115 protein-coding genes and 1 pseudogene (2 of these 116 running past the window's edge) are annotated in these 111,212 nt (G+C 73.8%); 55 read left to right on the top strand and 61 right to left on the bottom strand.

What is annotated here, in order from left to right; all coding sequences use genetic code 11:
• Positions 1-921: the 3' portion of a long-chain-fatty-acid--CoA ligase gene (locus GA0070213_RS17475; protein ID WP_281182298.1), read on the top strand. 795 nt of this gene lie to the left of the window's left edge; 921 of the gene's 1,716 nt are visible here — the last part of the coding sequence; its start codon lies off the left edge, out of view; its stop codon occupies positions 919-921.
• A 134-nt stretch (positions 922-1,055) separates the two neighbouring features.
• Positions 1,056-1,424, top strand: coding sequence for a nuclear transport factor 2 family protein (locus GA0070213_RS17470; protein ID WP_091064928.1), 369 nt, complete (start codon positions 1,056-1,058; stop codon positions 1,422-1,424).
• Between the two features lie 16 nt (positions 1,425-1,440).
• On the opposite strand, the gene GA0070213_RS17465 is transcribed toward GA0070213_RS17470, so the two are convergent.
• Genes GA0070213_RS17465 through GA0070213_RS17450 form a run of 4 tightly spaced genes read right to left on the bottom strand, consistent with a single transcriptional unit; the run spans position 1,441 to position 4,828 of the window.
• Positions 1,441-2,046, bottom strand: a complete 606-nt coding sequence (locus tag GA0070213_RS17465; RefSeq protein ID WP_091064924.1) for a response regulator transcription factor — start codon at positions 2,044-2,046, stop codon at positions 1,441-1,443.
• On the bottom strand, positions 2,043-3,185 hold the full coding sequence (locus tag GA0070213_RS17460) for a sensor histidine kinase (RefSeq protein ID WP_091064918.1): 1,143 nt from the start codon (positions 3,183-3,185) through the stop codon (positions 2,043-2,045). The genes GA0070213_RS17465 and GA0070213_RS17460 overlap by 4 nt, the downstream gene beginning before the upstream one ends.
• Before the next feature lie 19 nt (positions 3,186-3,204).
• Positions 3,205-3,933 (bottom strand): ABC transporter permease, encoded by a 729-nt coding sequence (locus GA0070213_RS17455; protein WP_175441384.1) that lies wholly within the window; start codon positions 3,931-3,933, stop codon positions 3,205-3,207.
• 1 nt (position 3,934) lies between these two features.
• Positions 3,935-4,828, bottom strand: coding sequence for an ABC transporter ATP-binding protein (locus GA0070213_RS17450; RefSeq protein ID WP_091064909.1), 894 nt, complete (start codon positions 4,826-4,828; stop codon positions 3,935-3,937).
• 136 nt (positions 4,829-4,964) lie between these two features.
• Here GA0070213_RS17450 and GA0070213_RS31590 point away from each other — a divergent pair, with 136 nt between their 5' ends.
• On the top strand, positions 4,965-5,147 hold the full coding sequence (locus GA0070213_RS31590) for a hypothetical protein (protein WP_175441383.1): 183 nt from the start codon (positions 4,965-4,967) through the stop codon (positions 5,145-5,147).
• A gap of 39 nt (positions 5,148-5,186) precedes the next feature.
• Positions 5,187-5,402: a hypothetical protein gene (locus GA0070213_RS31170; RefSeq protein WP_139128690.1), complete on the top strand. Its 216-nt coding sequence runs from the start codon at positions 5,187-5,189 to the stop codon at positions 5,400-5,402.
• Between the two features lie 43 nt (positions 5,403-5,445).
• Here GA0070213_RS31170 and GA0070213_RS31585 read toward each other — a convergent pair whose 3' ends face one another.
• The gene (locus GA0070213_RS31585; protein ID WP_175441382.1) at positions 5,446-5,601 is read right to left on the bottom strand and encodes a hypothetical protein; all 156 of its coding nucleotides are present in this window, start codon (positions 5,599-5,601) and stop codon (positions 5,446-5,448) included.
• 109 nt (positions 5,602-5,710) lie between these two features.
• On the opposite strand from GA0070213_RS31585, the gene GA0070213_RS17435 reads away from it, so the two are divergent.
• Positions 5,711-6,799, top strand: coding sequence for a winged helix DNA-binding domain-containing protein (locus tag GA0070213_RS17435; protein WP_091065281.1), 1,089 nt, complete (start codon positions 5,711-5,713; stop codon positions 6,797-6,799).
• A 5-nt stretch (positions 6,800-6,804) separates the two neighbouring features.
• Here GA0070213_RS17435 and GA0070213_RS17430 read toward each other — a convergent pair whose 3' ends face one another.
• The 3 genes from GA0070213_RS17430 to GA0070213_RS17420 are packed head-to-tail and all read right to left on the bottom strand — an operon-like array spanning position 6,805 to position 8,500.
• Complete coding sequence (locus GA0070213_RS17430; RefSeq protein ID WP_091064904.1) at positions 6,805-7,167, bottom strand: hypothetical protein; 363 nt, start codon at positions 7,165-7,167, stop codon at positions 6,805-6,807.
• A 22-nt stretch (positions 7,168-7,189) separates the two neighbouring features.
• The gene (locus GA0070213_RS17425) at positions 7,190-7,843 is read right to left on the bottom strand and encodes a hypothetical protein (RefSeq protein ID WP_091064900.1); all 654 of its coding nucleotides are present in this window, start codon (positions 7,841-7,843) and stop codon (positions 7,190-7,192) included.
• Between the two features lie 18 nt (positions 7,844-7,861).
• Entirely contained in the window at positions 7,862-8,500 is a 639-nt protein-coding gene (locus GA0070213_RS17420; RefSeq protein ID WP_091064897.1) for a class I SAM-dependent DNA methyltransferase, read from the bottom strand.
• Positions 8,501-8,569: 69 nt separating this feature from the next.
• Here GA0070213_RS17420 and GA0070213_RS17415 point away from each other — a divergent pair, with 69 nt between their 5' ends.
• Positions 8,570-9,475, top strand: coding sequence for an aminoglycoside phosphotransferase family protein (locus GA0070213_RS17415; protein ID WP_245716436.1), 906 nt, complete (start codon positions 8,570-8,572; stop codon positions 9,473-9,475).
• Here the strand turns inward: GA0070213_RS17415 and GA0070213_RS17410 are convergent.
• On the bottom strand, positions 9,450-10,400 hold the full coding sequence (locus tag GA0070213_RS17410; RefSeq protein WP_175441381.1) for a LysR family transcriptional regulator: 951 nt from the start codon (positions 10,398-10,400) through the stop codon (positions 9,450-9,452). The two genes, GA0070213_RS17415 and GA0070213_RS17410, sit on opposite strands and share 26 nt — an antisense overlap.
• A 91-nt stretch (positions 10,401-10,491) precedes the next feature.
• Between GA0070213_RS17410 and GA0070213_RS17405 the strand changes: the two genes are divergently transcribed.
• Positions 10,492-11,691, top strand: a complete 1,200-nt coding sequence (locus tag GA0070213_RS17405; RefSeq protein ID WP_091064894.1) for an MFS transporter — start codon at positions 10,492-10,494, stop codon at positions 11,689-11,691.
• A gap of 11 nt (positions 11,692-11,702) precedes the next feature.
• Positions 11,703-12,461 (top strand): formylglycine-generating enzyme family protein, encoded by a 759-nt coding sequence (locus GA0070213_RS17400; RefSeq protein WP_091064890.1) that lies wholly within the window; start codon positions 11,703-11,705, stop codon positions 12,459-12,461.
• A gap of 60 nt (positions 12,462-12,521) precedes the next feature.
• Here GA0070213_RS17400 and GA0070213_RS17395 read toward each other — a convergent pair whose 3' ends face one another.
• Positions 12,522-12,818 (bottom strand): hypothetical protein, encoded by a 297-nt coding sequence (locus GA0070213_RS17395; protein ID WP_091065272.1) that lies wholly within the window; start codon positions 12,816-12,818, stop codon positions 12,522-12,524.
• 122 nt (positions 12,819-12,940) lie between these two features.
• Here GA0070213_RS17395 and GA0070213_RS17390 point away from each other — a divergent pair, with 122 nt between their 5' ends.
• A complete protein-coding gene (locus GA0070213_RS17390; protein ID WP_175441380.1) occupies positions 12,941-13,177 on the top strand; it encodes a HEAT repeat domain-containing protein in 237 nt (78 codons plus the stop codon).
• A 4-nt stretch (positions 13,178-13,181) separates the two neighbouring features.
• On the opposite strand, the gene GA0070213_RS17385 is transcribed toward GA0070213_RS17390, so the two are convergent.
• From GA0070213_RS17385 to GA0070213_RS17370, 4 genes are all read right to left on the bottom strand, one after another.
• On the bottom strand, positions 13,182-13,787 hold the full coding sequence (locus GA0070213_RS17385; RefSeq protein WP_091064882.1) for a GNAT family N-acetyltransferase: 606 nt from the start codon (positions 13,785-13,787) through the stop codon (positions 13,182-13,184).
• Positions 13,788-13,847: 60 nt separating this feature from the next.
• Positions 13,848-14,456, bottom strand: coding sequence for a class I SAM-dependent DNA methyltransferase (locus tag GA0070213_RS17380; protein WP_091064878.1), 609 nt, complete (start codon positions 14,454-14,456; stop codon positions 13,848-13,850).
• 16 nt (positions 14,457-14,472) lie between these two features.
• Positions 14,473-14,862, bottom strand: coding sequence for an OsmC family protein (locus GA0070213_RS17375; RefSeq protein ID WP_091064874.1), 390 nt, complete (start codon positions 14,860-14,862; stop codon positions 14,473-14,475).
• A gap of 81 nt (positions 14,863-14,943) precedes the next feature.
• Positions 14,944-15,918, bottom strand: a complete 975-nt coding sequence (locus GA0070213_RS17370) for a DUF1152 domain-containing protein (RefSeq protein WP_091064870.1) — start codon at positions 15,916-15,918, stop codon at positions 14,944-14,946.
• A 70-nt stretch (positions 15,919-15,988) separates the two neighbouring features.
• On the opposite strand from GA0070213_RS17370, the gene GA0070213_RS17365 reads away from it, so the two are divergent.
• Positions 15,989-16,627 (top strand): HIT family protein, encoded by a 639-nt coding sequence (locus GA0070213_RS17365; protein WP_091064866.1) that lies wholly within the window; start codon positions 15,989-15,991, stop codon positions 16,625-16,627.
• A 28-nt stretch (positions 16,628-16,655) separates the two neighbouring features.
• Here GA0070213_RS17365 and GA0070213_RS17360 read toward each other — a convergent pair whose 3' ends face one another.
• Together GA0070213_RS17360 and GA0070213_RS17355 are read right to left on the bottom strand one after the other, a co-directional pair.
• On the bottom strand, positions 16,656-17,300 hold the full coding sequence (locus tag GA0070213_RS17360) for an alpha/beta fold hydrolase (RefSeq protein WP_091064862.1): 645 nt from the start codon (positions 17,298-17,300) through the stop codon (positions 16,656-16,658).
• A 32-nt stretch (positions 17,301-17,332) separates the two neighbouring features.
• Positions 17,333-18,241 carry an aminoglycoside phosphotransferase family protein gene (locus GA0070213_RS17355; RefSeq protein ID WP_091064858.1) on the bottom strand — a complete coding sequence of 303 codons (909 nt, stop codon included), beginning with the start codon at positions 18,239-18,241 and terminating at the stop codon, positions 17,333-17,335.
• Positions 18,242-18,263: 22 nt separating this feature from the next.
• On the opposite strand from GA0070213_RS17355, the gene GA0070213_RS17350 reads away from it, so the two are divergent.
• Positions 18,264-18,869, top strand: a complete 606-nt coding sequence (locus GA0070213_RS17350) for a YdeI/OmpD-associated family protein (RefSeq protein ID WP_091064854.1) — start codon at positions 18,264-18,266, stop codon at positions 18,867-18,869.
• Positions 18,870-19,233: 364 nt separating this feature from the next.
• On the opposite strand, the gene GA0070213_RS17345 is transcribed toward GA0070213_RS17350, so the two are convergent.
• Positions 19,234-19,569, bottom strand: a complete 336-nt coding sequence (locus GA0070213_RS17345) for a hypothetical protein (protein ID WP_139128689.1) — start codon at positions 19,567-19,569, stop codon at positions 19,234-19,236.
• Positions 19,570-19,662: 93 nt separating this feature from the next.
• On the opposite strand from GA0070213_RS17345, the gene GA0070213_RS17340 reads away from it, so the two are divergent.
• Positions 19,663-19,974, top strand: a complete 312-nt coding sequence (locus tag GA0070213_RS17340; RefSeq protein WP_139128688.1) for a hypothetical protein — start codon at positions 19,663-19,665, stop codon at positions 19,972-19,974.
• On the opposite strand, the gene GA0070213_RS17335 is transcribed toward GA0070213_RS17340, so the two are convergent.
• Positions 19,946-20,377: an SRPBCC family protein gene (locus GA0070213_RS17335; protein ID WP_091065269.1), complete on the bottom strand. Its 432-nt coding sequence runs from the start codon at positions 20,375-20,377 to the stop codon at positions 19,946-19,948. The two genes, GA0070213_RS17340 and GA0070213_RS17335, sit on opposite strands and share 29 nt — an antisense overlap.
• An 84-nt stretch (positions 20,378-20,461) precedes the next feature.
• Here GA0070213_RS17335 and GA0070213_RS17330 point away from each other — a divergent pair, with 84 nt between their 5' ends.
• Positions 20,462-21,025, top strand: a complete 564-nt coding sequence (locus GA0070213_RS17330) for a DUF4240 domain-containing protein (RefSeq protein WP_091064843.1) — start codon at positions 20,462-20,464, stop codon at positions 21,023-21,025.
• A gap of 71 nt (positions 21,026-21,096) precedes the next feature.
• Entirely contained in the window at positions 21,097-21,600 is a 504-nt protein-coding gene (locus GA0070213_RS17325) for an HAD domain-containing protein (RefSeq protein ID WP_091065266.1), read from the top strand.
• Positions 21,601-21,632: 32 nt separating this feature from the next.
• Here GA0070213_RS17325 and GA0070213_RS17320 read toward each other — a convergent pair whose 3' ends face one another.
• Positions 21,633-22,526 carry an NAD(P)-dependent oxidoreductase gene (locus GA0070213_RS17320; RefSeq protein ID WP_245716435.1) on the bottom strand — a complete coding sequence of 298 codons (894 nt, stop codon included), beginning with the start codon at positions 22,524-22,526 and terminating at the stop codon, positions 21,633-21,635.
• A 58-nt stretch (positions 22,527-22,584) separates the two neighbouring features.
• Here GA0070213_RS17320 and GA0070213_RS17315 point away from each other — a divergent pair, with 58 nt between their 5' ends.
• A complete protein-coding gene (locus GA0070213_RS17315; RefSeq protein ID WP_091064840.1) occupies positions 22,585-22,935 on the top strand; it encodes a MerR family transcriptional regulator in 351 nt (116 codons plus the stop codon).
• A gap of 10 nt (positions 22,936-22,945) precedes the next feature.
• On the opposite strand, the gene GA0070213_RS17310 is transcribed toward GA0070213_RS17315, so the two are convergent.
• A complete protein-coding gene (locus tag GA0070213_RS17310; RefSeq protein WP_091064835.1) occupies positions 22,946-25,270 on the bottom strand; it encodes an ABC transporter permease in 2,325 nt (774 codons plus the stop codon).
• On the bottom strand, positions 25,267-25,941 hold the full coding sequence (locus tag GA0070213_RS17305; RefSeq protein WP_091064831.1) for an ABC transporter ATP-binding protein: 675 nt from the start codon (positions 25,939-25,941) through the stop codon (positions 25,267-25,269). The genes GA0070213_RS17310 and GA0070213_RS17305 overlap by 4 nt, the downstream gene beginning before the upstream one ends.
• 199 nt (positions 25,942-26,140) lie before the next feature.
• Here GA0070213_RS17305 and GA0070213_RS17300 point away from each other — a divergent pair, with 199 nt between their 5' ends.
• Entirely contained in the window at positions 26,141-27,397 is a 1,257-nt protein-coding gene (locus tag GA0070213_RS17300) for a sensor histidine kinase (RefSeq protein ID WP_091064828.1), read from the top strand.
• Positions 27,394-28,062, top strand: a complete 669-nt coding sequence (locus GA0070213_RS17295) for a response regulator (protein WP_091064825.1) — start codon at positions 27,394-27,396, stop codon at positions 28,060-28,062. The genes GA0070213_RS17300 and GA0070213_RS17295 overlap by 4 nt, the downstream gene beginning before the upstream one ends.
• Here the strand turns inward: GA0070213_RS17295 and GA0070213_RS17290 are convergent.
• Positions 28,020-29,279, bottom strand: coding sequence for an MFS transporter (locus GA0070213_RS17290; RefSeq protein ID WP_245716434.1), 1,260 nt, complete (start codon positions 29,277-29,279; stop codon positions 28,020-28,022). The two genes, GA0070213_RS17295 and GA0070213_RS17290, sit on opposite strands and share 43 nt — an antisense overlap.
• A gap of 101 nt (positions 29,280-29,380) precedes the next feature.
• On the opposite strand from GA0070213_RS17290, the gene GA0070213_RS17285 reads away from it, so the two are divergent.
• Positions 29,381-29,971, top strand: a complete 591-nt coding sequence (locus GA0070213_RS17285) for a uridine kinase family protein (RefSeq protein ID WP_175441379.1) — start codon at positions 29,381-29,383, stop codon at positions 29,969-29,971.
• 222 nt (positions 29,972-30,193) lie between these two features.
• Here GA0070213_RS17285 and GA0070213_RS17280 read toward each other — a convergent pair whose 3' ends face one another.
• A complete protein-coding gene (locus tag GA0070213_RS17280; RefSeq protein ID WP_245716433.1) occupies positions 30,194-30,703 on the bottom strand; it encodes a P-loop nucleotide/nucleoside kinase family protein in 510 nt (169 codons plus the stop codon).
• Between the two features lie 99 nt (positions 30,704-30,802).
• On the opposite strand from GA0070213_RS17280, the gene GA0070213_RS17275 reads away from it, so the two are divergent.
• On the top strand, positions 30,803-31,219 hold the full coding sequence (locus tag GA0070213_RS17275; RefSeq protein ID WP_091064814.1) for a nitroreductase family deazaflavin-dependent oxidoreductase: 417 nt from the start codon (positions 30,803-30,805) through the stop codon (positions 31,217-31,219).
• Positions 31,220-31,258: 39 nt separating this feature from the next.
• Positions 31,259-31,609, top strand: coding sequence for a nitroreductase/quinone reductase family protein (locus tag GA0070213_RS17270; protein ID WP_245716432.1), 351 nt, complete (start codon positions 31,259-31,261; stop codon positions 31,607-31,609).
• A gap of 6 nt (positions 31,610-31,615) precedes the next feature.
• On the opposite strand, the gene GA0070213_RS17265 is transcribed toward GA0070213_RS17270, so the two are convergent.
• A complete protein-coding gene (locus GA0070213_RS17265) occupies positions 31,616-32,290 on the bottom strand; it encodes an AAA family ATPase (protein ID WP_091064808.1) in 675 nt (224 codons plus the stop codon).
• A 4-nt stretch (positions 32,291-32,294) separates the two neighbouring features.
• Complete coding sequence (locus GA0070213_RS17260; RefSeq protein WP_091064806.1) at positions 32,295-33,017, bottom strand: GNAT family N-acetyltransferase; 723 nt, start codon at positions 33,015-33,017, stop codon at positions 32,295-32,297.
• Positions 33,018-33,203: 186 nt separating this feature from the next.
• Here GA0070213_RS17260 and GA0070213_RS17255 point away from each other — a divergent pair, with 186 nt between their 5' ends.
• Complete coding sequence (locus GA0070213_RS17255; RefSeq protein WP_091064801.1) at positions 33,204-33,530, top strand: TraR/DksA family transcriptional regulator; 327 nt, start codon at positions 33,204-33,206, stop codon at positions 33,528-33,530.
• 6 nt (positions 33,531-33,536) lie between these two features.
• On the opposite strand, the gene GA0070213_RS17250 is transcribed toward GA0070213_RS17255, so the two are convergent.
• From GA0070213_RS17250 to GA0070213_RS17240, 3 genes are all read right to left on the bottom strand, one after another.
• Entirely contained in the window at positions 33,537-34,064 is a 528-nt protein-coding gene (locus tag GA0070213_RS17250; RefSeq protein ID WP_245716431.1) for an NYN domain-containing protein, read from the bottom strand.
• 143 nt (positions 34,065-34,207) lie between these two features.
• On the bottom strand, positions 34,208-35,092 hold the full coding sequence (locus GA0070213_RS17245) for a class I SAM-dependent methyltransferase (RefSeq protein WP_175441378.1): 885 nt from the start codon (positions 35,090-35,092) through the stop codon (positions 34,208-34,210).
• A gap of 47 nt (positions 35,093-35,139) precedes the next feature.
• On the bottom strand, positions 35,140-36,063 hold the full coding sequence (locus tag GA0070213_RS17240) for an AEC family transporter (RefSeq protein WP_091064791.1): 924 nt from the start codon (positions 36,061-36,063) through the stop codon (positions 35,140-35,142).
• Positions 36,064-36,213: 150 nt separating this feature from the next.
• Between GA0070213_RS17240 and GA0070213_RS17235 the strand changes: the two genes are divergently transcribed.
• Positions 36,214-36,696: a DinB family protein gene (locus GA0070213_RS17235; protein WP_091064787.1), complete on the top strand. Its 483-nt coding sequence runs from the start codon at positions 36,214-36,216 to the stop codon at positions 36,694-36,696.
• 34 nt (positions 36,697-36,730) lie between these two features.
• Here the strand turns inward: GA0070213_RS17235 and GA0070213_RS17230 are convergent, their stop codons facing one another.
• From GA0070213_RS17230 to GA0070213_RS17205, 6 genes are all read right to left on the bottom strand, one after another.
• The gene (locus GA0070213_RS17230) at positions 36,731-38,542 is read right to left on the bottom strand and encodes an acyl-CoA dehydrogenase (RefSeq protein ID WP_091064782.1); all 1,812 of its coding nucleotides are present in this window, start codon (positions 38,540-38,542) and stop codon (positions 36,731-36,733) included.
• Positions 38,543-38,558: 16 nt separating this feature from the next.
• On the bottom strand, positions 38,559-40,031 hold the full coding sequence (locus GA0070213_RS17225; protein WP_091064779.1) for an ATP-binding protein: 1,473 nt from the start codon (positions 40,029-40,031) through the stop codon (positions 38,559-38,561).
• A gap of 65 nt (positions 40,032-40,096) precedes the next feature.
• Positions 40,097-41,269: an alanine--tRNA ligase-related protein gene (locus tag GA0070213_RS17220; RefSeq protein ID WP_091064778.1), complete on the bottom strand. Its 1,173-nt coding sequence runs from the start codon at positions 41,267-41,269 to the stop codon at positions 40,097-40,099.
• Positions 41,270-41,757: 488 nt separating this feature from the next.
• Complete coding sequence (locus tag GA0070213_RS17215) at positions 41,758-43,389, bottom strand: glycosyltransferase (protein WP_091064775.1); 1,632 nt, start codon at positions 43,387-43,389, stop codon at positions 41,758-41,760.
• A gap of 120 nt (positions 43,390-43,509) precedes the next feature.
• Positions 43,510-44,649 (bottom strand): fatty acid desaturase family protein, encoded by a 1,140-nt coding sequence (locus GA0070213_RS17210; RefSeq protein ID WP_091064771.1) that lies wholly within the window; start codon positions 44,647-44,649, stop codon positions 43,510-43,512.
• A gap of 12 nt (positions 44,650-44,661) precedes the next feature.
• Complete coding sequence (locus tag GA0070213_RS17205) at positions 44,662-45,753, bottom strand: ferredoxin reductase (RefSeq protein WP_091064768.1); 1,092 nt, start codon at positions 45,751-45,753, stop codon at positions 44,662-44,664.
• A gap of 83 nt (positions 45,754-45,836) precedes the next feature.
• Between GA0070213_RS17205 and GA0070213_RS17200 the strand changes: the two genes are divergently transcribed.
• Positions 45,837-47,066, top strand: a complete 1,230-nt coding sequence (locus GA0070213_RS17200) for a PucR family transcriptional regulator (protein ID WP_091064765.1) — start codon at positions 45,837-45,839, stop codon at positions 47,064-47,066.
• Between the two features lie 133 nt (positions 47,067-47,199).
• Positions 47,200-48,204, top strand: a complete 1,005-nt coding sequence (locus GA0070213_RS17195) for an Acg family FMN-binding oxidoreductase (RefSeq protein ID WP_091064761.1) — start codon at positions 47,200-47,202, stop codon at positions 48,202-48,204.
• On the opposite strand, the gene GA0070213_RS17190 is transcribed toward GA0070213_RS17195, so the two are convergent.
• Positions 48,176-48,610: a hypothetical protein gene (locus GA0070213_RS17190; RefSeq protein ID WP_091064757.1), complete on the bottom strand. Its 435-nt coding sequence runs from the start codon at positions 48,608-48,610 to the stop codon at positions 48,176-48,178. The genes GA0070213_RS17195 and GA0070213_RS17190 overlap by 29 nt on opposite strands.
• Before the next feature lie 79 nt (positions 48,611-48,689).
• On the opposite strand from GA0070213_RS17190, the gene GA0070213_RS17185 reads away from it, so the two are divergent.
• The 9 genes from GA0070213_RS17185 to GA0070213_RS17145 all read left to right on the top strand — a co-directional run bounded on the left by GA0070213_RS17185 (position 48,690) and on the right by GA0070213_RS17145 (position 58,290).
• Positions 48,690-49,427, top strand: a complete 738-nt coding sequence (locus GA0070213_RS17185; RefSeq protein WP_091065260.1) for a protein kinase family protein — start codon at positions 48,690-48,692, stop codon at positions 49,425-49,427.
• A 698-nt stretch (positions 49,428-50,125) separates the two neighbouring features.
• Positions 50,126-51,583: a DegT/DnrJ/EryC1/StrS family aminotransferase gene (locus tag GA0070213_RS17180; RefSeq protein ID WP_245716445.1), complete on the top strand. Its 1,458-nt coding sequence runs from the start codon at positions 50,126-50,128 to the stop codon at positions 51,581-51,583.
• Positions 51,580-52,746, top strand: a complete 1,167-nt coding sequence (locus tag GA0070213_RS17175) for an MFS transporter (protein ID WP_091064748.1) — start codon at positions 51,580-51,582, stop codon at positions 52,744-52,746. Before GA0070213_RS17180 ends, GA0070213_RS17175 begins: the two co-directional genes overlap by 4 nt.
• The gene (locus tag GA0070213_RS17170) at positions 52,743-53,708 is read left to right on the top strand and encodes a sulfotransferase (protein ID WP_091064743.1); all 966 of its coding nucleotides are present in this window, start codon (positions 52,743-52,745) and stop codon (positions 53,706-53,708) included. Before GA0070213_RS17175 ends, GA0070213_RS17170 begins: the two co-directional genes overlap by 4 nt.
• 5 nt (positions 53,709-53,713) lie before the next feature.
• Positions 53,714-54,544, top strand: a complete 831-nt coding sequence (locus GA0070213_RS17165) for an SDR family NAD(P)-dependent oxidoreductase (protein ID WP_091065258.1) — start codon at positions 53,714-53,716, stop codon at positions 54,542-54,544.
• Positions 54,545-54,575: 31 nt separating this feature from the next.
• Positions 54,576-55,415 (top strand): class I SAM-dependent methyltransferase, encoded by an 840-nt coding sequence (locus GA0070213_RS17160; RefSeq protein ID WP_091064739.1) that lies wholly within the window; start codon positions 54,576-54,578, stop codon positions 55,413-55,415.
• A 14-nt stretch (positions 55,416-55,429) separates the two neighbouring features.
• Positions 55,430-56,308, top strand: a complete 879-nt coding sequence (locus tag GA0070213_RS17155) for a family 3 encapsulin nanocompartment shell protein (protein ID WP_091064734.1) — start codon at positions 55,430-55,432, stop codon at positions 56,306-56,308.
• Positions 56,309-56,320: 12 nt separating this feature from the next.
• Entirely contained in the window at positions 56,321-57,601 is a 1,281-nt protein-coding gene (locus tag GA0070213_RS17150; RefSeq protein WP_091064730.1) for an NAD(P)/FAD-dependent oxidoreductase, read from the top strand.
• Entirely contained in the window at positions 57,598-58,290 is a 693-nt protein-coding gene (locus tag GA0070213_RS17145; protein WP_091064725.1) for an aspartate/glutamate racemase family protein, read from the top strand. The genes GA0070213_RS17150 and GA0070213_RS17145 overlap by 4 nt, the downstream gene beginning before the upstream one ends.
• On the opposite strand, the gene GA0070213_RS17140 is transcribed toward GA0070213_RS17145, so the two are convergent.
• From GA0070213_RS17140 to GA0070213_RS17130, 3 genes are all read right to left on the bottom strand, one after another.
• Complete coding sequence (locus tag GA0070213_RS17140) at positions 58,287-59,156, bottom strand: alpha/beta fold hydrolase (RefSeq protein ID WP_091064721.1); 870 nt, start codon at positions 59,154-59,156, stop codon at positions 58,287-58,289. The genes GA0070213_RS17145 and GA0070213_RS17140 overlap by 4 nt on opposite strands.
• Positions 59,157-59,218: 62 nt before the next feature.
• Positions 59,219-59,479 (bottom strand): YegP family protein, encoded by a 261-nt coding sequence (locus GA0070213_RS17135; RefSeq protein ID WP_091064718.1) that lies wholly within the window; start codon positions 59,477-59,479, stop codon positions 59,219-59,221.
• A gap of 17 nt (positions 59,480-59,496) precedes the next feature.
• Entirely contained in the window at positions 59,497-61,278 is a 1,782-nt protein-coding gene (locus tag GA0070213_RS17130; protein ID WP_091064714.1) for an N-acetylglutaminylglutamine amidotransferase, read from the bottom strand.
• A gap of 157 nt (positions 61,279-61,435) precedes the next feature.
• Between GA0070213_RS17130 and glnA the strand changes: the two genes are divergently transcribed.
• Both glnA and GA0070213_RS17120 read left to right on the top strand, forming a co-directional pair.
• Positions 61,436-62,860 carry a type I glutamate--ammonia ligase gene (glnA, locus tag GA0070213_RS17125; protein ID WP_091064710.1) on the top strand — a complete coding sequence of 475 codons (1,425 nt, stop codon included), beginning with the start codon at positions 61,436-61,438 and terminating at the stop codon, positions 62,858-62,860.
• A 158-nt stretch (positions 62,861-63,018) separates the two neighbouring features.
• Entirely contained in the window at positions 63,019-64,158 is a 1,140-nt protein-coding gene (locus GA0070213_RS17120) for a carboxylate-amine ligase (RefSeq protein ID WP_091064707.1), read from the top strand.
• A 14-nt stretch (positions 64,159-64,172) separates the two neighbouring features.
• On the opposite strand, the gene GA0070213_RS17115 is transcribed toward GA0070213_RS17120, so the two are convergent.
• Positions 64,173-65,000, bottom strand: coding sequence for a PIG-L family deacetylase (locus GA0070213_RS17115; RefSeq protein ID WP_091064704.1), 828 nt, complete (start codon positions 64,998-65,000; stop codon positions 64,173-64,175).
• Between the two features lie 73 nt (positions 65,001-65,073).
• On the opposite strand from GA0070213_RS17115, the gene GA0070213_RS17110 reads away from it, so the two are divergent.
• Positions 65,074-65,790 (top strand): hypothetical protein, encoded by a 717-nt coding sequence (locus GA0070213_RS17110; protein ID WP_091064700.1) that lies wholly within the window; start codon positions 65,074-65,076, stop codon positions 65,788-65,790.
• Between the two features lie 60 nt (positions 65,791-65,850).
• Here GA0070213_RS17110 and GA0070213_RS17105 read toward each other — a convergent pair whose 3' ends face one another.
• The 8 genes and pseudogenes from GA0070213_RS17105 to GA0070213_RS17075 all read right to left on the bottom strand — a co-directional run bounded on the left by GA0070213_RS17105 (position 65,851) and on the right by GA0070213_RS17075 (position 75,631).
• The gene (locus GA0070213_RS17105) at positions 65,851-68,673 is read right to left on the bottom strand and encodes a glycosyl hydrolase family 95 catalytic domain-containing protein (protein ID WP_091065255.1); all 2,823 of its coding nucleotides are present in this window, start codon (positions 68,671-68,673) and stop codon (positions 65,851-65,853) included.
• Between the two features lie 178 nt (positions 68,674-68,851).
• Positions 68,852-69,841 carry a nitroreductase family protein gene (locus tag GA0070213_RS17100; protein ID WP_091064696.1) on the bottom strand — a complete coding sequence of 330 codons (990 nt, stop codon included), beginning with the start codon at positions 69,839-69,841 and terminating at the stop codon, positions 68,852-68,854.
• Position 69,842: 1 nt separating this feature from the next.
• On the bottom strand, positions 69,843-70,925 hold the full coding sequence (locus tag GA0070213_RS17095; protein ID WP_091064692.1) for a GNAT family N-acetyltransferase: 1,083 nt from the start codon (positions 70,923-70,925) through the stop codon (positions 69,843-69,845).
• Positions 70,922-71,362, bottom strand: a complete 441-nt coding sequence (locus GA0070213_RS17090) for a DUF4188 domain-containing protein (protein ID WP_091064688.1) — start codon at positions 71,360-71,362, stop codon at positions 70,922-70,924. The genes GA0070213_RS17095 and GA0070213_RS17090 overlap by 4 nt, the downstream gene beginning before the upstream one ends.
• 2 nt (positions 71,363-71,364) lie before the next feature.
• Positions 71,365-72,918, bottom strand: a complete 1,554-nt coding sequence (locus GA0070213_RS17085; RefSeq protein WP_091064682.1) for a phenylacetate--CoA ligase family protein — start codon at positions 72,916-72,918, stop codon at positions 71,365-71,367.
• A gap of 111 nt (positions 72,919-73,029) precedes the next feature.
• Positions 73,030-73,131, bottom strand: a pseudogene (locus tag GA0070213_RS31580) (IS982 family transposase); the annotation flags it as partial.
• Positions 73,132-73,245: 114 nt separating this feature from the next.
• Positions 73,246-73,995, bottom strand: a complete 750-nt coding sequence (locus GA0070213_RS17080; RefSeq protein WP_091064679.1) for a DinB family protein — start codon at positions 73,993-73,995, stop codon at positions 73,246-73,248.
• A 658-nt stretch (positions 73,996-74,653) separates the two neighbouring features.
• Positions 74,654-75,631, bottom strand: coding sequence for a hypothetical protein (locus GA0070213_RS17075; RefSeq protein WP_245716430.1), 978 nt, complete (start codon positions 75,629-75,631; stop codon positions 74,654-74,656).
• Positions 75,632-75,803: 172 nt separating this feature from the next.
• Between GA0070213_RS17075 and GA0070213_RS17070 the strand changes: the two genes are divergently transcribed.
• Both GA0070213_RS17070 and GA0070213_RS17065 read left to right on the top strand, forming a co-directional pair.
• A complete protein-coding gene (locus tag GA0070213_RS17070) occupies positions 75,804-76,139 on the top strand; it encodes a CU044_2847 family protein (protein ID WP_091064676.1) in 336 nt (111 codons plus the stop codon).
• Positions 76,136-80,212, top strand: coding sequence for an nSTAND1 domain-containing NTPase (locus GA0070213_RS17065; protein ID WP_091064672.1), 4,077 nt, complete (start codon positions 76,136-76,138; stop codon positions 80,210-80,212). The genes GA0070213_RS17070 and GA0070213_RS17065 overlap by 4 nt, the downstream gene beginning before the upstream one ends.
• A gap of 74 nt (positions 80,213-80,286) precedes the next feature.
• Here GA0070213_RS17065 and GA0070213_RS17060 read toward each other — a convergent pair whose 3' ends face one another.
• On the bottom strand, positions 80,287-80,718 hold the full coding sequence (locus tag GA0070213_RS17060) for a barstar family protein (protein ID WP_245716429.1): 432 nt from the start codon (positions 80,716-80,718) through the stop codon (positions 80,287-80,289).
• A gap of 272 nt (positions 80,719-80,990) precedes the next feature.
• Between GA0070213_RS17060 and GA0070213_RS17055 the strand changes: the two genes are divergently transcribed.
• Both GA0070213_RS17055 and GA0070213_RS17050 read left to right on the top strand, forming a co-directional pair.
• The gene (locus GA0070213_RS17055; RefSeq protein ID WP_091064669.1) at positions 80,991-81,407 is read left to right on the top strand and encodes a hypothetical protein; all 417 of its coding nucleotides are present in this window, start codon (positions 80,991-80,993) and stop codon (positions 81,405-81,407) included.
• 7 nt (positions 81,408-81,414) lie between these two features.
• Positions 81,415-82,458: a polyprenyl synthetase family protein gene (locus GA0070213_RS17050; RefSeq protein ID WP_091064666.1), complete on the top strand. Its 1,044-nt coding sequence runs from the start codon at positions 81,415-81,417 to the stop codon at positions 82,456-82,458.
• 15 nt (positions 82,459-82,473) lie between these two features.
• Here the strand turns inward: GA0070213_RS17050 and GA0070213_RS17045 are convergent, their stop codons facing one another.
• Positions 82,474-82,662: a hypothetical protein gene (locus GA0070213_RS17045; RefSeq protein WP_091064663.1), complete on the bottom strand. Its 189-nt coding sequence runs from the start codon at positions 82,660-82,662 to the stop codon at positions 82,474-82,476.
• Positions 82,663-82,789: 127 nt separating this feature from the next.
• Between GA0070213_RS17045 and GA0070213_RS17040 the strand changes: the two genes are divergently transcribed.
• Positions 82,790-84,007, top strand: a complete 1,218-nt coding sequence (locus GA0070213_RS17040) for a PucR family transcriptional regulator (protein WP_091065248.1) — start codon at positions 82,790-82,792, stop codon at positions 84,005-84,007.
• A gap of 6 nt (positions 84,008-84,013) precedes the next feature.
• Here GA0070213_RS17040 and GA0070213_RS17035 read toward each other — a convergent pair whose 3' ends face one another.
• Complete coding sequence (locus tag GA0070213_RS17035; RefSeq protein WP_091064660.1) at positions 84,014-84,244, bottom strand: cation:proton antiporter regulatory subunit; 231 nt, start codon at positions 84,242-84,244, stop codon at positions 84,014-84,016.
• Positions 84,245-84,490: 246 nt separating this feature from the next.
• On the opposite strand from GA0070213_RS17035, the gene GA0070213_RS17030 reads away from it, so the two are divergent.
• The gene (locus GA0070213_RS17030; RefSeq protein ID WP_091064656.1) at positions 84,491-84,802 is read left to right on the top strand and encodes a TraR/DksA family transcriptional regulator; all 312 of its coding nucleotides are present in this window, start codon (positions 84,491-84,493) and stop codon (positions 84,800-84,802) included.
• Between the two features lie 31 nt (positions 84,803-84,833).
• Here the strand turns inward: GA0070213_RS17030 and mnhG are convergent, their stop codons facing one another.
• From mnhG to GA0070213_RS17000, 6 genes are read right to left on the bottom strand one after another with little or no spacing between them, the layout of a single operon-like run.
• Positions 84,834-85,217, bottom strand: a complete 384-nt coding sequence (gene mnhG, locus GA0070213_RS17025) for a monovalent cation/H(+) antiporter subunit G (protein ID WP_091064653.1) — start codon at positions 85,215-85,217, stop codon at positions 84,834-84,836.
• The gene (locus GA0070213_RS17020) at positions 85,214-85,477 is read right to left on the bottom strand and encodes a monovalent cation/H+ antiporter complex subunit F (RefSeq protein WP_091064648.1); all 264 of its coding nucleotides are present in this window, start codon (positions 85,475-85,477) and stop codon (positions 85,214-85,216) included. The genes mnhG and GA0070213_RS17020 overlap by 4 nt, the downstream gene beginning before the upstream one ends.
• On the bottom strand, positions 85,474-86,076 hold the full coding sequence (locus GA0070213_RS17015) for a Na+/H+ antiporter subunit E (RefSeq protein ID WP_091064644.1): 603 nt from the start codon (positions 86,074-86,076) through the stop codon (positions 85,474-85,476). Before GA0070213_RS17015 ends, GA0070213_RS17020 begins: the two co-directional genes overlap by 4 nt.
• On the bottom strand, positions 86,073-87,644 hold the full coding sequence (locus GA0070213_RS17010; RefSeq protein WP_091064639.1) for a Na+/H+ antiporter subunit D: 1,572 nt from the start codon (positions 87,642-87,644) through the stop codon (positions 86,073-86,075). The genes GA0070213_RS17015 and GA0070213_RS17010 overlap by 4 nt, the downstream gene beginning before the upstream one ends.
• Entirely contained in the window at positions 87,641-88,102 is a 462-nt protein-coding gene (locus GA0070213_RS17005) for a Na(+)/H(+) antiporter subunit C (RefSeq protein WP_091064637.1), read from the bottom strand. The genes GA0070213_RS17010 and GA0070213_RS17005 overlap by 4 nt, the downstream gene beginning before the upstream one ends.
• Complete coding sequence (locus tag GA0070213_RS17000; protein WP_091064634.1) at positions 88,099-90,933, bottom strand: Na+/H+ antiporter subunit A; 2,835 nt, start codon at positions 90,931-90,933, stop codon at positions 88,099-88,101. Before GA0070213_RS17000 ends, GA0070213_RS17005 begins: the two co-directional genes overlap by 4 nt.
• Before the next feature lie 168 nt (positions 90,934-91,101).
• Here GA0070213_RS17000 and GA0070213_RS16995 point away from each other — a divergent pair, with 168 nt between their 5' ends.
• The 7 genes from GA0070213_RS16995 (at position 91,102) to GA0070213_RS16970 (ending at position 98,705) form a co-directional block, all read left to right on the top strand.
• A complete protein-coding gene (locus GA0070213_RS16995) occupies positions 91,102-92,094 on the top strand; it encodes a hypothetical protein (protein ID WP_245716428.1) in 993 nt (330 codons plus the stop codon).
• 112 nt (positions 92,095-92,206) lie between these two features.
• Entirely contained in the window at positions 92,207-93,487 is a 1,281-nt protein-coding gene (locus GA0070213_RS16990; RefSeq protein WP_091064630.1) for a GAF domain-containing protein, read from the top strand.
• A gap of 150 nt (positions 93,488-93,637) precedes the next feature.
• Positions 93,638-94,306, top strand: coding sequence for an HAD family hydrolase (locus GA0070213_RS16985; protein ID WP_091064626.1), 669 nt, complete (start codon positions 93,638-93,640; stop codon positions 94,304-94,306).
• A 255-nt stretch (positions 94,307-94,561) separates the two neighbouring features.
• Positions 94,562-95,773: a helix-turn-helix domain-containing protein gene (locus GA0070213_RS16980; RefSeq protein ID WP_091064623.1), complete on the top strand. Its 1,212-nt coding sequence runs from the start codon at positions 94,562-94,564 to the stop codon at positions 95,771-95,773.
• Between the two features lie 80 nt (positions 95,774-95,853).
• On the top strand, positions 95,854-96,024 hold the full coding sequence (locus GA0070213_RS31575) for a hypothetical protein (RefSeq protein WP_175441377.1): 171 nt from the start codon (positions 95,854-95,856) through the stop codon (positions 96,022-96,024).
• Complete coding sequence (locus tag GA0070213_RS16975; RefSeq protein ID WP_091064619.1) at positions 96,011-97,192, top strand: helix-turn-helix domain-containing protein; 1,182 nt, start codon at positions 96,011-96,013, stop codon at positions 97,190-97,192. Before GA0070213_RS31575 ends, GA0070213_RS16975 begins: the two co-directional genes overlap by 14 nt.
• 106 nt (positions 97,193-97,298) lie before the next feature.
• Positions 97,299-98,705 (top strand): alpha/beta hydrolase, encoded by a 1,407-nt coding sequence (locus GA0070213_RS16970; protein WP_091064615.1) that lies wholly within the window; start codon positions 97,299-97,301, stop codon positions 98,703-98,705.
• Between the two features lie 26 nt (positions 98,706-98,731).
• Here GA0070213_RS16970 and GA0070213_RS16965 read toward each other — a convergent pair whose 3' ends face one another.
• Positions 98,732-100,003, bottom strand: coding sequence for a serine hydrolase domain-containing protein (locus GA0070213_RS16965; protein WP_091064612.1), 1,272 nt, complete (start codon positions 100,001-100,003; stop codon positions 98,732-98,734).
• A 197-nt stretch (positions 100,004-100,200) separates the two neighbouring features.
• On the opposite strand from GA0070213_RS16965, the gene GA0070213_RS16960 reads away from it, so the two are divergent.
• Positions 100,201-102,171, top strand: coding sequence for an acyl-CoA dehydrogenase family protein (locus GA0070213_RS16960; protein WP_091064609.1), 1,971 nt, complete (start codon positions 100,201-100,203; stop codon positions 102,169-102,171).
• Between the two features lie 13 nt (positions 102,172-102,184).
• On the opposite strand, the gene GA0070213_RS16955 is transcribed toward GA0070213_RS16960, so the two are convergent.
• Positions 102,185-103,033 (bottom strand): hypothetical protein, encoded by an 849-nt coding sequence (locus GA0070213_RS16955; protein WP_091064606.1) that lies wholly within the window; start codon positions 103,031-103,033, stop codon positions 102,185-102,187.
• Positions 103,034-103,192: 159 nt separating this feature from the next.
• Between GA0070213_RS16955 and GA0070213_RS16950 the strand changes: the two genes are divergently transcribed.
• The 3 genes from GA0070213_RS16950 to GA0070213_RS16940 all read left to right on the top strand — a co-directional run bounded on the left by GA0070213_RS16950 (position 103,193) and on the right by GA0070213_RS16940 (position 105,595).
• On the top strand, positions 103,193-104,488 hold the full coding sequence (locus tag GA0070213_RS16950) for an alpha/beta hydrolase family protein (protein ID WP_175441375.1): 1,296 nt from the start codon (positions 103,193-103,195) through the stop codon (positions 104,486-104,488).
• A gap of 83 nt (positions 104,489-104,571) precedes the next feature.
• On the top strand, positions 104,572-105,105 hold the full coding sequence (def, locus tag GA0070213_RS16945) for a peptide deformylase (protein WP_091064602.1): 534 nt from the start codon (positions 104,572-104,574) through the stop codon (positions 105,103-105,105).
• 46 nt (positions 105,106-105,151) lie between these two features.
• Entirely contained in the window at positions 105,152-105,595 is a 444-nt protein-coding gene (locus tag GA0070213_RS16940) for an OsmC family protein (RefSeq protein WP_091064600.1), read from the top strand.
• A gap of 57 nt (positions 105,596-105,652) precedes the next feature.
• Here the strand turns inward: GA0070213_RS16940 and GA0070213_RS16935 are convergent, their stop codons facing one another.
• On the bottom strand, positions 105,653-106,312 hold the full coding sequence (locus GA0070213_RS16935) for a response regulator (RefSeq protein ID WP_091064594.1): 660 nt from the start codon (positions 106,310-106,312) through the stop codon (positions 105,653-105,655).
• Positions 106,300-107,493: a sensor histidine kinase gene (locus tag GA0070213_RS16930; RefSeq protein WP_245716427.1), complete on the bottom strand. Its 1,194-nt coding sequence runs from the start codon at positions 107,491-107,493 to the stop codon at positions 106,300-106,302. The genes GA0070213_RS16935 and GA0070213_RS16930 overlap by 13 nt, the downstream gene beginning before the upstream one ends.
• Before the next feature lie 198 nt (positions 107,494-107,691).
• On the opposite strand from GA0070213_RS16930, the gene GA0070213_RS16925 reads away from it, so the two are divergent.
• Both GA0070213_RS16925 and GA0070213_RS16920 read left to right on the top strand, forming a co-directional pair.
• Positions 107,692-108,393: an ABC transporter ATP-binding protein gene (locus GA0070213_RS16925; protein ID WP_425412839.1), complete on the top strand. Its 702-nt coding sequence runs from the start codon at positions 107,692-107,694 to the stop codon at positions 108,391-108,393.
• Positions 108,390-110,984 carry an ABC transporter permease gene (locus GA0070213_RS16920; RefSeq protein WP_091064588.1) on the top strand — a complete coding sequence of 865 codons (2,595 nt, stop codon included), beginning with the start codon at positions 108,390-108,392 and terminating at the stop codon, positions 110,982-110,984. The genes GA0070213_RS16925 and GA0070213_RS16920 overlap by 4 nt, the downstream gene beginning before the upstream one ends.
• A gap of 19 nt (positions 110,985-111,003) precedes the next feature.
• Here GA0070213_RS16920 and GA0070213_RS16915 read toward each other — a convergent pair whose 3' ends face one another.
• Positions 111,004-111,212 carry the end of a hypothetical protein gene (locus GA0070213_RS16915; protein WP_091064581.1) on the bottom strand. It continues 661 nt past the right edge of the window, so only the last 209 of its 870 coding nucleotides appear in the window; the start codon falls outside the window, past its right edge — the gene reads right to left on this strand; its stop codon occupies positions 111,004-111,006.

Raw genomic sequence — 111,212 nt, 5'->3', positions numbered from 1 at the left:
GTGCTGCCGCTGTTCCACGCCTACGGGCTGACGCTCTGCCTCACCTTCGCCGTGGGCATCGGCGCGACGCTGGTGCTGTTCCCGCGCTTCGACGTCGACCAGGTGCTCGACGCGGCCCGTCGCCGCCCCCCGACGTTCCTGCCGGCGGTGCCGCCGGTCTACGCGCGGCTGGCCACCGCCGCCCGCGAGCGCGGCGCCGACCTCACCTCGATCCGGTACGCCATCTCCGGCGCGATGGCCCTGCCCCCGGCCACCGTGGACCTGTGGGAACAGGTGACCGGCGGGCTGCTCGTCGAGGGGTACGGCATGACCGAGACGTCCCCGATCACGCTGGGCAACCCGGTCGCGCCGACCCGCCGGCCCGGCACGGTCGGGGTGCCGTTCCCCTCCACCGAGGTCCGCATCGTCGACCCGGAGGACCCGACCCGCGACCGTCCCGCCGGCGAGGCCGGCGAGCTGCTGGTGCGCGGCCCGCAGGTGTTCTCCGGCTACTGGAACCGGCCGGACGACACCGCGCGGGTGCTGCTGCCCGACGGCTGGCTGCGCACCGGCGACATCGTCACCATGGACGACGACGGCTTCGTGACCGTGGTCGACCGGATCAAGGAACTCATCATCACCGGCGGCTTCAACGTCTATCCGTCCGAGGTGGAGGAGGCGTTGCGGCGCGTCCCCGGCGTGGTCGAGGCCGCCGCCGTGGGTGTGCCCACCGCCGACGGCGAGGAGGTCGTCGCGGCCGTGGTGCTCGACGTCGCGGTGGCCGGCACCCCGGAGGCGATCCGCACCGCGTGCCGGGCCCACCTGGCCGGCTACAAGGTGCCGCGCCGGGTGGTGGTGGTCGAGGACCTGCCCCGCTCCCAGATCGGCAAGATCCTCCGCCGCGAGGTCCGCGACCGGCTGCTCGCCGACTCCGACGGCTGAGCCGCCGGTCCGCGCGTCAGTCGAACCGTCGAGGAGACCGCCAGCAGGCCCGGCCCGTCGGGCGCGGATCCGATTCGCTCTGCCGAGCGCGAAGTCACCGACCACGATCCGTCCGGACCGGCCAGAATCGCAGCATGACGGACCCCGGACCGGACGCGCCGCAGACGCGGCTCGCGAGCCTCTACGCGGCCTTCAACGAGCGGGACGTACCCGGCCTGCTGGCGGCGATGACCCCGGACGTCAGCTGGCCCAACGGATGGGCGGGCGGTGTCCTGCACGGCCGCGCCGAGGTGGGCGACTACTGGCGCCGGCAGTGGGCCGAGATCGACCCGACGGTGACGCCGACCGGGTTCGCCGTCGAACCCGACGGCCGCATCGCCGTCACCGTCCACCAGATCGTCCGGGACCGGGCCGGGTCGGAGCTGGCGAACCACACGGTCACCCACGTCTATCGTCTCGCCGGTGGGCTGGTGGCCGAGATGGAGATCCGCGAGCGGTCCTGAGCGCACCGCGGGACGGTCAGAGCCAGCCGTTGGCACGGGCGGCGCGGGCCGCCTCGATCCGGTTGCGGGTGCCGGTCTTGCCGATCGCCGCCGACAGGTAGTTGCGGACCGTGCTCTCCGACAGGTGCAGCTCCGCCGCGACGTCGGCGACCGTCGCACCGTCCATGGCGGCGGCGAGCACGTCGCGCTCCCGGTCGGTCAGCGGGTCCGGGCCGGCCGACAGCGCCGCCACGGCCAGCGCCGGGTCGATCACCCGCTCGCCGGCCAGGACCCGCCGGACCGCCGCCGCCAACTCCTCCACCGGCCCGTCCTTGACCAGGAAGCCCCGGGCGCCGGCGGCCAGGGCCCGCTGGAGGTAGCCGGGCCGACCGAACGTGGTGAGGATGAGGACCCGGCAGGTCGGCACCTCGGCCCGCAGCGCGGCGGCGGCGTCCAACCCGGTGCCGTCCGGCATCTCGATGTCCAGCAGCGCCACGTCCGGACGGACCCGCCGGGCCGCCTCGACAGCGCCGACGCCGGTGCCCGCCTCGGCCACCACCTCGATGTCGGCCTCCAGGTTCAGCAGCAGGGCCAACGCGCCACGCATCATGCCCTGGTCCTCGGCCAGCAGCAGCCGGATCACCGGGACACCACCGGGGCCGGCCGGTGCCGCGCGCGGGCGGTGAGCCGCAGGCCACCGCCGGGGTCCGGGACGACGTCAAGCGTGCCCCGCGCGCGGCCCAGGCGTTCGGCGAGACCGCGCAGCCCGTTGCCGTACCCGGGTCGACCGCCGACGCCGTCGTCCCGCACGGTCAGCACCGAGCCCTCGGCGTCGGTGTGCAGGGCGATCTCGCACCGGGTCGCCCGGCTGTGCCGCAGCACGTTCGTCACCGCCTCCCGCAGCACCCACCCTAACGCGTCGTCGACCGCCGGGCCGAGCGGTTCGCCGTCGTGTCGTACCGTCACCGCGATCCCGGCGTCGGCCAGGGCGACCCGGGCGTTCGCCAGCTCGCGGCCGAAGCTGTGGTCCCGGTAACCGGTGACGGCCTCGCGGACCTCGGCCAGCGCGGTCCGGCCGATCCGCTCGATGTCCGCGGCCTCCGCCGCCGCCCGGCCCGGGTCGACCGGCACGAGCCGGCGCACCACCTCCGCCTTCACCACCACCAGCGACAGCGTGTGCCCGAGCAGGTCGTGCAGGTCGCGGGCAAAGCGGAGCCGCTCCTGCCGCACCGCCGCCCGGGCCAGTTCCCGCTGGGTCCGGCGCAGCTCGCCGACGAGTTGCGCCATCCGGGCGAACGCCAGCGTCATGGCGCCCGCCAGCATCGTGATCAGCGCCGTCTGCGCGGTGTCCGCGGCCGGCGCGCCGCGGACCACGCCGATCGCCGCGACGGCGGCGACCGAGCCGCCGACCCAGGCGAAACCCCAGGCCGGCCGGTCCACCGTCACGGCACCCGCCGCCGCCACGTACATCAGCAGGATCAGCCAGCCGCCGGGACCACCCGCGTAGGCGGCGGCGAGCGCCACGCCGAGCAGCGCGAACACCGCCAGCCCGAGGCGCCGCGCCAGCGGCGGGACCGGCAGGGACACCACCGGCACGGCCACCATGGTGAGGTAGAGCAGCGCGAACCCGATCAGCCCGACGGCCGCCGGCGCGGCGGGCCGCACCTCCCCGCCGGCGATCGCGGCGGCCGGCGGGACCAGCAACCAGAACCACAGCGTGTGCGCGGCGACCAGCGCGATTCCCCGCCGCCGGGCGGCGGCGTCGGGATCGGGGTCGGACATGGCAGTCACCGTACGACGGTCAGCGGCGGGCGGTCGAGCGACGGTACGCGCCGGCCGCGAGCACCGCGAACACGCCGGTCCAGGCGAGCAGCAGCACCAGCCCGGCCGGGGCGGGCGCCCGCCCGTCGACCGACCGCCAACCCAGTTCGGCGAACCGGTAGGTGGGCAACACGTGCGCGAGGTGCCGCAGCGCGTCCGGGAAGTACGCCACCGGCACGAGCAGGCCACCGAGCACGGACAGGGCGAGGAAGACCAGGAAGACGGCCGGTTGGGCGAGGTGCGGCGCCAGCGCGTACCCGATGGCGAGCCCGAGCAGCGCGAACGGTGCCGTGCCGAGCCACAGCGCCAGCAGCAGCGCGGCCCACCGCCCGGCGGTGAGCGTGACGTGGTGCTGGAGCACGCCGGTGAGGCCGACCGCGACGACCGCCGGGACACCGCTGAGCATGCTGGTCAGGGTCTTCGCGACCACCACCCGCCAGGGTGGCAGCGGCGTGACTCGGAGCTGGTGCAGCCAGCCCGACGCGCGTTCCTGCGCGACCGACCCGGCCACCGTGAGCGCGCCGGCCACCGCACCGTAGCCGGCCAGGCCGACCATGAGCGCGGTGGCCGCGTCGAGGCCCTCCAACCGGTCGTCGCCGGCCAGCGGCGAGAAGATCAGATAGGTGACGACCGGTCCCAGGACGGTGAACATGGTCAGTCGCGGGTCCCGGACCAGTCGCCGCAGCTCGAACCGCAGGTAGGCGCGCACGTCAGTGCTCCGTTCCGGTCGAGGTGAGCGCCCGGAACGCGGCCTCCAACCCGGGGGCGGCGACCTCCAGACCCCGGAAGCCACGGCCCGCCGCCAGCGCCAGCACCGTCGCGTCGGCGTCCTCGGTGATGAGCACCACGCGGTCGCCGCGCACCCGCACCGACCGCACGGCGGGCAGCTGCTCCAGACCGTCGACCGCCCCGTCGGCGAGGTCGAACGTGACCGTGCGGGCACCGGCGAGCGCGCGGACCTGCGCGGGCGTGCCGTCGGCCACCACCCGCCCGGCGGCGAGCACCACGACCCGGTCGGCGTACTCGTCGGCCTCGTGCAGGTGGTGGGTGCTGAACAGCACGGTGTGGCCGTCGTCGGCGTAGCGCCGGATCGCCGTCCAGAACGCCTCCCGGCCCTCCACGTCCAGGGCGGCGGTCGGCTCGTCGAGGACCAGCAGGTCCGGCTGGCCGGCCAGGGCGAACGCGAACCGGGCGCGTTGCGCCTCCCCGCCGGAGAGCCGGTCGACCCGGCGCGTGGCCAGGCCGGTGAGCCCGGCCAGGCGCAGGATCCGGTCGGCGTCCAGCGGGTGGGGGTAGAGGGCCCGCGCCAGCTCGACCAGGTCGGTGACGGTGGCGCCGGGGACGAAGCCGGCACCCTGGAGCATCGCGCCGACCAGGCCGGCCCGGACCGCCTCGGCGGGCGTCCCGCCGAGCAACGACACCGTCCCGGCGTCGGCCGGCGCGAGCCCCAGCAGGATCGAGATGGTGGTGGTCTTGCCGGCGCCGTTCGGTCCGAGCAGGGCAACCGTGCTCCCCCGCGCGATGCTCAGGTCGATCCCGTCGACCGCCCGGACCGGGCCGTAGTGCCGGGTCAGCCCGGCCAGTCGTACCGCTTCGTCGTCCATGCCCCGAGGCTAGGGAGGCCGCGGCGGCGCGGGCAGGGCCGGCGATACCCGGTCGGCCGGTACAAATGTCACCCGACGGGCACAGCCGCCAGCCGGTCCCGCGCATGGCGAAGACCCGCTCCACGAAGGCGCTGTAGTGCGCCCGGCCGGCGACCAGAGCGGCACCGGCGGCATCTCCAGCACCACGTCGGCGGCCAGCAGCCGGGTCGGCGCGGGCACGTCGGCGGCCTCGAACACCGGGACGCCCGCCGACTTCCGCTTCACGTCGGCCGAGCTGGTGGACGCGGCCACGTTGACGGTGCTGCGCCGCGCCCGGTGAACGGTTTGCCGGCGCGACGCCACGGGTAGACGGGCGTCCATGGTGGAACAACGGGGCAAGTCAATCGGGAGTTATCTCCTACGAGTGGTCGGCGTGGTGGCGGTGCTCTGCGGGCTGCTCATGGCGGCCGGCAGTCTCATCAACCCCAACGTCGTCGGGGTCGTCCTCGCCTTCCTGCTCATCGGCGGCGGGGTGTTCGCGCTCAAGCGTTCGGGTGGCCCTCGGTCGCGCCCGGTGAGCGGTTTGGCGTCATGACGCCACGGGTAGACGGGCGTCCATGATGGATTCACGGGGCAGGTCAGTCGGGCGTTACCTCCTGCGGCTCGTCGGCGGGCTGGCGGTGATCTGTGGGCTGCTCATGGCATTCAGCAGCCTTGCCGGAGGCGACCTCTTCGGGATCGTTCTCAGCGTCATTCTCGTCGGCGGCGGGGTGTTCATGCTCAAGCGATCGCACCGGGCGGAGGATGCGGCGTCCGCCCGGAGGGAAGCGCGACAGGGAGCCAGTTGACCGACACCGGCCGCGTCTCGCGGTCGGTGTCGGTGCCGGCACCTACGCTGTGGCGATGGTCGACCGACGGCAGGTGATGAGCTTCCGCGTCCGGGCCCAACAGCTCGACCGCGCCGACGGCACGGTGGCCGACACCGCGGTGCTCGACCTCGGCGCGCAGGACACCGGCCCCGACGGCGGCCGGTGGGCGCTGGCCGTGCGCGGGGTCGACACGGCGGCGGCGTCCGACGACCTGGTCCTGCTCTGGACCGTGCGCGGCGCGCCGCACCTCTACCGTCGCGCCGACGTCGGGCGGGTGGCGGCCGCGGTCGAGCCGTTCTCCGACGCCGACGCGGCCAAGCGCATCTACGACGCGGCCAAGCCGTTGAAGGCGGCCGGGATCGGGATCCTCACCGCGCTCGACGAGGTGGCCGACACGATGCGGACCATCGTCGCCGAGCCGACGGTCAAGGGCGACGTCTCCGGCCGCCTCGCCGAGGCGCTGCCCGAGCCCTACCTGCGGTTCTGCCGGCCGTGCGGCGTCACCCACCTCTACGAGATGCCGTTCCGGCTGGCCGCCGTGCGGGCCGGTCTGGAGCTGACGCCCGGCACCTCGCCGCCGGTGCTGCGCCGCATCCCGGGCTTCCGCCGGGCGGCGTCCCCCGGAGACCGGCTCGACCTCGTCCGCGCCTACCTCCGGCTGCTCGGCCCGGCCACGCCGAAACAGGTCGCCGACTATCTCGACGCCCCGGTCAAGGACGTGAAGGCGCGCTGGCCGCAGGACGTGGTGGAGGTGACAGTCGACGGCGAGACGCGCTGGCTGCTGGCCGCCGACGAGGCGGCGCTGTCGTCGGCCGAGAGCACGCCGACCCGCCTGCTCGGCCCGTTCGACCTCTTCCTCCAGGCGAAGGACCGGGCGACGCTGGCGCCCGACCCGGCCCGGGCCCGGGAGCTGTGGCCGGTGCTGGGTCGACCGGGCGCGGTGCTGGCCGACGGCGACCTGGTCGGCACCTGGCGTCCGCGCAAGGCCGGGGCGAAGCTGACCGTCGCCGTGCAGCCGTGGCAGAAACTCACCGCCGCCCATCGCCGGGCCGTGGTCGAGCAGGCCGAACGCCTCGCCGCGCACCGCTCGGCCACCCTCGCCGGTGTCGAGTTCGCCGACTGAGGGGATCATTCACGGAGCCAGGACAGCGACGGTGTCGCCTCCTCCCGGATCCGTCCGTCGCGCACCGCCCACCCGGTGGCGCCACCGCGTTCGTCGGTCACGAGGAACAGGCCGACCGGGCGGTCCCCGTCGTCGTCCACCGGTCGCATGGCCGCCAACTCGTCGAGCCGCGCGCGCAGCCAGAGGAGCCGCGCCTCGTGGATGTCTCCGCCGTAGAAGAGATAGAGCGTCCAGTTGAACGGTGCGGTCGGGAAGGCCCAGCCACCGGAGTAGAGATCGTCGTGATGCCGGCGGATGATCTCCTCCGCCTCACGCCGCTGCTTGACGTCGATCTCCAGCCAGCCGCGGACCGACGCGTACATGCCCATGTGTCCACCGTAGGGACAGGCCTCAGCGGAGGCACTCGACGGTCGCGGGCACGAGACCGTGGCCGCGAACCACGTCGACGAGCCGGCGTAGCAGCGGGCGCAGCATGTCCCGATCGACCGGGTCGGCGGTCACGTCCAGGCACCAGGCCACTCCGCCGGCGCGACGCAGGTCCCAGTGGAACGCCGTCCCGTCGACGCGCAGCCGACCGGTACCGAGGACACCAGGGTCCGTGCTTCCGTCGAGGCGCAGGGCCGCCCGCAACGCGGCCAGCCGCCCGGCGTCGAGGTCGCCGGCGAACAGCACCCGGTGCACGGCCGGCCCGAGGCCGAGCCGCAGCGGCGCCGGGCCCGCCAGCGGCACGTCGTCGCGGAAGCGCCCGCGCAGCGTGTCCTCGTCCGGCAACGCCCCGCCGCCCAGCCGGCGGTAGGTCTCCGCCGCATCGGCCCGGGTCACGGCGCGCACCCGGGTCCGCGCGTCCGGGTCCGCGCGGACCGCGCGGGCGAGGGCCGCCGAACTCCACCAGCCGTCCGCCGGCGTCCACCCGGCGGTACGCAGGCACGTCGCCGACAGGTCGTCGGCCAGCTCGAACTCCTCCACCAGCAGCCCGCCCGGCGAGGCCGGGCCGAGCAGGTAGTAGTCGAGCGTGGACGTCGCGGCGACCGAAGCCTCAGGCACCCCGGCACCGTATCGCGCTCAGCGGTGGGCGAAGACGAATCCGCCCTCGACACCCGGGGCGGGATGGTGCGCCATCTCGGCCTGCACGGTGAACCCGGCCGCCGCCAGCCCGGCCGCGACCCGCTGCGGCGGGCGGCGGTGCACGTGGACGCGCATCGGATGACCGCCGTACCCCTCGGTCTTGAGTCGACTGCCGTCGCCGGCGTGGAACCCGAGCAGCACGACGCCGCCCGGGCGCAGCACGCGGTGGAACTCGGCGAGGACGGCGGGCACCTCGGCGTCCGGGACGTGGATGAGCGAGAACCAGGCGAGCAGCCCGGTGAGGGACTCGTCGGCGAGGTCGAGGCGGGTCATGGTGCCCACCTCGAACCGCAGGCCGGGGTGGTCGCGTCGGGCCACCTCGATCATCGCCGGGGACAGGTCGACGCCGAACGCGTCCAGACCGAGGCCGTGCAGGTGTCCGGTGATCCGCCCCGGCCCGCAGCCGACGTCGGCCACCGGCCCGCTCCCCCGGGCCCGCACCAGCTCGGCGAAGAGCGCGAGGAGGCCCCGCTGGAACGGTTCGTCGGCGAGCGCGTCGCGCAGCAGGTCGGCGTAGCTCTCCGCCACCGTGTCGTAGGAGGCCCGCGTGTCGTCGAGCCAGCCGGGATCGTCCACGGCCGCACACTAGCCGTCGTCGCGGCAATCCGGTTGCGGGTCCACCCCGGGGTGACGATGCTGCCGGGCATGCCGATGCACGAGGGAGAGCTGACCGTCTCGCCGGAGACGGTGCGGGAACTGGTGGACGCGCAGTTCCCCGAGTGGCGGGACCTGCCGGTCCGATCGGTGCGCGGGCACGGCACCGTCAACGCCATCTTCCGGCTGGGCGACCGGCTGACCGCGCGGTTCCCGCGGCAACCGCAGGAGCCCGAGACGGCGCGACGGTGGCTGGAACGCGAGGCGGACGCGGCGCGTGAGCTGTCGGGGCGTACCCGCTTCCCCACCCCCGAGCCGGTCGCGGTCGGCGGACCCGGCGCCGGCTATCCCCTGCCCTGGTCGGTGCAGACCTGGCTGCCCGGTGTGGTGGCGACCGACCGGGACCCGTGCGGCTCGTACGCGTTCGCCGACGACCTGGCCGAGTTCGTCACCGACGTGCGGGCCATCGACACCGGGGGACGCACGTTCGCCGGCCAGGGTCGCGGCGGTGATCTGTGGACGCACGACGACTGGGTGCAGACCTGCCTGCGGCACAGCGAGCCGCTGCTGGACGTGCCGTTGCTGCGCCGGTTCTGGACGGCGATGCGGGAGCTGCCCCGGGGCGCGACGCCGGACCTGATGAACCACACCGACCTGATACCGGGCAACGTCCTGGTCAGCGACTGGCGGCTGGCCGGGGTGCTCGACGTGGGCGGGCTGGGGCCGGCCGACCCGGCCCTCGACCTGGTCGGCGCCTGGCACCTGCTGGATTCCGGGCCGCGTACGGCACTGCGCCGGCGCCTGGGCTGTGACGACCTGGAATGGGAACGCGGCCGGGCGTGGGCGTTCCAGCAGGCGATGGGCCTGGTCTGGTACTACCGGGAGTCGAATCCGCCGATGAGCCGGATGGGCCGGCGCACCCTGGCGCGGATCACCTCCGAGCCGCCGCCGGCGTGAACCGTGGCCAGGACGGCCGCCAGACCGGCCCGGCGAGCGGCGGCAGGCCGGCGAAGTGGTCGATGACCGCCCGGAGCGCCGGGTGCGGGCCCGCCGCCGGCAGCATGAGCGAGATCGGGTACGCGAGCGTCGGGTTGACGATCGGGATGCGCCGCAGGTCGTGCCCGACGGGCCAGAGGTAGCGGTCGCGCGCGCCGACGACTGTGGCCAGGTCGGCGGCGCCGGCCAGCGCGTCGAGGAGGACCTCGGTGCCGAAGTTCGGGCCGGTGGCGTCGATGCGCAGGTCGAACGCGGCGGTGAGCTGGTCGTAGAACTCCGACCATTCGCTGCCGGCCACGATGCCCGGCACCCAGATCCGGTGCCCGCGCAGCTCGATCGGGGTCAGCGTGCGGGCGGCGGCGAGCGGGTGCCGGGGGCCGACGAGGAGTTCCAGCGGCGAGTCGAACGCGTGGACCATCCGGACGTCGGGCGGCAGGGTGGCCGGATCGGTGACGGTGCGGAAGGCGGCGTCGAGGTCGCCGCCGCGCACGGCGGCGGCCACCAGGTGCGGGTCGTCCACCCGCAGCGTCACCACGTCGAGGTCGACGCCGGGGTGTGCGCGCCAGTAGTCGTGCAGCAGGACGGCCTGCGCGCTGCGCAGGCCGAGCACGTCGACGCGCGGGGCCCGGGTGCCCGGCCGGACCGCGGCCACCGCGCGGTCGGCGTGCGCGACGACGCCGCGGGCGTGCGGGAGGAACGCCTGGCCGTCGAGCGTCAGGTCGACCCCCCGGGCGGTACGGACGAACAGGCGGACGGCCAGCTCCCGCTCCAGGGCGGCGACGCGCTTCGAGACGGCCTGCTGGGTGACGCCCAACTCGTCGGCCACGTGTCGCAACTGACCCAACTCGGCCGCCCGGACGAACGATCGCACTGCCTCGGTGTCCACCGGCCCACCCTAGGGCCGCCCAACCGCCGGTTGTGGCTCGCCGGCCGGCGGTTGTTTGATCCCGCGCGCCGCCGGCCGCTCTGATGCGGGGGTGCGGGAGAAACTGGGGGCCGGTTTCGGCTGGCTGTGGTCGGCCTACGCGGTCAGCACCTACGGCACGTGGTTCGCGTTCGGCGCGTTCCCGCTGCTCGCGGTGCGGGTGCTGCACGCGTCGGCGTTCGCGGTGTCGCTGCTGGAGGCGGCCGGGTTGGCCGTCGCGGCGGTCGTCGCGCTCCCGCTCGGCCCGTGGGTCGAGCACCGGCGCAAGCGCCCGGTGATGATCGCCATGGACCTGGTGCGGTTCGCCGCGATGGCGAGCGTGCCGGTCGCGTACGCCCTGGGGTTGCTCTCCTACGGTCAACTCCTGGCCGTCGCGGTGGTCTCCGGGAGCGCGGGCATCGCGTTCACCGCCGCGTCCGGTGCGTACCTGAAGCATCTCGTGAGCGGCGACAAACTGCTGGTCGCCAACGGGCGGTTCGAGGGCACGGCCTGGGTGGCGACGGCGGCCGGCCCGCCGCTCGGCGGCGCGCTGGTCGGGCTGCTCGGTCCGGTCGTCACCGTCGCGGCCGACGCGGTGAGCTACCTGCTCTCCGCCGCGGCGGTGCGCCGCATCCGCGGCGGCGACGTGGCGGCGCCCCGGGCCGGTGGGACGCGCGGCGCCGATGTGCTCGCCGGCTGGCGGTTCATCCGCCAGGACCCTGCGCTGACGCGCCTGTTCCTCAACTCGGTGCTGGTCAACGGCCTGATCACGGCCACCGTGCCGCTGCTGGCCGTCCTGCTGCTGGGTGAGTACGGCTTCCCGGCCTGGCAGTACGGGCTCGCGTTCGGCCTGCCGGCGCTGGGCGGATTCGCCGGGGCCCGCCTCTCCCCCCGCCTGGTGCGGCGGTACGGCCTGCCCCGGGTCATGGCCGTGTCCGGCTGGCTGCGCTCGGTTTTCCCGCTCGGTCTCGCGCTCCTCCGGCCCGGTGTCACCGGGCTGGTCGTCGTGCTGGTGGTGGAGGCCCTGCTGATCACCTGCATGGGCGTGTTCAACCCGCTCCTCGCCACCGAACGCCTGCGCCGGGCTCCTCCGGACCGGGCCGCCCGGGTGCTCGCCGCGTGGAGTGTCGGCGGCCGGCTCACCCAGGCCGCGCTGACGGTGCTGTGGGGCGTGCTCGCCACCCTGGTCGGCCCGCTGGCCGCGATCACCGTCTCCGGCGTATGCCTGCTGGCCACGCCGCTCCTGCTGCCCGGGCGACGCCTCGGCTGCTAGGGTCTCGCGCCATGTGGGCGCAGGAGAATGTCGCGGGCCGGCCGGCGTGGCGACACATCCCGTCGGGCGTGGTCTTCCGCGAGGTGCCCCGTGGCTCCTTCCGGATGGGTCTGTCCGAGGCTGAGGTGGCGGCGGTACGCGCGATCGAGCGCAGCGGCGGGGTCGAGGACACCGTCGAGCCGTTCTTCGAGGCGGCGAAGGACGCCCAGCCGGTACGCGAGGTACGGGTCGAACCGTTCCTGCTCGCCCGGCACCCGCTCACGGTCGCGCAGGTCCGGCACTTCCTTCCCGACTATGAGGACGAGTACGCCGACGCGGACTCCGGCACCGCCCGGGTCGAGGCTGAGCTGGACGAACTGCTCGACGCGCTGCCGTTCCGGCTGCCCAGCGAGGCGGAGTGGGAGTACGCCGCTCGCGCCGGCACCACCACGCTGACCTTCCACGGCGACGACAAGCCCGGCGAGGAGCACCTGCTCGACGACTTCGCCGACGAGCGACGTACCGCCGCCCTGGAGAACGCGTTCGGGCTGGCGGCAATGGGCTCGGCGAACGAAATGTGCGCCGACGCCTGGTTGCCCGGGTTCGCTGGCGCGCCGACGGACGCACGCCCACGGGGTGGCGATGGGCCCCGCACCGTCCGGGGCGGCGCCGCCGATCTCTTTCCCTGGCAGGGCTGCGATGAGTGGGTGCTACTGCTGGCCGCGACCCGGGAGCGACACGACGGGTTCACCGCGATCCGCCCGGCCGCACCACTGCCGTCCCGCGCCTGACCGACCGTCCCCACCACACCGGAACCCGCTCAGGCCCGTCGTACTCGCCACGCCGGGCAGTCAGTATGTTCCCCCGCCCCCGTCTCCCCCGCCTCCGGAGTCGAAGCTCGCCGCGTCGCCGTACGTGACGTTCTCCAGGATGGCGGCGGAGTGCCGGTCGGGAACGCCCGGCCCTCGCTCAAAGATGTCGCGGCCGGGGCGCGGCGAGCTACGACGGAGCTCGCGCATGGCTCGACGGGCGGCAGATGCCGTCTCCTCGACCGTCCGCGGACGGCGGCGTCTGCGCTGAACCGCCCGCACGGTGATGCCCACGGTGAGCGCGGCCGTGACCGCGCCCACGAGCAGAATCCACTGCATGTCCTCACGGTAGGAGGAGCGCGCATCCGAGTCGGGGGCGCCGCCGAGCGGAGGTTTGGGCATCGGGCGGCCCGTACACCTCGACCGCGCTGCGCGCGCTCCTCGCCGACCCCGAATCGGCGGTGCGGGCCGGGGCGGTCCGTGGCCTCGGCCTGCTCGGGGTGCCGCTGGACGCGCTGCGGTCCCGGGTGGACGACCCGGACTGGTGGGTGCGGGCGGCCGTCGCCGGCGTCCTCGCCACCGGGCTGCGGCGCTGGCCCGCCGGCCGTCCGCTGCTCGCCGGGTTGAGCGAGGACACCGACGCGACCGTGCGGGCGACCGCGTCGGCGGCGTTGCGCGAACCCGACGACACCCGGTGACGCGTCAGCGGGCCCGCCACATCTCCCGGGTCATCTCGTACTCGACCTCGCCCTGCTCCGCGCCCGGCAGGGGCTCGTCCCACTCGGGGAAGTAGGTGCGCACGTACCGCATGCCGACGGCCTCCATGACGCCGCGCGAGCCGACGTTCACGGTCATGGTCTGCGCGATCACGCGACGCTGCCCGACGGTGTCGAAGGCGTGCCGCAGCAGGCAGCGGGACGCCTCGCTGGCGAGGCCCTTGCGCCAGTGCCGACGGACGAGGCGGTAGCCCAGTTCCGCGACGGTCGGATCGTCGGGCTGGTCGGGTCCGTGCGCCGGCGGGAGCATCATGAGCCCGACGAACTCGCCCTCGTCCTCGCTCGCGGGCACGATCGACTCCCGCCCGCAGTCGCCGGACCCGAACGCCATCCAGAAGCCCAGACCGTCGACCTTGGCGGCCTGGGCCATCCGCCGGGCGTGGTAGTCCACCACCACGTCCCTGGGGTGCGGACGGCTGAACAGGTAGCGGAGCACCTCGGCGTCGGAGTCGAGCCGTACCTCCAGTTCGAGGTGCCGGTCGGCCAGCGGAACCAGCAACAGGCGCGCGCTGCGCAAGATCGGTTGGGGCATCCGGCCACGATGACACGGCCCCGCCCGCGCGGCGATCGTTTTCCGCCCCCGTCGACCGGCTCAGCCGGCCGTCCTGACCGCCGCGACCGCGGCATGCGGCCGGCGGGTGTCGTCGCAGGGCCGGTGCAGGCGCTCGACCTCGGCGAACCCGGCCCGCGCCAGCCGGGCGGAGAACTCGTCGACCGGCCAGCGGTAGGCGGTGGTGACCTTGTGGTCGAACGCGGTGACCTCGTCACCGACGAAGATGCCGAACACCACGACCGCGTCCGGCGCGGTCACCCGCCGGAACTCGGCGAGCACCCCGTCGAGGTCGGGCGGCGGCAGGTGGATCACCGAAGCCCACGCCAGGATGCCGGCGACGCGTCCGGTGGCGACGGCGAGGTCACGCATCGACCCGAGCACGTAGCGACCGCCCGGGTGGGTGGCCCGCGCGTGGGCGACGAACTCGGTCACGATGTCGAAGCCCGTGGCGTCGGCGCCGCACGAGCGGAGGAAGTCGGTCAGGTGGCCCGGCCCGCAGCCCAGGTCGAGCACCGGGCCGGGCCGGCCGGCCAGGTGCCGCCGGATGAACGCGAGGTCGTCGGCGTGGACCTGGCCGCTCGTGCCGAACAGCTCGATGTAGAGGTCCGCCACGGACGCGTACGCCCGCCGGACCTGGTCCGTCGTCATGCCGCGACCTTACGGGTCAGCGCCGGCGCACCGGGGCCCCGGCGCGGAGGGCGCGCGGGATCTCGGCCACCTCGTCGACCCGCTGCAGCAACCGGTCCCGCTCGTCGGCGGACGCGGGTGAGCGAAGCTCGACCTGGTAGGTGATGCCGGTGGACGCCCACGTCTGCGGGTCGAAGCCGCCCGAGGCGGTGACCCGCACGCCGTCGATGCGGATGCCCAGTTCGCCGGCCTCTCGGTAGACGTCGTTGAGCACGCAGCCCGCGGCCGCGACGTGCAGGAGGTGGGCACCGGTGAAGTCGGCGGTGACCGTCACGCCCTCCGGTGTCCAGCGGTGCGGGAACCGGACCGCGTCGGCCGCGCTCGATCGGAGCGAGCCGGCGCCGACCACCACGGCGAACTGGTCCACGGCCTGCCTCGTTCCCTCGGGCCACACGCGACCCGGTCATTGTGCCCCTGGCGCACCCGATCCGGCCAGGCGCCCGTGCGTTCAGTGCGGGTAGGCGCGCGGGATGCGGGCCCGGCCCAACTCCTCGCGGAACGCCGCGATGCGGCTGACGACCTGCCGCCGGCCGACCGTGTTCTCGATCCGGTCCAGGTAGAGGCAGCGGGCGGCCAGCTTGTCCAGGTCCACGGTGAAGTAGATCGCCATGAGCGGGTTGACGAACAGGTCACCCCGGCCGGTGCGCCGGCTGAACCGTACGTCTCCGAACGCCCCGCCGGTGGCGGCGGCGATCTGCCCCTGGACGAGGCTCGGCCGGTCGGGGGTGGCGGCCTGGGCGTCGGCGACGGCGTCGCGGTAGAGCGTGGCCTCCCGGCCGGCGCCGGGAATGGACAGCGCGCCGAGGTAGCCGCCGTCCCGGTCGAGCGCGGCGAGGCTCTCCAGCACCTCGACGTGGTTGACGCCGTCGTGGGCGTCGATGCCGAACCCGAGACTGGTCACCAGCTTGACCGGGACGTCCAGCGCGGCGACGGCGGCCAGGCTGGCGATGTCCTCCGCGGGGGTGCCGAGGTCGCTCTCGTCGCCGCGGAGCAGCACGTCGGTGCCGCCGTCGACCAGCACGATCGCGTCGATGTCCAGCCGGTCGACCAGGTGCCGGTACGCCTCCCGCAGCGGCTGGACCCCGAGCGGCGGAAGCGCGTACACGGTCGAGGGCAGATCGTGCGCGGCCAGCCAGCGCGCCAGCGTGCCCTCGGGGAAGTACCAGTCCGGGCTGGTGGTGCCCGGCTCGATCGCCGCGACGTGCTCGGCCACCCAGGCGTCGCGGTCGAGCAGTTCCAGCTCGGAGAAGGAGAGACTGGCCAGGTGCACCCGCGCGCCGCCGTGCCACAGGGCGAGCGCCAGCGGCAGGCCCGCGTACACGTCGAACCCGCCGCCCGCGCCCGCGACGAGGATGTTGCGGGCCGGGGCCAGCGCGGCGAACAGCGGCGGAACGGCCAACGAGTACGCGGCGGGTTTCGTCATCCTGCCATGATCAACGATGCCCGGCGATCGCACCGTCCCGGTAGGATGCCGCCTGGTCTACCCTTGCGCGGTGGCCCTCTCCCCCGATCAGTTTCACGAGCACGCGCTGACCGTCGCGGACGGCGAGCGTCGACTGCCGCTGGCACGGATGACCGGATGGGACATCAGCCCGTTCGAGCAGGACGGGCTGCGCGTCGCGCCGTTGCGCCCGCCGGTGCTGCCCGAGGCGGCGCGGCACGGCGAGGATCCGGCGGACTGCGGAATGTGCCGCGAGCGCGACGAGGGGATCTGGTTCAACGACAACTGGCGGTTGGCCCGGGTGGCCGGCGTGGGCGTGCCGCTCGTGCTGATGCTCTATCCGCGTGACCACCACGACCTGGCGGATCTTCCCGATGATCTCGCCGCGGAGCTGGGGTTGCTGACCACGCGCATCGTCCGCCACGTGCAGGCGCTCGCGCACATCTCGAGAGCCCACGTCTATCGCTTCGGTGACGGCGCCGCCCATCTGCACGTGTGGTTCTTCGCCCGGCCCGCGGGTCAGGCGCAGCTCTTCGGGTCCTGGCTGGTCGTCTGGGACGACCTGCTGCCCGAATACCCCGCCGACATCGCCGACGCCGACGCCGACGCCGTGGCTGACGCGTTGGTCGCCTCGCACGGTGGTCGCCGGTCGGCCGGCACCGGGCCGGCACCCGATCGGCGCCCGGCGTGAAGAACGAACGACCGGTGAACCCTCGGCCTCAGGACCGCAGGTAGCCGGACAGCCGGTCGGCGAGCTGCTTCGGGTGGCTGAGCGCCACCGAGTGGCCGCCGTCGATCTCGTCCGGCGTGACGCCGAGCCGTTCCTCGGTCACCCGGCGCAGGAAGTCCACCGGAAAGAACTGGTCCGCGCCGGCGATGAGCACCCGCGTCGGCACGTCCGGCCAGGCGTCGAGGGGCCAGCGCTCGTCGCCCTCGGCGCTGACCTGCTCCCGGACGTTGGCCGCGGCCTCGGCAACCACCTCGGCCGGCACGCCGTTGTAGAACTGCTGTTCCTCGGTGAGCCCGTCCACACCCCGGTAGCCGGTGTTGACCCACCAGTCGCCGGGCCGCTCCCCTGGCCGCGGGACCATCGGGGTGAGCAGGACGAGCAGCCGGACCGGCAGCATCCCGGCGATCAGCGGCGCGGTGAACGCGCCGTACGACTGACCGACCACCACGAGATCACGCCGGTCGCCGACCGCGTCGACGACCGCCCGGCAGAACTCGGTGAAGCCGGCCGACCTGTCCCCGATCGGCAGCTCCGGCACCACCACGTCGTGGCCGAGGGCGGCCAGCTCCGGAACCAGCAGGTGCCAGTCCCAGGCGCTGCCGCCTCCACCGTGGATCAGCACGAACGTCGCCATCACCGCAGCGTCGCATCCGGGTACGACACCCGTCAGCGGATCGTGGCGATCAGGCGTCGCAACGCGGCGTCAGCGGGCGGCCCCCAGGTGGCCTTGCCGCCCGGTCGCCCGTGGACGCCGTTGTCGCCGATGAGGATGCCACCGAGGGCACGCGCCGCCGCCCAGCCACGGGCCCGGCGTACGGTGGCGGCGTCCGGCGCCGGTCGGTAGGCCGCGTGGAAGTCGTCGACGGCGCCGCCCGGCAGCAGCAGCCACGCCGCTGCCAGGTCGTACGCCGGGTCACCCACGCAGAGATCGCCGAAGTCGATCACACCGCGGATCGTGCCGTCGGCGACCAGCACGTTGGCCGGGTGCAGGTCGGCGTGCAGCCACAGCGCCGGGCCGCTCCACGGCGGCGCGGTGACCGCGTCGCGCCAGACGGCACGGACGGCACCCGGGTCGTCCACCAGCCCTCGCGCGGTGGCGTCGATGAGCGCCCCGGTGAAGCCCTCCTCCTGTTCGGCCAGTGGCCCGCCGCGGCTCGGGCTGGTCGGCGCGTCGGCGGGGGCGGGCCGGTGCAGCGCGGACAGGAAGGCGGCCAGCGAGGTGGCCGCGTCGGTGCCCCGGGTGACCGGTGCGCGCTCGGCGGGCGTACCCGGGATCCAGGTCGTGACGAGCCACGGGTGCGGGAACCGCGCGGAAGGCTCGCCGAGCCGTTGCGGCACGGGTACCGGCAGCGGCAGGCGTGGGGCGAGCCGGGGCACCCAACGGTGCTCCTTGCGCAGCAGCAGCGCGCCCGCGGGCCCCGTCGCCCAGGGAAGCCGGACGGCCAGGTCGTCGCCGAGCCGCCACATCTGGTTGTCCCATCCGCGTGCGGCCAGCCGGATCGGGCGGCCGGCGAGGTCGGGATGCTGGTCGCGGAGCAGATTCCCGACCAGCTCCGCGGTGATCTCGGGTGTCATACCGACCGGTTAGCCTTCCGTCATGCCGAGCGCCGAGCTGGACGAGTTGGTCGTCAGGGACGCCGACGAGCTGCGTGCCTGGTTGTCGACCCACCATGCCACCTCACCCGGCGTGTGGCTGGCCCTGACCAGGAAGGGCGGCACCGTGACGACGCTGACCTGGCAACAGGCGGTCGACGAGGCGCTGTGCTTCGGCTGGATCGACGGGCAGGCCCGCCGGCGGGATGACGAGTCCTCCTGGATCCGGTTCACCCCGCGCCGTGCCCGCAGTTCCTGGTCGCAGCGCAACGTCGCCAACGTGGCCCGGCTGGAGGAGCAGGGGCGGATGCAGCCGGCGGGCCGCGCCGCCGTGGAGGCCGCGAAGGCGGACGGTCGTTGGGCGGCCGCCTACGCCCCTCCGTCGGAGGCCGAGGTCCCGGCCGACCTGCTCGCCGCCATCGCCGCCGAGCCCGCCGCCCAGGCCATGTTCGACGTGCTCACCAAGGCCAACCGGTTCGCGCTCACCTACCGGCTGAACGCCGTCAAGCGGGCGGAGACCCGGGCCCGGAAGATCGGCGAGTTCGTCGCCATGCTGGCCCGCCACGAGACCATCCACCCGCAGAAGGCCACGCCGCCACACGCGCCGTGAGCCTGCGGGCACGGTCCGACCTGGCGGAAAACCCGGACGTACGGGCGATCGGCACGCGTGGCGGACCGGTTCCACGCGCTCGCCGATGGGCGAACGCGGATGACCGACCGGATGACGTCAGCGCTCCGCCGGAGCCGCTTGGCGGACGCGGGCTGATCGCTCGGGCCACGCGGCCGGGCGCAGGCGGTGGTGGTCGACTACGAGAAGGGCCTGATCACCCGGGCCGCCGGAGGGCCGAATCCGTGATTCGCCGGGATCATGAGTGAGGGCTGTCGCGCGCAACGCCTGTTCGTACTGATCGCGACCGAACGTGATCTCTCGCAGCTCACGGTAGTCCCAGTCGCGATGACGTGCGATAGCCGGACTACGTGACGGTATCCTGCCCCACCGTGACAGTTGCGGTCAGCGGCCAGCAGCCCCAGTCGCCGCAGGCGCATCCGAGCAGGACGGTGCCGCCGTCGCCGAACCAACTGAGGACAGGGTCGCCGAGGTGGTGCCGGCTCGGCCACCACACCTCGCTCGACAGCAAGCCCGCATAGCTGCCCGCGAGGGCAGGCGTTCCCGCACGGCGCGCGAACGGCAGCTCGATCCTGCCAACCAGATCAGGCAGGGACACGCCGTTGAGGTACGGCACCAGCGACGGGTGCAGCCCACCGAGTCCACAGTCCTGCTCAACAGTGCGGAACTCGATGCGCTCCATGCCCACCAGCGTAGGCACAGCCGCCGCGCGTGCCGTGAGCACCGTGGCGAAATCGGGATGCTCGGGCGCGCCTCCCCCGGCATCCTCCTCAGCGTGGTGAGGCGAGGTGTGTCGGAGGAGCAGATCGCGGTCCTGCGTGCCGGGCTACTAGACGTGGCGAGAGCCGGCACCTGGGATCCGGAGGGCGCGGCCGGGCTGGTCGACGTGGCGTTGCGGCGGTGGCTGACGTTCGAGCGACGTAGCCGGCCCAACAAGCGGAGCCCCGAGCTGCACGTTCTGGACCTGCGGCGCGGCCTCGAGCAACAGTACGGCTCGAACCTCTACCTGGAGCCGGGCTGGTTGACGCACGTGGCGAAGCGGTTCGGGGAATACCTGCTCACGGCCGGCCCCGAACCGGAGCGGTGACGTCGTCGCTCTCCAGGGTCGCCTTCATCTCCACGATTCCCCGCTCCAACCGGGCCCGCACCACGTCCGCCATCGCGTGCGGCAACACGTCGGTCAGCCAGACGAGCCGGCTGCGGTCGCCCTCGTCGAACACCTGGAACGCCGCGTGGTGGTAGGTCAACGGTAGACGCTGTCCCTCGACGACGGTGTACGCCATCCGGCGCAGGCCGTCGTCGACGCCCAGGACGAGTTCGCGGACCTGGTGGCCGTCCGGCATGGTCAGGATCCGTACGTCGCCCTCGACCCGGGCGTCGGCGACCCGCCCGGGCAACAGCCTCAGGTGTACCGCGCCGACGTCGGCGACGGCCGCCCACACCCGCTGAGCGGGCAGGTCGACGATGGCTTCGACGCGGACCATGGCCATGATCGACACCTCCCATCGCGCTGTCGAGACAGGACAGGTCGCAGCTTATCGACGAGGGCGGACGCCGCGCATACGATCCCGATCATGAATCGTGAAGATTTCTGGGAGATCGTGGAGCGGTCGCGGGCCGAGGTGGGCGACACCCGTGACGCCGCGTCGGCCGCGGCCGTCGCACGTCATGTGGTCGCGCGGCTGACCGCCCTGGGACCCTCGACGGCGGTCGAATTCCAGCACTTCTACGAAGCGCTGAACGAGGAGTCCTATCGCTGGGACCTGTGGGCAGCCGCCTATCTCATGCGGAGCGGTTGCTCGGACGACGGCTTCGACTACTTCCGCGGTTGGCTGGTCGCGCAGGGACGGGTCGTGTGGGAGCAGGCGGTGGCCGACCCGGATTCCTTGGCGGCCGTCGGCGTCGACCCGGACGACGACATGGTCGACTGCGAGGCGATGGTGGCGGCAGCCGGTGACGCCCACGCCACTTCGACAGGTGACCGCGAGGCGTTCTGGGCGGCGTTGGAGCAGACCGAGGGCGACGACGAACCCGCGGCGCCCGCCGATCCGGCCGGTGAGGACTTCGACTTCGACGACGACGAGCAGATGCGTGCCCGCCTTCCCCGGCTCGCCGCCGTCTACCGCCCCGTGCAGTGAGGTCGCTGGGGCGTCCGGCCGGCGTCGTACCGGCGTAGGGTTCGGCAGTGCTCGCCGGCGACACGCGGCCGATGATCTTCTTGGACATCGACGGCGTTCTCATCCCGTTCCGGAAGCGTCCCGTCAGCACCGCCCGTTCGTCCAGTGACGATCTCTCAGGCAATCCCCTGCTGGACCGTCTCGACCCCGACGACGGCCGCCGTCTCCTCGCCCTACCGGGCGAATTGGTCTGGGCGAGCACCTGGATGGCCGACGCGAACGAGGTGGTCGCGCCCCGACTCGGCCTGCCCGCCCTGCCCCTCGTCGACTGGCCCGACGACCACGAGCCGCGGGGTGGCCTGCACTGGAAGACCGCGACGCTGGCACGGCGAGCGGCGGGGCGTCCGTTCGTCTGGCTCGACGACGAGATCACCGACGCGGACCGGCGGTGGGTCGCCGCCCACCACCCGCGACCGGCGCTGCTGCGCCGGGTCGACCCGTTCCTGGGCCTGAGCGGGGCCGACCTCGCGGCCGTGCGGCGATGGCTCTCCGCAGGGTACGCAGCCGGTGGCTCGGACGCTTCCGCCACGACGTGACCCGGTGAGCGTGGCGACCGGCCCGCCACTGGTCAGCCCGCCGGGGTGGCTGCGTCGTCGGCTTCGGTGAGGAACCGAGCCAGCCGGGCGTAGCTGTCCCCGCCGTGACCCGCCGCGACGGCGCGACCGACGATGCGCCGAACCGCCTCCAGCGGCGTGGTGTCGATGCCGTGAGCGGCTGCGGCGGCGCCGACGTGGGACAGCGCGGACGCCGCCGACGCGACGCTGGAGACGTCGGCGGGGAACCGGCCGGCGGCGAGTTGTTCGGCGAACCGGTCGGCGAGGCCGGGAAGCAGGCCACCGATCCCCTTGGCGAAGCGGGCGAACGCGGCCGGCTCGATGCCCTCGGCGGTGGCCAGCGCGAAGGCGTGCGCGAGTCCACCGACCGACATGGCGAACAGGTCGAGCAGCGCCATCTCGTACGCCGCCGCGACGCCGATGTCGTCGCCGAGGTGGATGCCGGTGCCGCCGAAGGCGTCCAGCAGGACCAGGTTGCGCTGGTAGAGCGGGTGTCGGCCGCTGTAGAGGATCGTCGCGGCGGGTGTGCCGATCGTGGGCGCCGGCGTCAGGATGGCGCCGTCGAGATAGTCGACGCCGCGCCGCGCGGCCCAGTCCGCCATGGCGCGCGCTTCTCCGGAATGACCGCTGCTGAGGTTGACGAACGTGCTCCCGCGCGGAAAGGCGAGGTCCGCCACGTTCGCCCGGACCGCATCGTAGTCGATCATGCAGGCGATGGTGGTCCGCGCCCGGCGTACCGCGTCGGCGGCGGTGGGCGCGAGCACCGCGCCCTCGGCCACCAGGGTGTCGGCCTTGCCCGGCGTGCGGTTCCAGACCACCGTCGGGTGGTCCGCGGCGAGTGCGGCGGCGGCGAGCGCCCGGCCCATCGGACCGAGCCCCAGGACGGCGATGGCGTCGTTGTCTGTCACAACGGCGACGGTAAACCTTACCGTTGACGTGAAGGTCAAGTCCTGTTCTGCTCTGGGCGTGCGGATCAGCGAACTGGCCGGGAAGACCGGCGCCACTCCCCGCGCCCTGCGCTACTACGAGGAGCAGGGTCTGCTGAAGCCGGCGCGTCGCGGCAGCGGTTACCGGGACTACGACGGGCAGGCCGTACGCGTCGTGCGGCACATCCAGCTGCTGCTCTCCGCCGGCCTGGGCACCGCCGCGATCGCCGAGATCCTGCCCTGCATCCCCGACGACCGGACCGTGCTCGCACCCACCTGCCCCGAACTCCTCGACGCCCTGGCCGAGGAGCGCGTCCGGATCACCAGGTCGATCGAGAAGCTCGCGGCAGCCCGGGACATCCTGGACCGCCTCATCCAGGGGCCGGGCTGAACCCGCCGCGCTACTCGGCACGCAACGCCACCGCGGTCCTGGCCCGGGCCGCCCAGCCGGCCGGCAGCAGCGCTCCGAGCAGCGCGATCAGCGGACCGCCCAACGCCAGCGCGGACAACGTGACCGGCCCGTACACGTCGAGCAGCGTCGCCGGCAGGCGCAGCCCGCCGCTGGCCGCCATCGCGGGTACGACGTGCCGCTGCATCGCCATGCCGGCGGGCACGCCGAGCAGGCCACCGAGCAGGCCGATCCCGGCGACGGACGCCACCACCATGGCGATCGTCTGCCCCGGGGTCATGCCGAGCGCCTTGTGCACGCCGAGGTCGTGCACCCGGTCGCGCAGGTCGAGCACGAGCATGTTGAGCACGCCGAGCGCGGCGACCGCGATGAGCAGGAGCGTCAGTGTGGTGGTGAGCCCCTGCACGACCAGCAGGAGCGGGTCGGTCTCGCCCCCGGTCGGGGTCGCGGTGAGCCGGTAACCGGCGAGCGCGCCGGTCAACGACTCGGCGTACGCGCCGGCGTCGGTGCCGTCGGTGAGCGCGACGTGGTACTCGATCGGCGGCCCCAGGCCCGGGATCGTCCCGGCGGCGGTGACCACGGCGCTGCCCGACTCGAAGACCTCCCCGACGATGCGAAGGCGCACCGGCGCGCCGCCGTCCACCCGGATCGTGAGGCTGTCGCCCACCCGGGTTCCGGTGGCACTGAGCAGGGGTGCGCTCGCGATCGCCTCGCCGGGGCCGGCGAACCAGCGGCCGGACACCATCTCGAAGCCGTCCCAGGCCGCGTCGCCGGTGACCCCGCTGACGTGAAGGAGTTCGCTCATGCCCGCCACCGTCCCGGGCGCCCGCGTGATGCCGTACCCGGTCCGGGTGCCCGGCTGCGCCCGGATCGTGGCCAGTACCGCCGCCGGATCGACGGTTCGCGGACCGCCGGCGCGCGGGCCACCGATGCGCGGCCCGTCGGCGGGCGTCGGGCCGACCGCGACGTCGGCGGTGTTCTGCTCGAGCGCGGTCTGGATCCGCAGCAGCGACGCGCCGAGCCCGGTGGCGAACGTGGCCGCGGCCGCTCCCGAGGCGACCGCCAGCAGGATCGCGGTGCTGCGTGCCGGCCGGGCGAACGGGCGGGCCAGCCCGAGCCCGACCGGTCGGGACACCGGCAGCCGTGCCACGAGCCGGGCGGCCCGCCGGCCGCGCGCGGGACCGGACGCGCGTCCGACCGCGATCGCGTCCACGGTACGCAGGCGGCCGGCCCGGAGCGCCGCCGCCCACGCGCTCACCGCCACCACCGCCAGGACCCCCGCGGTGGCGAGAAGCGTCACCCACCAGGCGAGCACGGCGTTCGCGGAGCCGTAGAGCTGTTCGGCCTCGGCCAGCACCGGCACCGCGATCACGTTGCCGGCGACGGCACCGACGGCGGCGCCGACGGCGGCGGGAACCAGCGCCTGCCCGACGTACGCGCGGACGATGCCGGCGGGGGTGCAGCCGAGCGCCTTGAGGATGCCGATCCGGCGGGTGGCGGCACCGACCGTACCGGCGATCACGGTGCCCACGACCAGCGTGGCCATTACGACGCCGAGCAGCGCGAACGCGACGAGGAACGGCACGAAGACGGCCGCGTCCTCGACCGCGTGCTGACGCGCGTCGAGCCAGGAACGGGCGCCGGCGATCGCACCGGCGGGCAACGTCGCGGCCACTGCGGCCCGACCGGCCGCCACGTCGGCCGGAGTGCTCGCGGTCGCGAACCGGTAGAGCATCTGGTATCCCGAGTCGGTGCCCGGCGTGGTGAGGACGGCGACGGCGGACGGCAGGACCCAGGCGCCGGCGGTGCCGCTGACCGATCGGGCCTCGCCGACCACGGTGAGCACGGTGCCGCCGGTTGTCGTCACCCGGCTGCCGATCGGCATGCGGATGCCGCCGACGCCCAACACGATCTCGGCCGGACCCTCCGCCCATCGACCGCGGGTCACCTCGACCCGGTCCACCGGGCCGCCGGGGTCCGCGCGGGCGACGACCGTCAGCGGCGGCATCGGTATCCCGTCCGGTCCGCGGCCGGCAACGACCAGCAGCGGGTACGGGCCGGCGGCGGCGATCACTCCGGGCGCCGACGCCGAGGCGGCGAGCTGCGCCGGGGTGACGCTGTCCGGCTGCGCCTGAACCGTCAGGTGCGCGCCGCGCTGGGTGGCGAACGCGTCGTCGAACGGCGCCCGGGACGCGACCAGCAGTCCGGCGCCGAGCACGGTCGCGGTCGTCGCCGCCGCCGCGACCAGCCCGATCACCAGGGTCTGCACCCGACGCCGCCGCACGCCCGACCGGATCACCCGGGCGAGGGCGGTCACCGGTCCTCCTCGATCCGGCCGTCCCGCAGGCGGATGACGCGGGACGCGCACGCCTCGGCCAACCGCAGGTCGTGGGTGACCAGGACGATGGTCTGGCCGGAGGCGTGCAGCTCGTTGAGCAGGCGTCGCACGTCCTCGCCCGAGGCAGTGTCCAACGCACCGGTCGGCTCGTCGGCCAGCAGCAGCGCCGGACGGTTGACCAGGGCGCGGGCGACGGCCACGCGTTGCCGTTCCCCGCCGGAGAGCCGCCCCGGGTAGGCGCTCGCGTGCCGGGCCAGGCCGAGCGAGTCCAGGAGCCGGGCCGCGTGCGCCCGCGACGCGCGTCCCGGCGCTCCGGCCAGTTGCGCGGGCAGCAGCACGTTGTCCTCGACGGTCAGGTCGTCGAGCAGGTTGAAGAACTGGAAGACCAGGCCCACGTGGGCGCGCCGGAAGCGGGCCGAGGCCGCCTCACCGAGCGTGTCCACCCGCGCGCCGGCGACGGTCACCGTGCCGTCGCTCGGTCGGTCCAGACCGGCGATCAGGTTGAGCAGCGTGGACTTGCCGCTGCCGGACGGGCCGAGCACGGCGACTGCGTCGCCCGGTGCGACGGTCAGGGACACGTCGCGCAGCGCGGGTGGCCCCTCGTCGTACCGGCGGGTGACCCCACGGAGGTCGATCACCGGATCGGTCATGTCGTCATCTCCTCGTCTACGTCCTCGTCGTCCGGACGGAGGTGACGCTAGGGGCGGGTCCACGAGCCGGGCGTCGGTCCGGCGGATCAACCGCCGTACCTCGGGCGGTGGATCCTCGTCCGGGGTCATCCCTGCGATGTAGTCGGCTTGCACACCGGGACTGACGCCCGCGCCACCGGATCGCGGCGAGAATGGGTCGGTGCGGAGCATCAAGGCGGTGGGACCGCTGCCGAGGCCGGGCTGGCGCGCGTTGCTCCTCGACGGCGCGCTGGCCGCGGCGCTGGGGCTGGCGTGCTTCCAGGCCGCGACCGACGCTGCCACGCCGGCGCCGCCGCTGCACCCGCCGGCGTCGCCGCACCCGCCGGCGCCGCCGCTGCTCGTGCCGGAGGCGCCGGCGCCGCCGGGCTCAACTCTCGGCGCGCTGCTGCTGGTCTTCGTGCTGTGCGCGCCGCTGGTGCTGCGCCGCCGCTATCCGCTCGCGGTGCTCTGGGTGACGATGGCCGCCGCGTCGCTGGTGCTGGTGACCGGCGGGGAGCGGCAGCCGAACGTCTATCCGTGCGTGGTGCTGGCGTGCCTGGTCGCGGTCTACAGCGCCGCCGCGCACACGCCGTACCGGTCGGTGGCGCTGGCCACCGTCCCGGTGGCCGCGCTGCTCGTCGCGGTCCTACGGGAGTGGATGTCGGTCACCGTGCCCGGGGACTATCTGCCGTTCGTTCTGTTGGCGCCGCTGGTGGCCGCCGCCGGCGGGCATCACGTCTGGCGACGCCGGGCGGGCGAGGACCGGCGGCGCCTCGACGCCGAGGCGCACGCCCGGGAGGAGGCGTTGCGGGAGGCGGTCGCCGGTGAGCGGGCGCGGATCGCCCGTGAGCTGCACGACGTCGTGACGCACCACGTGAGCGTGATGGTGATCCAGGCCGGCGCGGCCCGGTCGGTGCTCGCCACCACGCCCGGGCAGGCGCGGGAGGCGCTGCTCGCCGTGGAGGCGACGGGCCGGTCCGCGTTGACCGAGCTGCGGCACGTGATGGGCCTGCTGTCCGGGGCCGCGGCGGACGGGCCGGAGGCACCGCAGCCGGGCATCGAGAGCCTTCCCGCGCTGGTCGGGCGGATGGACGACGTCGGGGTCCCGGTGCGACTGACCGTCTTCGGCGACCCCCGGCCGCTCGGCCCGGGGGTCGGGCTGACCGCCTACCGGGTGGTCCAGGAGGCGCTGACCAACGTCGTCCGGCACGCCCCCGGCGCGGTCGCCGAGGTGGACGTCGAGTACTCCCCCGAGACGCTGCGGATCGAGGTCCGCGACGACGGGCCCACCGCTCCCGTCGAGGCCGGCGCGGCGGGTGGACGCGGGTTGATCGGGCTGCGGGAACGGCTGGCGGTCTACGGTGGGACCCTGCGCGCCGAGGCCCGGCCCGGCGCCGGTTTTCGGGTCGAGGCGTTGATTCCGCTGGAGGCGGCGTGACGGTGCGCGTGGTGGTGGCCGACGACCAGGCGCTGGTCCGCACCGGGTTCCGGATGATCCTCACCGCCGGCGGGATCGACGTGGTGGCCGAGGCCGCGAACGGCGGGGAGGCGGTCGACGCGGTCCGCCGCACCCGGCCCGACGTGGTGCTGATGGACGTGCGCATGCCCGAACTCGACGGCCTGGAGGCCACCCGCCGCATCCTCACCGGCGCCGCCGCGGCGCCGCGGATCATCATCCTGACCACGTTCGACCTGGACCAGTACGTCTACGCGGCGCTGACGGCCGGGGCGAGCGGTTTCCTGCTGAAGGACGTGACACCGGAGCACCTGGTCGCCGCCGTACGCCTGGTCCGCGACGGCGACGCGCTGCTCGCCCCGGCGATCACCCGCCGCCTGGTCCGGCGCTTCGCCCGCAGCGACCCGGCCGCGGCGACGCTGCACCGCGACCTGGCCACGTTGACGCCGCGCGAGACGGAGGTGCTGCGCCTGCTGGCCCGGGGCCTCAGCAACGCCGAACTCGCGACCGCGTTGCACCTGTCCGAGGCGACCGTGAAGACCCACGTCGCGCGCATCCTCGGCAAGCTCGGGCTGCGCGACCGGGTGCAGGCGGTGGTGGTCGCCTACGAGACCGGCCTGGTCAGCCCCGGCTCGCCGGAGGGCTGACGTGGCGGTGCGTCGACGGCGGCGTGGACCACGAGCGGCCCTCGCCGTCCGCGCGCCCAGACGACGAGCGCGAAGCAGCAGAGCGCCATCCCGGTGATCGTGACCGCGGTCCAGCCACCGACGGGCCAGAGCGTGGTCGCGGCGGCGGAGCCACCCGCCGCGCCGATGAAGTTGCTGGTCGCCAGCGCGGTGTTGAGCCGGCTCCGGGCCGCGTCGTCGAGGGCGAACAGCCGTGCCCGGTTGAGCAACGCCTGGGTCTGGAGGGCGACGTCGAGCAGGACGACCGCGACGACGACGAGCGCGACGGTGCGGCCGGCGAACGCCGCGACGACGAAGGCGCCGAGGGCCACTGCCCAGGCGACACCGGTGGCGGGCAGCGACCAGCCGCGGTCGTGCAGCCGGCCGCCACGCAGTCCGGAGAGGACACCGGCGAGACCGGCCAGTCCGAACAATCCGATCACCGGCGCCGGGTAGCGGAACGGCGGGCCGCTGAGCAGGAACGTCAGCGCCGTCCAGAACAGCGAGAACGCGGCGAAGCCGACGCCGGCCAGGACCAGCGTCCACCGGGCCGCCCGCTCCCGCACGACCACCGCGACGACCGAGGCGAGAAGCCGCGGGTACGGCATCCGCGTCCGTGGCGGCAGCGGTGGGATCGCGCGGCGGAGCACGATCGCGAGCAGGACGGCGACGACCGCGGCGACGGCGAAGATCGCCCGCCACCCCGCGGTCTCGGCGACGAGGCCGCTGATCGTACGGGAGGCCAGGATGCCGGTGAGGGTCCCGGATCCGACGACGCCGACGACCCGACCACGGTGGGCCGCGCCGGCGAGGTCCCCGGCGAGTGGGGTGAGGATCTGCCCGGAGATCGTCGTCACGCCGAGCACGCCGAGGGCGAGACCGAGTACGCCGATGGACGGTGCCAGCGCGCACAGCAGCAGCGCGACGGCCGAGAGGGTCAGCATCAGCGGGACGAACCGGCGGCGGTCGAGGACGTCGCCGAGCGGCACGAGCAGCAGCACGCCGGCGGCATAGCCGAGCTGTGTCGCGGTGACGAGCCAGCCGGCCGTCGTGGTGGCGGTCCGCAGGTCGCCCGCGATGACGCCGAGCAGCGGCTGCGTCCAGTACAGGTTGCCGATGGCCGCCCCGGCCGCCACCGCCAGCAGGAACGTCAGCCGGGGGCTCATCCGCCCCGGCGGTGCCCTTCGAGCCGTGGCCACCTCGCCACGGTATGGCGCGGGACCAGCGCGAGCCAGTGAGCCTCGTGCCGGATGACTGACATAGCGTGACCCGAGCGGATACCACAACCAGGCAGGAGCTCGTGGACTCGGTGGAGCGCGCGGAGGAGGTCGCCGAGGCCGCGCGCGCCGTCGAGCGCGCCGGCGAGTCGACGATCGTCGCCGTCGACGGGACGGGCGGGTCGGGCAAGACGACGCTGGCGGCGGCGGTCGCCGACCTGCTCGGCGGCGCGTCGATCGTCCACGGGGACGACTTCTACCGGCCGATGCCCGACCACGAGCGCGCTCGGCTCGATCCGCGTCAGGGTTGCCAGCGGTACTTCGACGGGCAACGTCTCCGCGACGAGGTGCTGGCGCCGTTGCGCGCGGGTCGGTCGGCCCGCTGGCGGAGCTACGACTGGTCCACCGGGCGGCTCGCCACGTGGCACGAGATCGACCCGGGGTCCGTGGTGATCGTGGAGGGTGTCTACGCCGCCCGCCCGGAGCTGACCGGTTACTACGACCTCACCGTCTTCGTCGACACTCCGCGCGAGGTCTGCCTGCGCCGGGTGCGGGCCCGGGGCGAGAACAGCGAGGAGTGGATCGGTCGGTGGCGGGCCGCCGAGGACTTCTACCTGCGCACGACGCGGCCGGAGACCAGGGTCCACCTCGTCGTGCCCGGCCATCCGGGATGAACCGCTTGCCCGGCACCGGAGCGGGGTCTGACCGCCCGCCATGCCTTCCCCCTCACCGGTCTTCGTCGCGGGCACGGGCGCGTCGAAGACGTCGTCACCCGGTCGACGTTCGAGGCGCACCGGCTGACGCACCGCGACCACCGGTTCGACGGCGAGACCCGTGGCCGGATCGACGCCGCGCTCGGCCGGGCCGTCGCGGCGATGGGCTACGCGTGACGGACGTCAGGCGACCGAGGGCGGCCAGCGGTGGGTGCGCCACTGCTGCCACGTGGCGAATCCTGCGGGTGGGTCACCGACGGGTTCGCTGCCGTCGAGTTCGCCCGGCGTCGGGATCTCGATGGTGGCGGCCCACTCAGCGAGTTCCCGGTCGGACATCGGCCACGTGGTGTGCGGCGCTTCGGCCTGCCGCCGGTCGAGGCGTCTGCGCTGCTCGTCGGCGGTGAGTGCGAAGTAGCGCAGCTCCACCGTCGCGCCGACGTCGGCAGCCGCCTGCCGGAGGGCGGAGCGCTCGTCCCGGCTCCACAGGCCGAAGTCGATCACAACGTTGGTGCCGAGTTCGAGCGCGCGCAACCCGATCTCGATGAGCCGTCCTTCGATCACGTCCTGCGCCGAGGGCGGATTCTCGTGCCCGTAGAGGGCCTTCACCCATTCGTCCTTGGTGAGGCGAAGCGCCTGCCGCTCGACCTCGATGCGCCGAGCGGCGGTGGTCTTCCCGGTGCACGGAAGTCCCACGGTCAGGAAGAGTGTCGGTTTCCTCATCATCGCCGCCAGATCGTCGGGTAAAGATCAGAGTAGTGTTCGGATCATCGGCTGGCGGGGCGAGGAGCAGAAATGAGCGCCTGGAACGACAAGATCATCTTTGAGTTCCGCACCAATGGCGGCCAGGTGGGCGGCCAGTTCGCCGGCGCCCCGCTGCTGCTGTTGCACACTGTCGGCGCCCGGAGCGGCCAGCTCCGGGTCAACCCGATGATGTACCAGAAGCTGGACGACGGCTACGCCGTGTTCGCGTCCAATGCCGGCGCGCCCACCAACCCCGACTGGTACCACAACGTGCTCGCCCAGCCGCAGGTCAAGGCCGAGATCGGCACGGAAACGGTCGACCTGGTCGCCCGGGTCGCCGACGGGGACGAGCGGGAACGGATCTGGAACGCGCAGAAGGCCGCGTACCCGGGCTTCGCCGACTACGAGCAGAAGACCAGCCGCCAGATCCCGGTCGTCGTGCTGGAACCCGCGCGGCGGCGGCCTTGACCTCAAGCCCGGTCGAGGTCGAACGATGGGCTCATGTCGATGACGGACGAGACACGGCAGGCCCTGGATCGGCAGCGGACGGTGGAGATCACCACGACCGGGCGGCGGAGCGGCCGGCCGAAGAGGATCGAGATCTGGCGCTACCGGGCCGCCGGCCGTTACTGGCTCACCGGCAGCCCGGGCGCGCGTGACTGGTACGCCAACCTGCTGGCGCACCCCGCGTTCACGCTGCACCTGACCGACCTGGATCTTCGGGTACGCGGCCGTCCCGTCACCGACCCGGACGAACGGGCCCGGGTCTTCGGTGCGATCGTCCCGACCCTGGACTGGGCCGGCAGCCTGGAGAGCTGGATCGCCGGAAGCCCGCTGGTGGAGATCGAGCTGGCCTGACCGCGATCAGCGGCCTCGGGTCGTCCAGACCGGCCGCTGCGGCTCGTCGTTGCGCACGACGACGTCGGCGCGCTCGGTCGGGCGGGCCGCGACGGCGTAGAGCTGCTGGGCGGGGAGGTAACGCTCCCGCCAGCGCCGCTCGACCTCGGTGCCCGACGACACCCGACGCTCGCGGACCACGGCACGTTCCACGGTCCGGTCGACCGCCACCGTCACGAGCACGCGCAGGTCCCACCGGTCGACCAGTTCCGGACGCATCAGGAAGACACCGTCGAAGACCAGCACCGCGTCGACCGGGGCGGTCCGGACCGGCGGGGACAGCACGGTGTCCGCGGCATGGTCGTAGACCGCGTGCTGGAAGCGTCGGTCTCCATCCGGGCCGAGCGGATCGAGCAGCACCCGGTTCAGCGCCGCGTGGTCGTGGGCATCGAGATAGCAGCCGTCGGCCGAGAACTCGCCGCGCCGATAGCGTCGCACCCGGGGGACGAGGAAGTCGTCGACGGTCGCGCGGATGACGTCCCGGCCCCGCGCGCGCAGGGCGACGGCCAGTTCGTCGGCGAGCGTGGTCTTGCCGGCGGCGGGCGGCCCGTCGACGGCGACCCGCGTCGGGTGTCCGGCTGCCACGGACTCGACCGCTTCGGCCAGATGGCGGAGAAGATCGCCTCGGGTGCCGTACGCCATGCCGTCACTCCCCCGTGAGCGAGATGCTCAGTTGACCGCCGAGCCGGCGGAAGCCCAGGGCCCGCGCCACCCGGCGCGACGGTTCCGGCCGAGCCCGCCACTGCGGCAGCAACTGGTTCGTCAACGCGTCCGCAACCGCCGCCGACGCCACGGCACGCGCCAGCCCGCGCCCACGGTGTCCCGTCCCGGTGAGCACGCTCAGGTGTGCGACCCGCCCCGGCCAGTGTCGGTAGCCGGCCGCCGCGAGCACCTCGCCCGCGCGGCGCGCGACGAACGCCCGGGAGGTGATGTCGGTCAGCCCGCACTCGTCGGCGTCGCCCGGCGGGACGGAGGCGAGCAGCGCGGCGAGGTCGGCCGGTTCCCCGGAAGCCACAGGCACGTCGTCGGACGCCGCGGGCCGGAAGTGGCTCCGGTCGAGGTAGGCCAGGCTCGCCGGGCCGAGCACGTCGGTGACCGGCAGAAGGGCGCGCAGCCGACCGGCGTCGGTCAGCTCCGCGACGGGCAGCCGCCGCAGCACCGCACGCACCGTCGCCAGCGCACCGGCCGACGGTACGGTGACGACGGCGGCGTCGCCCAGCGCGACGATCCCGACCCAGCCCGGCGGACAGAGCAGCGAGCCGGCCGAGACCTCCACGTCGACGCCACCCTCGGCCGGGAAGGCCATCGACACACCGGCCAGCTCGCGCCAGGCCTCGCGGGCCCGGACGAGCAACGCATCGGTGGCCATGGACACATCCTCACGCGCGGCCCGGCACCCACACCACCGGGTTTACCGCCGGCGACACGCGCACCGCAGCCAACCCGGCATCCGGCCGGTGGAGCACACCCGCCCCCGCCGGCGCCCGGCCCGGATCCGCCGCCACCCTCGCACGGCCACGGCTCGCCGTGCGCTGGTGGCCGTTAGGCTGCACGTGTGGTCCGGGATGAACTGCTGCGGCTGCGCGCGAGGGCGGAGGCTGAGGCGGCGACGCTGGCCCAGGATCTGGAGGCGCTGTTCCTGGCATCGCGGGATTCGAACGCCGACGACGAGCACGACCCGGAGGGCGCCACGATCGGCTTCGAACGCGCCCAGTTGACCGCGCTGCTGGCCGGGGCGCGGGCGCGGATCGCCGACGTCGACGACGCGCTGCGTCGGGTGGACGCGGCGACCTACGGCCTCTGCGAACGGTGCGGGCAGCCGATCGGCGACGAACGGCTCGCCGCCCGGCCGTTCGCCCGCTTCTGCATGGCATGCGCCTAGGCCGGCCTACAGGAAGCACTCCGGGTCGAAGCTGTCGAGGTCGATGATGCGCACCCGAGGAAGGACATTGGTGAAGCAGTCCGCGTCCTCCTCGATGTCGAACACGTGCAGGCCCGGCAGCTCGGCGAAGCCGGCGTTGAGGAACTCCTTGAACCCGACGATCGCTACCTGATGATCACCTTGGAGGAGTTCCTCGATGTGCGGCAGGAAGTCGCCGTCGTGGCTGGCGAGCATCACGTTGCCGGGGCGCCGGGCGATGGCCTCCAACGTCCGCTGGATGCCGATGTCCACCACCTTCTGATCCGATGACCCGGCGAGCGGAATGGGCCGGTACTCCATGCTCAGGAGCGCCCGGACGAAGGGCATCGGCAGACCGCCGCCCGAGGCGTTGAGGAAGAACAGCGCCTTCACCGGCTGCTGCCAGGTGTCCCGAGCGAAGTCCCGCAGACGCTCCCACCGGGGGCGCTCGGCAGGGGCCGGCCGGCGCTCCAGAACACTGTTGCCGAGAGTGGCATCGATGTTCTCCCCGTCCACGATGAGGTACGTGACGGGTGCGGTCGTACCGGGCATAGGTGTGCCTCTCGAGTCGAGCAGCGAGCGCGGACCGGTCGAGCCCGAGCGTTCGACGTGCTGGCGGATCCGTGCTCATGGTCAAGAGTATTGCCTGCCAGCCCGGTTCAGCGACTTCCGTGCGGACGCCGGGCGCGAAGGAACGCCGTGGCCGTCGTCCGCCGCGTCGGCGTGCCGGCCGCGACCACCGCGGTCATGTACGTGTCGAGACGCTCGCGTTCGCCGTCGGTCAGGGTGGCGGCGATCGCCTCACCGTACGTGGGTACCAGGGGGTTGGGTGCCACCCGCTTGAGTGCCTCCCAGTCGTCGAGCGGGTCGGCGGGCCCGTCGACCCGGGCGCGGTAGTCCAGTTCCACCGCTTCGAAGCCGGCGGCCACCGCCCAGTCCACGAGGTCACGCTCGTCGAAGTCCGTCATCGGTCGCGTGGTCTCCCCGGTGGTGACCCGGTAGACCTCGTTGACCTTGGCGATCAGGTCGTTCACGGGCGCGTCGCCGATGCCGAACAGGTCGTCGGGCCGGTGCCGCGCCGCGAAGCGGTTGACGGGCTCGAACAGGGAGATCCGGCCGCCCGGCCGCAGGACCCGGAGGAACTCCGCGAAGGCGGCCTGCTTGCGATCGGAGTAGATGAGCACCGACCGGGTGGTCACCACGTCGACGGAGGCGTCGGCGACTCCGGTGAGGTCATCGGCGGACGCGACCACGAAGCTGCACCGCTGGTCACCACCGGCGGTGCGCCGGCACTCGTCCAGCACGTCCGGTGAGACGTCGGTGAAGATGACGTGACCCTCCGGGCCGAGCCGAGCCAACGCGCCGAACCCGATCAGTCCGGTCCCGCAGCCGACGTCGAGGACCACGTCGTCGGCCGCCAGGTCGGCGCCGTCGAGGACGCCGTCCCGGAACGCCGCCACGTCCCGGGCGTTGCGGGCGCGCAGGCTCGCGCTGTCACCGTCCCGGCGGGTCAGGAGCCACTGTGCCCACTTGTCCGTCGCCACCCGGGTCATCGTAGCCCGGACGCGTCGACGGACACCGGGTACGAGCCCTACCCGAGCAACGCCGCCGCCGCGGCCAGGGTGGCCAGCGACAGCGTGGTGGTCACCACCACCGCCCGGTTGGCCACCGCCTCGCCGACGCCGTACTCCTGGGCGAAGATGAACGTGTTCTGCGCCGTCGGCAGGCCCGCGCACACCACCACGGCGAGCAACTGCGACGCGGACAGGTGCAGGGCCAGCCCGGCCGCGTACGCGACGACCGGCTGCGCGACCAGCTTCAGCGCGCTGATCACGACCAGCTCGGCCGGCCCGGTCGGCTCGGCAGGCGACGGTGCCGTGCGGTGCAGCGACGCGCCGAGCGCGACCAGGGCGGCCGGCGCCGCCGCGCCGGCCAGCAGCGTCAGCGGCGCTTCGGCCACCGACGGCAGGCGCAGGCCGGCGGCCGAGGACGCGACACCGAGCAGCGACGCCAGGATCACCGGGTTGCGTACCGGCAGCGAGGCGACCCGGCGGACCCGGACCCGCCCGGCCGGGTCGCTGCGCCGGTCCAGGGCGACCACGATCACGGGCGCCACCACCAGCACCTGCAGCAGCACCACCACCGCCAGGAACGACACGTCGCCGAGGACCTGCGTCGCGATCGGGATGCCGAGGTTCGCCGAGTTCACGTACCCGGCGGCCATGCCCCAGATCGGCCGTTCGCCGGGCCCGCGACCGAACAGCCGGCTCGCGCCGGCCCACCCGAACCCGACGACCGCGACGGTGCTCACCCCGAAGGTGAGCAGCGAGCGGCCGGCGATCCCGGACAGCGGCATCCGGGCCAGGGCCAGGAACAGCGCGGCCGGCATCGCGAGCTGGAACACGAACCGGCCGAGCACCGACGCCGCCGCCTCGCCCAGCAGGCCCCGTCGACAGGCCGCCCAGCCGACCGCGGTGAGGGCCCAGATCGGTACGAACGCGGACACCAAGCTCATCCGGGCGTCACCCGACGTGTTCAGTCATGCGTTCAGCCTCGCATTCGAAGCGGGGAACCCCACGCAGCCCGAGCTCCACAGTTCGGTCCTGGCCGAACCATCCCAGCCCTACGATCGGGGACTCGGACCGCTGTGAGAGGAACGGACAGGATGAGCGACGACACTCCCATCACCGATGACCGCGACCCCGCACGGGTCGTCGAGGACGCCGTCGCACACGCCCTACGGCTGGCGGAGACCTGGCCGGCGTGGGACGGGCAGGCCCGCGCCGCCGGGGACCGGGTCTACACCCCGCACAAGGCGCTCCGCCGGCTCGCCGACCACCTCGTGGACCACCTCGCCGAACTCGAGGCGCGCCTTGCCGGGCGATCTCCCCTGCCCGACCACTGGCACGCCTCCGCCATCACCACCCCGGCCGACCTGGCTCCCTTCACTCCCGAGGACCTGGACGAAGCCCGCAGTCGGCTGACCAGGTTGGCGCAGATCTGGTCGCTGCGCCTCCGCGCGCTCGACGACGAGCGCCTCGACCGGGTCGAAGGCGGCGCCTGGACGCTGCGCCAGGTCGCCTTCCACCTCGGCGACACCTTCTACGCCGACGCGGTCGGCGACCTCACGACACCAGGCGAAGTGTGAACCCCTGGAGACCGCCGCGGCCCGCACCAGGCGGTCAGAACCAGCTCTCCCGCATGTCCAACGTGGTGCGGTCCAGGCTCTCCAGCAGGTCGAACTGCGGACCCACCTTGGGCAGCTCCCACCGGTAGAAGTAGCGCGCCGCCGCCCGCTTCCCGGCGGAGAACTCGTCCGCCGGCGACTTCGACGCGTCCACCGCCAGCACCTGTTCCAGCCACAGCCACGCGATGACCACGTGCCCGACCGCCTCCAGGTAGACCGAGGCGTTCGCCAGCGCCAGCTCCGGGTCGCCGGTCGCCCACAACCGCCGGGTCACCACCGCGATCCGGTCCACCGCCGTCCCCAACCGCCCGGCCAGGTCGGCGGCGAACCCGTCCGCCTTCCAGGCCCGGTCCACGGTCGCGCGCATCGCCTCCAGCAGCAGCTCTAGCGCCGCGCCGTCGCGCATGGTGACCTTGCGGCCGAGCAGGTCGAGCGCCTGGATGCCGTGGGTGCCCTCGTGGATGGCGTTGAGCCGGTTGTCGCGCCAGTGCTGCTCCACGTCGTAGTCGCGGGTGTAGCCGTAGCCGCCGTGCACCTGGATGGCCAGGTCGTTGGCGGCCAGGCACCACTGCGACGGCCAGCTCTTGGCGATCGGGGTGAGCAGCTCCAGCAGCAGGTGCGCCCGCTCCCGGTCGGCCTCGGCGGGTGCGGTCTTCTCCTCGTCGAGCAGCCGTCCGCAGTAGAGCACCAGCGCGAGCGCACCCTCCACGTAGCTCTTCTGGGCCAGCAGCATCCGGCGTACGTCGGGGTGGGCGACGATCGGCACCTGCGGCGTGGTGGGGTCCTTGTCGGTGACCGGGCGGCCCTGCGGGCGCTGCCGGGCGTACGCGACGGACTTCAGGTAGCCGGTGTAGCCGAGCGCGGTGGCGCCGGCGCCGATGCCGATGCGCGCCTCGTTCATCATGTGGAACATCAGCGCCAGCCCCCGGTGCGGCTGCCCGACGAGATACCCGACCGCGCCGGCCCGCCCGTACGGGCGGTGCACGCCCTCGCCGAAGTTGAGCAGGGTGTTGGTGGCGCCCCGGTAGCCGAGCTTGTGGTTGAGCCCGACCAGCACCACGTCGTTGCGCGGGCCCAGCGCGCCGTCGTCGTCGAGCAGCACCTTCGGCACGACGAACAGGGACAGGCCCTGCACGCCGGGCGGTCCGCCGGGGATGCGGGCGAGGACCAGGTGCACGATGTTCTCGGCCAGCTCGTGGTCGCCCGCGGAGATCCACATCTTGGTGCCGGTGATCCGGTAGGTGCCGTCGTCCTGCGGCTCGGCGCGGGTGGTCAGGTCGGCCAGGGAGCTGCCGGCCTGCGGCTCGGACAGGCACATGGTGCCGAAGAACCGGCCCTCCACCATCGGGCGCACCCAGGTGTCGACCTGCTCGGGGCTGCCGTGGGCGAGCAGCAGGTTGGCGTTGCCGAGGGTGAGGAACGGGTACGCGGAGGTGCCCACGTTGGCGGCCTGGAACCAGGCGAACGCGGCGGCGGCCACCGCGTGCGGGAGCTGCATGCCGCCGACCGACTCGTCGAGCGTGGCGGCGAACAACCCGGTGTCGGCGAACGCGTCCAGCGCGGCCTTGACCTGCGGAATGGTGCGTACGCGGCCACTGTCGACGGTGGGTTCGCTCGTGTCGGCGGCCCGGTTGTGCGGGGCGAAGCGCTCGGCGGCGACCCGCGCGGCGAGGTCGAGCACCGCGTCGAACGTCTCGCGGGAGTGCTCGGCGTAGCGGGGCCGCTCGGTCAACCGGGTCACGTCCAGCCAGTCGTGCAGCAGGAACGCCAGGTCACGGCGGGACAGCAACAGCTCGGACGACGACAACGCGGGCCCCTTCCCCTCAGCCGCGGCGCAACCCGGCGACGGCCTCCCGCAGGTCATCCTGGCCGATCGGGGCCGGCGGCGCACCCTCCGCAGCTTCCCGCAGCGCCTTGGCGAGTTGCACCCGGCGCAGCGCCTCGCGCAGGTCGGCGCCGGTGAGCCCGGCGGTGTCGGCGGCCAGGGCGGCCGGGTCCACGTCGTCGGCGAACATCCGGAAACCGGTGCGCTCGTGCCGGTCGATCAGCTCCCGGATCATCTTGCCGAGGATCTCCGCGCGGCCGGTGTCGTCCGGCGCCGGGATGGCGATCTTCAGGTCGAAGCGGCCGGAGCGGATCAGCGAGGCGTCGACGCGCTGCGGGAAGTTGGTGGTGGCGACCACGATGACGTCGGGGTTCTCCTCGAACAGCGTGTTCATCTCCTGCTTGAAGATGCCGGCGACGGCGTTGACCGCCTGGCTGGCCGCGTCGCCGCCGGCCCCGGCGTAGCTGATGATCGAGTCGAACTCGTCGAAGAGCATCACGGTGGGCCGGCGGTAGCGGCGGGCGTCACGGAAGATGCGCTTGATGTTGCGCTCGGAACCGCCGAGATACTTGTCCAGGATCTCCGGCGTGCGGATCTCCACGAAGTCCGCGCCGACCTCGTTGGCGAGCGCCCGGGCCAGCATGGTCTTGCCGGTGCCCGGCGGGCCGTACATCAGGATGCCCTGCGGCCGGCGCGCGCCCCAGCGGGCCATCGCCTGCGGGTGCCGGAACGACACCGCCACCTCGCGGAACCGGGCGACCACGTCGGCCAGGCCGCCGACCTGGTCGAGGGTCACCGTCTCGCTGCGCGGCGCGGCCACCGCTACCGGTCGCCGCCCCACCAGGTACGTGCGTCCGCGCAGCACGGTCGGCTCGACGCTGTCGCCGGCGAGTTCACGTACCGCCTGGAGCAGCAGGCCGAGCACGGCCCGCAGGTGCTCCGGTCCCACCTCGGCGCTCGGCACGTCGGCGCGGATGCGTACCGAGCCGTTCTCCTGCTCCACGCGGGGTCGCACGCCGGCGGCCTCGGCGGCGGCCAGCACCGCCCGGCCGGCCGGGTCGCGCGGCGGCGCGGCCAGGGCGGTCCCGGCGGGTCGCAGCCCCAGCCGGCGGGACGCCTCGGCGGCGGCCCGGCCCACCGCGGCGGCGGCCGGGCCGTCGCCGGCGCGCGCGGCCAACCGCTCGGCGAGCAGCAGGCCGACCGGCCCGGCCAGCCCGAGAGCGAGCAGGCCGGCCGGCGCGGCCTCCATCCGCAGGTACGCCTCGAAGCGGTGCACCTGCCGACCGCCGGCGGTGTCGGTGCGCACGGTGCAGCGGACCTCCCGCACCGGGGCGGGGAAGCTCGCGCCGGCCAGCAGCTCGACCGGCCCGTCTGCGGCGGCGGCGAGCAGCCCGGCCGGGTCGGTGATGCGCACCTCGGCGCCGAGCAGCGGCACCGTCTCCTCGTCCGGCCGCACCTCGTACCCGGTCATGGGTCCTCTTCCCTCGCGGCGACGTGTGAGGACGAGTCTGGCACCCGCCGGGCCGACCGGCCACCTCAGCCGACATCGCTGAGCAGGCCGTCGACCAGCTCGCGAGGCAACCCGTGGGTGTCGTGCAGCCAGTGGTAGTCGCGTTCGGTCAGCGGACCCCGCGCGCGGACCCGGTCCACCAGCGGCCGGCCGCGCCGCAGCAGCTCCCGGAACCGGCGCTCCTCGTCGCACAGCAGCTCCCGCAGCGGGTCGGGGTCGACCGGCCGGCGGAACCGGCGCAGCGTGTCCGCGTACCCGGTGAGCGGCAGCTCGCCCAGGCTGCGCGCCGGGTCGTCGCGCCACAGCACGGTCAGCGCGCGGCGCAGCAGCCGGCGCAGCACGTAGCCCCGCCCGGTGTTGCCCGGGCGTACCCCGTCGGAGAGCACGACCACCGCGGAGCGCAGGTGGTCCGCGACCACGCGCAGGTCCGTCTCCGGCAGGTCCCACCGGTCGCGGACCGCGCCCACCCACGGGCGCAGCCCGTCGCCGGTGAACACGGACGTCTCGCCGCGCAGCACCATCTCCAACCGTTCCAGCCCCATGCCGGTGTCGATGCTGGGCAGCGGCAGCGACGTGAGCCGGCCGTCGGGGTGCCGGTGGTACCGCATCTGCACGTGGTTCCACACCTCCACCCAGCGCGCGTCGCCGCTGGGGGTGCCGGTCGGTGGCCCGTCGCCGGTCCACACGAAGATCTCCGAGTCCGGTCCGCACGGGCCGGTCGGTCCGTTGGACCACCAGTTGTCCTCCCCGAGCGCCTCCACCGGCACGCCGAGCGCGGTCCAGGTCTCCCGCGCGGTCTCGTCCGGGCCGAGCTGGTCGTCGCCGCCGAAGACGGTCGCGTGCAGCCGCTGCGGCGGGATCCGGTAGCCGTCGGTGAGCAGGTCGAAGCCCCAGCGCAGGCTGGTCGCGATGTCGTAGTCGCCGAGCGACCAGGAGCCGAGCATCTGGAACACGGTCAGGTGGGTGCGGTCGCCGACCTCGTCGAGGTCGGTGGTGCGCAGGCACCGCTGCACGTTGACCAGGCGGCGTCCGCCCGGGTGCGGGCGCCCCAGGAGGTACGGCGTGAGCGGGTGCATGCCCGAGGTGGTGAACAGCACCGGGTCGCCGGGCGGTGGCACCAGGGAACTCTCCGGCGCGTCGGAGTGGTCGAGCCGGTGGTAGTGGTCGTCGAAGGTGCGGATGATCTCGTCGGGTGTCATGGCGGGGGCCTTCCGGGTACGGGCGTCCGGACGGTCCGCGCGACGGTGGCGTGACACGACGACGCCGGCGGACCGTTTCCGGTCGCCGGCGTGGGGTTGGGGCAGGTCAGGCGGCGGCAACCGGCGAGCGGAAAGCTCGCGCGGCCGCGGCGGTGATGGTGCGCCTGCTCTGCATACCGCCCAGGCTAGCCCACCCGTTCTCCCCCCGCCCACCCCTTTCCCCCGCCCCGCCGATCATGACGTTGACGGCCCCCGTTGCCCGATGTGGCACCGCCAACCTCATGGTCAACCCGTGGGCGTGGCGGCGACGGCCCCGGCACGGGCCTCAGGACGGGTCGGGACACCCATGGCGTTCCACCAACGAGCGCCGACCGTGGTGAGTGGAACGCCACGGGTGTCAAACCCGGGTCGAGACACCCATGGCGTTCCAGTCAGCGGCAGCGGGGGCGACGGGTGGAACGGCGTGGGTGTCCGGGGGGGGTGGTGGCTCAGGGGGTGCGGGTGAGCAGGTGGTGGTAGAGGGCGTTCAGGCGGTCGGCCTGGGACTCCCAGGTCCAGGTGGGCAGCGGGGAGTTCGGGCCGTCGTAGACGGTGCGGTAGCGGGCCGGGTCGGCGAGCACCGCCCGGATTGCGCGGGCCAGGTCGGCGGCGTCCCGGGCGCGGAAGACCTCACCCTGGCCGGTGGCCCGGACCGTGTCGGCCATGGTGCGGACGTCGCTGACCACGATCGGCAGCCGCGCGTGCGCGTACTCGAAGAACTTGGTGATCAACGCGATCTCGTGGTTGGGCCAGTGGTGCAGCGGGATGAGCCCGACGTCGGCGGTGGCGAGGAACGCGACGAGCTGCCGGTGCGGCACGTACGGCAGCACGTGCACCCGCGCGGCGACGCCGTGGCGGGCGGCGCGGGCGACGACCTGTCGGACGTAGGCGGCGGCCGGGTCGGCGACGACCAGGGCAAGGTGTACGCCGGGCAGCCGGGGCAGCGCCTCGACCACGGTGTCCACGCCACGCTGTTCGGCCATCGCCCCGCTGTAGACCAGCAGCGGGGTGTCGGCGGCCACACCGCAGCCGGTCCGCAGGTCAGGCGACTCGCCGGCCGCCCGAACGGTAACGGCGGCCGGCACGGTCCGCCCGGTGGGCGCCGGGGCGCCAACGGACGCGGCTTCAGCGACGGGTCCCGCAGCGACCGACACGGCGGCGGCAGGCACGGCGGCGGCAGGCACGGCGGCGGCAGGCACGGCGGCGGCAGGCACGGCGGCGGCAGGCACGGCGGCGGCAGGCACGGCGGCGGCACGCTCCGCGGCGGCGGGCACGGCGGAGGAGCGCTCGGGCTCGGCGATCGGGGCGTTGAGCACGACGGTGGGGCGCTCCGGCAGGTCGTGGTCGCGGACCAACAGGTCGGCGAGCGTGTCGGAGACGGTGACGACCGCGTCGGCGTGGCCGACGTACTCGCGGACGTAGCCCAGGTGCGCGGGCAGCCAGCGGGCGTTGTCGCGACGGGGTCGGGCACCCGGAAGCCACTCGTGCGCGTCCCAGACCAGCTTCACGACGCGTCCCCGGGCGCGGGCGCGGTCGACCGCGCGGGCGGCCACGCCGAGCATCCGGAAGTCGTGCGCGTGGACCAGGTCGGGGCGCAACTCGTCGACGACCGGGCCGGCGACACGTTCGTAGTCCCACAGTCCCGGCTCCAGCCGGCGCCAGGCCCGGTCGCCGAGCCGGGCCCGCCAGTAGCGGACCTGGGCGTGCTCCAACGGTCGGCGGGCCAGCCGGGCCACCCGCAACGGCAGCCCGCCACGCGCCACCAGCCGGCCCCGCAGGCCCGAGCCGCGTGGGCCGGCGGGGGAACCGGTCGCGCCGGCCTCGCCGCGTGGATCGCTCGCGTCGGTGGGGAGGAGGCGGGGCGCGTCCAGCGGCAGCACGCGTACCTCGGCGTCGCCGAGCTGCCAGCGGCGCTCGGCGTCGACGCGGGCGCAGCCGAGCAGGGTGACGTGCCAGCCGGCGTCGGCGGCGGACCGGGCGGCCTTCTGCACCCGTGAGTCACCCTCGACCGCGTTGTCGACGAGCATCACCACCCGCCGGCCGGCGCCCGGCGGCGGCGCGGCGTCCCGCTGCTTCGGCATGGGCGCGAGTGTACGGGGACACGGGACCCGCCCGAGGGCCGCGAAATGCGGCCTGAGCTGCGAGGACATCGAATGTGCGAACGCCGGTGGGGGGAAGTTCACCAGCCGTGCACATGCCGGTCAGGCGGCGCCGGAGGGGACCAGCGGGCCCGGCGCGACGGGCTGCCGACGGTCGCGGCGGTTGGGCAGCGACAGGCGGATGACCTTCCACCAGGCGGAGGCGACCTGCTTGGGCAGCGGGCCGGTGGTGTAGCGCAGCCCGTACCTGTCGAACAGCGCCCGGACCTGCGGGGCGATCTCCTGGTAGCGGTTGCTCGGCAGGTCGGGGAAGAGGTGGTGCTCGATCTGGAAGGACAGGTTCCCGGTCATGATGTGCAGCAGGCGGGGGCCGCTGATGTTGGCCGAGCCGAGCATCTGCCGCAGGTACCACTCGCCGCGCGTCTCGCCCTCGATGGAGGTCTTCTCGAACGTCTCCACGCCGCTCGGGAAGTGCCCGCACATGATCACCGAGTGGCTCCACACGTTGCGGATCAGGTTGGCGGTGAACGTGGCGGCGAGCGTGGACAGGAACGAGGGACCGGAGAGCAGCGGGTGGACCACGTAGTCCTTGAGCACCTGCTTGCGGATCTTGCGGCCGACCGCCTTCGCCTTGGCCCGGAACTTCGGGTCCTTGAGCCGCTTCTGCTTGAGGTGGTCGCCCAACTCCATGTCGTACGCGGCGATGCCGTACTCGAAGAAGGCGGCGTTGAGCAGGTTCCACACCGGCTGGCCCAGGTGCATCGGGTGCCACGGCTGGTCCTCGTCGACGCGCATGATGCCGTACCCGAGGTCGTTGTCCTTGCCGACCACGTTGGTGTAGCGGTGGTGCAACTCGTTGTGCGACTGCTTCCACTGGTCGGCCGGGGAGACGTGGTCCCAGTCCCAGGTCGTGGAGTGGATCTTCGGATCACGCATCCAGTCCCACTGGCCGTGCAGGACGTTGTGCCCGATCTCCATGTTGTCGAGGATCTTGGCGACGGTGAGACCGGCCGTGCCGACGATCCAGGCCGGCGGGAACAGCGAGAACAGCAGCACCGCGCGGCTACTGATCTCCAGCGTCCGCTGGGTCTTGATCACCTTGCGGATGTAGCGGGCGTCCCGCTCCCCCCGGTCGGCGATCACCCGGTCCCGGATCGCGTCCAGCTCCTTGCCGATGATCTCGATGTCCTCGGCGCTCAGGTGGGCGATCGGGTTGTCGGCCTTCTTCTGGATCACGGTCACGTCGGTGGCTCCTCAGAGTTCGATGTCGCAGGTACCGGCGGCCGCCGAGATACAGGTCTGGATCCGCACGCCGTCACCCGGCACGGCCGTGGTCACGTCGCCGTTGCGCAGGTCGCGTACCGCGCCCTGGCGCAGCGGCACGACGCAGCCGTAACAGATCCCCATCCGGCAGCCCGAGGGCATGAGCACCCCCGCGTTCTCCCCCGCGTCGAGCAGGGTGGTGGCGCCGTCGGCCTCGACGGTCACCCCCGCCCCGGTGAAGGTCACCGTGCCGCCGTCGCCCGGCGTAATCACCGTAGGACGGAACCGCTCGGTGTGCAGCAGATCGACCGCGCCCCGGGCCGCCCAGTGCGCCTCGGCGGCGTCGAGCAGGCCGAGCGGCCCGCACGCCCAGGTGTGCCGCTGCGCATGGTCGGGTACGAGTTCGTCCAGCTCGGTCACGTCGAGCAGGCCGGAGGTGTCGGTGTGCCGCTCGACCAGGCGTACCGCGCCGCGTTCGGCGAGCGCCCTCAGCTCCGCGCCGAAGATGACGTCGTCGCGGGTCGGCGCCGAGTGCACGAGCACCACGTCGGCGCGTTCGGTGAGCCCGGCGCGCAGCATCCCCATGACCGGGGTGATGCCGCTGCCGGCGGTCAGGAAGAGGACCCGCTCGGGGGTGGCCGTGGGCAGCACGAACTCGCCCTGCGCCTGGTCGAGCTGGACGATCGTGCCGGGTCGGATCCGGCGGACCAGGTGGTTGCTGACCTTGCCGTCCGGGATCGCCTTCACGGTCACGGCGATCCGGCCGTCCGCCGCGCCCGGCGGCGAGGTGAGCGAGTACGCGCGCCACTGGCGCACCCCGTCGACGTCCACCCCCAGGCGCACGTACTGCCCCGGCAGGTGACCCTGCCAGCCGCGCCCCGGTTGGATCACCAGCGTCGCCGCGTCCCGGGTCTCCGGGCGGACGGCGACGATCCGGCCCCGCAGGGGCGCGCCCGCCCGCAGCGGCGCGACCAGGTCGAGATAGTCGCCCGGCAGCAGGGGGGTGGTGACCGTGCCGGCCAGCCGCAGCAGCCTGTCCCGGAAGGAGACCTTCTGGGAGCGGCGGGGCGCAGTTGTGGTCATATGACCAGCGTGGCTGCGTAATCGCATAACATCTTGACCGACAAAGGTGAAACGGCCACAGGTTTTTGTTCGAAGGGAACAACATGTCGCAGGAGGCCGGGACCGGGCAGCGTGCCGCCCATCTCGATCTCGACGCCGAGGTGGCGGCGATGCTGCGCGGCCGCCTGCCGATGGTCGCCGAGCGCACGGTCACCGCGATCACCGCCGAGGTGCCGGACTACTCCGGCACGCTCACCGGCACCATGCGCGCGAAGATCGAGAACGCGGTACGCATCGCGCTGGGCACGTTCCTCCAGCTCATCGAGGGTACCCAGGCGTTCGACCCGAGCACTCCCCTGGCCCCCGCGCTGGAGGCCGCGTACGCGCTGGGCAGCGGCGAGGCCCGCTCCGGGCGGAGCATGGACGCGCTGCTGGCCGCGTACCGGGTGGGCGCCCGGGTGGCCTGGCGGGAGGTCTCCACCATCACGGTGCGCAGCGGCCTGGCCGCCGAGACGGTGGCCGAGTTCGCCGAGCTGATGTTCGCGTACATCGACGAGCTGTCCGCGGCCAGCGTGGCCGGGCACGCCGACGAGCTGGCGAGCGCCGGCCGGGTACGCCGCCGGGATGTGGAACGGCTCACCCGGCAGTTGCTCGCCGGCGAGCCGGAGGAATCGCTGCGGCGCAGCGCCGAGCGGGCCGACTGGCCGCCGCCGCAGACGCTGACCGTGGTGCTGCTGCCCCGCCGCCACCTGCGCGCGGTGCTCGCCCTGCTCGGCCCGCAGACGCTGGAGAGCGGCGAGGACCTGCCCGGCATGCGCCCGGCCGAGGAGCTGGCGGTGCTGCTGGTGCCGGACGCGCACGGCGGCCGGCGCCGTCAGCTGGTCCGGCTGCTGCACGGGCACCGGGCGGTGCTCGGACCGGCCCGCCCCTGGCACCGGGTCGCCGCGTCCTACCAGCGGGCCACCCGGGCCCTCACGCTCGGACTCGGCGAACCGGACGCCGGGCCGGTCGACACCGAGCGTCACCTCGCCGCGCTGCTGCTCAGCATGGACCCGGAGGCACTGGCCGACCTGCGGACCCAGGCCCTCGCGCCGCTCGCCGCCCTGCCGCCGGCCACCGCGCACCGACTCGCCGAGACGCTGCGGTCCTGGCTGCTGCACCAGGGCCGCCGGGACGACGTGGCGGCCGACCTGTTCGTGCACCCGCAGACCGTCCGCTACCGGATGGGCAAGCTGCGGGAGCTGTTCGGCGACCGCCTCCACGACCCCGCCACGGTGCTGGACCTCACCATCGCCCTCGCCGTTCCACCCGAGCAAGGAGGGGCCCCCGCTTGACGCTCCGGTAGAGGAGGGGCCTTTTTCACCCACCCGGGTCGCCGGGCTCGGTGGGCTCGGGACCTCCGGCCCTGCCCCTGGGCCCCGGCGGCGGGCAGCCTCGGAAGGGGACGAGCAACGAGGAGGCGCCGCCATGGACCGGTCCGCGACCCGCACGCAGCAGGACCCGACGGTACGGGTGCTGGAGGCGGCGGCCCGACAGTCCCTGCACGCCCCCTCGGTGTTCAACACCCAGCCCTGGCGCTGGCGGATCGACGCGGACACGCTGGAGCTGCGCGCCGACCCCGGCCGGCAGCTCGCCCACACCGACCCGGACGGCCGGCTGCTCACCCTGAGCTGCGGCGCGGCCCTGCACCACGCCCGGGTGTCGCTCGCCGCCGTCGGCTGGGCGGTCGCCGTCGAGCGGTTGCCCGACCCGGCCGACCCGACGCTGCTCGCCCGGCTGCGCGTCACCGGCCCGACCGTGTTGGACGTACCGGCGCTCCGGCTCGTCGACGCGATCCCGCGCCGCCGCACCGACCGGCGCGCGTACGGCGACCGTCCGGTGCCCGAGTCGGTCCTGACGCGGCTCACCGACGCCGTCGAGGCGCAGGGTGCGCACCTGCACGTGGTCCGCCCGGACCAGATGCCGATGCTGGCCGTGTCCACCGGCCGCGCCGCCGACGCGGAGCTGGCCGACCCGGCGTACCGGGAGGAACTGCACCGGTGGACCAACCGCCCGGCGGGCAGCGGCGACGGCGTGCCCACGACCACCGCGGTCCGGCCCGCACCGCGGCGCGTCCCGCTGCGCGATCACGCCCTCGGCAGGGCGGCCGGGCTGACCGCCGGCGCGGACTTCGACCGCGGTGCGGCGTACCTGATCCTGTTCGGCGACCGCGACGAGCCGGAAGCGTGGTTGCGCGGCGGCGAGGCGCTGTCGGCGCTGCTGCTCACCGCGACCGCCGAGGGATTGGCCGCCGCTCCGCTCAGCGACGCGATAGAGCTGGCCTGGCCGCGCCGGATGATGCGCGACCTGCTCGCCGGCATCGGCGACCCCTACCTGGTGGTGCGGGTCGGCTGGGGCCCGGACGCGGACCTGCCGCCGGCCCCACGCCGGGCGCCCGCCGAGGTCATCGAGGTGGTGGCGCCGCCGGAGTGACCCGTTCGTCGTGCGCCTGCGCCGGGCCCCGGAACGCCGTCCAGAGGTTGAATCCCGCGATCGCGACAGCGAACAGCGCCCAGAGCGCGAGCAGCGCCGGTGGCTGGCCGTCCCGGGCGAACCGGGGCAGGAACACGGCCAGCAGGACCGCGGCGAACAGGGCCGAGACGACGGCCATCACCCGCGGCGCCCGCCGGGCGGGTCGCGGCCTCGTCGGGCGCCGGTCGCCGGTGGTCGGGGCGAGACCTCGACGCAGGCTCGTCCCGACGACCGTGGCCGCCACCGCCACCCAGAGGACGGAGAACCACGCGAGGGGTCGCGTGACGAGCCACACCACACCCACGACCACCGCCGCCGAGCTGAGCGTCGCGACGAAGAGGTCCCGCTGCCGTGCGCTTACGGACATGCCGGGAGAGCTACCCGGTCCGGTGTCGTCGCATGCCGACGGCGGCCACGACCGGGACGCCCGGCGCTACCCTCGGCGGGTGTTCGAACTGGATCCGACCGACGCGTTCGTGGTCTTCGGCGACCAGGACTCCGGTTGTCTCTCCTACGGCGTGCGGGCGGCGGGCCGGCGCTGGTTCGTCAAGCGGGCCCGGACCCCGCGGGCGCAGGCCTCCCTGACCCGGGCCCTCGGCCTGCACGCAGCCGTCCGGCACCCGGCGGTCGTCCGGCCGGAACTGGTGCGCGACGGCACCGACGGTCCCACCCTGGTGTATCCGTGGTGCGAGGGGACCGTGCTCAACCACGCCACCGTGCGCGGGTCGGACCGGTCCGGCCTGGCCCGCTTCCAGCGCCTCCCGGTCGCCGAGGTGCGGGCGGCCCTGGCGGTGATCCTCGACGCCCACCTCGCCGTCAGCGCCGCCGGCTACGTCGCGATCGACCTGTACGACGGGTGTTTCCTCTACGACTTCGACGCCCGCCGGATGCGGCTGATCGACCTGGACGAGTATCGGCCGGGAGCGTTCGTCCTGGACTCCGAGCGGCTGCCCGGATCCCGCCGTTATCTCTCACCCGAGGAGTTGACCCGGGGCGCGGTGATCGACGAGCGCACCACCGTGCACGCGTTGGGCCGCACCCTGCACCACCTGCTCGACGCGCCGTCGGGCTGGCGGGGCGACGAGCGCGCCGCAGCGGTCGTGGAGCGGGCCACCCGGGCCGACCCGGCTGCGCGGTACGCGTGCGTGCCCGACCTGGTCGAGGCCTGGCGCGAGACGACCTGACCGCCGTTTGCCCCTGGTACCCGTCCCGCGTGCTCGGGCCGGCGACGGCTGGCTCGCGGGCCCGCGGGCCCGCGGGCGGCCACGATCGGTGACGGTCGGTGACGAACGGTGCGCTGCTCCGCCGGTGACTCCGGGTAACGACGGGCCATCTGCCCCAGAAAGGCGTCCGCACGGCGCCTGATCGCTTGAGCAGGGGTTACGTGAGGTTTTCGCGACAGCCGGGCACCCCGCTCCACCGCCTTTGCTCTGCAGCCATCCGCGCAGCAGCAGCCCTCCGTGATTGATGCGTCCGTGGCTGCAGAGCAAAGGCGGCGGAGCGAGGGGACGCGGAGGCGGCCCGCCTCTCACACGGAGTGACGAGCCGCTGACATCGCCGCGAGGAGGCGAGGAGAGCGGGGCGGCCTGCTCGGGCAAACCCGCCGGCACGAACAGACCGCCGGCACGAACAGACCGCCGGCACGAACAGACCGCCGGCACGAGCAGACCGGGCACGAGCGGGTGACCGGGCGCGAAGGCCCGGCCGGGATGGAGACGGCACGGCCGGTCAGCACCGCGAAGACCTGGCGACACGCACCACGAGGGACTATTCCCTATTGTCCACTGTCACTGTCAGCAACTGTTCTACGTATTCCCGATCGCATGTTGACGGTGGCGACCATGAGGGCAATCATGATGGTCACTGGATCCACCCCACGCCAATGTCGGATCTGGTGGCTTTTCCCACCCCTCGACGGGATCGCGCCGGGACCGCGAGATTCCGCCGGGCAATCGTGCCCGGCGCGCGCTCGGCAAATCCTATCGAACGGATAGGATTTGCTGCCGCTCGCCCGAGGAGTCCGCCGGTGAACGGGAACAACGACGCTCCCGCGCCGAGCCGGCCTAGGCCGGCTCCCTACGGCGCTGAGCTGGAAAGACAGCTCGCACTGCACGGCGGTCGGCCGGTCCGGCGCGCGCCGTGGCCCACCTATGACAAAGGTGCGGTATTCGTACACGCCGAGGACGAGGACGCCGCAATTCGGGCCATCCGCAGTCATCTCTACTTCCGATACGACCACCGCGCGCAGAACGAAACCGAATGCGGTCGCTTCGAGGACGAACTGTGCCACTATTTCGGCACCCGGCATGCGCTCGCCGTTTCCAGCGGCACCGCCGCGCTGGCCCTCGCCCTGATGGGAGCAGCCGTGCCGCCGGGGTCATTGGTCGCCTGCCCCGGATTCACTTTTGTCGCCACTCCGAGTGCCATTGTGCTGGCCGGCTGCCGACCATTTCTGGTCGAGGTCGACGACGACCTGCGGATGGACCTCGACGACCTGCGCCGGCGGTGGCGGCCGGACATCCGCGCCGTCATGGTGGTGCACATGCGCGGCTTCGCCGCCGACGTCGAGGCGCTCGCCGCCTTCGCCGCCGAGATGGGCGTACCGCTGATCGAGGACGCCGTACCGGCGCTCGGCGCCGAACTCCACGGCCGCAAGCTCGGCACGTTCGGCGCGGCCGGGGCGTTCAGCACCCAGTCCGACAAGGCGCTCAACTGCGGTGAGGGTGGCTTCCTGGTCACCGACGACAGCACGCTCTTCGCCCGGGCGGTCGCGCTGTCCGGGGCGTACGAGGGGCGGTTGCGCCGGCACTTCCCGCACGGCGAGCCGTCGCTCACCGGCCTGGACCTGCCCCTGCTCAGCCTGCGGATGGACGAGATCCGGGCGGCGCTGCTACGGGCCGAGCTGACCCGGCTGCCGCAACGGCTGGCGCTGTTCCACCGCAACTACGCCCACGTCTCCCGCGCCCTGGCCGACCTGCCGGGCATCGCCGTGCGGCGACCGGTGGCGCCCGGGGCGTACCTCGGAGAAGCGTTCCTGTTCCGCGTGCCCGGCGGCGACGCGGGCTGGTTCGCCCGGGCGCTGCGGGCGGAAGGGATCGACGCCCGCAACATCGGCGCGGACGACGACCTCAACGTCCGGGCGTTCTGGAACTGGCGCTTCCTCTACGACACCGCGGACCCGGGGCAGGTCCGCGCGACGCTGCCGCGCACCGCGCGGCTGCTCACCGAGACCGTCGACGTGCCGCTGTCGTCCAACCTCACCCCGGACGACTGCGACGACCTGGTGCACGCGGTCCGCAAGGTCGCCGCCGCCCGCGACAGCGCACCGGCGCGGCCGTGACCGGCGTCGACACCGCACAGCGGCGACTGCCCCGGCGCGCGCTGGTCGGGCTGCTCGGTGGCCTCTTCGCCGGCTACCTCGGGTTGACCGCGGTCATCCCGGTGCTGCCCGGCTTCCTGCGGGAGCGGCACGACGCCGGTGACCTGACCGTCGGCGTCGTGGTCACCGGGACCGCGGTGACCGCGCTGCTGGTCCGGCCGGCCGCCGGCGCGCTGGCCGACCGGTACGGCCATCGCACCGTGATGCTGACCGGCGCGCTCGTGGTGGCCGCCGGTGGCCTGCTGTACCTGGCGCCGCTGGGCGTGCCGGCGCTGGTGGCGGTCCGGCTGCTGCTCGGCGCCGGCGAGGCGGCCCTGTTCACCGCCGGCGCGGTGTGGATCGTCCAGCTCGCCCCGCACCACCGGCGCGGTCAACTCATCGGCCTCTACGGGGTGAGCATGTGGGGCGGCATCTCCGCCGGCACGTTCCTCGGCGCGACCGTGCAACAGGCCGGGTACCCGGCGGTGTGGGCGCTCAGCGCCGCCGCCCCGGCCCTCGGCGCCGCGCTCGTCGCGCTGGCGCCGACGCCGCCGCGCGCCGCGCCGACGGCCCGGGGCGGCGGCCTGCTGCTGCGCCCCGCGCTGCTGCCCGGCGTGGCGCTGACGTTCGGCGCGGCCGGGTACGCCGGGCTGGCCGCGTTCGTGGTGCTGCACCTGGACGCCCGCGGCATCGGTCACGGCGTGGTGGTGCTGAGCTGCTTCAGCGCGGTCTACGCCGGCACCCGGCTGGTCATCGGTCACCTGCCCGACCGGCTCGGCCCCCGCCGGGTGGCCACCTGGTGCGGGGTGGGCGAGGCGGTCGGGCTGCTGGTCATCGCGGTCGCGCCGAACCTGCCGGTCGCGGTGGCCGGCAGCGTGGTGATGGGCGTCGGTTTCTCGCTGCTGCACCCGTCGCTGGCGCTGATGGTGATGAACCGCACCGACCCGGCGCGGCAGGGCGCGGCGATCGGTGCGTACACCTCGTTCTGGGATCTCGGGCTGGCGGTGTGGGGTCCGGCGACCGGTCTGGTCGCCGCCGGGTTCGGCTACCCGGCGGTGTTCGTGGCCGGCGCGGCCGGCGCGGCGGTCGCCGCCGCGATGGCGCTGCGCATCGGCGGCCGAACCCCGATGGAGGTACGCACATGAGCGCACCCGTGACCGTGCTCAGCGTCACCGGCTGGTGTCGCAACGGCAGCACCATCATCGGCAACGTCCTCGGCGAGGCGCCCGGCGTCGTGCACGTCGGCGAACTGCACTTCCTGTGGAAGAACTCCACCGGCCGCGGGGTCAACGACCGGTGCGGCTGCGGCGAGGCGCTGACCGCCTGCCCGCTCTGGTCGGCGGTGCTGCCGGTCGGCCGCCCGGCCGGCATGTCCGCCGACGCGCACGCCGCCGAGGTGATCCGGCGTCAACGCGCCCGGCTGCGGACCCGGCACACCTGGCGGGTGCTGCGCCGGGGCGCACCCGACCCGGACACCCGCGCGCACGCCGACCTGCTCGGCGCGGTCTACCGGGAGATCGCCGCGCGCACCGGCGCCCGGGTGATCGTGGACAGCACCAAGATCCCCGGCGAGTCGGCCTTGCTGCCGCAGGTGCCCGGCGTCGACCCGTACTGGCTGCACCTGGTGCGCGACCCGCGCGCGGTGGCGCACTCCTGGCGGGAGCCGAAGGACTACGTCTACGCCATGTCGGCGGCGCGCAGCACCGCGTACTGGCACGGGTTCAACCTGGCCTCGGCGGCGATCAACCGCCGGCACCCCGGACGGTCGACGTTCCTGCGCTACGAGGACTTCACCGCCGAGCCGGCCGGCACGGTCGACGCGCTGCTGCGGCTGGTCGGCGTCGACCCGGCCGGCAACCCGGTCCGGGACCGGACCGTCGAGCTGCGCGGCAACCACACGGTGACCGGCAACCCGGACCGGTTCCGCACCGGCCCGACCGTCATCCGGGACACCGACGACGGGTGGCGGCGCACGCTGACCGGCCGGCAACGCCTCGCGGTCACGGCACTGGCCTGGCCGCTGTCCGCCCGCTACGGCTACCGGCCCGACGGGTCGGCCGGCACGCATTCCGGCGCGGCGGCCCGCGTCGGTGAGACGGAGAGGTGACGGACGTGGATCTGGGGCTGAAGGATCGGGTGGCGCTGGTCGCCGGCGGCACCAGCGGCATCGGGCTGGCCTGCGCGAAGGAGTTCGCCGCCGAGGGCGCGCACGTGGCGGTCTGCGGGCGCGACCCGCAGCGCCTCGCCGCCGCCGAGCGGGAGCTGGCCGCGGTGACCACCGGCCGGGTCAGCGCCGACCGCGTGGACGTCACCGACACCGACGCCGCCGCCCGCTGGGTGGACCGGGTCGCCGCCGACCTCGGCGGGGCGGACGTGCTGCTGGTCAGCGGCGGCAGCCCGCCGATCGGCACCGCCACCGGTTTCGACACGGACGACTACCGGGCCGCCGTCGACCGGGTGCTGCTGCCGGCGGTCGCGCTGTCGCTGGCCGCGGTGCCGCACATGCGCGCCGCGGGCCGGGGCCGGCTGCTGCTGGTCGCCTCCGAGACCGCGGTGGTGCCGATCGGTCCGCTGGTGCTGTCCGGGGTGACCCGCGCCGCGCTGGTGCGCTTCGCCCAGGGCCTCGCGGTGGACGTGGGCCGGGACGGGATCACCGTGAACGTGCTCGCGCCCGGCGGGGTGCGCACCCCGCCGATGGAACGCGCGGCGGCCCGACTGGCCGGCGACGACGGCGACGTGCAGGCCCGGCTGGCCGCGATGGGCCACCACAGCGCCGTCGGCCGGCTGGCCCGCCCCGAGGAGGTGGCCGCGGTGGCCGCGTTCCTGGCGAGCGAGCGGGCGTCGTACGTGACCGCCGGCGTGCACCTGATCGACGGCGGCGCCGCCGCGACCGGCCCCGACCTGCCGCACCTGACCGGGGTCCGCAAGGACACCTACGCCTGAGTCCACCCGACCGCCGCACGAGGGAGTGCCCATGTCCACGACCAGCCAGTTCACCGAGCGCGACGTCTCCGAGTTCTTCGACCAGACCACGCAGACGTACCTCAGCTTCTGGGACAGCGAGGGCGTGCTGCACACCGGCTACTTCGCCGGCGAGGACGACATCGACTACCACGCGGCGGCGGACCGGACCTCGGACATCCTCGCCGACGACGCCGGCATCGACGCGACGTCGAACGTGCTCGACGTCGGCTGCGGCTGCGGTAACTTCCTGCTGCGGCTGGCCGGGCGCACCGGGTGCCGGGGCGAGGGGCTGGACCTGAGCATCGAGCGGATCCGGTTCGCCGAACAGCGGCGCGCCGAGCGCGGCACCGGGCTCGACGTGTCGTTCCGGCACGGCTCGGCCACCGCGATGCCGTACGCCGACGGCACGTTCACGCACGTGGTCAGCCAGGACGCGTTGTTCCTGGTGCCGGAGAAGCCGCGCAGCCACGCCGAGATGTTCCGGGTGCTCGCCCCCGGCGGGGTGCTGGCCGTTTCCGACTTCCTCCAGCCGACCGAGCGGATCGGCGAGGCGGCCCGCCGGCACGTCTACGACCGGGTGCGCTGGAACGGCGGCTACTCGCTCGACGGCTACCGCCGCGCGTTGTCCGAGGCCGGGTTCGTGGACGTGGTGGCCCGCAGCCTCGACGCGCACATCCGCCAGACGTACCGGGTGCTGGGCCGCGCCGCCCGGGAGCGCGCCGCGAGCACCACCGACGAGGCGGCGCGGACCTGGATCGGGAACTTCGCCGACTCCTGCGACGAGATCCAGGCGGCCATCGACCGGGGCGAGTTCGGCTGGGGCATGTTCGTCGCCCGCAAGCCGGCCTGAGGAAGGGACACCAGATGCCGCAACCCATCGACACCGTGAAGCGGACCATCGCCGAGGTGGTCGCCGCGCGCAAGACCCAGATGTCGCCCGGTGGCCTGTTCGTCGAGGCGTTCGCCAAGGACGGCTTCGGCACCAGCGTCGACTACGACGTCACGATCACCGACTCGCTGACCAGCTCCCGTCGCAAGCCCCGCTACCCGTCGCGGAACATGCTCAAGGTGGTCAACCTGTCGGCGGACCCGCAGGACTTCTACTGGCACGAGAGCCCGCCCCGCCCCGACGACCCGGCGGTCGACGGCGCGGACCTGCGCCGGGAGGCGGCGAACCACTTCCACCGCTCCCCCATCCCGCCACTGCTCACCACCACCGCGTGGGTGCAGGTGCCGGACACGCTGTGGGAGGACCCGGTCAGCTTCGCGCAGTTCATCGACTACCGGCTGGTGGTACGGCTGGCCACCGCCGAGAACCACACCATCCTGCGCGGCGAGGGTGGGCTGCTGGGCATGCCGGAGCTGGGCCGGCTCACCGACCCGGGGCCGTTCGGCTCCACCATCCTCTCCGCCTGCAACGAGGTCGAGCAGATGGGCAGCACCGCCGACGGGTTGATCATCAACCCGGCGGACTACTACCGGCTGCTCGGCAGCGGCACGCTGATGCGGGACGTGGAGGACAACGGCGTCTTCATCGTGCGTACCCGCCTGGTCGACCCGGGCACCGCGATCGTCGGCGACTTCGGCCACGGCGCGCTGCTGTTCGACGCCGGCCGCTCCACGATCGGCTTCGCCGAGCCGCCGCCGGGCACGTTCGCCGAGCCGGGGGTGGCGTTGCGCGCCGAGATCTGGGAACGGGTCGTGGTGAACCTGCCCACCTGCTTCTTCGTCGTCACGCTCTGACCGGCGGCGACCATGACCACACCCGCCCGCAGCGACCCCGACGTGCTGGTCATCGGCGCCGGCGTGGCCGGGCTGTGCTGCGCCTGGTTCCTGCGCCGTGCCGGGCACACCGTCACGGTGGTGGACCGGGGCCAGGTCGGCGACCCGACGGCCTGCTCGGCCGGCAACACCGGTTTCGTCGGCACCCAGGGTTCGGCGCCGCTGGCCGAGCCCGGGGTCCCGGCGACGGGCGTCCGCTGGCTGTTCAGCCCGGAGAGCCCGTTCTCGGTCAAGCCCCGCCTCGACGGCGCGCTGCTGGCCTGGCTGTGGCACTTCCGCCGGCACTGCACCGAGCGGCACGCCCGCGCCGGCTTCGAGACACTGCTCGCGCTCAAGCAGCGCAGCCTGGCGTTGCTGCGCCAGATCTGCGCCGAGGACGCGCTGGCCGGCACGCTCACCGAACGCGGCATGATCCTGGCCTGCCACACCGAGCAGGGGTACGCGCGGGCGCGCCGTACGATCCCGGCGGCGACCGCGCGCGGGGTGCCGCTGCGCGACCTGGACGCCGCGGAGCTGGCCCGGCTGGAGCCGGGCGTCGACTTCGCGGTGGCCGGCGCGCTGCTCAACGAGGAGGGCGCCGCGCTGCGCATCCCCGCGTTCCTGGTCGGCCTCGGCGAGGCGCTGCGGGCCCGCGGTGTGGAGATCCTCACCGGCGCCGAGGTACGCGACTTCGAGGTGACCGGCCGGCGGGTGCGCGGCGTCCGGACCGGCCGGGGCGACCTGCGCCCGACCGAGGTGGTGATCGCCGCCGGGGTCTGGTCGGCGGCCTGCGCGCGGCTGCTCGGCGTGGGCCTGACTCTGCAACCGGCCAAGGGCTACACCGTCACCGTGCCGGCCGGGCCGGGCACGCCCACCCGGCCGGTGCTGCTCAGCGAGGGCAAGGTCGCGGTGATGCCGCTCGGCGACCGGGTACGCGTCGGCGGCACGTTGGAGCTGTCCGGTCTGGACACCTCGGTGTCGCCGCGGCGGGTGGACGGGATCCTGCACACCGCCCGGCGTTACCTGCCGGCGCTGGAGACCGACCGGCGGCTCGACGTGTGGAGCGGGCTACGTCCGTGCACCCCGGACAGCCTGCCGCTGATCGGGCGGGCCGACGGCTGGGACAACGTCAGCGTGGCCACCGGGCACGGGCACATCGGGATGGGCCTGGCCCCGGCCGGCGGGGAACTGCTCGCCCAGCTCGTCAGCGGCGCGGAACCGGCCCTGCCGTTGCAGACGTTCGCCCTGGACCGCTTCCAAAGGGGGATCCGATGAGCGACCGGCCGGAGATCGGGGTGCTCTGCCTCGACACCAGCTTCGAGAAGATCCCCGGGCACATCCGCAACCCGGCGACGTTCGACTTCCCGGTGCGCTACCGGGTGGTCGAGGGCGCGACGCCGCAGCGGCTGGTGCGCGACGCCGACCCGACGCTGCTGGAGCCGTTCGTCGCGGCGGCCCGCGACCTGCAGGCCGCCGGGGTGGCCGGCATCACCGGCGCGTGCGGCTTCCTGGTGCTCTTCCAGGCCGAACTCGCCGCCGCGGTGGACGTGCCGCTGTGGTCGTCCAGCCTGGTGCAGTTGCCGATGGTGCACCTGATGGTCGGGCGCACCGTCGGGCTGCTGGTCGCCGACGAGGCGGCGCTGACCGCGCGGCACCTGGCCGCGGTCGGCGCGGCGGACGTGCCGGTCGCGGTCACCGGCATGGCCGGTCAGCCGGAGTTCCGCGAGGTGATGCTGCAGGGGCGGCGCGACACGCTCGACGTCGACCGGCTGGCCGCCGAGGTGGACGGCCGGGTGGACGCGCTCGCCCGCGCCCACCCCGACCTGGGCGCGCTGGTGATCGAGTGCACCGACCTGGTGCCGTTCGCCCACCGGATCCAGGCCCGGCTGGGTGTGCCGGTGTTCGACATCGTCACGCTGACCACGATGGCCCACGCGACGCTCACCCGCCGCCCGTACGGCTAGGCCAGGACCTCGCGGAGGCGGGCGGCGAACTCGGCGGGCTTGCCGGCGTAGCCGGAGTGCTCGCCGAGGAAGCCGCCGTGGTGGCTGGGGAAGACCGCCGCCTCCTGCCCGAGCAGCGCCGCCGTGCCCAGCGCGGTGCGTGCGGTGTAGGTGCCGGCGGACTCCTCGCCGACCGCGACGACGATGCGGGTCGGCGCGGCGGTGAGCCGGGCCGCGTCGGGCCGGTAGTCGGTGACCGCCCACGAGTTCTTGGACAGCAGCGGATCGTCGCGGCTGCCGTCGTCGTCGGCCGGCATGCCGAACGCCGCCGGATCCGGCGAGGGCTGGGCGAAGTAGTCGTCGGTGAACTCACCCTGCCAGGACGTCATGGCGATGAAGTCGGCCATGCCCGCGCCGGAGCCCTTCGCCTGGTAGGCCTCGTGGAAGCGGGCCCGGGCCCGCTCGGCGCCCGCCGCGTCGGGGAGCACCGCGTTGATCGGCGGCTCGTGCGCGACGAGCGTGACGACGTCGCCCGGGTGGGTGGCGACCAGCTCCAGCCCGGTCACCGCGCCGCCGCTGCTGCCGAAGACCTCGACCGGGCCGGCGCCGAGCGCCTCGATCAGCAGGTGCAGGTCGGCGGCCTGCTGCCGCGGCGTGTGGTCGGACCGGCCGTCGGTGCGCCGGCTGCGGCCCAGGCCGCGCGGGTCGTAGGTGACCACGGTGCGGTCGGCGAAGTGCTCGACGAGCGCCGAGAAGCCCTCCGCCGTCATCGGCTGACCGATCATCAGCAGCACCGGTCGGCCGTCCGCCGGCGGGAGCGGCCCGCGCACGTCGTAGACCAGATCGGCGCCGGGCACGGCGAGCGTGTGGGTCCGTGTCGTCGTCATGGCCGTGACCCTACGACCCCGGTACGACACCGACGGGGAGGCGCGCGCCCGCTGCCGGACGCTCAGACCGGGGGGATGCCGGAACGGCCGATGGCGGACATGTCGCCACCACCGATCTCGCTGGTCGCGGTCGGCGGCGGGGTCACGGCCTCGGTGCGGTCCTCGATGCAGGCGTCGCCCAGCCCGTGCATCAGCTCCCCGATGGCGGCCAGCGCCGAACCCTTGTCGGGGCAGGGCCGGCCGGTGGCGAGCACCTGCCCGTCGCCGCCCAGCACGGTGAAGCCCACCCGGCCGTCGGTCTCGCTCTCGATCACGAACTTCACCGCGCTCCTCCCGCCGATCAGACGCCGTGGGACTGCAACCACAGCTCCAGCAGGCCCAGTTGCCACAGCTTGTTGCTGCCGGCGGCGGCCTGCGCCCGGTCCGGCTCGGCGAGCAGTTCGTCGACGTACGCGCGGCGGAACAGGCCGCGCCGGCGCGCCTCGGGCGCGCCCAGGGCCTCCACCACCAACTCTCGCACGGGACCGTCGACGTTGCGCAGCGCCGGCACCGGGAAGTAGCCCTTGGGCCGGTCGATGACCTCGGCCGGCAGCACCTCGCGGGCGACGTCCTTGAGCACGCCCTTGCCGCCCTGGGCCAGCTTGTGCTCGGGTGGGCAGGCTGCCGCCAGCATCACCAGGTCCTGGTCGAGGAAGGGGGTCCGCACCTCCAGCCCCCAGGCCATGCTCATGCTGTCCACCCGCTTGACCGGATCGTCCGGCAGCATCAGGTGGGTGTCCAGGCGCAGCACCGCGTCCACCGCGGTCTGCGCGCCCGGCGCGGCCAGCTCCGCGGCGACCAGTTCGCCGCTGACGTCGGCGTCGCAGGCGTACGCCGGGTCGACCACCCGGTTCAGCCCGGCGTGGTCCCGGTCGAAGAACGCGGCGGTGAACTCGGCAGCGGCGTCCGGCCGGGCCGCCTCGGCGAGCCGGTGGTGATAGCCGTAGCCGGCGAACACCTCGTCGGCGCCCTGCCCGGACTGTGCCACCTTCACGTGCCGGGCGACCTGCTCGGAGAGCAGGTGGAACGCCACCACGTCGTGGCTGCCCATCGGCTCGGTCATGGCCGCCACGGTGGCGCGTACCGCCGGGCCGAGGTCGCCGTCGGCGAGGCGGATGCGGTGGTGGTCGGTGTCGAACGCGCGGGCGACCAGGTCGGAGTAGTGGAACTCGTCGCCGGCCTCGTCGCCGCGGCTGTCGAAGCCGATGCTGAACGTCTGCAGGTGGTGCTGCCCGGCGCCGTCGAGCAGCGCCACGATCATGCTGGAGTCGAGGCCGCCGGAGAGCAGCACCCCGACCGGCACGTCGGCGACCAGCCGCCGGCGTACCGCGGTGCGCAGGGCGTCGCCGATCGCCGCCTGCCAGTCGCGGGCGTCCATGCCGTCGTGGGCCGGGTCGCGCCGGTACGCGGGCCGCCAGTAGACGTGCTCGCGGGAGCGCCCGTCGGCCTCCACCACCCGGACGGTGGCCGGGGGAAGCTTGCGCACCCCGCGCAGGATGGTGCGCGGGGCCGGCACGATCGAGTGCCAGGACAGGTAGTGGTGCAGCGCCACCGGGTCGATGCCGGTGTCCACGTCGCCGGCCGCGAGCAGTGCCGGGAGCGTGGAGGCGAACCGCAGCCGGCCGGGCGTCTCGGCGAGGTAGAGCGGCTTGATGCCCAACCGGTCGCGGGCCAGCACGAGCCGACGCCGCCGCCGGTCCACCAGCGCCACGGCGAACATGCCGACCAGGTGGTCGACGAACCGTTCACCCCACTGGGCGTACGCGACCAGGACGACCTCGGTGTCACTGGTGGATCGGAAGGTGTGCCCGGCGGCCCGCAGCTCGTCGCGCAGCTCGGGATAGTTGTAGACGCAACCGTTGAAGACCAGGGCGAGGCCGAGGTCGTCGCGGGCCATCGGCTGGTCGCCGGCCTCGGAGAGGTCGATGACGGTCAGCCGGCGGTGCCCGAGAGCCACCCAGCCGTCGCTCCACCGGCCCTCACCGTCCGGGCCGCGCGAGCGCATGGCCTCGGTCATCCGGTCGACGGCCCGGGCGTCCGGGACCGCCCCGTCGAGGCGGGCCTCACCGCTGATCCCGCACATGTCGGCGACTACCCGGTATGTGACGGAGGAAACGCGGGATGGGCGGTTGGCGAGCCGGGAGCGGCGAGCCGTCGTACGGTGGCCGTACGGGCCATGTCCCCGGGCGGTCCGGCCACGGGACGTGGCCGGAGATCAACAACGCCTGCCAGGAGGACGTGTGTTCGCCAATCCCGAGGAACTCCTGCGATACCTCAAGAACGAGGACGTGAAGTTCGTCGACGTACGTTTCTGTGACCTGCCCGGCGTGATGCAGCACTTCAACCTGCCGGTCGAGTCCTTCGACGACAGCGTCTTCACCGACGGCCTCGCGTTCGACGGCTCGTCGATCCGCGGCTTCCAGTCGATCCACGAGTCGGACATGCTCCTGCTCCCGGACGTGGCCACCGCGTTCGTCGACCCGTTCCGGGCGCAGAAGACGGTCGCGCTGAACTTCTTCGTGCACGACCCGTTCACCCGCGAGGCCTACTCCCGCGACCCGCGCAACGTGGCCAAGAAGGCCGAGGCGTACCTGGAGGCGAGCGGCATCGCCGACACCGCCTACTTCGGCGCGGAGGCGGAGTTCTACATCTTCGACTCGATCCGCCACGAGACCTCGGCGCACCAGTCGTTCTACTACATCGACTCGATCGAGGGCGCCTGGAACACCGGCCGGGTCGAGGAGGGCGGCAACCGCGGCTACAAGACCGCCTACAAGGGCGGCTACTTCCCGGTGCCGCCCGTGGACCACTACGCCGACCTGCGGGACTGGATGGTGCGTCGGCTGGTCGACGCCGGGTTCACGGTGGAGCGTTCGCACCACGAGGTGGGCACCGGCGGGCAGTCGGAGATCAACTACAAGTTCTCCACGCTGCTGCACTCCGGCGACCAGCTCCAGCTCTTCAAGTACCTGGTGAAGAACGAGGCGTGGGCGCACGGGAAGACGGCGACGTTCATGCCCAAGCCGCTGTTCGGTGACAACGGCTCCGGGATGCACACCCACCAGAGCCTGTGGCGCGGTGGGCAGCCGCTGTTCTACGACGAGACCGGCTACGCCGGCCTGTCCGACACCGCCCGCTGGTACATCGGCGGCCTGCTGCACCACGCGCCGTCGCTGCTCGCCTTCACCAACCCGACGATCAACTCCTACCGGCGCCTGGTGCCCGGCTTCGAAGCTCCGGTCAACCTGGTCTACTCGCAGCGCAACCGCTCCGCGTGCACCCGCATCCCGGTCACCGGCAGCAACCCCAAGGCCAAGCGCGTCGAGTTCCGCGTCCCCGACCCGTCGGCCAACGTCTACCTCGCCTTCTCGGCCATGCTCATGGCCGGCCTGGACGGCATCAAGAGCAAGATCGAACCGCCGGCCCCGATCGACAAGGACCTCTACGACCTGCCCCCGGAGGAGTGGGGCGACGTCAAGCAGGTCCCCGGCTCGCTGTCGCACGCGCTGGAGGCGCTCCAGGCCGACCACGACTACCTGCTCGACGGCGGCGTCTTCACCGACGACCTGATCTCCACCTGGATCGACTGGAAGAACGCCAACGAGGTCGACCCGGTGCGCCTGCGGCCCACCCCGCACGAGTTCGCCATGTACTACGACTGCTGACGCCGCGGCGTTCGTCGACCATCGCCTCCGCCCGTCGCCCGCGGGGGCGATGGTCGACGGAAAACGGCAGCTCGGAGGTCGCCGGCCTCGTACCGTCGAGGCATGACCCCGCCGAGCGACGACGCGCCGAACGGACCCGTGCGACGCGGAGCTCGCCGGTGAGGCCGCGGCCCGCCACCGCCACCTCGACCCCGGCGACCCCCACCACCCTCACCCTCGGGGTGGAGGAGGAGTTCCTGCTGCTGGACCCGGTGACCGGGGAGAGCATGCCGGTCGCCGACCGGGTCCGTGACGCGCTCTCCGGGACCGCCCGCGAGCAGAGCCGGCAGGAGTTCCGGCACAGCATGGTGGAGATGGTGACTCCGGTCAGCCCCGACCTCGCGGCGCTTCGCGACCATCTCGTCGCGCTGCGCCGGGCCGCTGCCCGCGCGGCCGACGCCGTCGGGGCGCGGCTCGTCGCGGTCGGTGCCACCCCGGTCTGCGAGGCCCACCGCACGGTCCCCGACGAGCAGCGCTACCACGACATGTCCCGCCGGTTCGGGCCGGTGGCGCACGACCCGGCGGTCTGCGGCTGTCACGTCCACATCGGGGTGCCCGATCGGGAACTCGCCGTGCAGGTCTGCAACCACCTCCGTCCGTGGCTGCCGGTGGTGCAGGCGCTCACCACGAACTCGCCGCTGCACGACGGGCGCGACACCGGGCACGCGAGCTGGCGCTCGATGCAGCTGGAACGCTGGCCCAGCATCGGGCCGACGCCGCACTTCGACTCCGTCGCCGACTACGACGCCACCGTGGACGCCCTGATCACCGCCGGGATCATGCTCGACGCGGCGATGGTCTACTGGTACGCGCGGCCGTCGGCGACCTACCCGACGGTGGAGGTCCGGGTCGGCGACGTCTGCCCCACCGTGGACGACACCGTGCTGGTCGCCGGGCTGGTCCGAGCTGTGGTCGCCACCATGATCGACGAGGTCCGCGCCGGTACGCCCGCCCCGCGCATGCGTGACTGCCTGGTCGCCGCCGCGCACTGGCGGGCCGCCCACGACGGTCTCGACGGCGAGCTGGTCGACCTGCGGACCGGGCGGCCCCGGCCGGCCTGGGACCTCGTCGACGACCTGATCGTCACCGTCGCGCCCGCGCTGCGCCGGCACGGGGACCTGGACCTGGTGCTGCGCGAGGTGGACCGGATGCGCCGCACCGGCACCGGCGCCACCCGGCAACGCCGGATCCTGGCCGACACCGGCGGCGACGTCCGGGCCGTGCTGGAGCACCTGGCCGCGCAGACCGTCGCGGCCTGACCCGGCCGGTGCCCTCAGCGCAGGCCGGCGAAGAGGTCGTCCTCCGGGGTCGGCGCGCCGGTGCTGTCGCGCACCCGCACGAACGTCTCCATCCCCATCAGCTCGGTGAACCGCTCCTCCCCCAGGCGCAGGAAGAAGATGTTCTCCGCCTGGCTGGCGTGCGCGGCGAGGGAGGCGAACTTCTGCCCGCCCTGGGCGCGGGTGTCCACCCAGGTGGTGATCTCGTCGTCCGGCAGGCCCAGTGCCGGCATCTCGTCGGCGGCGTCCGGCTCGGGGAACTCCACCCCGATCTCCTGCATGACCTTGCCGAACTCCTGGAACGCGCGCTGCGGCACCGTGGTCCAGTAGACCTTCGCCGGGATGCCGGTGCGCTCGACCGCGGCCATCGTGATGCGGTGCGCCTGGATGTGGTCCGGGTGGCCGTAGAAGCCGTTCTCGTCGTAGGTGACCACCACGTCGGGGCGGTAACGCCGGATCAGCTCGGCCAGCCGATCGGCCGCCTCGGCGACCGGCGTGTTCCAGAACGCGCCGGGCGCGTCGTTCGTCGCCCAGCCCATCATCCCGGAGTCGGCGTAGTCGAGCGTCTCCAGGTGCGTCACCTTCAACGCCTCACAACTGGCCGCCAGCTCCGCCTGGCGCATCGCCACCACGGCCTGCGGGTCGTGCCCGTCGTCGCCCGGCTTGACGCCGCCGGGCCCGTCGCCGCACCGGCCGTCCGTGCAGGTCACGAGCACCGTCGTGACGCCCTCGGCCGCATAGCGGGCGAGGATGCCGCCGGTGCTCGTCGCCTCGTCGTCGGGGTGCGCGTGCACCGCCATCAGGGTCAGGGATCGCTCAGCCACCCCGTCACCATACGAGCATCCACCGACGCACTAGCATTGCCCGGTCCGCAGACGGCGACGGAAGCGAGGCACGATGGGTTGGCTCCGGCGGTTGCTGGGCGGCGGCGGTGGGGTCGAACTGGACCCGGGGCGCCAGCAGGAACTGCTGCGCGACGTGCGGCACTCCTACGGCGCGCACGCCCGGATCCGGTTCCCCGAGCAGGTCGACGCGATCAGCCGGCTGCTGTCCGACGACGACGGTCTGGTGGTGGCCGCCGGCATCGTGTGCGAGGCCGCCGAGGAGGCCCACGCCGACCTGCAGTTCCAGGCCCAGGAGGTGTACCGGCGCACCGGCCGACGGCTGCTGGTGCACCGCCGCAACTACCGGCCCCTGTGGAAGGAGGCCGGGCCGTCGCTGCGCTGGCCGTTGGGCGCGCTGCCCGGCGGGCTGCACCCGTACGCGCAGGTGACCGCCGCCGCCACGGTGGTCGGTGGTCGGGCGAAGCGCCTCGACCGGGTGACCGACCCGCAGCCGTTCGTGGTCCGCCTCTTCGAGGTGCTCGACCTCACCACCGCGGGCTGGGAGTTCGGTCGGGTGCGGGTGGACACCGACGGCACCACCCTGGTGGAGCGGCTGACCCACGCCGGCGCGCAGGTTCTCGCCGCGATGGACGACCCGCCGCGGCTGCCGCCGTCGGTGCGGGAGATGATGCGCCGCAACCACAGCATCGACGTGTACGACCCGGCCGGCCCCCGGGTGGTCGGCCGGATCAACCTGGGTGCGCGGCTGCGCGAGACGCTCCTCGCCTGACCGTCCCCGCATCGTCCACGACGGGACGCGCCCCGGCGGTCGGGGCGCGTCCCGTCCCGGTCAGGACGTCGTGCAGGTGAGGTTCGTCGGCGGGTTGTTGGCCCCGGTCGCCGTGCCGATGAAGCCGAACGTGGTGGAGGCGCCGGCCGCCAGCGCGCCGTTGTAGTCGACGTTGCGCACCGTCACGTTCGCTCCGTTCTGGGTGTGCGAGCCGCCCCAGATCTGGCTGACGACCTGCCCGTTCGGGAACGTCCAGGAGACCGTCCAGCCCCGGATCGCGGTGGCGCCGGCGGTGACGGTCACCTCGCCCTGGAAGCCACCCGACCACGAGCCGGTCACCGCGTACGTCGCTCGCGCGCCGGACGGCGCCGGTGAGCTGGTGGTCGGCGTCGGCGTCGGCGACGTGCTGGGCGTGGGCGTGGGACTGGGCGTGGCGGTCAGGGTCGGTGACGGCGTCACGCCGGGCCGCGCGGCCCGGTAGGTGTGCCCGGCGCGGACGCCGAACTGGACGACGTCCGCCTCCGGTCGGGTGATGGCCGGCGTGCTGCCGTCGGCGGCGTCGACGAGGGCGAAACCGCCGGTGAACAGCGGCGAGCGCATGCGCAGCGTGCCGTCGCGGTCGGCGCGCACGGCGATCTCGTCGGCCTGACCGTTGCTCCACGACACTCCGACCGTGTATCCGCCGCGGCCCCGCAGGCCGGCGACCCGGCCCGTGGGCCACGCGGTCGGCAGCGCCGGCAGCACGTGCAGCTCGCCGGCGTGGCTGTGCAGCAGCATCTCGGCGATCCCGGAGGTGGCGCCGAAGTTGCCGTCGATCTGGAACGGCGGGTGCAGGTCGAACATGTTCGGCGCGAGCCGGTCGGTGCGCACCAGGTCGCGGAGGAGCTTGTGGGCGCGGGCGCCGTCCTCCAGCCGGGCCCAGAAGTTGATCTTCCAGGCGAGGGACCAGCCGGTGCCGTCGTCGCCGCGCAGCTCCAGCGTCCGGCGGGCGGCCTCGTACAGCGCCGGGGTGCCCCGCTTGGTGATCTGGTTGCTGGGGTGCAGGCCGTACAGGTGCGAGACGTGCCGGTGGGTCCGCTCGGTCTCGACCCAGTCGGCGAGCCACTCCTGCACGTTGCCCCGGGAGCCGACCCTGCTCGGGGGCAGCCGGTCCCGGGCGGTGCGCACCTGCGACCGGAACGTGGTGTCGACGCCCAGGACTTCGCTGCTACGGGCCGCGGCGTCGAACAGGTCGCGCAGGATCTGGTTGTCCATCGTCGGCCCGGCGCAGACGCTGGCGTTCGCGTGGTGCGGCAGCTCCGGCGAGTTCGACGGGTTCGTCACCAGGTAGCCGAGCGTCGGGTGGGCGACCAGGGTGTCCAGGAAGAACTGGGCGGCGCCCCTGAGGGCCGGATAGTTGGCCTGGAGGAAGCCGAGGTCGCCGGTGAACTGGTAGTGGTCCCAGACGAGCGTGCTCAGCCAGGCCCCACCGGTCTGCCACATGCCCCACAACGCCCCGTCGACCACCGAGGCGCCCCGCCACGCGTCGGTGTTGTGATGGGTGACCCAGCCGCCCGCGCCGTACTGGGCCTGGGCGACCCGCGCGCCGGTCACCGTCAGGTCCTTGACCAGGTCGAAAACCGGCAGGAAACACTCGGACAGGTTCGTGGTGTCGGCCGGCCAGTAGTTCATCGGCAGGTTGGCGTTGATCGTGTACTTCGAGTCCCAGGACGGGGTCAGCGAGTCGTTCCAGATGCCCTGGAGGTTCGCCGGCTGGGTGCCCGGACGGGAAGAGGAGATCAACAGGTAGCGCCCGAACTGGAACAGCAGCGCGGCGAACTGCGGGTCGTTGCTGCTGGCGTGCTGCGCGATCCGCACGTCGGTCGGCTGGTCGGCCGCCGCCGTCCGACCGAGGTCGATCGTGACCCGGTTGAACAGCGCCTGGTAGTCGGCGAGGTGACGGCTGCGCAACTGGTCGACGGCGACGCTCCTGGCGGCGGTGAGCCGGTTGCGGGCGATGCCCTGGTAGTCGCCGTTGACGGTGCGGTAGTTGACGTAGCTGGAGCCGATCGAGATCAGGACGGTCACGCCGGTGGCGCCGGACACCCGCAGGGTGCCGCCGGAGCTGCTGACCGTGCCACCGGTCGCGGCGGCGTTGGCCAGGGCCAGGAACCGCACCGAGCCGTTGACGCCCTCCTGGTTGCCGGAGATGCCGTCGAGGCCGATGGTGGCGGAGTCCGGGCTCGACACGGTGGTCCGCTGCGGGCTGTCGAAGGTGGCCGAGAACGTGATCGAGTTGGCCCGGTCGGCGGTCAGCCGGACCACGATCACCTGGTCGGGCGCGCTGGCGAAGACCTCCCGCTGGTGCCGCACCCCGTTCAGCACGTAGGTGGTGGTGACCGTGGCGGTCGTCAGGTCGAGGGTCCGGTTGTACTGGGTGGCCCCGCCGGCGGAGCCGAACGCGAGCCGGAGGTTGCCGACGGTCTGGTAGGCGAGCTGGCCACCGGGGGCGCCCATCATGGTCTGGTTGATCAGGTCCTGCGCCGAGGTCCACTGGTCGGCGAAGACCCGACGCCGGATCTCGGCCAGGTTGGCCGCGCCCCGGGTGTTCGCCGAGTCGTACGGGCCGCCGGCCCAGACGGTGTCCTCGTTGAGCTGGAGTCGTTCGGTGTCGATGGTGCCGAACACCATCGCGCCGAGCCGACCGTTGCCGACCGGCAGCGCGCGGAGCCAGTCGGTGCCGGCCTCCTCGTCGTACCAGAGCGCCAGGTCGTTCGCGGCCGACACCTGTGGCGGCGCGGTCGAGCCGGCGCGGGCGGTCGCGCTCCAGGCGACCGGCACCATGGCGGCACCGGCGCCGGCCGCGCCGGCCTTGAGGACGTTCCTTCGGGTCACTTCGGACATGATCTCTCCCAGCACACGGATCGGCGACGGCGAATCTCGTGTGAGCGTTAACAGAAGTGGCCCGAAATCTCCGCACGCTCAACTCGCGATGCCCACGCCCGAGCTCCCGTCCGAGCGGTGCATCAGCCCATATGGACTTTCATGGATGAGAGGCCACCCGTCAAGGAGCGCTGGGGCATTATGCGAACGTTCTCACCGAAGGCGACCCGCGCTCGACCCGGCGCGCCGATCGGGGCGCCGGCGTCACCGGCTGGCCCACCCGGGTCACGTGCACGATCCGCCCCGGTGCCACGTCCAGCAACGCGCCGATCGCGTCCCGGGTGGCGCCGACGTCGACGAGCTGGCTCAACGGGTGCGCGGCCAGGCCGGCCGCGTGCAGGGTCAGCCACATCCGCATCAGCACCCGCCCGAACTCGACCTGCCCGGCCGTGTCCAGGTCGGGCGGCGCGACCAGCGCCAGCACCGTGCCGCCACGCGCCAGCGGGTCGTCACCGGCGGCCAGCAGCCGCGGCAGCCCCAGCGGGCGCAGCACCGGATAGGCGGCCAGCGCCGTCCGCAGCCCCGCGGCGGCCGGCCGGGACAGCCCGAGGCACCGGTCGCTGAGCCCGTCCGTCCGGTACTCCGGTCGCGCCGGGTCCAGGCGCAGCCAACGGCGCAGCTCGGCCGCGACCGCCGGGTCCGCGTAGACCGCGCGGTCGGCGGCGCGCAGCAGCGCGCCGAGCCGGCCGGTCGCCGGCACGACGTGGACCGCGCCGCCGCCGCGCCGGGCCACGTCGTCGACGGCGGCCAGCACACCGGCGTCCGGGCCGCCGGTGAACCGGCCCCGATGGGTACGCCGGTCCCACACGTCGCCGGTGCGGAACGGTGTCCGGTACGGCTGTCGTGCCGGCCGCAACCGGCCCACCCGATGGTCGGACTCGTCGTGGTCGGCGGCCCAGTCCAGTCGCAGCCCCGCGTCGGCGGCGACGATCAGGCAGGTCTCCACGAACGCGCCGAGGGACAGTCGCAGGTCGCGGCCGGTCGGGTCGCCGGCCGGCAGCGTGTCGGCCGGGTCCCAGCCGACGGTGACCGCCCAGCGCTCGTAGCGCAGCCGCCACGGCTGGGTGTTGTGCGCGCTCGGGGCCCGCCAGCACAGCGGCTCCAGCTCGCGGAACGCGGCGAGGTCCATGTCAGCGCTCCCTGGCGTAGAAGGTGTAGCCGTGCAGCGGCCGGCCGCCGAGCCGGCGGTACTGCGCCGCCGACGCCGGGTTGTCCCGACCGACGTACGTGCTGCGCAGCGTGGTGTAGCCGCCGGCGTGCAGGTAGTGGTGCAGGTGCGCGGAGAGCAGCCGCTGGTAGCCGCGCCCCTGGAACTCCGGCCGCACGCCCTTAATGATCAGCACCGCCTCCCGGCGGTACCGGCGACGGGTGGCCAGCAGCCGCAGCTGGTTGACCGGGTTCAGGTCGCCGCGTACCCGGACCAGGAACTCGCTGATGTCCGGCACGCAGAGTACGAACCCGACCGGCTGCCCGTCCCGGGTCAGGTACAGCAACAGCGACTCGTCCAGCAGGTGGGCCAGTCCGTCGGTCTGCCGGCGCAGCTGCGACGCCGAGATCGGGGTGTAGTAGCCGAGCTGCGCGAAGGAGTCGTTCAGCATCCCGCGCAGCAGGTCGAGCTGCTCGTCGAGCCGCCGCACGTCGCCCCGGTGCAGCTCCAGCCGCGCGCCGTCGGGCTGGACACCGAGCGCGGGCGGCGGCCCGTCCGGCGCCGGCACCGGGCAGATCCAGGTGTCCGAGACGAACCGGCGGGCGAACCCGTACGCCTCGTAGGCGGCCGGGTAGCGCGGCGGGTTCCAGGCGCTGTCGACGAAACCGCGGTCGTCGTAGCCGTCGGTGATCACACCGCCGGCCTGGTTGGGCAGCAGCGCCACCGGCCCGAACAGCAGGTTCCGGTCCGCGGCGGCGTGCGCGTCGATCGCGTCGAACAGCGGGTGGGCGGCCGGCGCGGTGAACTCGGTGAGCCCGAACAGCTGGCACCGGCGGCCCAGCCTGGCGTCCAGGTCCGCGTCGGTGTGCAGGGTGGTCCGCCCGACCACCGCGCCGGTGGCGTCGCGCAGCACGTACATCGGCACGCCCTCCCGCCACCAACGGCGGATCTGCTGGCGGGGCGTCGGCACGAAGCGCGGCTCGTCGGCGTGGAGCCGGTCGGTGAACGCGAGGAACTCGGTCAGGGCGCGCCGGCCGGTGACCCGCTCGAACCGGTGGCCGCTCACCGGCGCACCGCCGGCCCGGTCGTCTCCACGCCCAGCGGCGTGAACTCCTCGATGTGGCCCATCGCGCCGTCCTCGGCCCGCCACTCGCCGTTGGAGTAGCCGTCCGGGTCGGCGGTGTAGAGCCGGATGAACCCGGCCGTCGCGTTGCGGTTGCCGTCGGTCAGCCAGGCCATCAGCCGGCGATGGTGCCGGGTACGCGCGAAGCGCAGCATCGCGTCCCGGTCGGCGAAGAACGCGATGGTGCCCAACGTCAGCGGGAACTGCCAGTAGACGGTGTGCCAGCGGTAGCCGGACATCCGGCGCATGTCCCGGACCATCCGGAACCAGTCCGGAGCCAGCCGCAGCAGCACCAGCGGGCTCGCGTACCGGGTGCCGCCGATGAACATCGCGCCGGCGCTGGCCTGCGCCGGGGCACGGGAGAAATCTCGGGTACGCATGGTCACCTCACCAGGTAGGCGTTCTTGATCTTCTGCGGGCCGGCGAACGGGCCGGTGCCCGGGTCGTGCAGCTCCACCCGCAGGTCACCTGCGGTCGGGTCCTCCACCAGGGACTGCGCGAAGTCACGCGACACCGAGGCGAGGTGCCGGCGTACCCCGTCGCGGCACGCGGTCGCGAGCGCCGCACGGTCGGCGGCGGCCAGCGGGCCGCGCAGCTCCACGTGGATCACCGGACGGGTCTCCAGCGCCTCGTCCTCGACGAGGGCCAGGCAGAACCGGCTGATCGCGGACGCGTGCGGGTTGCCGGTGTAGAGGCCGTACTCGACGTCCTGCGGGTAGAGGTTCGCGCCCAGGTAGGACACTGTGGAGTCGCGCCGGCCGAACAGCAGCAGCACCGGCAGCGTCATCCGCTCGTCGGCGGTGGCGGTGCGGAACTCGGCCGCGCGCACCGGATCGGCCGCGGCCAGCTCGGCGATCCGCCGGTACGGCACCAGCAGCGCCTCGTCGCCCACGTTGTAGCGCAGCCGGGGCTGGAGCACGTCCGGACTGCCCACGGTGCAGACCAGCTCCCGCCGCTCGTTGGTCTCCAGCCAGGTGGCGAACGGGTTGTACTGGAACACCATCGGCAGCCGCTGCTCACCGGCGCCGAGCAGCTCCGCCCGCAGCGCCGCGTCGGTGCGCAGCCGTCGCCGCAGCCACACCGTGAACCGGGTCTCCGCGCCGATGCCGATGGTCAGGTCCGACGCCCCGTACGCCGAACGCACCCGGGTGAACCGCTGCTCCAGGTAGTCGCGCAGCGCCTCGGTCATCCCCTCCCCGCCGCAACTGCCGAAGATCCGATAGCGCGCCCAGGGGAAGCCCTCGGCGTCCAGCCGGTCCCGCAGGTGCTTGAGGAACGGCGGGTACGCGGTCACCAGGTAGTCGAACTCCGGCCCGAACTCGCGCAACGTGTCGATGATCTTGCCGAGGTCCGGGCCGGTGTTCTTCACCACCGCGATCCGGGCCATCGCCGCGCCGGTCGTGGTCCCGGTCGCCCAGGCGCCCATCGAGTAGGCGTTGATCACGAACGGCCGGCGCATCGGGAACGCCAGCCCGGTGTAGCCGACGATGTCCCGGTGCACCGCCCGCAGCTCCCGCTCGCCGCGCGGCCAGTTGAACGGCCGCCCCGACGACCCCGCCGACTCGTCGACCACCACCCCCCGCAGCGGCAGCCGCCCGTGCCAGCACCGCGCGGCGGCGTCGTGGCCCACCACGTACCCCAGCTTGTCGGTCTCCGGGAAGTCCCGCAGCCGGCGGCGGATGCCCGCCGGGCGGGCACGCAGGAACGCCCGGTAGGCCGGCACCCGCCGGGCCGCCCGCACGCAGACCGACCGCGCGTTCGCCTCGGCCAGCCGGTCCAGGACCGGGTGGTGCCGCCGGGCCAGCCAGCGCCAGCCGGCGGGGTGCCGGCCGACCAGCCGGACCAGCGCGGCGACCGCGCGGCCGGCGGTCTCCGCCCCCGGCAGGGGCATCTCGACGGTACGGAGGGTGGCGGGTCGGTGCAGCGTCTCGGCCATGACAAGGATCCTGCCGACGCCGGTCCGCCGACACCTGAGCCACGAGACGGGATTCGTGCTGAGTACGCGTACCCAGCGGGGATAGATCGCTGACCGGTAGTTCCGGGCAGGTCATCGATGGTCGTAGGCGACCAAGGAGCGTTTGACGGGTGCGTCGATGGTCCAGTTGTGCCGGATCGCGGCGTTGAGGGCGAGCAGGCGTTGCCGGACACGGGTGTCCAGGTCGGCGTTCAGGTCGGCCTCACGGTCCACATCGACACCACCGGCCAATTCTGCGTTTGGCCTATCAACGAGTACGCGGACGGTGTAGCAGTGACCCCCGGAGCATCACGCATACTCCTGTTCCAGGATGGCCAGGTCGCGGTCGGCGAACTGCACGTGTGCCCACTGGTCGCTGAAGATGACTTGCAGGCACTTGACCGCCGTACGTTCGGCGGGCGGCGGGCAGCCGATCGCGGTGTTCGGCCCCCGCACGCGGTCCAGCTCCTCCTGCGTGACCTGCGCCAGATATGCGCGCAGGTCGGCGATCCGCTCGGCGCGCACGGCGAGGATTTCGCCGAGGGTGGGCGCGGCCGACTCGTCGATGCCGAACTCGGTGCCGTTGGTGGTGAACGACGCGGGTAGGCCGATCGGATGGAACGGGTTCGGGCGAAGGGCCGCCGCGTGGCCATACCAGGCGTCCATGACGAAGATCGTGTGGCGCAGGGTCTGGGCGAGCGACCATTCGTCGTTCACCGATCTGTGGACGGCTTCCTCCGGCAGGAGGCTTGCGCGTCGCAGCGTCGCTTGCCACAGCTCCTCGATGACATCCACCGCATCGCGCATCGTCTCGGGTGTGGTCGGCTGCAGTCGACGCCGTTCGGGGTGCAGGCGATCCAGCTCGGCCTCGATCAAGGGCATGACCTCCACGCCGTTGACGCGCAGGCCGTCGATCGCCCCGTCGATGTCGGCGTCCAACAGCAGCACGCCACGCATCCGCGCGCCGCTGAGATCCACCTCGCGGAAGGTTGCGCCGGCCATCGACAGGTCGATGAACGCCGCGCCCTCGTAGTCCGGCTGCTGCACGAATCGCGTCATCGGCACATCGTAGGGGCCTGGTACGACAGGACCACCAGATCAAGATCCCGGCATTGGGCCGCCCGGAGGTTTCCGGACACGAGCGAAGAGGAGGAATACCGGTCAACGGATCCAGGACGGGTCAGCGCTCGTCCGGATCGGTTCCCTGCGCCTGCCACGGCCGGTGCTCGGAGATCCACGCCTCCACGTCGGTCACCAGCCATACCGCTCCCCCGGCGAGCCGGTCGAACCATCAGAGGACATTGGGTTCTCGGCCACTGCCACCGTTGCGAAGGCCGGTCCGACGAGTGCGGGTCCCTGCGGTGGGCCAGGGAACGACTCAAGATCCGTCGACTCGCCCCGAGGAACGGTCCGGGGCCGCCGGCAGCGTTCCCTGCCGCTCGTCGCCGGTGTCGAAGAACCTCGTCAGGTACGCGCCGGCCGGAAGGTCGCTGTCTCTCATCAACGAGTAGACCTCGGCACCATGCCCCCACTCGTCGAACATGTGGTAGACCTGCGCGAAGCCGAGGTACGCACGAAGCCGGCGGCCCGCCGGACCGTGATGCGCTCCTCGTACACGTACGGCGCCTCGGCGCCGCACTGGAAGACGCACCGCACTCCGTACCAGCCCTGCCGCACGCCCTCGCCGGCGTCTCCGGGACCTGTCATCGGCCGAGCCTCAGCATCGAGGCTCCGTCGTGACTCCACCGTCCGCGCGCAGCGGGCCGTCGTCGACGGCGCCCGGCGTCCGTCGAGCTATCCCGGCGAGCAGGTCGGCGACCTGCACCCGGGGGTCGCCGCGGGAGTCGGTCATCACCAGCCCGGCCAGCGGCGACTCCCCGGCCGGCAGCCCGGCGTGCTCGGCCAGCGCCCGTTGGAGGCGGCGCAGCCGATCGGCGGTCAGCGCGCTCTGCTCGTCGTGCGTCACCAGCACCCGCCGCCGCCCGGCGCTCCAGGACAGGACGGTCTCGGCCAGCGCCGGCAGCATCGGCTCCAGCGGCGGCGGGATCGACCGGTCCTCGGCGTACAGCCGGGCCTGCACGTCCGCCACCCGATCGCGGTCGAGCGCGCGCAGGACGGCGTCGGCCGGGATGTGCCGCAGCAGCGCGTCCCGGGCCGCGAGGAACCGGTCCACGCTGCCGTCGCCGGACCGGTCCCGCCGTTTGGTCCGCAGCATCTCGACGAAGGCCGCCAGGAAGGTGTCCCAGTCGGGGCCGGCGGCACGCCCGGCGCGATGCAGCGCGACGGCGGCGGCCCGGCGCTCCCCGGCCAGGCGGGTGCCGGCCACGTAGGACGGCTCGCCCAACAGCAGGTCGATGACGCGGGTGACCAGGAAGAACTGCTTGTCGACCAGGTGGACGTGGGCCCGCCCGCGCAGCGCCGACAGGAGCCACTCCAGCGCCTCGGCCACCTCGGGCCGGCGCAGGAACTGTCGAGACTTGAACTCGTGCGGCGCCAACCGGAAGCCGGAGCGCAGCGTCGCGACCAGGTCGGCGGCCTCGTCGGTGCTCAGGTCGACGCTGGCGTGGGCGATCACCGGGGTGGCGGGGTCGAGCAGGTTGGTGCCGGAGAACCCCGACTCGTCGCAGGCGATCTCCACGACCTCGCCGGTCGGCGCCTCCGCCGGCGGCAGCCCACCCTGCAGCGGCAGCCTCATGCCCATCCTCTCGCCATGGCGACCATCGTGGCGGACGCGGGGCGACCGGACCACCGGTTTGGCGTCGACTCAGGCACTTGCTCGGCCCTCGATCGCGTACCCACCGCGCGGCCGCGAATCCGTACAGTGATACCCGCCGTCGCCGATCGAGCGACCCAACGGGGAGGTTCGAGTGACGGAACTGGTGCGGATTCCGCTGGACGACGGCGGCGTCCTACTCGTCGAAGGATCCGGCGCGCCGGACGGGCCAGTTGACGCGGGCCGCATCGGAGACCACCTCCGGGACCTTCCGACGACGCTGCGGACCACCTTGGCGCCGGTCGCCGACGCGGCCCGGGTGGTGCTCGACCAACTGCGTCGGGCCGGCCCCGACGAGATCGAGGCGGAGTTCGGCGTCGACCTGTCCAGCGAGGCCGGCGCGGTGATCACCAAGAGCCAGCTGGCCTGCCACCTCAAGGTCACCGTCCGCTGGAACCGGGCGGAGCCGGTGCCCACGCCCTACCGATGACCTCGTCGCTCACGGCCGCCGTCGCCCGCTTCGTGACCGCGGACGGGACGGTGGCCGGCGCCGGTTTCCTGGTGGGCGAGCGGATCGTGGTCACCTGCGCCCACGTCGCCCGCGCGGTCGGCGGCGCGCCCGGGGCCGAGGTCACCGTCTGGTTCCCGCACGCGCCAGGCGCGCCCCGGCTCGCCGCGCGCGTCGTGCCCGAGGCGTGGCGGGACGCCGGCGACCGGGACATCGCCGTCCTCCGGCTCGACACCCCACCCGAGGGGGTACGCCCACTGCCGCTGGGTGCCGCCGCTGGCCGCCGCGGGCACGCCGTGCGGTCGTACGGCTTTCCCCGGCAGGCGCCCGCCGGCGGCCACCACGGGTACGCCGTCGCGGGCGACCTGCTGCCGGAGACCGCCGCCGGCACGCTGCTGCAACTCACCGACGCCAACGACCTCACCACCGGCTTCAGCGGCGCGCCGGTGCTGGACGACGTCACCGGGCTGGTGGTGGGCATGGTCACCGCGATCACCCACCCCGACGCGCACCAGCGGGGGCAGGGCATCGCGTACGCCACGCCGGCCGAGACGCTGCGCGAGGCGTACCCGGAACTGGCGGTGCGGGACGTGGTCCCGTACCGCGGTCTGGAAGCCTTCACCACTGCGCACGCCCGCTGGTTCCACGGCCGGGACGACGCGGTCGACCGGGTACTGGCCGCGCTGGGCGCCGGTCATCCGGCGTTGCTGCTCCTCGGCCCGTCCGGGTCGGGCAAGTCGTCCCTGGTCCAGGCCGGCGTCGTGCCGGCCCTGGCGGACGGCGGGGTGCCCGGCGCGGACCGCTGGCTGACGGTCGTCGCCCGTCCCGGTGAGGATCTGCTCAGCGAGTTGGCCGGCGTCGTGGACGGCGCGCGGGCCGCGATCGACGCACGCCTCGCCGGGGAACCGCCCGGCACCCGTCTGCTGCTGGTGGTCGACCAGGTCGAGGACGCATTGACCGAGGTGACCCCGGCCCGGGCGGCCGACCTCGACCGGCTCACCGCCGCGGTCGGCGCGCATCCCGCGGTGACCGTGCTGCTGGTGATGCGTGACGACTTCTATCCCCGGCTGGCGACCGTCGCGCCGGACCTCCTCGACGCGGCCCTGCCCGGCCTGGTCAATGTGCCGGCCACCCTCACCGCCCGAGAACTGACGGCGATCATCACCAGGCCCGCCGAAGCGGCCGGCGCACACCTCGAGGACGGGCTGACCGACCGGATCGTCGCCGACCTGCTCGCCGCCGACCCGGGCGCCCCACTCGACCGCCGCGCCCCGGTCACCCTGCTCCCGCTGCTGGAACTCACCCTCGAACAACTGTGGCACCGGCGCGACGACGGTCGACTCACGCACGAGGCGTACCGGCGGGTCGGCGAGATCTCCGGCAGCCTGGCCCGGTGGTGTGACCGCGCAGTCGAGGAACTGCCCGCCGAGCGACGGTCGATCGCCCGGCGCGTCCTGACCGCGCTGGTCCACCCGGCCGACGAGGCCCACCGGGTGCCGGCCGCCCGGCGGCAGGTGCCGCTGGCCACGCTCCGGGAGCTGGCCGGCGCCGACACCGCGCCGGCAGCGGTCGACGAGGTGCTCGCCGTGCTGACCCGGCGCCGCGTCGTCACCACCCGCCGGGTCACCCCGCCCGGCCCGGACCGATCCCCCGAGCCGGTGGCCGAACTCGTCCACGACGCGTTGATCCGCGACTGGGGCACGCTGCGCGGATGGGTGGCACAGGACCGCCGGTTCCACGACTGGCTGCGCCGGGCGGAGGAACGCCGGCTGCGGTGGCGGGACACCGCCGACCCGGACGACCTGCTGCGCGGCACCGACCTGACCGAAGGGCTGACCTGGTCGCCGACCCACGCACTGCCCCGGGAGACGGCCGCCTACCTGGCGGCCAGCGCTGACCGGCAGCAGGCCGCGACCCGGCGGGCGCGACGGCTCAACGCGGTGCTGGCCTCGCTGCTCGTCCTCGCGGTGGTCGCCGCCGGCGTCGCGTTCTGGCAGCGGCAGGACGCGGTCCGCACCGGGGCGCAGTCGCTGTCCCGGCAGTTGGCGACCCAGTCCCGGTCGCTGCAGACCAGCGATCCGGAACTCGCCGCGCTGCTGGCCGTGCACGCCCACCGGGTCAGCCCCACGGTCGAGGCCGCAGCCAGCCTCTATGCCGCATCCGGCCTGGCATCCCTGAACCGGCTCACCGGGCACCGCGGTCCGGTGAACGCGGTCGCCTTCCAACCCGGCGGCACGCTGCTGGCCGCCCTCACCGACGGCACGGTGCGACTGTGGGACACGGCCACCGGCAGGACCACGGGTGACATCGCGCCCGGCGACGCCGACATCCTGTCGATCGCCTTCAGCCCCGACGGGAGCACCCTGGCCACCGGCGAGAGCACGGGACGGGTGTCACTGCGCTCGGTGACGGACGGGCAGGTCCGCGGCACGCTCGACGATCAGGCCTCGGACAGCGGGAGGGTCCAGGCGTTGGCCTTCTCGCCGGACGGTCGGGTGCTCGCCGCCGTCGGCCCCTTCGCCAAGGTCAAGGTGTGGGACGTCCCTGGAGCACGGCGGCGGGCCACCCTCACCGGCCACACCGCTGAGATCACCACGTTGACGATCTCTTCCGACGGCCGCACGCTGGCCAGTGGTGCCCGGGACGGGACGGTGCGGCTCTGGGACCTGGCCGGCGGCCGCAGCCGCGGCGTCCTGCCCTACGACCTGGACCGAGGGTGGGTGGACACGCTCGCGTTCAGCCCGGACGGCCGCACCCTCGCCGTCGCGGGCAGCCAGGAGTTGCGGCTGTGGGAGGTCGGACCGCTGCGGGCGAGGGCCACCCTGCCCGTACGGAACGTCAACGCCGTGGCGTTCAGCCCCGACGGCAAGCGGATCGCCACCGGGGACGACGAGGACCAGGTGCGGCTGTGGGACGCGGTCACCGGCCGGATCCAGGGCGCGCTTCCCGGCCACACGGAGAACGTCAACGCGTTGGCCTTCAGCCCGGACGGTCGTCTCCTCGCCTCCGGCGGCGATGACCGGACCGTACGGCTGTGGGATCCCACCGTGACCCTGACCCGGGCGGTGCTGACCCGCCCCGACGTCGACGTGGACGCGGTCGCGTTCAGCCCGGACGGGTCCATGCTCGCCGTCGGCGAGGACGACGTGGTCAGCCTGTGGGACGTGGCGGTCGGCCGGGTCCGGAGCACCCTGCGGGCGCCCACCGAGAACACGGAGGTGACGGCGCTGGCCTTCAGCCCGGACGGACGCACCCTGGCTGTCGGCAGCGACGTCGTCCGGCTCTGGGACGCCACCGCCGCCCGCCTCCGGGAGACGCTGGGCAACGAGGCCTCGCTACTGGGCGTCAGCGCGCTCGCCTTCAGCCCCGACGGCAGGACCCTCGCCTGGGGCGACGCCGACGGCGCGGTGCAGCTCTGGGATCCGGCAGCCCACCGGATCCGCGCCGCCCTCGCCGGCCACGGCAGCGAAGTGATGGCAGCCGCCTTCTCGCCGGACGGACTGACCCTGGCCACGTCCAGCCGGGACAGCACGGTCCGTCTCTGGGACCCCGTCGCCGGCCGGGCCCGAGCCGTCCTCATCGGCCACACCGACCGGGTCGGGTCCGTGTCCTTCAGCCCGGACGGGCAGACCCTGGTCAGCGCGAGCGACGACGCCACCCTCCGGCAGTGGGACGTGGCGACGGGACGCTCGACGACCACGCTGAGCCTGCCGGACGGTGGATTCTTCATCACGGCCCAGTTCAGCCCGGACGGCCGAACCCTCGCCGTCGGCAGGGCCAACGCACCGCCGCAGCTGTGGGACGTGGCGAGCGGGCTGCCGTACGCCACGCTCACCGGCTACCTGATGAGCGCGGACGTGGTGGCGTTCAGCCCGGACGGCCGGCGGCTCGCGGTCGGCGGCGGCGACACCGTGTGGCTCGGCGCCGTCGAGTCGCCCGACCCGACACGCGCCCGGGACAAGCTCTGCCGCGACCTGCGCCGCGATCTGACCGACGAGGAGTGGTCCACCTACCTGCCGGGTGTGGAGCGCAGGCCGGCCTGCCCGGCCCGCTGAGGACGCCCGCCGTGGCGGTCCGGACCTCCGGCCCGGCACGACGTGCCCCGCCGGGCCGCCCACATCGTCGACCGTCACCGACTCGATGCGGCCTCCACCTCCTGCTTCAAGGCCTCGACCTCACCCTCCTCGCACAGGAGAACGACGTGGAAGAACGGCCCCGTGCCCCGGTACCGCGCCTCGTAGGAGTCGGCCCAGTGCCGGCCGGCGTCGGCGAGGATGCCGAAGAGGACCTCTCTCCTGCTCTCGTTCTCGCGCAGGATCAGGGAGGCGTTCTCGACGAGGACGAGATATCGGTGTGCCGGCAACCACTGGAGATCCGTGAGGCAGTCCGCCAGGGCAGGCCAGTTCCACCCGAAGTAGCCCGGGAACCGCAGCGCGTCGGAGAACTGCGCGAACACGCCGTCGACGTCCGTCATCGCCGCGCCGTCCAGGCGGGCCACCGCGATCTCACCGGAGGGTGGCACGAGATCCGTGACGGGAAACAGCGTGGTGCGGGCGAGCACCTGGACCGCAGGTGCGGAGTTCTGCCACATGGTCACTGGAGGTAGCTGCTCGAGGCGAGGAAACGCGTCATCCGCGGTCCGTCGATACGCAGCTCGAACACGTCTGCTCTCCCCGCGATGAAGTCCACCACCGTCGCCGCTGTTCCATGAGTCGCCGGGACGGCTGAAGATATCAGCCCGAACCGCCCGATCGTCGACCCCGAACGGACACGCTGAGTCACCATGGCGACACTCCCCTGGCGTGCCGCCGAAGGCCCGATGACACTTCGGCCATGACAGACAGCGAGCGTGAGCGCACCAACGAGCGCTTCGAGAAGGTGGCCGAGGAGACCTCCGAGACGGTGAACCACGCGGCCACCGTGCTGGAGGAGGAGATCGCGGCGGGGCTGGCCGGCGCCCGGCGGCTCGAGGAGAAACTGAGCGAGAGCCGCCGGGTGGACCCGGAGGCGTTCGACGAGCTCGTGGCGCGGGTCCGCACCGACGGGCACAGCCTGATCGACACCGTGGTCGGGCAGTTGAAGATGGCCGACGACCAGCGCGGCGAGGTGATCCGCCGGTACACCTCCGACGCGCACGACGCGCTGGACACCGTACTCAATCTCGCCCGGCTGGCGCCCGACGTGGCCAACGGGCTCGCGGACCAGTTGGCGTCGCCGACCCCGGACGGTCCGACCCGGACGAACCGGTAGCCGCGCGATGGCGCCGACCGCCGGGGTGGCCGGCGGGTCCGTGGAGGCCATGCTGGAGCGCTACCGCGGGCTCGCCCTCGACGCCCTGCTCGACGACGTGCCCGAGGGCGGCCCGCGATACCTCTACGACCTGGTCGCGGAGTATCCGCGTCGGTGGGGCAAGGGGCTGCGCGCCGCGATGTGCCTCGCCACCTGCCGGGCGTTCGGCGGCGCGCCGGCGGTGGGGCTCAACGCCGCCGTGACCGTCGAGTTGTTCCACAACGCCTTCCTCATCCACGACGACATCCAGGACGAGAGCGAGCAGCGGCGCGGCGCGGCGACCCTGCACGCCGAGTACGGGGTCGGCGTGGCGCTGAACGTCGGCAACATGACGAACCTGCTGGCGTTGCGGCGGCTCGCCGCGAACCGGGCGGCGCTCGGCTCCGGGATCGCCTGGCGGCTGTTCATCGAGACCGAGTTGATGATGCGCCACTCGCTGGAGGGGCAGGCCATCGAGATCGGCTGGATCCGGGACAACGTGTGCGACCTGGACGCCGACGACTACTACCGGATGTGCCTGAAGAAGACCTCCTGGTACACCTGCATCTACCCGTGCCGGACCGGCATCCTCGTCGCCACCGGCCGGGAGAACGCGGTCGACGTGCTGGACCGCTACGGCTGGTACCTGGGCGCCGCGTTCCAGATCCAGGACGACGCGCTCAACCTGACCGGTGACTACGCGAGCTACGGCAAGGAGATCGCGGGCGACCTGTGGGAGGGCAAGCGGACGCTCATCCTGATCGACTTCATGCGGCGGTGCACACCGGACGAACGCGAACGGCTCGTGGTCTTCCTGAGCCGGACCCGGACGCAGCGCACCGAGGCCGAGGTGCGCTGGCTGCACGGGCGGCTCCTCGCGTACGACTGTGTGGAGTCCGCCCGCCGCAGCGCCCGGGACCTCGCGGTGGCCGCCCGGCACGAGGCGGAGCGGGCGCTGGGGGCGGCGGTGGACACCGACGACGGCCGCTTCCTGCTCGACCTGACCGACTACGTGGTGGAGCGCAACCGCTAGCGACCAGGATCGCGGCTACCGCGGGTCCTGCGGCTTGCGCATCCAGAGCGCGACACCCGCCAGCAGACACGCGGCGCCGACGACGGCGACGGCGGACTTCGCCACCCCGGAGAGATCATCGACGAACGGGAAGGCGCGTGTCGCGGCCAGGGCCAGGAAGGCCAGCGCGAACAGGACGACGGCGAGAACGCGGTGCGGGGTCACCGGGCCATTCGATCAGACCGGTGCGAGCGAGGAGCCCCCGCCCACTGTCCCTCACGGCACGCGAGAGGCCGCCTAGCCTGGGTGGATCGGGTCGGCGTCCGTGCCGGCCCCGCACCGGGAGACCGTGATGACCGAGAGCGTCCCCCGGCCGGATCCGGCCGGAGCGCGCGGCGACGACCAGTGGCTGGCGGAGGTGGCCCGCGCGGCGAGCGCCGACGCGGACGGCGTACCGGTGGAGTTGCTCGGCGACTATCTCCGGCTGCTCCGGGACGCGGCGGTGACCGGTCGCCGCCCGCGCCGCGGTGAGCTGGACGCGATCGGGGTGCTCGGCCGGCGCGCGGCCGAGCAGGGCGTGTCGGCCGGCCGGGCGGTACGCCTCTACCTGTCCGCGGCGCGGCGGCTGTGGCGGCACCTGCCGCACCTGGACCGCTCCTCCGACAGCGAGACGGTCCGGGCCGCGGCGGACGCGGTCCTGCACGTCGTCGACGCCGCCGTCGCCACGCTCGCCGAGGGTTACGCGGTGGCCCGCCGGGAGCTGGTCCGCCACGAGGAGTCGCTGCGCCGCGAGCTCGTCGACGACCTGCTTCGCGGCGACTCCGACCTGGGCGGGTTGGTGGAGCGGGCCGAGCCGTTCGGGTTGGATCTCGCCCGCGTCCATCAGGTCGCGCTCGCCGCGCCGAGCCACCGGTTGCCCGACGCCGAGCCGGCGATCAGCGCCCTGGAACGGGTCATCTTCGACCGGCTGGGCGACCGGGACGTGCTGGTGGCGACGAAGGAAGGGCTGCTGGTGGTGATCGCGCCGGCGGAACCGGTGCGGCCCGGTCGCGGCGGGCCGACGGACGACCTCGGCCGGCTCATGCACGGCGAGCTGGACCGCCTGACGCGGGGCCGGCCGTGGCAGGTGGTGGTCGGCCGCCCGCACCCCGGGCTGTACGGCATCGCCCGCTCCTACGAGGAGGCCCGGGAGGCCCTCGCCACGGCTCGCCGGCTGCACACCGACGCGCCGGTGATCGACGCCCACGACCTGCTCATCTACCGCGTCCTGCTGCGGGACCAGCCGGCGATGGTCGACCTCGTGCGGGCGGTGCTGACGCCGTTGGGCCGGGCCCGGGGCGGCGCCGAGCCGCTGGTGGACACCCTGGCCGAATACTTCGCGTGCGGCGAGGTCGCCACCGAGGCGGCTCGCCGCCTGCATGTGTCCGTCCGCACCGTCACCTACCGGCTCGCCCGGATCCGGACGCTGAGCGGCCACGACCCCGCCGAGCCGCGGGACAGGTTCACCCTGCACGCCGCCGTGCTCGGCGCGCGGGCCCTGGGCTGGCCGCGCCGGGCGCTGCCGGACTGACTCCCGTCAGTCGGGGGCGGCCACCAGCTCCGGGAAACCCAGCAGCGTGGCCAGGGCGGACGCCTCGGCCGGGGTGAGGGCGAGGCCGACAGTGCCGTCGGGGTCGTGCGGATCGTCGTGGACGACGTCCCGTCGGCCACCGACCCGGTGCGCGATGACCGCGATCCGGCGGCCCTGTTCGGTGGTGAAGGCGTGACGTACGCCGACGCCCGGCAGGTGCGTGCGTTCGATGACCACAGCGAGACTCCTTCGGTGACGGCTGCGCGGAGCCGGCCGGGAGCGGGCCGGCGCTACGGCAGCGTGGTCGGGTGGTGCTGCTGGTGCCGCATGCCACCAACCATAGCCACGGAGCGAGGAAGCGACCTCTCCGGTCGCCGGCAATCTGGCGGGCCCTTGTTGGCCGGTCACGGGCAATGCCGATCGTCACCCTGCCGGCGACGCTGGAGATCCCGAAGAGGTGCCCCCCGGAAAGGACCACCGACGATGACGCACACCCTGGACGACCGCGAGACGCTGCGCGGGCTGTTGGAACGGCAGCTCGCCGACTACACCGACCAGCTCACCGAACTGACGCCGGCCGCACGGCAGCCGGGCCACGGCGGTCACGACCCGGACACCCTGCGCCGGCTGATCGAGGCGGCCCGGGACGGTGCCACGGACACCGCGCAGGCGTTGAAGCGGATGTCCGAGGGCACCTACGGCGTCTGCGAGCGCTGCGGCCACGACATTCCCGCGGGACGGCTGGAGATCCGTCCCGCCGCCCGGTTCTGCGTACCCTGCCAGCGACACCGCTGACCCCGGCGGCGCGCGACCTTCCGGGGTCCGGTCAGGACGCGCGGGCCGCCGGGGCCTCCCGGTCGGCCCGGATCCGGTCGAGGTCGCCGGCGAGTTCGTCGGTGAGCAGCAGGTCCCGCCGGATGTCGTCGTGCGGGTACGCCGCCCGCCCGACCATGTGCGCCGCGACCGGCGCGGTGGCCAGCTGGAACATGCCCACCAGCACGAGCGTGGTGACGTCCACGCCGCTGCGCAGCCGCAACGCGCACCCGAGCAGGACCAACAGCAGCCCGAGCACCTGGGGCTTGGCCGCGGCGTGCATCCGGGACAGCACGTCCGGGAAGCGGATCAGGGCGACACCGGCGGCGAGGCTGAGCAGCGCGCCGGCGACGAGGCAGACACCGGCGGCGGTGTCGAGGACGGCGTCGAGTGTCACTTCGGGTCTCTCCGCGCCGCGAACCGGGCGACGCTGACCGAGCCGACGAAGCCGACCACGGCGAGGACCACCAGCACCGGCAGCGCGGTGGCGTCCCGGCTGTAGGCGGCCTCGGTGGCGATGGCCGCGACCGCCACCGCGAGCAGCACGTCGGTGGCGACGGCCCGGTCCAGGATCGACGGGCCGCGGATGATGCGGACGAGGGTCAGTCCACCGGCCACGGTGAGCAGCACGGTGACGATCACGGCGACGACTGTCACGTCGGTGCCCCTTCCAGGTCGACCGGCTCGGCGCCGGTGGGGTCGGGTTGGTGGAACCGGCCCAGCTCCTCGGCCGAGCCGACGGCGGCGACGATGCGCTCCTCCAGCTCCCGCACGCCGCGCCGGAACCGCTCCACCTCGTCGAGCGTGCGGACGCCGATGACGTGCACGTAGAGCGTGCCGGTCGCCCGGTCGGCCTCCAGGATGAGGCTGCCGGGCACCAGCGACAGCGCCTCGGCGGTGAGGGTGAGGTTGAGGTCGGTGTTCACCCGCAGCGGCACCGCGATGATCGCGCCGCGCGGGGTGTGCCCGAACCGGACCGCCAGCCAGGCGACCTGCGCGGACGCGACCACGAGGTCCCACAGGAAGCGGACCAGGAACCGCAGCAGCGGGACCGGCCGGATCCGCCCGGCGAACGTCACCGGCGGCAGCGGGAAGACCACCAGCAGCACCGCCGCCACCACCAGACCGCCGATCACGTTCGCCCAGGTGAAGGTGCCCCACAGCAGCACCCAGACGGTGACCAGGCCGGTCACCGCGACGGCCCGGTTGCGCCACCGGACGCGGCGCGTCAGCGGTTCACGTGGATGGGTGGTCACGGCGCACCCCCGGGGAAGACGGCCTCGACGTACGGGGCGCGGCGCAGCAGGTCGTCGGCCGCGTCGGTGCTGATGTCGAAGAGCGGTCCGGCGACCACGGTGAGCCCCAGGCCCAGCACCACCAGGGCGGCGGTGGACGCGGTCATCAGCCGGGGCAGCGCCGCGCCGGCCGGGGCCGGGTCGTCGTGCGGTTGCTCGGCGCCCTCGGTGCGCGCCGCCCGGACGCCGTCGCCGGGCTCCGGCATGTCCGGATGCGGAGCCCGCCAGAACGCGAGGTTCCACACCCGGGCGATGGCGTAGAGGGTGAGCAGGCTGGTCAGCAGCCCGCCCGCGACGAGCGCCCAGGCCAGGACCCCGCCGTCGGACACGCCGGCCTGGACGAGACCGACCTTGCCGAGGAACCCGGAGAACGGCGGGATGCCGGCCAGGTTGAGGGCGGGCACGAAGAAGAGCACCGCCAGCACCGGTGACAGCCGGGCCAGCCCGCCGAGACGGTCCAGCGCGGTGCTGCCGCCGCGGCGTTCGACCAGGCCGGCGGCGAGGAACAGGGTGGTCTGGATGGTGATGTGGTGCACCACGTAGAAGATCGCGGCGGACAGGCCGAGCGCGGTGGTCAGGCCGACCCCGAACAGCATGTATCCGATGTGGCTGACCAGCGTGAACGACAACAGTCGTTTGATGTCCGACTGGGCCACCGCGCCGAGGATGCCGACCACCATGGTCAACGCCGCGATCACCAGCAGCAGGTCGGCGGTCCGCCCGCCGGGGAACAGCAGCGTCTCGGTGCGGATGATCGCGTAGACGCCGACCTTGGTGAGCAGGCCGGCGAAGACCGCGGTGACCGGCGCGGGCGCGGTCGGGTAGCTGTCCGGCAGCCAGGCCGACAGCGGGAACACCGCCGCCTTGATGCCGAACGCCAGCAGCAGCATGCCCTGCAGGACCAGCCGCAGGTCGTCCGGCAGCGCGTCCAGCCGGTCGACCAGCTGGGCCAGGTTGAGCGTGCCGGTGGCGGCGTAGATCAGGCCGATCGCCACCAGGAAGATCAACGACGACAGCAGGCTGACCACGACGTACGTGGTGCCGGCCCGGATCCGGTTCTCGGTGCTGCCCAGCGTCAGCAGCACGTAGCTCGCCACCAGCAGGATCTCGAAGCCGACGTAGAGGTTGAACAGGTCGCCGGAGAGGAACGCGTTGCACACGCCGGCGGTCAGCACGAGGTAGGTGGGGTGGTAGACCGACAGCGGCGTCTCCTCGTTGCCGTCGGCCATGCCCTGCCCGATGGAGTAGACCAGCACGCACAGCGTGACCGCGGCGGAGACCACGAGCATCAACGCGGCGAGCTGGTCGGCCACGAGAACGATGCCCAGCGGCGCGACCCAGCCGCCCACCTCGACCACCAGGGGGCCGTCGAGCGTGGAGCGGACCAGCAGCAGCGCCGCGACCGCGACGGTGGCGGCGAGGACGGTGATGCTGACCCACCGTTGGGCGCGGGCCCGGCCGACGAGCAGCAGCGTCAGGGCGGCGCCGAACAGCGGCATCACCACCGGCAGCGGGACCAGCCAGCTCATCGGGTCCTCCCCGGGTCACCGGCGGCGACCCGCCGGCCGTCCGGCGCGCGGGCCGGTACGGGGTCGACGGTCTCGGGGTCGGCGGTGCCGGGGCCCTCGTCCCGCTCCGCCAGCACCATGATGCGGCGGTCCTCGACGTCGTCCTGCACCTCGTCGTGCCCGTTGAGGTGCCAGCTGCGGTAGGCCAGGGCGAGCAGGAACGCGGTCATGCCGAGCGTGATGACGATGGCGGTCAGCACCATCGCCTGCGGCAGCGGGTCGGCCATCTCCTCCTCGGCGGTGGTGCCGACGATCGGCGGGCCGCCGGCCCGCCCACCGGTGAGCAGCAGCAGGTTCGCGCCGTTGCCGAGCAGGATGACCCCCATCAGGACCCGGGTCAGGCTGCGCTCCAGCAGCAGCGTGACCCCGGTGGCGAAGAGGACCCCGACCACCACGACGTAGACCAGGTTGGGACTCACACCAACTCCTCTTCCCGTACGTCGTTCGGCGTGTTCTCGCCCTCGTCGACCTCCTGCTGGCGGTCCATCTCGGCACCCAGGCTGCGCAGGATGTCCAGCACCAGACCGACCACGATGAGGTAGACGCCGACGTCGAAGAAGACCGACGTGACGAAGTGGACGTGCCCCAGCACCGGCAGGTGGAAATCGAGCGCCGCGCTCTGCAGGAAGTCGCCGCCCAGCAGCATCGCGGTGACCCCGGTGCCGACCGCGACGAACAGCCCCGCGCCGAGGACCCGACCGGCGTCCACCGGCGCGGCGCCGTTGAGTTCGGTACGCCCACCCGCCAGGTAGCGCACGGCCAGCCCGAGCCCGGCGACCAGGCCGGCGGCGAACCCGCCACCGGGCTGGTTGTGACCGGAGAACAGCAGGTAGATCGAGAAGAGCAGGATGGCGTGGAACAACAGCCGGGTGACGACCTGCAGGATCACCGACTGGGCGCGGGTGGTGGCGCCGCTGGTGAGCCAGCGCGGACGCACCGAGCTCTGCCGGCCGGCGCCGGGGATGCCGCTGCGCATGTCCAGGGCGCGCGAGCGGCGGAAGATCAGGCTGGCCACGCCGGTCGCGGCCACCACCAGCACCGCGATCTCGCCCATCGTGTCCCAGGCGCGGATGTCGACGAGCGTCACGTTGACGACGTTCTTGCCACCGCCGTACGACACCGCCTCCTCGGGGAAGCCGACCGAGATCGGCGTCGCCACCCGGGCACCGGCCGACACGTACGCCATGCCGGCGGTGACCACGCCCACGGCCACGCCGAGCGCGACGCGCACCCGGCGGCTGGAGCGCATCGGGCGGGCCGAGAACTTCGTCGGCAACCGGCGCAGCACCAGCACGAACATCACGATGGTGACGGTCTCCACCAGGAACTGCGTCAGCGCCAGGTCGGGCGCGCCGTGCAGGACGAACAGCAGCGCCGTGCCGTAGCCGGTCACCCCGACGAGGATCATCGCGGTCAACCGGCGCCGGGCCCGCGCGGCCGCCACGGCCGCCACCACGACGGCGGCGCCGGCGGCGGCCTGCAACGGGGTGTCCCACAGCTGGTAGCGCTGCGGCCACGGCACGCCGACCAGCAACGCGCCGCCGGGCAGGACGACCAGCACCAGCAGGATGACGCCCAGGTAGAACGGCAGGGAACCACGCTGGGTGGCACCGGTCAGCTCCACCGCCGCGCGGTCCACGGCGCCGACCAGGCGGTCGTAGCCGGTGGCACCGTCGAAGGGCAGCCGCAGCAGGCGCGGTCGGCGCCGGTGCAGCAGCAGGAACAGCCCGACACCTCCGGCGACGGCCAGCGCGGACAGCCCGAGCGCCGGGGTCAGCCCGTGCCAGAGCGCCAGGTGGTAACCGGGGTCGGTGCTCGGGTACAGGTCCGCGTACGGGGCGAGGACCCGGTCCACGGCCGGGGCGAGCACCCCGACCGCGAGGCCGGCGACCGCCAGCACCGCCGCCGGCGCGACGAACGCCCGGTCGAGCGGCTCGGGTCGGGTGTCGGCCACGCCGGGCTTGCCGGCGAACGCGCCCCAGAGGAAACGCAACGTGTAGGCGACGGTCAGCGCCGAGCCGGTCACCAGCCCGGCGAGCACCACCAGGTCGGCGGCGCCGCCGTGCAGGAACGCCTCCAGCGCCGCCTCCTTGGCGACGAAGCCGACCAGCGGCGGAAGCCCGGCCATCGAGGCCGCCGCGAGCCCGGCGACCACCGCCAGCGCCGGCGCCCGCCGACCCAGACCGCTCAGCTCCCGCAGGTCACGGGTGCCGGCGACGTGGTCGACGACGCCGACGACCAGGAACAGGGTGGCCTTGAACAGGGCGTGCGCGAGCACCATCGCGGCGCCGGCCAGCGCGGTGTCCCGGGTGCCCGCGCCGAGGATCACCATCAGCAGGCCCAGCTGGCTCACCGTTCCGTAGGCCAGCAGCAGCTTCAGGTCCGTCTGCCGCAGCGCCGCCCAGCCACCGAGAAACATGGTGACCAGGCCGCCGGCCAGCAGGACCGCCCGCCAGGCGGTGGCCTGGCCCACCGCCGGACCCATCAACGCGACCAGGAACACGCCCGCCTTCACCATGGCGGCGGCGTGCAGGTAGGCGCTGACCGGCGTGGGCGCGGCCATCGCGCGCGGCAACCAGAAGCTGAACGGGAAGATCGCCGACTTGCTCGTCACGCCGAGCAGGATCAGCACCAGGGCGACGGTGAGGTAGCCGCCGCCGGGCAGGTCCTGGGCGATCTCCGACCACCGGTAGGAGCCGGCGTGCTGCCCGAGCATCACGAAACCGGCGAGCATCGCCAGGCCGCCCAGCGTGGTCACCAGCAACGCCTGCATGGCGGCGTGCCGGCTGGCCCGGCGGGCCGGGTCGCTGCCGATCAGCAGGTAGGAGAAGACGGTGGTCAGTTCCCAGAACACGTAGAGCAGCAGCAGGTCGTCGGAGACCACCAGGCCCAGCATCGCGCCGGCGAACGCGACGAAGACGGCGGCGAAGCGGCCCAGGCCGGGGTCGTCGGAGCGGAAGTAGCGGGCGCTGTAGGCGAGCACCAGGGCGCCGACGAAGCCGACCAGCAGCACCATCAGCCAGGAGAGCGTGCCCATCCGCAGGGCGAGGTCCAGACCGAGCTGCGGCACCCAGGTGACCGTCTCCACGACCGGCGAGCCCGAGCGGACCGGGCCGGTGCGGGTGAGGGCCCAGATCCCGGCCGCGGCGGGAACGGCCGCCAGCAGGTAGAGCGCCCGCCGCCCCAGGATGCGTACCAGCGCCGGGGCGGCCACGGCTGCGAGCGCATGAACCGCCACCAGAAGCAGCACACATCCTCCTCAAGATCGACAGCGGGTTAGTCAACCCTAACCGGCGCCGGCGGGATCGACCACGTCGAGCACGTCACCCCGACCAGGCGCATCGGTGTCCGGCCGACGGGGTAGGTATGCAGGTTGCCCGGATAGGCTCGCCGACCCCGACCACGAGGAGACGGCCTGATGCGTTCCGGTGCCCTGCTGTCGATGCGGACCGCCCTCGCGGGCACCACCGGGAACGCGGTGCTGATGGGCGCCGCCGAGATCAGCACCCCGATCGGCTGGGTGCTGCTCCCCGGCCTGCTCGGCGTCTCGACCCGGCCCCGGGTGGCGGCGCTGGTGTCGACCTGGGCCGGTGTGCTGGTGCTGGCGTCCGTCGTCGTACCCGTCGTTCCCGGTCACCGCAGCGAACCGTCCGCCCTGGTCGCGTCCGCGCTCGCGCTGGCCGCGGCGCCCGCCCTGGCCTGGGCCCGGCGCCGGCGGCGGTCCAGCGCGGTCGTGCGGGCCGCCGCACCGCCCGACGTCGCGGTGTTCACCATGCCGGCCGGCCCCGGGCGGGCCGCGCTCGCGGTCTGTGGCACGCCCGGCGAGGTCGGCGCCGCCGTCCCGCTGCGCGACGGCGGCCTGCGCGTCCTGGTCGGCACGGTCACCGGCCCCGCGCTGGCCACGCCCGCCGGCCGACGGACGATCGAGCTGGCGTTCCGCCGGCACGCCGGCCAGCCGCGCCGGTCGCTGCCGCAGCTGGTCGAGGCGCTCGACCAGGTGGTACGCGAGACCGCCCCGGCCGGGCACCTGCACGCCACCGTCGTGCAGGTCGACCGCACCGGGAGCCTGGCGGCGGTGCGCTGCGGCGCACCGGACCTCGCCGTCGTCGGCCACCGGGACGCGAGCCTCGCCGGGGTGCCATCGAGCCCGCCGATCGGGTCGACCGCCACCGCGGTCCCGACGACACCCGCCCGGGTCGCCTCCCGGCGCATCGCCGTCGTCGGCGCCGCCGTCGCCGACGCGCACGGCGACGACCTGGTAGGCGTACTCGATCAGGTGGCCCGCGACGACGACCCGGCGCGGGCGGCGCAACGGCTGACCCGCGCGCCGGGGGGCGGACGGCGGACCGGTCCGGTGCTCGTCGTCGACCAGAGGCTGCCCGGTCCGGCAGGCACCGTCCACCCGGGCTGAGACACCATGTCGAGCGAAGCCGCCCCGATCGGTACGCTTGCCGCTCCACGAACGAGCCACACACCGGAACTCATCCTGCTCAACACGCATCGACGGAGAGGCGGACCACACCATGACGGCGGTTGCGGGCGGGCAGGATGCCGTGGTCGCCGGGCGAGGCGCGGACGAGGACATGCGGTCGTTGTTCGGGCAGTCCGCCGCGGTCTTCGCGGCGCTCACCGGGCCGGCGCACGTGGTGGAGAGCGCGAACCCGGCGTTCTTCGCCGCCATCGGCGAGGAACGGGCTCGCACCGGGGTGGCGCTCGCGGACCTGATGCCCGAACTGGCCGGTCAGGGCTTCATCGCGCTGCTGGACCAGGTCCACCGCACGGGCGAGCCCTACACCGGCCGTGACGTGCGCGTGATGCTGGGCCTCGGCGCGCACGCGCGGGAAGCGTTCTTCGACTTCACCTACGAGCCGCGGCGGGACGCCCGTGGCACGGTCGTCGGGATCCGGGTGATCGGCCTGGAGACCACCCAGGTGAAGCACGCCCAACGCCTGCTCGCCGAACACCGTGGCCTGGTCGAGCAGATCGCGCGTCAGGCGCCGCTGACCGACGTGCTCGACGGGATGGCCCGCTGCATCGAGCGGCTCGCACCGGAGGAGGTGCTGGTCTCCGTCCTGCTCGCCGATCCCGACGGCCGGCGCCTGCGCCACGGCGCCGCGCCCAGCCTGCCCGACTTCTACAACCAGGCCATCGACGGGATCGCCACCGGTGAGGGCGTCGGCTCCTGCGGCACCGCCGCCCACCGGCGGGAAGCGGTCATCGTCACCGAGATCGCCACCGACCCGTTCTGGACCGACTTCCGCGACCTGGCCGAACGGGCCGGGCTCGGGGCCTGCTGGTCGACGCCGATCCTCGGCCGCGACGGCGGCCTGCTGGGCACCTTCGCCATGTACCACCGCTCCCCACGCGTCCCCCGGGACGCCGACCTCGCGCTCGCCCGCGTCTTCACCGACACGGCCGCGCTGGCCATCGAACGGCACCACATCGAGCAGGCCAAGGCGGCCGCCGACGCCCGGGCCAGAGCAGCCCACGACGAGCTGGCCACCGTGGTGCGGGCGGAGCGGGAACTGCGCGCCGAGGCCGAGCAGCGCGCCGCCCTCGCCGCGGAGATCACCGCGCGGGTGCGTGCCGCGGCCGCCGCGCAGGCCGCCACGCCACACCCCGAGCGGTGTCAGCTCGGCGGCGCCGACGGGTGCGAGGCGGCGGCCGAGATCAAGCTCGCCGACTCGTGGGGCGACTCCGCGTGGGGCTGCCCCATCCACGTGGAGGAAGCCATCCTCAACGTGCGGTCGGTCTTCATCGCCAGCGAGGAACTGGGCGGCCTGGCCGCCTACCTCAACCGCTGACCGGCCGTGCGGCCGGTGGCCGCGCGTGATCTCGGAGCTTCCGCGATGTCGGTGTCAGTTCCCCGAAAAGGCGGTTGTCGCGGACAATCTTGGGTGTCCTATCACGACGCACCGACGTGGTGGGTCGCAACAGTGATCTAGGGTGACGCGATGACCGCCGGGCCCCTGACGACAGTGCTGTTCGACTTCGCCTGGACTCTGTTCGCCAGGGACTCGGAGCGCTGGGTGGGCAACGCGGCGGCATCGATCGACCGGACGTTGGCCGCCGGCGAGGCGCACCGTATCGCCGGCGACTTCGCGGACCTGCTGCGGGAGACGGCCACGGATCCGGCCCACATCGCCCGAGATCTGGATCCGCGAGTCTGGGATCGGGCCATCCTCACCGTGCTGGAACAGATTCCCGGCGTGGACCAGGCGCTGGCATCGGTCCTGCATGAAACACACGCCGAAGCGATCGAGCCGTACGCCGACACCGCCGCCACCCTGTCCGCACTGCGTGACAGCGGTGTTCGCATCGGCGTCGTCAGCAACGTCGGCTGGGACATCCGCACCTGCTTCGCGCGGCACGGACTCGACGGCCATGTCGATGCGTTCGTGCTGTCCTACGAGGTCGGCTTCGTCAAACCGGACCCTCGGATCTGGGTCGCCGCCCTCGAAGTCCTCCATGCCGAACCGGGCCAGACCCTGATGGTCGGTGATCATCCCACCGGCGACGGCGGATCGGTTTCCGCCGGCATACCAGCGCTGATCCTGCCGATGGTGGATTCGCCCGCGCAGAAACGCGGCTTCGCACACGTGCTCAGGATCCTGAGCCGGTGACCGCCGGCTTCGCTCCTATCCGCCGACATGGCAGGTCGGAGATCGCGGAGATCGGCCGGTTTGGACTCCCCCGCCGCGAGCGCGCGGGACAGAGAATGCTCGCTTCCCGCATGGAGGGTCATTCTCCTGCCTGACGTCCGAGTTCGAGATCCGCTCCGCCCGGCGTGTGGGCTTATGCGGTGGGCGCAGGCTCGGTAGCGTGGACTGGCGCGGCCGGCTCGCCGGCGGCGTGCCTGCGCTACGAGGAGGCTCGCGATGGAATCCCTGCCAGAGCTGACGTTCGGGCAGCGGTTGAAGGTCTACCGGGAGCGGTCCGGTAAGACCCGGGCGGTGCTCGGTGGGCTCGTGGGTCGAAGCGCCGAATGGGTCAAGGCGGTGGAGACGGACCGGATCCTGCCGCCGCGGGTGCACATGTTGGACCGCATCGCGCGTGCGCTCAAGGTCGACGTGTCCGCGCTGGTCGGGGAGTTGAGCGACCGGTCGGCCGCGGTGAACGGGCCGGAACATCCGGCGTTGGCGTCGGTGCGGGACGCAGTGAACCGCTTCTCGCTCTCCGTCGACGAACCGCCCGAGTCGTTGTCCAGCCTCAGAGAACGCCTCGACGCGGCGTGGCGGGCACGTCATCAGGCGTCGGACCATCGAACGGTGCTGGGTGGCCTGCTGCCAGGGCTGCTGCGCGACGTGGAACGCGCCGCGCTGGCGTACGAGGGTGGTGAGCGTCGGCAGGCGCAGGCCCTGCTGGCGGAGGCGCTCGGACTGGCGCAGATGTTTCTCGCCTACCAGCCCGCTGCCGAGCTGCTGTGGCGGGTCGCCGATCGGGCGATGGTGGCGGCGCAGGAGTCCGGAGTTCCGGAGGCGGTGGCTGGTGCGGGGTGGTTCCTGTGCCAGGTGCATCGGGACGCGGGAGACTGGGACACCGCGATGGCGGTGACCATGGACATTGTGTCGGCCCTGGAGCCACACGCGGCCGAGGCGGACACCAATCTGCTGGCGTTGTGGGGTGCGTTGCACTTCGAGGCCGCCTACACCGCCGCGCGTGCTGGTGAGGAGGGTCGGGCCTGGCGGTTCTGGGACCGCGCCGACCGGGTGGCGGACCGCCTGCCGCCGGGTTTCTATCAGCCGCAGACGTCGTTCTCCCGGGTCGTCATGGGTGCTCACGCGGTCAAGGTGTCGGTGGAGTTGCAGAAGTCGGGCGAGGCGGTGCGGCAGGCACGTCGCCACGACGCGGCCGCGATTCCGTCGCGTCCCCGCCGGGCGCGTCATCTCATCGAGGTCGCGCGGGCGCACTTCGGCAAGAACGACAAGGAGGCGGCCGTGGCGTTCCTGGGGCAGGCGTACCGGTCGGCGCCGGAGACGATCCGCTTCAACGGGTACGCCCGCCAGATCACGCTGGACCTGCTCGACGGTCCGCGTTTCATCCGGGACGAGGCTCGTCACCTCGCGATGAAGGTCGGCCTCGTCTCGTGATCTAGAGGTACGAACACTACCCATTCCGCCTCATAGCCTTCCGTAGCTTCTCCGTCACCTGAAGTGGCGGAGGTGACGTAATGCGGGGCAAGGGTGACGAGCCGGCGGTGAGCCGGGGTGAGCAGATTCAGGCGGCCGAGCGGGAGGCGGCGAAGCGGCGGCTTCTGGCCGAGGCGGAGGCGGATCGGATTCCGGTGGAGGAGACCACCCGGGCGGTACCGGATCGGCGGTGGCGTCGTGGGCAGCGTTGAACTGTTACCGGTCGGGCGGCGGGTGGCGTACTGGCGGGTTCGGCGGAAGTTGTCGCAGCAGGTGTTCGCCGACCAGCTCGGCAAGTCGAAGAGCTGGGTCGACAAGGTCGAGCGGGGCGTCCGGCGACTGGACAAGCTGTCGACGCTTCAGGAGATCGCCCGCGTGCTGCGCGTCGACACCGCCGCGCTGGTCGGGCGGGACGCCTCGTCGGTCCAGGCAACGGGTCCCGTCGAGGGCGTCGACCGGATCAGGGCGGCGTTGTCCCGCTACGAGATCCCGTGGGGTGAGCCAGCAGGCGGCCCGGTGGTGACGGTGGACCGGATGCTGCGGGACGTGGGGTACGCGTGGACGACCTTCCAGTACGCCCGCTATCCGCAGGTGGTCGACCTGGTGCCCGAGCTGCTCACCAACGCACAGCGCACGCACGCCGAGGCGCCGCGGGTCGAGGCGTACCGGATCGTCGCTTCTCTGTCGCTCAAGCTCGGCGACGCCGGGCTGGCGTGGCTGGCCGTCGATCGGGCGATGCTCGCGGCCGCCGACGACCGGGAACTGGTCAGCGCCGCAGCCGTGCAGCTCGGGCAGGTCCTACGCGCGCTCGGTCGGGTGCGGGAGGCGAGGTCGGTGCTGCTCGGTGCCGCGTACCGGATCACCCCGCCGGTGATCGACGACGCCGCGCCTGCGGCGTTGTCCCTGTGCGGGGCCCTGCTAATCCAGGCCGCCCTGGCGGCGGCGCAGGACGGGAAGGAGGCCGCCGCCGGCGAGCTGATCGATGAGGCCGCCGGCATGGCGGAGCAGGTCGGTGACGGGTGCGACCATCACCGCACCGGGTTCGGGCCCACCGCCGTCGACCTGGCCCGCGCCGCCGCAGCCGTCGAGGTCGGCGACGCCCGTGCGGCGATCGCCTGGCACGACAAGGCGATCGCGCGGCCCGGTTGGCGGTGGCTGCCCGCCGAACACCGTGCTGCGCACCTGCTCGACGTCGCCCGCGCCCACCTGCACGCCGGGGATGCGAGCAACGCCGCCCGTATGTTGAGCGAGGTCGAACGCACCGCGCCGGCCGAGATCACGTCCCGGCCGGTCGCCCGGCGCATCCTCGCCGAGGTGGTGAGGGACCCGCGCGCCCCGACCACGATCGCGAAGCTCGCCGCCACGCTCGGGGTGGGCTGAGCGGTGTCCGGGACGAAACCTCAGGGTCTGCTCCGGGTGATCGCCGATGGGGTTCGGGTGGGGCGCGAGTCGACGATGGACGGACGTCCAGACCTCAGGAGGCGCCGTGTCCCGTCGTCCGTTGGCCCTAGCCGTCGCCGTACTCGCCCTTCTGGCCGGCGCGCCCACGCCTGCACGCGCCGATCCGGGGCCACCGGGTCTCACCTGGGGTGAGTGCGCCGACGACCTGCCGGGTGTCCCGCTCGACCCGGCCGTGCGGTGCGCCCGGCTCCGCCTGCCCGTGGACTGGGCCCGCCCGCACGGCCCGACGTTCGAGCTGGCCGTGGCGCGCCGGGCCGCGCGCGTGCCGGAACGGCGCGTGGGCACGCTGGTGTTCGGGCCGGGCGGCCCAGGTGACTCCGGGGTGGAACGCATCCGCAAGGGGGACCGGTTCAGCGACGAGATGCTCGACCGGTTCGACCTGGTCAGCTTCGACCCCCGTACGGTGGCCCGCACCGCCGCCGGAGTCTGCACGCCGGATCCGACGCTGCGCCGGCCGCCGATCCCCCTCGCCGACCAGGCCGACTTCGACGCCGCGGTGGCCTACAACCGGGCGCTGTGGGAGCGGTGCCGGCCGACCAGCGCCGTCTTCGACCACGCGGACACGTTGAGCACGGTGCGCGACCTGGAGGCGTTGCGGCGGGCGCTGGGCGAGCGTCGGCTGTCGTTCCACGGCAGCTCGTACGGCACGCTGCTGGGCCAGCAGTACGCCGAGCGCCACCCCGACCGGGTGCGGGCCGTGGTGCTCGAAGGTGTGTTCGACCACAGCCTCTCTGTGCGGCCGTTCGTGCGGACCCAGGCGGCCACGCTCCAGGACTCGTTCGACGAGTTCGTGTCCTGGTGCGACAGGTCGACCGACTGTGTGCTGCACGGCCGGGACGTCCGGTCGGTCTGGGCCGACGTGCTGGCCCGCGCGGACCGGGGCGGATACGCGCCGCGTACCTCCTTCGACGTCACGGCCGTAGCCCTCGGCATGCTGGCCGGTCCGCGCTGGCCGCAACTGGCGGCGGAGATCCGGGACATGGACGCCGGCGACCCACCCGACGAGCTCAGGCTGCCGATCGCGGTGGCCGCGTTCTGCGCGGACTGGCCGGCCGCCGTGCGCGACTACGACGAGTACGCCGGGCTGGTCCGGGAGGCGGCGGCCGTCGCGCCGGACGTCCGCTACGGCGCCGGGCTGCTGGCGGTGCAGACCTGCCTCGGCTGGCCGTCCCCGGTCCGGAACCCGCCGCACCGTCTGGGCGTGCACACCCGCACGCCGCTGCTGCTGCTCAACGCCCGGCACGACCCCCGCACCGGCTACGCCTGGGCCACGAACGTGGCGCGGCAGCTGGGTCGGCACGGGCGCCTGGTCACGTACGAGGGCTGGGGGCACGGCGCCTATGAACGCACCCCCTGCACGATCGCGGTGGTGGACCGGTACCTCGTCGACCTGACGGTGCCCGCCCCCGGCGCCCGGTGCGCGGAGGGCTGAACCGGGGACGGCACTCCTCCGGCGCGTCAGCCGCCCTCGGGCGGATCGAGGCGCACACCGGTGACGGCCTCGATCTCCGCCAGGCAGATCTCCAGCAACGGCATGTCGTCGTAGTTGCTGAGGACCACACCGACCCACCCGCTGTCGGGGTAGACGGTCCAGTTCGCGCCGACGCCGCCGGCCCCACCGCCGCGCCCGAACACCCACTGGTCACCGATGATCGAGACCGGCATCGTGTACGCGTCGAACGAGGTGGGCGCCGGGCCGGGCTGCTTCGCCGCGGCGAACAGTTCGGCCCAGGGGCGGTCGAGCAGCGTGCCGTCGCGCAGCGCGTCCGCGAAGCGGGCCAGGTCCGGCGCGGTGGCGAAGCCGTCGCCCGAGGCGTGCCCGATGAAGGCGCGGCCCGGGTTGCGGCCCTCGACGGGTGGCTCCACGCTGCCCCGGTCCAGGTGACGCACCGCGTCCACCCGGCTGCCGTCGGCCTGGCGCATGTACGGGTGCGCGATGTGCCGGTCGGTGAGCCACTGCGTCCTGGTGAAGAACCCCGAGCCGCGCATGCCGGCGCGGGCGAAGACGTGCTCGTCCACGTAGTCCCAGAACGTCAGGCCGGACACCACCTCGACGATCCGCGCCGCCATGGCCAGGCCGACGCCGGAGCCGGGGAGGTGGCCGTTGGAGCTGGACCCGGGCACCCCGACCAGCGTCGCCTGCCGGATCCACCACCGCTGGTATTCCCGCACCTCCGCCCGGCTGTGGAAGACCCGCGTCCAGTCGGGCATCGGCGCGTCCAGCCCGGAGGTGCCGACGAGCAGGTGGTGGATGGTCACCCGCTCGGCGATCTCCCGGGGCAGGCCCGGCAGGTGGGTGCCGACCGGATCCGACAGCGTCACCCGGCCCCGCTGCGCCAGTTGCAGGATCGCCACCGACAGGAACGGTTGGCTCGCCGAGGCGAGGTTGAACGCCACGTCCCGGTGGTTGCGGATCCCCCGCTCCCGGTCGGCCATGCCGTAGCTGCGGGACAACACCGTCCGGCCCCGGTACGACAGCAGCACCACGCCGGAGAACTTGTCCTGCGCCGCCAGCTCCGCCACGAACCGGTCGTACGCGCCGCCGGGTCGGGTGGCCGGCGGGATCCGGCCGGGCCGGGACGGGCCGGAGGTCGGGTCGGCCCGGGCGGCCTGAGCGTGGGCGGCGCCGGCGCCGACCAGTGGCGCGCCGGCCGCCACGCCGGCCGCCGCCAGCCCGCCCCACCCGAGCAACCGCCGCCGGTCGACGCCACGTACGGGATCCGAGTCCATGGTCACGGTCCTTCCTCATCCGGTCGTGTGGTCCGTGCCGCCAGTCAAGTGGGAGCGCTGTTGCGCCGACGTATGCGTTTCTCGATACATTCGCCGATCCCCCGCGGGCCGTGACGGTTCTCACCGCGTCACCCCGGCAGGTAGACGGCGTTGACCGGGTACGAGCGGTACCCATGACGTCGTCTCCCGAGGTAGCCATGAGCAGCGAGACCGGCCCCGTCGACCCGGCCCGCCTGCGGGCCGTGCTGGACGGGCCGTGGGCCCGGGTCCGCGACGCGCACCGCGAGCACCTCGACGAACGTTTCCTGCCGGTCTACGGCGAGACCGGCGACCAGGCGCGCGAGCGGATCAGCCGCCTGCTCGGCGAACTCCCGGTCGAGCTGGGCATCGGCGGCGGCTTCCCGAAGGAGTACGGCGGCGACGCCGACGTCGGCGCCTCGATCGTCGCCATCGAGATGCTGGCCCAGGTGGACCTGTCGCTGATGGTGAAGGCGGGCGTGCAGTGGGGCCTGTTCGGCGGCGCGGTCGCGGCCCTCGGCACCCGCCGGCACCACGACGCCTACCTGCGTGACATCATCGCGGGCCGGATCTTCGGCTGCTTCGCGATGACCGAGACCGGCCACGGCTCGGACGTCCAGCAGCTGCGCACCACCTGCGTGTACGACCCGCGGACGCAGACGTTCGACCTGCACACCCCGCACGAGGCGGCGCGCAAGGACTACATCGGAAACGCGGCCCGCGACGGTCGGATGGCGGTGGTCTTCGCCCAGCTGATCGTCGACGGGCGGCGGCACGGCGTGCACGCCTGGCTGGTCCCGATCCGCGACGAGCGGGGGGCCCCGATGCCGGGGGTGACCATCGGCGACGCCGGGCCGAAGGCCGGTCTGCTCGGTGTGGACAACGGGCGCCTCAGCTTCGACCACGTGAGCGTGCCGCGCGACATGCTGCTGGACCGCTACGCCCAGGTCGCCGCGGACGGCACCTACACCAGCCCGATCGAGAACGACTCCCGGCGCTTCTTCACCATGCTCGGCACCCTGGTCCGCGGCCGGGTGAGCGTCGGCGGCGCCGCATCGGCGGCCACCAAGGCGGCGCTCACCATCGCGGTGCGCTACGGCGACATCCGCCGGCAGTTCGGCGCCCCCGACGCCGACCGGGAGGTGCTGCTCAACGACTACCTGGCCCACCAGCGCAAGCTGCTGCCCGCGCTGGCCACCACGTACGCGCTGACCTTCGCCCAGGCGGAGCTGGTCACCGCGCTCAGCGAGGTGCAGGGCGGCGACGGGCCGGTCGACGAGCACCGGCAGCGGGAGCTGGAATCCCGGGCCGCCGGCCTGAAGGCCGCGCAGACCTGGCACGCGACCCGCACCATCCAGATGTGCCGGGAGGCGTGCGGCGGCGCCGGCTACCTGGCCGAGAACCGGCTGCCCAGCCTCAAGGCCGACACCGACGTGTTCACCACGTTCGAGGGCGACAACACGGTGCTGCTGCAGTTGGTGGCCAAGGGGCTGCTCACCGGCCACCGCGACGAGTTCGGCTCGTTGGACGGCTGGGGACGCGCCTCCTTCGTCGCCGACCAGGTCCGCGACATGGTGCTCGAACGCACCGCCGCGCGGGCGCTCATCGAACGGCTGGTCAGCGCCGTGCCGGGCCGCGACGAGGAGGTCGCGGTCACCGACCGCGGCTGGCAGCTCACCGTCTTCGAGGACCGCGAGCGGCACCGCCTCGACGGCGCGGTCCGCCGCCTGCGCAACGGCGCCGCCACGAAGAAGGACCGGCCCTTCGACATCTTCAACGACGTGCAGGACCACGTCCTCGCGGTGGCCGCCGCGCACGTCGACCGGGTGACCCTGGAGGCGTTCGTCGCCGGCATCGACGCCACCGCGGACCCGGCGGTGCGGGCGCTGCTCTCCCGGGTCTGCGACCTCTACGCGCTCAGCGTCATCGAGGCCGACAAGGGCTGGCTGCTGGAACACGGCCGACTCACCCCGGCCCGCGCCAAGGCGATCACCGCGGTGGTGAACGGCCTGCTGAAGGAGCTGCGCCCGCACCTGCGGACGCTCGTGGACGGCTTCGCGATCCCGGACGCCTGGCTGCACTGCGCCGTCCTGCGCGAGGAGCCCGACCGGCAGGAGGCCATGGCCGCGCACGACGCCACCGCGCGCTGACCGGCCCGCGCCCTCACCGGGCCAGCGCGAAGCTGACACCCCAGACCAGGGCGAGGCAGGCCGCGCCGACCAGCGCCGCCCAGAGCGCGCACCCCATGCCGTACGAACGGCCACCGGCGAGTTCCCGCTCGGTCGCCGCCGGCTCCCGGGTCAGCAGGAGGTAGCGGCCGGTCCTGGGCAGCGTGAGCGCGACGAGCCCGCCGTCGAGGATCACGGGCTGGCCGATCACGTGCAGTCCGACGCCGGCCGGCACGACCTGTTCGACCACCCGTACCGCGTCCACGCGCCTCGCCGCGTCCGCCGGGACCACTCCCCGGTCGACGAGGTGCTGGAGCCACCGGCCGTTGCGGCGATGGCTCGTGGTCTCCTCACTGACGACGGTCCGCACCGGCGTCGGACCGGCGTGCGCCACCGGCAGCCGGGTGGCCGCCCACATCGACAGGCGGGGGTCGGTGACGGACGCCTGGAGCATCTTCGCCGTCACGGCGGCCGTACCGGTGCGGTCGGCCACCCCGAACGGGTCGCCCGCGGACCGTTCCCAGAGGATCTCGGTGTGGGTGAGACCGGGGTCGCCGACGCTGCGGGTGGAGTACACGAGCGTGCGGAACCACACCGCCTCGGTGCCGGACAGCGGCGCGACGACCGACCCGTCCGGGCCCGGCACGGTCTCGCCGTACACGGCGAAGCGCCGGGGCAGGCCGGTGCCGGGGCGCAGCGCGGCACACGGCGACACGGGATGCCGGCGGACCCACCGGCGCTGGCGACCCTCCGACACGGCCAGGGCGAGCAGGACCGGCGCCAGCACCAGCATCGCGTAGCCGAAGAATCCGGCGACCCCGATGACGACCGTCAGGAAGGTCACGGGGCCAGGGTAGACATCGACCGCCAGCGCGACGCCGGAGGTTTTCCCCCGGCCGGAGTTGGGTGCTGGCCTCGATGTTCGCCGCGCGTGCCGCTCGTAGCGTCGGACTGGTGAAGGGCCGCCGGTCCGGTGCGGCCCCCGGTCGCCCAGGAGTCGTCCATGATCCGGAGAATCCGCTCAGCACTGGTCGCGTCGCTGCTCGTCGGCGCCGTGACGATCACCGCCGCGACACCGTCGTCCGCCGCGCCACCGGCCTCGTCGGGAACCGACCGACCGGCTCGGCTGATCCTGCCCGCGCCGACCGGTCCGTACCCGGTCGGCACGACGGAGCTGCACCTGGTCGACCGCTCCCGCACCGATCCGTGGACGGACGGTCCACGGCGCCGGGAACTGATGGTCAGCCTCTGGTACCCGGCCCGGGACGTCGACCGCTTCCCGCGCGCGCCGCACATGTCGCCCGGTGCGGCGGCGCACTTCGGCGGCGCCGACGGCGCCGCGTCCGGCCTGTACGGCATCCCGGCCGGGCGGGTGGACTTCGCCGCGACCCGGACCGGCGGCCACCGCGACGCGCCGGTGGCCCGGCACCGCCGGCCGTTCCCGGTGCTGCTCTACTCCCCCGGCGCCGGTGACCCGAGAACCTGGGCGACCACGCTGGTGCAGGACCTGGCCAGCCGCGGGTACGTGGTGGTGACCGTCGACCACACCTACGAGGCGTCCGAGGTGGAGTTCCCGGGCGGCCGGGTGGTGCCCGGCCGGCTGGCGCAGCTGTTCGAGGAGGCCCAGCAGCCCGACGACTTCCAGCGGCTGGCGGCCCGGGTGTTCGACGTGCGGCTCGACGACACCCGCTTCGTGCTCGACGAGCTTGCGGCCCTGGACCGCGGGACGAACCCGGACGCGGAGGGACGGGCGCTTCCCGCCGGCGTCGCCGGCGCGCTGGACCTGCGCCGGACCGGCATGCTCGGCGTGTCCGCGGGCGGGCTCACCGCCCTGCAGGCGATGCGCGAGGAACCCCGCATCCGGGCCGCGGTCGACCTCGGGGGCAGCATCGAGTCACCGATCATCCCGGATCCGATCGGGCTGTGGCCGGTGGCCCGGCAGGGCCTGGACCGGCCGTTCCTGCTCGTCGGCGACTCCGGCACCGACCACCACCGGACGCCGTCGTGGACGATGCTGTGGGACCACAGCACGGGCTGGCGCGTCGACCTGCACCTCGCCGGGGCGAAGGGTGAGGACTCCTACAAAGACACCGTGCCGCTGCTCCCCCAGATCGCCCGGCAGCTCGACCTCCCCGACAGCTTCGTCACCGCGACGATCGGGCACATCGACCCGACCCGGGCCGTCCACACCGAGGAGACCGTCGTCGCCGCGTTCTTCGACAGGTGGCTGCGGGGCCGCGACGGTCACGTGCTGGACGGGCCGTCCCGGCGCCTCCCGGACCTCGTCTTCGTCCGTTGAACCAGGAGGAGCGGAACCGACGCGGATACCGGTAACCTTCGGGCGGCGGCCCCTGAGCCACCGCGACGACGGGAGGTGCTCCGATGACCGTGCTGGACGTCCGGAAGGTCGGCGACCCGGTGCTGCGCCGGGTCGCCGAGCCGGTGACCACGTTCGACGCGGAGCTGGCCGCGCTGGTCCGGGACCTGAACGACACCCTCGCCGCCGCGCGCGGCGCCGGCCTGGCCGCGCCGCAGATCGGCGTCGGCCTGCGGGTGTTCGCCATCAACCCGGACCTCCCCGGCAACGAGCGGCGACTCGACCACCTCGTCAACCCGGGCCTGGACTTCCCCGACGACGAGGAACAGGACGGCCCCGAGGGGTGCCTCTCCATCCCCGGGATCTACCTGGACACCAGGCGACGGATGAACGTGGCGGCGAGAGGCTTCACCAAGGACGGCGACCCGGTGCAGGTCGTCGGCGCCGGGCTGCTGGCCCGCTGCATCCAGCACGAGACCGACCACCTCGACGGGGTGCTGTTCATCGACCGGCAGGACCCGCGGGGTCAGGAGCGCATCCTCGCCACGCTCCGCGAGGCGGCCTGGGCCGACGCCCGGATCAGGACCAGCCCGCACTGAGGGCCGGTCCCGCCGTCCGGCGGCGGGCCTCGGTAAGTTCGCTGTCATGACTGACGACACGTTCCGCTCGGTGGAGATCGAGCGCACCGCCCTGGCGAGCTACACCGTCCGCAACGCCCGTGGCGGATCCCTCTCCATGGGCTCGGGCCAGGGCGACAGCTTCACGCCGGTGGAGCTGCTGCTGGCCGCCATCGGCGGGTGCACCGCCGTCGACGTCGACCACATCACCAGCCGCCGCGCCGAGCCGGAGAGCTTCTCCGTCGTGGTCAGCGGCGACAAGATCCGGGACGAGTCCGGCGGCAACCGGATGCGGGACCTCCGGGTGGAATTCACCGTGACCTTTCCCGACGGACCGGACGGCGACCGGGCGCGCGAGGCGTTGCCCCGGTCACTGCGCCAGTCGCACGACCGGCTCTGCACCGTCTCCCGGACGGTCGAGCTGGGCACCCCGGTCACGGTCGTCAACGTCGCCGGCCCTTCCGAGGGCTGAGGTGGGCGTGCGGCGGCGCCGGCCCGTGCGACGGCCGGGTGCCGCCCGCCCGACCGGTCAGGCGCCGAGCGCCCCACCGGCGGCGTTGAGGTAGGCGAGAACCGCGAGGACGCGGCGGTGGCCGCTGTCGGTGACGGCGAGGCCGAGCTTGGCGAAGATGTTGCCGATGTGCTTGTGGACGGCGTTGTCGGTGACGACGAGCTGCCGGGCGATGGCGGTGTTGTCGTGCCCCTGCGCCATCAGCGCGAGCACCTCTCGCTCGCGGGCGGTGAGGGCGGCGATCGGGTCGCCGGCACGGTGCACGAGCTGCGCGATGACCTCCGGGTCCATCGCGGTGCCACCGTCGGCGACACGGCGCAGGGCGTCGACGAAGCCGTCCACCCGGCTGACGCGGTCCTTCAGGAGATAGCCGACGCCGCCACCGGGGCTGGACAGCAGCTCGGCGGCGTACTGCTGCTCGACGTACTGCGACAGCACCAGGACCGGCAGGCCGGGGTGCTCACGGCGGGCCTCCAGGGCGGCCCGGATCCCCTCGTCGCGGAAGGACGGCGGCAGCCGGACGTCGACGATCGTCACGTCGGGTCGGTGCCGGCGTACCGCCGTGAGGAAACCGGCCGCGTCGTCGACGACGGCCGCGATCTGGAAGCCCGCGCGGCCCAGCAACAGCTCCAGGCCGGTGGAGAGCAGGACGTTGTCCTCGGCGATCACCACCCGCACGGCAGCTCCACGGTGACGGTCGTCGGGCCGCCGGTCGGGCTGTCGAGGTTCACGGTGCCGTCGAGGGCGAGCACCCGACGCCGGATCCCGGCGATGCCGGTGCCCCGCCGGTCGTCGGCGCCGCCGACGCCGTCGTCGGTGATCACCACCGACAACCGGTCGGCCGCGCGCCGGAGGCGTACGCCGGCCGCGCTCGCCCGGCTGTGCTTGGCGACGTTGGTGAGCGCCTCGGCGACGGCGAAGTAGACGATGGCCTCGGTGGCCGCCGGGACCCGCCCGAGGTCGCCGATGTCCAGCCGGGTCGGCACGCCGCAACGGCCGGTCACGGCGGTCAGCGCGCCGTCGAGGCCCCGGTCGGCGAGGATCGGCGGATACACCGTCCGGATCACCTCCCGCAGCTCGGTCATCGCCTCCTCGGTCCCTTCGTGCGCGTCCCGCAGCAGCTCCGCCACGAGCTGATCGTCGCGCGTCTCGCCGGCGAACGCCTGCCGCGCCACGGCGAGCCGCATCGCGATGGCCACGAGGCGGGCCTGGGTGCCGTCGTGCAGGTCGCGTTCGATCCGGCGCAGCTCCGCGCCGTGCGCGTCGAGCACGTCCGCGCGGGTGCGGGTCAGCACGGCGACCCGTTCGACGAGCTGCTCGTCCGTCGGGCCCGGCGAGGCCACCGCGAGACAGATCCGGGCGTGGGCGTCGGCCAGCGGCGGGAGGACGAGGTACGCCACGGCGGTGAGCACACCGATCTGCACCGGACCGAGGGTGAGCGCGGTCGTCCAGTCGGGCACCGGGACGTCGACGAAGAGCCGTGGCCGCTCCGGCGGGCTGAACGCCCACCAGAGGGGTGTCGCGATCACCGCGACCGCGATGTTGCCGACGCACAGCAACGCCGTCAGGCCGAGCGCCACCCCGGTCAGCACGTTCACCGGCAGCCAGAGCAGCGCGCGGGCGGTGTGGCCGGCCGGGTGGCCGGCGGGCGTCGGTGCCGACTCCGGCGCGAGCAGCCGTCCCGCGCGGTCCCGGTGCCACCCCGCCCAGAGCCGGGCCAGCCGTGGGACGCACAGCAGCGGCAGGGCGAGCAGCGTGGCGACGGCGGAGAACAGCGAACCCACCAGGTAGACGGCGGCGCGACGCGTCCGCGTCCACCGCCCACGTGGCACCTGCGGGGAAGCTCGCGACTCCGGCACGGTGCCGAGTCTGCCCGCTGCCGGCCACCGCGTCACTACAGCTGGCTGTACCTCCTGTCCGGTGGCACGGGGTATCGGTCCGGGCCGCCGGCGGACCTACCGTCGGACGGCGTGAGATCAACGAGAGATCCGTCGGAAGGCGGCGGCGCGCGCGCCGCGACGACCGGGACCCCGGCGTACGCGGTGCGCCTGGAGTCGGTGTCCAGGCGGTACCGATCGGGGAGGACCACCGTGCCCGCCCTGGACGCGGTGACGGTCGGGTTCCCGCGCGGCACGTTCACCGCGGTGATGGGGCCGTCCGGTTCCGGCAAGAGCACGCTGCTCAACTGCGCGGCCGGCCTGGACCGGCCGACCTCGGGCTCGGTCCGGCTGGGCGACCTCGAACTCGGCGGCCTGAGCGAGTCCCGCCTCACCGAGGTGCGGCGGGAACGGATCGGTTTCGTCTTCCAGGCGTACAACCTGCTGGCCTCGCTGACGGTCGAGGGCAACGTGACGTTGCCGCTGCGCCTCGCGGACCGCCGCGCCGATCCTGGGGTCCTGCGGGAGGTGCTCACCGCGGTCGGTCTCGGCGAGCACCACTCCCGACGCCCGCACGAGCTGTCGGGCGGCCAGCAGCAGCGGGTGGCGATCGCCCGCGCGTTGATCACCCGCCCGGACGTGGTGGTCGCGGACGAGCCGACCGGCGCGTTGGACACCCGCTCCGCCGCGCAGGTCCTGGCGCTGCTGCGGCGGGTGGTGGACGCCATGGGCCAGACGGTGCTGATGGTCACGCACGACCCGGTCGCCGCCGCGTACGCCGATGCGGTGGTCTTCCTGGCCGACGGTCGGCTCGCGGGTGAGCTGACCCGCCCCACCCCGGAGCAGGTCGCCGCGCGCCTGGCCCGGCGGAACGCCGGATGATCCGCCGGGTAGGACGGCTGGTTCTCGTGGGGGTGCCGCTGCCCCGCGACCTGTCACTGGCCTGGCGCACCGTCCGGGGCCGCCGGGGCGGCTTCGTCGGCTCCTTCGTCGCGCTCCTCGCGGGCTCGGCCCTGATCACCGCCTGCGGCACCCTGCTCATGTCCGGCCTCGGCGCCGGCGTGGCCCCCGAGCGGTACTCGGGCGCGGCGGTGGTCCTGGGCGCCCCGCAGTCCTTCCGGCTGGACGAGACGTCCGAGATCCGCTATCGCGAGCGCGTCACGCTGCCCGCCGGCACGGTCACCGCGGTGGCCGCGGTGCCCGGCGTCGCGTCCGCGATCGGCGACGTCGACGTGGCGATCGACGGGCTCGACGTGCCGGGTGACGCGGTGGACGGCGGCCTCGAACTCCTCGGGCACGGCTGGTCGGCCGCGGCGCTCGGCCCGTTCCGGATCGGCCAGGGCCGGGTGCCCGCCGGGCCCGACGAAGTGGTGCTCGACGCCGCGCTCGCCGACCGCGTCGGCGTGGCGCCGGACGCCACCGTGCGGATCGTGTCCGGCTCGGTGCCGTCGTCCTACCGGGTGGTGGGCCTCGCCGAGCCACCGGGGGACGGCTTGCGTCGTCAGTCCGCCGTCTTCTTCACCGACGACCGGGCGCGCGAGTTGTCCGGACATCCGCACCGGGTGGACGCCGTCGGCGTGCTCGCCGCGCCCGGCGTGACACCGGAGGCGCTCGCCGCACGGATCGGCGCCGCCGTGCCGGAGGCGGTGGTCCACACCGGCACGGGCCGCGGTGACGTGGAGTTCCTGGACGTCGGCGACGCCCGGACGCTCGTGGTGGAGACCGCGGCGTCCTTCGGCGGGACGATGGTGCTGATCGTGATGTTCGTGGTGGGCAGCACGCTGGGGCTGTCGTTGCGGCAGCGCCGCCGCGAACTGGCGCTGCTGCGCGCGATCGGCGCGACGCCCCGACAGATCCGCCGGATGGTCGGCGCCGAGATGACACTGGTGGCGCTGGCGGGCGCCCTGGTCGGCACGGTTCCCGGCATCGCGCTCGCGTTCGCGATGCGCGCGGTGTTCGTCGGTGCGGGCGCCATGCCGCCGGACTTCCCGATGCGGGTGCACCCGGCGCCCACCCTGGCCGCGCTGCTCCTCTGCCTGGTCGGCGCGAGGCTCTCCGGCTGGCTGGTCGCCCGCCGGGCGACCCGGCTCAGCCCGGTCCAGGCGCTCGGGGAGGCCGAGGTCGAACCGCCGAGGCTCGGCCGCCTCCGGGTGCTCGTCGGCGTCCTGCTCGTCCCGCTGGGGCTGCTGCTGACCGTGGGTGACGTCGCGTCGGCCGGCGACTCGGTCCCCGACACCGCGGCGAGCGCGGTGCTGGTGTTCGTCGCGGCGCTCGGGTGTCTCGGGCCGCTGCCGCTGCGTGGCCTCCTGCGCGTGTTCGGCCGGCTGCTGAACCCTCCGACCTCGGCCGGCGGGTACCTCGCCGGGGCCGCCGCGCGAGCCGGCTGGCGGCGGCTCGGCGCGGCCACCACGCCACTGGCCATGGGCGTGGCCCTGGCCGCCGTGCAGGTGTGCGGCGCCGCCACGTCCATCGCCGGCGCGCAGCGGCAGGTGGACGGCGGGCTGCGCGCCGACCGGGTGCTGACCGCGTCCTCCGGGATGGCGCCGCAGGTCGTGGACGCGGTGCGCGGCGCGGCCGGGGTCGCCGTGGTGACGCCCGTGGCGCGGACCCAGGTGCTCGTGACGTTTCCCGCCGAGGACGGCGTCAACACCAGGGTCTACGCGGCGCAGGGGGTCACCCCGGACGGGCTCGCGCGGACGATGGACCTGGCGGTGCTCCGCGGCGACCTCACGGGCCTGCGGGGCGAGACGGTGGCGCTGAGCCGCGTCGCGGCGCGGACCACCCGCGCAGAGGTCGGCGGGACGGTCGAGCTGCGCCTCGGCGACGGGACCGTGCTCAGGCCGCGGGTGCTGGCGGTCTACGAGAACGGTTTGGGCTTCGGCGACGTCACCCTGCCCAACGACCTCGTCGTCGCGCACACCACCTCGCGGGTCGACACCGCGGTGCTGGTCAGGGCCGCGGACGGAACAGGCGCGGCGGCGCTCGCCGAAGCGCTGCGCGACGCCGTACGGCCGTATCCGACCGTGCGGGTGGGGGGCCGCGACGCGTTCGCGACCGCGCCCGGCGTCGCCGGTGCGGGCGACTGGGCGCTCGACCTGATGTTCCAGGCCGTGCTGCTGGGCTATCTCGCCATCACCGTGGTCAACACGCTGGTGATGGCGACGACGGCGAGGGTTCGGGAATTCGCGATTCTGCGGCTCGTCGGCGCCGGCGCCGGCCAGGTCCGGGCGATGATGAACGGCGAGGCCCGGATCGTGATCGTCGCGGCGCTGACGCTCGGGTTGCTGGCAGCCGTTGCGCCGCTGGTCGGCTTCAGCCTCGCGCTGACGAGGTCGCCCGTCCCCGGCATCCCGGTCGGTGGCCTCGCCGCGATCGTGGCGTTGACGACCATGCTGTCCTGGGGTGCGCTGACGACAGCGACCCGCATCACGATGCGGCTCCCACCGGTCGAGGCGATCGGCGGTCGCGAGTGAGGCGCCCCCGCCGTCCTCCTCAGCGCCGGGGACTGCCCGGCCGGCCCCGACCGCTGCCGGAGGACTGGTGGCCGGCCCGCGCGGCCCGTACCACCGGGGCGTTTCCCGACCCGGGGCGGAAGTCCCGCGCGACGCCGGCGACCATCTCGTCGGGATCGCGACCGAGCTCCTGCCGGATGTGCGGCGGGATCATCTCCGACCTCGCCATCGCCGTCCGGACCTGCACCG

The sequence above is a fragment of the Micromonospora humi genome (assembly GCF_900090105.1).
Classification (GTDB): Bacteria; Actinomycetota; Actinomycetes; order Mycobacteriales; family Micromonosporaceae; genus Micromonospora; species Micromonospora humi.
The sequence above is the reverse complement of the archived record's forward strand: the minus strand, read 5'-3'. Positions and strand labels throughout refer to the sequence as shown.

Excerpts from the sequence above, each read along its gene's own strand:
- GA0070213_RS17470 (WP_091064928.1), top strand. The coding sequence starts at position 1,056 with ATGACGGACCCCGGACCGGACGCGCCGCAGACGCGGCTCGCGAGCCTC.
- GA0070213_RS17460 (WP_091064918.1), bottom strand. The coding sequence starts at position 3,185 with ATGTCCGACCCCGATCCCGACGCCGCCGCCCGGCGGCGGGGAATCGCG.
- GA0070213_RS17450 (WP_091064909.1), bottom strand. The coding sequence starts at position 4,828 with ATGGACGACGAAGCGGTACGACTGGCCGGGCTGACCCGGCACTACGGC.
- GA0070213_RS31170 (WP_139128690.1), top strand. The coding sequence starts at position 5,187 with ATGGTGGAACAACGGGGCAAGTCAATCGGGAGTTATCTCCTACGAGTG.
- GA0070213_RS17435 (WP_091065281.1), top strand. The coding sequence starts at position 5,711 with ATGGTCGACCGACGGCAGGTGATGAGCTTCCGCGTCCGGGCCCAACAG.
- GA0070213_RS17430 (WP_091064904.1), bottom strand. The coding sequence starts at position 7,167 with ATGGGCATGTACGCGTCGGTCCGCGGCTGGCTGGAGATCGACGTCAAG.
- GA0070213_RS17415 (WP_245716436.1), top strand. The coding sequence starts at position 8,570 with ATGCCGATGCACGAGGGAGAGCTGACCGTCTCGCCGGAGACGGTGCGG.
- GA0070213_RS17400 (WP_091064890.1), top strand. The coding sequence starts at position 11,703 with ATGTGGGCGCAGGAGAATGTCGCGGGCCGGCCGGCGTGGCGACACATC.
- GA0070213_RS17395 (WP_091065272.1), bottom strand. The coding sequence starts at position 12,818 with ATGCAGTGGATTCTGCTCGTGGGCGCGGTCACGGCCGCGCTCACCGTG.
- GA0070213_RS17385 (WP_091064882.1), bottom strand. The coding sequence starts at position 13,787 with ATGCCCCAACCGATCTTGCGCAGCGCGCGCCTGTTGCTGGTTCCGCTG.
- GA0070213_RS17380 (WP_091064878.1), bottom strand. The coding sequence starts at position 14,456 with ATGACGACGGACCAGGTCCGGCGGGCGTACGCGTCCGTGGCGGACCTC.
- GA0070213_RS17370 (WP_091064870.1), bottom strand. The coding sequence starts at position 15,918 with ATGACGAAACCCGCCGCGTACTCGTTGGCCGTTCCGCCGCTGTTCGCC.
- GA0070213_RS17360 (WP_091064862.1), bottom strand. The coding sequence starts at position 17,300 with ATGGCGACGTTCGTGCTGATCCACGGTGGAGGCGGCAGCGCCTGGGAC.
- GA0070213_RS17355 (WP_091064858.1), bottom strand. The coding sequence starts at position 18,241 with ATGACACCCGAGATCACCGCGGAGCTGGTCGGGAATCTGCTCCGCGAC.
- GA0070213_RS17350 (WP_091064854.1), top strand. The coding sequence starts at position 18,264 with ATGCCGAGCGCCGAGCTGGACGAGTTGGTCGTCAGGGACGCCGACGAG.
- GA0070213_RS17345 (WP_139128689.1), bottom strand. The coding sequence starts at position 19,569 with ATGGAGCGCATCGAGTTCCGCACTGTTGAGCAGGACTGTGGACTCGGT.
- GA0070213_RS17335 (WP_091065269.1), bottom strand. The coding sequence starts at position 20,377 with ATGGCCATGGTCCGCGTCGAAGCCATCGTCGACCTGCCCGCTCAGCGG.
- GA0070213_RS17330 (WP_091064843.1), top strand. The coding sequence starts at position 20,462 with ATGAATCGTGAAGATTTCTGGGAGATCGTGGAGCGGTCGCGGGCCGAG.
- GA0070213_RS17325 (WP_091065266.1), top strand. The coding sequence starts at position 21,097 with ATGATCTTCTTGGACATCGACGGCGTTCTCATCCCGTTCCGGAAGCGT.
- GA0070213_RS17305 (WP_091064831.1), bottom strand. The coding sequence starts at position 25,941 with ATGACCGATCCGGTGATCGACCTCCGTGGGGTCACCCGCCGGTACGAC.
- GA0070213_RS17275 (WP_091064814.1), top strand. The coding sequence starts at position 30,803 with ATGAGCGCCTGGAACGACAAGATCATCTTTGAGTTCCGCACCAATGGC.
- GA0070213_RS17270 (WP_245716432.1), top strand. The coding sequence starts at position 31,259 with ATGACGGACGAGACACGGCAGGCCCTGGATCGGCAGCGGACGGTGGAG.
- GA0070213_RS17265 (WP_091064808.1), bottom strand. The coding sequence starts at position 32,290 with ATGGCGTACGGCACCCGAGGCGATCTTCTCCGCCATCTGGCCGAAGCG.
- GA0070213_RS17260 (WP_091064806.1), bottom strand. The coding sequence starts at position 33,017 with ATGGCCACCGATGCGTTGCTCGTCCGGGCCCGCGAGGCCTGGCGCGAG.
- GA0070213_RS17240 (WP_091064791.1), bottom strand. The coding sequence starts at position 36,063 with ATGAGCTTGGTGTCCGCGTTCGTACCGATCTGGGCCCTCACCGCGGTC.
- GA0070213_RS17235 (WP_091064787.1), top strand. The coding sequence starts at position 36,214 with ATGAGCGACGACACTCCCATCACCGATGACCGCGACCCCGCACGGGTC.
- GA0070213_RS17225 (WP_091064779.1), bottom strand. The coding sequence starts at position 40,031 with ATGACCGGGTACGAGGTGCGGCCGGACGAGGAGACGGTGCCGCTGCTC.
- GA0070213_RS17220 (WP_091064778.1), bottom strand. The coding sequence starts at position 41,269 with ATGACACCCGACGAGATCATCCGCACCTTCGACGACCACTACCACCGG.
- GA0070213_RS17215 (WP_091064775.1), bottom strand. The coding sequence starts at position 43,389 with ATGCCGAAGCAGCGGGACGCCGCGCCGCCGCCGGGCGCCGGCCGGCGG.
- GA0070213_RS17205 (WP_091064768.1), bottom strand. The coding sequence starts at position 45,753 with ATGACCACAACTGCGCCCCGCCGCTCCCAGAAGGTCTCCTTCCGGGAC.
- GA0070213_RS17200 (WP_091064765.1), top strand. The coding sequence starts at position 45,837 with ATGTCGCAGGAGGCCGGGACCGGGCAGCGTGCCGCCCATCTCGATCTC.
- GA0070213_RS17195 (WP_091064761.1), top strand. The coding sequence starts at position 47,200 with ATGGACCGGTCCGCGACCCGCACGCAGCAGGACCCGACGGTACGGGTG.
- GA0070213_RS17190 (WP_091064757.1), bottom strand. The coding sequence starts at position 48,610 with ATGTCCGTAAGCGCACGGCAGCGGGACCTCTTCGTCGCGACGCTCAGC.
- GA0070213_RS17180 (WP_245716445.1), top strand. The coding sequence starts at position 50,126 with ATGTCGGATCTGGTGGCTTTTCCCACCCCTCGACGGGATCGCGCCGGG.
- GA0070213_RS17170 (WP_091064743.1), top strand. The coding sequence starts at position 52,743 with ATGAGCGCACCCGTGACCGTGCTCAGCGTCACCGGCTGGTGTCGCAAC.
- GA0070213_RS17160 (WP_091064739.1), top strand. The coding sequence starts at position 54,576 with ATGTCCACGACCAGCCAGTTCACCGAGCGCGACGTCTCCGAGTTCTTC.
- GA0070213_RS17155 (WP_091064734.1), top strand. The coding sequence starts at position 55,430 with ATGCCGCAACCCATCGACACCGTGAAGCGGACCATCGCCGAGGTGGTC.
- GA0070213_RS17150 (WP_091064730.1), top strand. The coding sequence starts at position 56,321 with ATGACCACACCCGCCCGCAGCGACCCCGACGTGCTGGTCATCGGCGCC.
- GA0070213_RS17145 (WP_091064725.1), top strand. The coding sequence starts at position 57,598 with ATGAGCGACCGGCCGGAGATCGGGGTGCTCTGCCTCGACACCAGCTTC.
- GA0070213_RS17140 (WP_091064721.1), bottom strand. The coding sequence starts at position 59,156 with ATGACGACGACACGGACCCACACGCTCGCCGTGCCCGGCGCCGATCTG.
- GA0070213_RS17130 (WP_091064714.1), bottom strand. The coding sequence starts at position 61,278 with ATGTGCGGGATCAGCGGTGAGGCCCGCCTCGACGGGGCGGTCCCGGAC.
- GA0070213_RS17110 (WP_091064700.1), top strand. The coding sequence starts at position 65,074 with ATGGGTTGGCTCCGGCGGTTGCTGGGCGGCGGCGGTGGGGTCGAACTG.
- GA0070213_RS17105 (WP_091065255.1), bottom strand. The coding sequence starts at position 68,673 with ATGTCCGAAGTGACCCGAAGGAACGTCCTCAAGGCCGGCGCGGCCGGC.
- GA0070213_RS17100 (WP_091064696.1), bottom strand. The coding sequence starts at position 69,841 with ATGGACCTCGCCGCGTTCCGCGAGCTGGAGCCGCTGTGCTGGCGGGCC.
- GA0070213_RS17090 (WP_091064688.1), bottom strand. The coding sequence starts at position 71,362 with ATGCGTACCCGAGATTTCTCCCGTGCCCCGGCGCAGGCCAGCGCCGGC.
- GA0070213_RS17085 (WP_091064682.1), bottom strand. The coding sequence starts at position 72,918 with ATGGCCGAGACGCTGCACCGACCCGCCACCCTCCGTACCGTCGAGATG.
- GA0070213_RS17080 (WP_091064679.1), bottom strand. The coding sequence starts at position 73,995 with ATGACGCGATTCGTGCAGCAGCCGGACTACGAGGGCGCGGCGTTCATC.
- GA0070213_RS17075 (WP_245716430.1), bottom strand. The coding sequence starts at position 75,631 with ATGAGGCTGCCGCTGCAGGGTGGGCTGCCGCCGGCGGAGGCGCCGACC.
- GA0070213_RS17065 (WP_091064672.1), top strand. The coding sequence starts at position 76,136 with ATGACCTCGTCGCTCACGGCCGCCGTCGCCCGCTTCGTGACCGCGGAC.
- GA0070213_RS17055 (WP_091064669.1), top strand. The coding sequence starts at position 80,991 with ATGACAGACAGCGAGCGTGAGCGCACCAACGAGCGCTTCGAGAAGGTG.
- GA0070213_RS17050 (WP_091064666.1), top strand. The coding sequence starts at position 81,415 with ATGGCGCCGACCGCCGGGGTGGCCGGCGGGTCCGTGGAGGCCATGCTG.
- GA0070213_RS17040 (WP_091065248.1), top strand. The coding sequence starts at position 82,790 with ATGACCGAGAGCGTCCCCCGGCCGGATCCGGCCGGAGCGCGCGGCGAC.
- GA0070213_RS17030 (WP_091064656.1), top strand. The coding sequence starts at position 84,491 with ATGACGCACACCCTGGACGACCGCGAGACGCTGCGCGGGCTGTTGGAA.
- GA0070213_RS17010 (WP_091064639.1), bottom strand. The coding sequence starts at position 87,644 with ATGAGCTGGCTGGTCCCGCTGCCGGTGGTGATGCCGCTGTTCGGCGCC.
- GA0070213_RS16995 (WP_245716428.1), top strand. The coding sequence starts at position 91,102 with ATGCGTTCCGGTGCCCTGCTGTCGATGCGGACCGCCCTCGCGGGCACC.
- GA0070213_RS16990 (WP_091064630.1), top strand. The coding sequence starts at position 92,207 with ATGACGGCGGTTGCGGGCGGGCAGGATGCCGTGGTCGCCGGGCGAGGC.
- GA0070213_RS16985 (WP_091064626.1), top strand. The coding sequence starts at position 93,638 with ATGACCGCCGGGCCCCTGACGACAGTGCTGTTCGACTTCGCCTGGACT.
- GA0070213_RS16980 (WP_091064623.1), top strand. The coding sequence starts at position 94,562 with ATGGAATCCCTGCCAGAGCTGACGTTCGGGCAGCGGTTGAAGGTCTAC.
- GA0070213_RS31575 (WP_175441377.1), top strand. The coding sequence starts at position 95,854 with ATGCGGGGCAAGGGTGACGAGCCGGCGGTGAGCCGGGGTGAGCAGATT.
- GA0070213_RS16965 (WP_091064612.1), bottom strand. The coding sequence starts at position 100,003 with ATGGACTCGGATCCCGTACGTGGCGTCGACCGGCGGCGGTTGCTCGGG.
- GA0070213_RS16960 (WP_091064609.1), top strand. The coding sequence starts at position 100,201 with ATGAGCAGCGAGACCGGCCCCGTCGACCCGGCCCGCCTGCGGGCCGTG.
- GA0070213_RS16950 (WP_175441375.1), top strand. The coding sequence starts at position 103,193 with ATGATCCGGAGAATCCGCTCAGCACTGGTCGCGTCGCTGCTCGTCGGC.
- def (WP_091064602.1), top strand. The coding sequence starts at position 104,572 with ATGACCGTGCTGGACGTCCGGAAGGTCGGCGACCCGGTGCTGCGCCGG.
- GA0070213_RS16940 (WP_091064600.1), top strand. The coding sequence starts at position 105,152 with ATGACTGACGACACGTTCCGCTCGGTGGAGATCGAGCGCACCGCCCTG.
- GA0070213_RS16920 (WP_091064588.1), top strand. The coding sequence starts at position 108,390 with ATGATCCGCCGGGTAGGACGGCTGGTTCTCGTGGGGGTGCCGCTGCCC.